Source organism: Bosea sp. 685, assembly GCF_031884435.1.
GTDB lineage: Bacteria > Pseudomonadota > Alphaproteobacteria > Rhizobiales > Beijerinckiaceae > Allobosea.
The window spans coordinates 5,024,955-5,139,933 of the sequence record NZ_CP134779.1; the positions used below are offsets into that span (position 1 = coordinate 5,024,955).

104 protein-coding genes and 4 pseudogenes (2 of these 108 only partly in view) are annotated in these 114,979 nt (G+C 61.4%); 51 read left to right on the forward strand and 57 right to left on the reverse strand.

Annotated elements, in window-relative coordinates; genetic code table 11:
• The 3 genes from RMR04_RS24665 to RMR04_RS24675 form a co-directional block, all read right to left on the reverse strand.
• Positions 1-338, reverse strand: partial view of a hypothetical protein gene (locus RMR04_RS24665; RefSeq protein WP_311911116.1) — the 5' portion only. 310 nt of this gene lie to the left of the window's left edge; 338 of the gene's 648 nt are visible here — the first part of the coding sequence; it begins with the start codon at positions 336-338; its stop codon lies beyond the left edge, outside the window.
• A gap of 204 nt (positions 339-542) precedes the next feature.
• Positions 543-878, reverse strand: a complete 336-nt coding sequence (locus RMR04_RS24670; RefSeq protein WP_311911117.1) for a type II toxin-antitoxin system RelE/ParE family toxin — start codon at positions 876-878, stop codon at positions 543-545.
• Positions 875-1,153 (reverse strand): type II toxin-antitoxin system Phd/YefM family antitoxin, encoded by a 279-nt coding sequence (locus RMR04_RS24675; RefSeq protein WP_311915933.1) that lies wholly within the window; start codon positions 1,151-1,153, stop codon positions 875-877. Before RMR04_RS24675 ends, RMR04_RS24670 begins: the two co-directional genes overlap by 4 nt.
• Before the next feature lie 1,067 nt (positions 1,154-2,220).
• On the opposite strand from RMR04_RS24675, the gene RMR04_RS24680 reads away from it, so the two are divergent.
• The 8 genes from RMR04_RS24680 to RMR04_RS24715 all read left to right on the forward strand — a co-directional run bounded on the left by RMR04_RS24680 (position 2,221) and on the right by RMR04_RS24715 (position 11,724).
• Positions 2,221-2,787: a hypothetical protein gene (locus RMR04_RS24680; protein ID WP_311911118.1), complete on the forward strand. Its 567-nt coding sequence runs from the start codon at positions 2,221-2,223 to the stop codon at positions 2,785-2,787.
• A gap of 289 nt (positions 2,788-3,076) precedes the next feature.
• Positions 3,077-3,415: a DUF6634 family protein gene (locus RMR04_RS24685; protein WP_311911119.1), complete on the forward strand. Its 339-nt coding sequence runs from the start codon at positions 3,077-3,079 to the stop codon at positions 3,413-3,415.
• The gene (locus RMR04_RS24690) at positions 3,412-4,023 is read left to right on the forward strand and encodes a hypothetical protein (protein WP_311911120.1); all 612 of its coding nucleotides are present in this window, start codon (positions 3,412-3,414) and stop codon (positions 4,021-4,023) included. Before RMR04_RS24685 ends, RMR04_RS24690 begins: the two co-directional genes overlap by 4 nt.
• A gap of 473 nt (positions 4,024-4,496) precedes the next feature.
• Complete coding sequence (locus tag RMR04_RS24695; RefSeq protein ID WP_311911121.1) at positions 4,497-4,928, forward strand: GIY-YIG nuclease family protein; 432 nt, start codon at positions 4,497-4,499, stop codon at positions 4,926-4,928.
• Positions 4,925-6,826: an AAA family ATPase gene (locus RMR04_RS24700; protein WP_311911122.1), complete on the forward strand. Its 1,902-nt coding sequence runs from the start codon at positions 4,925-4,927 to the stop codon at positions 6,824-6,826. Before RMR04_RS24695 ends, RMR04_RS24700 begins: the two co-directional genes overlap by 4 nt.
• 362 nt (positions 6,827-7,188) lie before the next feature.
• On the forward strand, positions 7,189-7,965 hold the full coding sequence (locus tag RMR04_RS24705; protein ID WP_311911123.1) for a metallophosphoesterase: 777 nt from the start codon (positions 7,189-7,191) through the stop codon (positions 7,963-7,965).
• 559 nt (positions 7,966-8,524) lie between these two features.
• Positions 8,525-8,884: a hypothetical protein gene (locus RMR04_RS24710; protein ID WP_311911124.1), complete on the forward strand. Its 360-nt coding sequence runs from the start codon at positions 8,525-8,527 to the stop codon at positions 8,882-8,884.
• Between the two features lie 785 nt (positions 8,885-9,669).
• A complete protein-coding gene (locus tag RMR04_RS24715) occupies positions 9,670-11,724 on the forward strand; it encodes a recombinase family protein (RefSeq protein WP_311911125.1) in 2,055 nt (684 codons plus the stop codon).
• Between the two features lie 72 nt (positions 11,725-11,796).
• On the opposite strand, the gene RMR04_RS24720 is transcribed toward RMR04_RS24715, so the two are convergent.
• On the reverse strand, positions 11,797-12,306 hold the full coding sequence (locus RMR04_RS24720) for a hypothetical protein (RefSeq protein ID WP_311911126.1): 510 nt from the start codon (positions 12,304-12,306) through the stop codon (positions 11,797-11,799).
• A gap of 109 nt (positions 12,307-12,415) precedes the next feature.
• Here RMR04_RS24720 and RMR04_RS24725 point away from each other — a divergent pair, with 109 nt between their 5' ends.
• From RMR04_RS24725 to RMR04_RS24735, 3 genes are all read left to right on the forward strand, one after another.
• Entirely contained in the window at positions 12,416-12,937 is a 522-nt protein-coding gene (locus tag RMR04_RS24725; protein ID WP_311911127.1) for a hypothetical protein, read from the forward strand.
• A 705-nt stretch (positions 12,938-13,642) separates the two neighbouring features.
• Positions 13,643-14,770, forward strand: a complete 1,128-nt coding sequence (locus RMR04_RS24730) for a hypothetical protein (RefSeq protein ID WP_311911128.1) — start codon at positions 13,643-13,645, stop codon at positions 14,768-14,770.
• Positions 14,771-15,027: 257 nt separating this feature from the next.
• Positions 15,028-15,174 carry a hypothetical protein gene (locus RMR04_RS24735; protein WP_311911129.1) on the forward strand — a complete coding sequence of 49 codons (147 nt, stop codon included), beginning with the start codon at positions 15,028-15,030 and terminating at the stop codon, positions 15,172-15,174.
• Between the two features lie 64 nt (positions 15,175-15,238).
• Here the strand turns inward: RMR04_RS24735 and RMR04_RS24740 are convergent, their stop codons facing one another.
• Positions 15,239-15,433 carry a hypothetical protein gene (locus tag RMR04_RS24740; protein ID WP_311911130.1) on the reverse strand — a complete coding sequence of 65 codons (195 nt, stop codon included), beginning with the start codon at positions 15,431-15,433 and terminating at the stop codon, positions 15,239-15,241.
• Here RMR04_RS24740 and RMR04_RS24745 point away from each other — a divergent pair.
• Together RMR04_RS24745 and RMR04_RS24750 are read left to right on the forward strand one after the other, a co-directional pair.
• Positions 15,365-15,793 (forward strand): annotated as a pseudogene (locus tag RMR04_RS24745) (IS66 family transposase); the annotation flags it as partial. The gene RMR04_RS24740 and the pseudogene RMR04_RS24745 overlap by 69 nt on opposite strands.
• A 225-nt stretch (positions 15,794-16,018) precedes the next feature.
• Entirely contained in the window at positions 16,019-17,134 is a 1,116-nt protein-coding gene (locus RMR04_RS24750) for a patatin-like phospholipase family protein (protein WP_311911131.1), read from the forward strand.
• 244 nt (positions 17,135-17,378) lie between these two features.
• Here RMR04_RS24750 and RMR04_RS24755 read toward each other — a convergent pair whose 3' ends face one another.
• Positions 17,379-17,723 (reverse strand): hypothetical protein, encoded by a 345-nt coding sequence (locus RMR04_RS24755; RefSeq protein WP_311911132.1) that lies wholly within the window; start codon positions 17,721-17,723, stop codon positions 17,379-17,381.
• A gap of 21 nt (positions 17,724-17,744) precedes the next feature.
• Complete coding sequence (locus RMR04_RS24760) at positions 17,745-20,306, reverse strand: ComEC/Rec2 family competence protein (RefSeq protein WP_311911133.1); 2,562 nt, start codon at positions 20,304-20,306, stop codon at positions 17,745-17,747.
• Between the two features lie 484 nt (positions 20,307-20,790).
• On the opposite strand from RMR04_RS24760, the gene RMR04_RS24765 reads away from it, so the two are divergent.
• The 5 genes from RMR04_RS24765 (at position 20,791) to RMR04_RS24785 (ending at position 27,083) form a co-directional block, all read left to right on the forward strand.
• Positions 20,791-22,074: a tetratricopeptide repeat protein gene (locus tag RMR04_RS24765; protein WP_311911134.1), complete on the forward strand. Its 1,284-nt coding sequence runs from the start codon at positions 20,791-20,793 to the stop codon at positions 22,072-22,074.
• Between the two features lie 168 nt (positions 22,075-22,242).
• Positions 22,243-23,181 carry a hypothetical protein gene (locus RMR04_RS24770; protein WP_311911135.1) on the forward strand — a complete coding sequence of 313 codons (939 nt, stop codon included), beginning with the start codon at positions 22,243-22,245 and terminating at the stop codon, positions 23,179-23,181.
• A 9-nt stretch (positions 23,182-23,190) separates the two neighbouring features.
• Positions 23,191-24,651 (forward strand): hypothetical protein, encoded by a 1,461-nt coding sequence (locus RMR04_RS24775; RefSeq protein ID WP_311911136.1) that lies wholly within the window; start codon positions 23,191-23,193, stop codon positions 24,649-24,651.
• 282 nt (positions 24,652-24,933) lie between these two features.
• On the forward strand, positions 24,934-25,410 hold the full coding sequence (locus tag RMR04_RS24780) for a hypothetical protein (RefSeq protein ID WP_311911137.1): 477 nt from the start codon (positions 24,934-24,936) through the stop codon (positions 25,408-25,410).
• 11 nt (positions 25,411-25,421) lie between these two features.
• The gene (locus tag RMR04_RS24785) at positions 25,422-27,083 is read left to right on the forward strand and encodes a M48 family metalloprotease (protein WP_311911138.1); all 1,662 of its coding nucleotides are present in this window, start codon (positions 25,422-25,424) and stop codon (positions 27,081-27,083) included.
• A 359-nt stretch (positions 27,084-27,442) separates the two neighbouring features.
• On the opposite strand, the gene RMR04_RS24790 is transcribed toward RMR04_RS24785, so the two are convergent.
• The 5 genes from RMR04_RS24790 to RMR04_RS24810 are packed head-to-tail and all read right to left on the reverse strand — an operon-like array spanning position 27,443 to position 32,710.
• Positions 27,443-28,117 (reverse strand): hypothetical protein, encoded by a 675-nt coding sequence (locus RMR04_RS24790; protein WP_311911139.1) that lies wholly within the window; start codon positions 28,115-28,117, stop codon positions 27,443-27,445.
• Between the two features lie 11 nt (positions 28,118-28,128).
• Positions 28,129-29,328: a hypothetical protein gene (locus RMR04_RS24795; protein WP_311911140.1), complete on the reverse strand. Its 1,200-nt coding sequence runs from the start codon at positions 29,326-29,328 to the stop codon at positions 28,129-28,131.
• A gap of 1 nt (position 29,329) precedes the next feature.
• Positions 29,330-31,171, reverse strand: coding sequence for an ATP-binding protein (locus RMR04_RS24800; RefSeq protein ID WP_311911141.1), 1,842 nt, complete (start codon positions 31,169-31,171; stop codon positions 29,330-29,332).
• Positions 31,090-31,566, reverse strand: a complete 477-nt coding sequence (locus RMR04_RS24805; protein WP_311911142.1) for an ATP-binding protein — start codon at positions 31,564-31,566, stop codon at positions 31,090-31,092. The genes RMR04_RS24800 and RMR04_RS24805 overlap by 82 nt, the downstream gene beginning before the upstream one ends.
• Before the next feature lie 34 nt (positions 31,567-31,600).
• Positions 31,601-32,710, reverse strand: coding sequence for a DNA cytosine methyltransferase (locus tag RMR04_RS24810; protein ID WP_311911143.1), 1,110 nt, complete (start codon positions 32,708-32,710; stop codon positions 31,601-31,603).
• Positions 32,711-33,041: 331 nt separating this feature from the next.
• Between RMR04_RS24810 and RMR04_RS24815 the strand changes: the two genes are divergently transcribed.
• On the forward strand, positions 33,042-33,920 hold the full coding sequence (locus RMR04_RS24815) for a hypothetical protein (protein ID WP_311911144.1): 879 nt from the start codon (positions 33,042-33,044) through the stop codon (positions 33,918-33,920).
• A 13-nt stretch (positions 33,921-33,933) separates the two neighbouring features.
• The gene (locus RMR04_RS24820) at positions 33,934-34,236 is read left to right on the forward strand and encodes a hypothetical protein (protein ID WP_311911145.1); all 303 of its coding nucleotides are present in this window, start codon (positions 33,934-33,936) and stop codon (positions 34,234-34,236) included.
• A 52-nt stretch (positions 34,237-34,288) separates the two neighbouring features.
• On the opposite strand, the gene RMR04_RS24825 is transcribed toward RMR04_RS24820, so the two are convergent.
• From RMR04_RS24825 to RMR04_RS24845, 5 genes are read right to left on the reverse strand one after another with little or no spacing between them, the layout of a single operon-like run.
• Positions 34,289-34,735 (reverse strand): very short patch repair endonuclease, encoded by a 447-nt coding sequence (locus tag RMR04_RS24825; protein ID WP_311911146.1) that lies wholly within the window; start codon positions 34,733-34,735, stop codon positions 34,289-34,291.
• 17 nt (positions 34,736-34,752) lie between these two features.
• A complete protein-coding gene (locus tag RMR04_RS24830) occupies positions 34,753-40,626 on the reverse strand; it encodes a DEAD/DEAH box helicase (protein WP_311911147.1) in 5,874 nt (1,957 codons plus the stop codon).
• Positions 40,623-42,680 (reverse strand): hypothetical protein, encoded by a 2,058-nt coding sequence (locus RMR04_RS24835; protein ID WP_311911148.1) that lies wholly within the window; start codon positions 42,678-42,680, stop codon positions 40,623-40,625. Before RMR04_RS24835 ends, RMR04_RS24830 begins: the two co-directional genes overlap by 4 nt.
• Positions 42,674-45,310 carry a hypothetical protein gene (locus tag RMR04_RS24840; RefSeq protein WP_311911149.1) on the reverse strand — a complete coding sequence of 879 codons (2,637 nt, stop codon included), beginning with the start codon at positions 45,308-45,310 and terminating at the stop codon, positions 42,674-42,676. Before RMR04_RS24840 ends, RMR04_RS24835 begins: the two co-directional genes overlap by 7 nt.
• The gene (locus RMR04_RS24845) at positions 45,307-46,293 is read right to left on the reverse strand and encodes a DNA cytosine methyltransferase (RefSeq protein ID WP_311911150.1); all 987 of its coding nucleotides are present in this window, start codon (positions 46,291-46,293) and stop codon (positions 45,307-45,309) included. Before RMR04_RS24845 ends, RMR04_RS24840 begins: the two co-directional genes overlap by 4 nt.
• Positions 46,294-46,668: 375 nt before the next feature.
• On the opposite strand from RMR04_RS24845, the pseudogene RMR04_RS24850 reads away from it, so the two are divergent.
• A pseudogene (locus tag RMR04_RS24850) lies at positions 46,669-46,944 on the forward strand (IS630 family transposase); the annotation flags it as partial.
• Between the two features lie 175 nt (positions 46,945-47,119).
• On the opposite strand, the pseudogene RMR04_RS24855 reads toward RMR04_RS24850, so the two are convergent.
• Positions 47,120-47,398: pseudogene (locus tag RMR04_RS24855) on the reverse strand (efflux transporter periplasmic adaptor subunit); the annotation flags it as partial.
• A 346-nt stretch (positions 47,399-47,744) separates the two neighbouring features.
• Here RMR04_RS24855 and RMR04_RS24860 point away from each other — a divergent pair.
• The gene (locus RMR04_RS24860) at positions 47,745-48,578 is read left to right on the forward strand and encodes a GntR family transcriptional regulator (RefSeq protein WP_311911151.1); all 834 of its coding nucleotides are present in this window, start codon (positions 47,745-47,747) and stop codon (positions 48,576-48,578) included.
• Between the two features lie 573 nt (positions 48,579-49,151).
• On the opposite strand, the gene RMR04_RS24865 is transcribed toward RMR04_RS24860, so the two are convergent.
• Both RMR04_RS24865 and RMR04_RS24870 read right to left on the reverse strand, forming a co-directional pair.
• Entirely contained in the window at positions 49,152-50,609 is a 1,458-nt protein-coding gene (locus RMR04_RS24865) for an ATP-grasp domain-containing protein (protein WP_311911152.1), read from the reverse strand.
• Complete coding sequence (locus RMR04_RS24870) at positions 50,536-51,540, reverse strand: class I SAM-dependent methyltransferase (protein WP_311911153.1); 1,005 nt, start codon at positions 51,538-51,540, stop codon at positions 50,536-50,538. Before RMR04_RS24870 ends, RMR04_RS24865 begins: the two co-directional genes overlap by 74 nt.
• 961 nt (positions 51,541-52,501) lie before the next feature.
• On the opposite strand from RMR04_RS24870, the gene RMR04_RS24875 reads away from it, so the two are divergent.
• The 11 genes from RMR04_RS24875 (at position 52,502) to RMR04_RS24925 (ending at position 62,591) form a co-directional block, all read left to right on the forward strand.
• Positions 52,502-53,836 carry a B12-binding domain-containing radical SAM protein gene (locus RMR04_RS24875; protein WP_311911154.1) on the forward strand — a complete coding sequence of 445 codons (1,335 nt, stop codon included), beginning with the start codon at positions 52,502-52,504 and terminating at the stop codon, positions 53,834-53,836.
• 1 nt (position 53,837) lies between these two features.
• Positions 53,838-54,836 carry an arginase family protein gene (locus RMR04_RS24880; protein WP_311911155.1) on the forward strand — a complete coding sequence of 333 codons (999 nt, stop codon included), beginning with the start codon at positions 53,838-53,840 and terminating at the stop codon, positions 54,834-54,836.
• A gap of 1 nt (position 54,837) precedes the next feature.
• Positions 54,838-55,734, forward strand: coding sequence for a phosphotransferase family protein (locus RMR04_RS24885; RefSeq protein WP_311911156.1), 897 nt, complete (start codon positions 54,838-54,840; stop codon positions 55,732-55,734).
• Entirely contained in the window at positions 55,731-56,798 is a 1,068-nt protein-coding gene (locus tag RMR04_RS24890; RefSeq protein ID WP_311911157.1) for a hypothetical protein, read from the forward strand. The genes RMR04_RS24885 and RMR04_RS24890 overlap by 4 nt, the downstream gene beginning before the upstream one ends.
• A 29-nt stretch (positions 56,799-56,827) precedes the next feature.
• Complete coding sequence (locus RMR04_RS24895) at positions 56,828-57,394, forward strand: cob(I)yrinic acid a,c-diamide adenosyltransferase (protein WP_311911158.1); 567 nt, start codon at positions 56,828-56,830, stop codon at positions 57,392-57,394.
• A 54-nt stretch (positions 57,395-57,448) separates the two neighbouring features.
• A complete protein-coding gene (locus RMR04_RS24900) occupies positions 57,449-59,326 on the forward strand; it encodes an IucA/IucC family protein (RefSeq protein WP_311911159.1) in 1,878 nt (625 codons plus the stop codon).
• Positions 59,310-60,533 (forward strand): MFS transporter, encoded by a 1,224-nt coding sequence (locus RMR04_RS24905; protein ID WP_311911160.1) that lies wholly within the window; start codon positions 59,310-59,312, stop codon positions 60,531-60,533. Before RMR04_RS24900 ends, RMR04_RS24905 begins: the two co-directional genes overlap by 17 nt.
• Complete coding sequence (locus tag RMR04_RS24910; RefSeq protein ID WP_311911161.1) at positions 60,530-61,147, forward strand: HAD family hydrolase; 618 nt, start codon at positions 60,530-60,532, stop codon at positions 61,145-61,147. The genes RMR04_RS24905 and RMR04_RS24910 overlap by 4 nt, the downstream gene beginning before the upstream one ends.
• A 273-nt stretch (positions 61,148-61,420) precedes the next feature.
• Positions 61,421-61,771 (forward strand): SOS response-associated peptidase family protein, encoded by a 351-nt coding sequence (locus RMR04_RS24915; RefSeq protein ID WP_410492285.1) that lies wholly within the window; start codon positions 61,421-61,423, stop codon positions 61,769-61,771.
• A 26-nt stretch (positions 61,772-61,797) separates the two neighbouring features.
• Entirely contained in the window at positions 61,798-62,097 is a 300-nt protein-coding gene (locus RMR04_RS24920; protein ID WP_311911162.1) for a nucleotidyltransferase domain-containing protein, read from the forward strand.
• Positions 62,094-62,591 carry a ribonuclease toxin HepT-like protein gene (locus tag RMR04_RS24925; protein WP_311911163.1) on the forward strand — a complete coding sequence of 166 codons (498 nt, stop codon included), beginning with the start codon at positions 62,094-62,096 and terminating at the stop codon, positions 62,589-62,591. The genes RMR04_RS24920 and RMR04_RS24925 overlap by 4 nt, the downstream gene beginning before the upstream one ends.
• Positions 62,592-62,643: 52 nt before the next feature.
• Here RMR04_RS24925 and RMR04_RS24930 read toward each other — a convergent pair whose 3' ends face one another.
• Together RMR04_RS24930 and RMR04_RS24935 are read right to left on the reverse strand one after the other, a co-directional pair.
• Entirely contained in the window at positions 62,644-62,787 is a 144-nt protein-coding gene (locus RMR04_RS24930) for a hypothetical protein (RefSeq protein ID WP_311911164.1), read from the reverse strand.
• Positions 62,788-62,850: 63 nt separating this feature from the next.
• Entirely contained in the window at positions 62,851-63,357 is a 507-nt protein-coding gene (locus RMR04_RS24935; protein WP_311911165.1) for a hypothetical protein, read from the reverse strand.
• 81 nt (positions 63,358-63,438) lie between these two features.
• Here RMR04_RS24935 and RMR04_RS24940 point away from each other — a divergent pair, with 81 nt between their 5' ends.
• Entirely contained in the window at positions 63,439-64,419 is a 981-nt protein-coding gene (locus tag RMR04_RS24940) for a DUF6615 family protein (RefSeq protein WP_311911166.1), read from the forward strand.
• An 890-nt stretch (positions 64,420-65,309) separates the two neighbouring features.
• Here RMR04_RS24940 and RMR04_RS24945 read toward each other — a convergent pair.
• On the reverse strand, positions 65,310-65,453 hold the full coding sequence (locus tag RMR04_RS24945) for a hypothetical protein (RefSeq protein ID WP_311911167.1): 144 nt from the start codon (positions 65,451-65,453) through the stop codon (positions 65,310-65,312).
• Between the two features lie 59 nt (positions 65,454-65,512).
• Between RMR04_RS24945 and RMR04_RS24950 the strand changes: the two genes are divergently transcribed.
• Positions 65,513-66,754, forward strand: coding sequence for an allantoate amidohydrolase (locus RMR04_RS24950; protein ID WP_311911168.1), 1,242 nt, complete (start codon positions 65,513-65,515; stop codon positions 66,752-66,754).
• A 128-nt stretch (positions 66,755-66,882) separates the two neighbouring features.
• On the opposite strand, the gene RMR04_RS24955 is transcribed toward RMR04_RS24950, so the two are convergent.
• The 5 genes from RMR04_RS24955 to RMR04_RS24975 form a co-directional block, all read right to left on the reverse strand.
• A complete protein-coding gene (locus tag RMR04_RS24955; RefSeq protein ID WP_311911169.1) occupies positions 66,883-67,341 on the reverse strand; it encodes a baeRF12 domain-containing protein in 459 nt (152 codons plus the stop codon).
• A gap of 152 nt (positions 67,342-67,493) precedes the next feature.
• On the reverse strand, positions 67,494-67,640 hold the full coding sequence (locus tag RMR04_RS24960) for an adenylyl-sulfate kinase (RefSeq protein ID WP_311915935.1): 147 nt from the start codon (positions 67,638-67,640) through the stop codon (positions 67,494-67,496).
• A 184-nt stretch (positions 67,641-67,824) separates the two neighbouring features.
• Positions 67,825-68,550: an SOS response-associated peptidase gene (locus tag RMR04_RS24965; protein WP_311911170.1), complete on the reverse strand. Its 726-nt coding sequence runs from the start codon at positions 68,548-68,550 to the stop codon at positions 67,825-67,827.
• Positions 68,543-68,770, reverse strand: a complete 228-nt coding sequence (locus tag RMR04_RS24970) for a hypothetical protein (RefSeq protein WP_311911171.1) — start codon at positions 68,768-68,770, stop codon at positions 68,543-68,545. The genes RMR04_RS24965 and RMR04_RS24970 overlap by 8 nt, the downstream gene beginning before the upstream one ends.
• Entirely contained in the window at positions 68,770-69,180 is a 411-nt protein-coding gene (locus RMR04_RS24975) for a hypothetical protein (protein WP_311911172.1), read from the reverse strand. The genes RMR04_RS24970 and RMR04_RS24975 overlap by 1 nt, the downstream gene beginning before the upstream one ends.
• Positions 69,181-69,235: 55 nt before the next feature.
• Between RMR04_RS24975 and RMR04_RS24980 the strand changes: the two genes are divergently transcribed.
• A complete protein-coding gene (locus RMR04_RS24980; protein WP_311911173.1) occupies positions 69,236-69,523 on the forward strand; it encodes a hypothetical protein in 288 nt (95 codons plus the stop codon).
• A 351-nt stretch (positions 69,524-69,874) separates the two neighbouring features.
• Here RMR04_RS24980 and RMR04_RS24985 read toward each other — a convergent pair whose 3' ends face one another.
• The 3 genes from RMR04_RS24985 to RMR04_RS24995 form a co-directional block, all read right to left on the reverse strand.
• Positions 69,875-70,075 (reverse strand): hypothetical protein, encoded by a 201-nt coding sequence (locus RMR04_RS24985; RefSeq protein WP_311911174.1) that lies wholly within the window; start codon positions 70,073-70,075, stop codon positions 69,875-69,877.
• 183 nt (positions 70,076-70,258) lie between these two features.
• Entirely contained in the window at positions 70,259-70,825 is a 567-nt protein-coding gene (locus RMR04_RS24990; RefSeq protein ID WP_311911175.1) for a helix-turn-helix domain-containing protein, read from the reverse strand.
• A gap of 123 nt (positions 70,826-70,948) precedes the next feature.
• Positions 70,949-71,638, reverse strand: a complete 690-nt coding sequence (locus RMR04_RS24995; RefSeq protein WP_311911176.1) for a GntR family transcriptional regulator — start codon at positions 71,636-71,638, stop codon at positions 70,949-70,951.
• A gap of 243 nt (positions 71,639-71,881) precedes the next feature.
• On the opposite strand from RMR04_RS24995, the gene RMR04_RS25000 reads away from it, so the two are divergent.
• The 9 genes from RMR04_RS25000 to glnT all read left to right on the forward strand — a co-directional run bounded on the left by RMR04_RS25000 (position 71,882) and on the right by glnT (position 80,669).
• A complete protein-coding gene (locus RMR04_RS25000; RefSeq protein WP_410492286.1) occupies positions 71,882-72,703 on the forward strand; it encodes an ABC transporter substrate-binding protein in 822 nt (273 codons plus the stop codon).
• Between the two features lie 82 nt (positions 72,704-72,785).
• Entirely contained in the window at positions 72,786-73,481 is a 696-nt protein-coding gene (locus RMR04_RS25005) for an amino acid ABC transporter permease (protein ID WP_311911178.1), read from the forward strand.
• Positions 73,482-73,510: 29 nt separating this feature from the next.
• The gene (locus tag RMR04_RS25010) at positions 73,511-74,242 is read left to right on the forward strand and encodes an amino acid ABC transporter ATP-binding protein (protein WP_311915936.1); all 732 of its coding nucleotides are present in this window, start codon (positions 73,511-73,513) and stop codon (positions 74,240-74,242) included.
• Positions 74,243-74,290: 48 nt separating this feature from the next.
• The gene (locus tag RMR04_RS25015; RefSeq protein WP_311911179.1) at positions 74,291-75,475 is read left to right on the forward strand and encodes an iron-containing alcohol dehydrogenase; all 1,185 of its coding nucleotides are present in this window, start codon (positions 74,291-74,293) and stop codon (positions 75,473-75,475) included.
• Between the two features lie 143 nt (positions 75,476-75,618).
• Entirely contained in the window at positions 75,619-76,272 is a 654-nt protein-coding gene (locus tag RMR04_RS25020) for a helix-turn-helix domain-containing protein (RefSeq protein WP_311911180.1), read from the forward strand.
• A 76-nt stretch (positions 76,273-76,348) separates the two neighbouring features.
• Positions 76,349-77,239 carry a class II glutamine amidotransferase gene (locus RMR04_RS25025; RefSeq protein WP_311911181.1) on the forward strand — a complete coding sequence of 297 codons (891 nt, stop codon included), beginning with the start codon at positions 76,349-76,351 and terminating at the stop codon, positions 77,237-77,239.
• On the forward strand, positions 77,239-77,928 hold the full coding sequence (locus tag RMR04_RS25030; RefSeq protein WP_311911182.1) for a GltB/FmdC/FwdC-like GXGXG domain-containing protein: 690 nt from the start codon (positions 77,239-77,241) through the stop codon (positions 77,926-77,928). The genes RMR04_RS25025 and RMR04_RS25030 overlap by 1 nt, the downstream gene beginning before the upstream one ends.
• A gap of 56 nt (positions 77,929-77,984) precedes the next feature.
• Entirely contained in the window at positions 77,985-79,310 is a 1,326-nt protein-coding gene (locus RMR04_RS25035; protein WP_311915937.1) for an FMN-binding glutamate synthase family protein, read from the forward strand.
• A 60-nt stretch (positions 79,311-79,370) separates the two neighbouring features.
• Positions 79,371-80,669 (forward strand): type III glutamate--ammonia ligase, encoded by a 1,299-nt coding sequence (gene glnT, locus RMR04_RS25040; protein ID WP_311911183.1) that lies wholly within the window; start codon positions 79,371-79,373, stop codon positions 80,667-80,669.
• 135 nt (positions 80,670-80,804) lie between these two features.
• On the opposite strand, the gene RMR04_RS25045 is transcribed toward glnT, so the two are convergent.
• From RMR04_RS25045 to RMR04_RS25105, 13 genes and pseudogenes are all read right to left on the reverse strand, one after another.
• Complete coding sequence (locus RMR04_RS25045; protein ID WP_311911184.1) at positions 80,805-81,923, reverse strand: ABC transporter ATP-binding protein; 1,119 nt, start codon at positions 81,921-81,923, stop codon at positions 80,805-80,807.
• On the reverse strand, positions 81,920-82,720 hold the full coding sequence (locus tag RMR04_RS25050) for an ABC transporter permease (protein ID WP_311911185.1): 801 nt from the start codon (positions 82,718-82,720) through the stop codon (positions 81,920-81,922). The genes RMR04_RS25045 and RMR04_RS25050 overlap by 4 nt, the downstream gene beginning before the upstream one ends.
• A 3-nt stretch (positions 82,721-82,723) precedes the next feature.
• Positions 82,724-83,602, reverse strand: coding sequence for an ABC transporter permease (locus RMR04_RS25055; protein ID WP_311911186.1), 879 nt, complete (start codon positions 83,600-83,602; stop codon positions 82,724-82,726).
• A gap of 37 nt (positions 83,603-83,639) precedes the next feature.
• Positions 83,640-84,668: an ABC transporter substrate-binding protein gene (locus tag RMR04_RS25060; protein ID WP_311911187.1), complete on the reverse strand. Its 1,029-nt coding sequence runs from the start codon at positions 84,666-84,668 to the stop codon at positions 83,640-83,642.
• 47 nt (positions 84,669-84,715) lie between these two features.
• On the reverse strand, positions 84,716-85,030 hold the full coding sequence (locus RMR04_RS25065; RefSeq protein WP_311911188.1) for an NIPSNAP family protein: 315 nt from the start codon (positions 85,028-85,030) through the stop codon (positions 84,716-84,718).
• Between the two features lie 14 nt (positions 85,031-85,044).
• Positions 85,045-86,514 carry an aldehyde dehydrogenase gene (locus tag RMR04_RS25070; protein ID WP_311915938.1) on the reverse strand — a complete coding sequence of 490 codons (1,470 nt, stop codon included), beginning with the start codon at positions 86,512-86,514 and terminating at the stop codon, positions 85,045-85,047.
• A gap of 18 nt (positions 86,515-86,532) precedes the next feature.
• Complete coding sequence (locus tag RMR04_RS25075) at positions 86,533-87,570, reverse strand: LLM class flavin-dependent oxidoreductase (protein ID WP_311911189.1); 1,038 nt, start codon at positions 87,568-87,570, stop codon at positions 86,533-86,535.
• Between the two features lie 15 nt (positions 87,571-87,585).
• Positions 87,586-89,385, reverse strand: coding sequence for an alpha/beta fold hydrolase (locus RMR04_RS25080; RefSeq protein ID WP_311911190.1), 1,800 nt, complete (start codon positions 89,383-89,385; stop codon positions 87,586-87,588).
• Positions 89,378-89,965 carry an amino acid synthesis family protein gene (locus RMR04_RS25085; protein ID WP_311911191.1) on the reverse strand — a complete coding sequence of 196 codons (588 nt, stop codon included), beginning with the start codon at positions 89,963-89,965 and terminating at the stop codon, positions 89,378-89,380. Before RMR04_RS25085 ends, RMR04_RS25080 begins: the two co-directional genes overlap by 8 nt.
• Positions 89,966-90,235: 270 nt before the next feature.
• Positions 90,236-91,050 (reverse strand): annotated as a pseudogene (locus RMR04_RS25090) (ABC transporter permease).
• Entirely contained in the window at positions 91,047-91,880 is an 834-nt protein-coding gene (locus RMR04_RS25095) for an ABC transporter permease (RefSeq protein WP_311911192.1), read from the reverse strand. The pseudogene RMR04_RS25090 and the gene RMR04_RS25095 overlap by 4 nt, the downstream one beginning before the upstream one ends.
• A gap of 65 nt (positions 91,881-91,945) precedes the next feature.
• A complete protein-coding gene (locus RMR04_RS25100) occupies positions 91,946-93,076 on the reverse strand; it encodes an ABC transporter substrate-binding protein (RefSeq protein WP_311911193.1) in 1,131 nt (376 codons plus the stop codon).
• Positions 93,077-93,105: 29 nt separating this feature from the next.
• On the reverse strand, positions 93,106-94,221 hold the full coding sequence (locus tag RMR04_RS25105) for an ABC transporter ATP-binding protein (RefSeq protein WP_311911194.1): 1,116 nt from the start codon (positions 94,219-94,221) through the stop codon (positions 93,106-93,108).
• 123 nt (positions 94,222-94,344) lie between these two features.
• Between RMR04_RS25105 and RMR04_RS25110 the strand changes: the two genes are divergently transcribed.
• A complete protein-coding gene (locus RMR04_RS25110; RefSeq protein ID WP_311911195.1) occupies positions 94,345-94,854 on the forward strand; it encodes a 2'-5' RNA ligase family protein in 510 nt (169 codons plus the stop codon).
• Positions 94,855-94,867: 13 nt separating this feature from the next.
• Here RMR04_RS25110 and RMR04_RS25115 read toward each other — a convergent pair whose 3' ends face one another.
• From RMR04_RS25115 to RMR04_RS25140, 6 genes are all read right to left on the reverse strand, one after another.
• Positions 94,868-95,887: an ABC transporter ATP-binding protein gene (locus RMR04_RS25115; RefSeq protein WP_410492287.1), complete on the reverse strand. Its 1,020-nt coding sequence runs from the start codon at positions 95,885-95,887 to the stop codon at positions 94,868-94,870.
• Between the two features lie 41 nt (positions 95,888-95,928).
• Positions 95,929-98,157, reverse strand: coding sequence for an ABC transporter permease (locus RMR04_RS25120; protein WP_311911197.1), 2,229 nt, complete (start codon positions 98,155-98,157; stop codon positions 95,929-95,931).
• Positions 98,158-98,187: 30 nt separating this feature from the next.
• Positions 98,188-99,228 (reverse strand): ABC transporter substrate-binding protein, encoded by a 1,041-nt coding sequence (locus RMR04_RS25125; RefSeq protein WP_311911198.1) that lies wholly within the window; start codon positions 99,226-99,228, stop codon positions 98,188-98,190.
• Positions 99,229-99,321: 93 nt separating this feature from the next.
• Positions 99,322-100,104 (reverse strand): inositol monophosphatase family protein, encoded by a 783-nt coding sequence (locus tag RMR04_RS25130; protein WP_311911199.1) that lies wholly within the window; start codon positions 100,102-100,104, stop codon positions 99,322-99,324.
• 2 nt (positions 100,105-100,106) lie between these two features.
• The gene (gene iolG / locus RMR04_RS25135) at positions 100,107-101,114 is read right to left on the reverse strand and encodes an inositol 2-dehydrogenase (RefSeq protein WP_311911200.1); all 1,008 of its coding nucleotides are present in this window, start codon (positions 101,112-101,114) and stop codon (positions 100,107-100,109) included.
• Positions 101,115-101,169: 55 nt separating this feature from the next.
• Positions 101,170-101,919, reverse strand: a complete 750-nt coding sequence (locus RMR04_RS25140; RefSeq protein ID WP_311915939.1) for an SDR family oxidoreductase — start codon at positions 101,917-101,919, stop codon at positions 101,170-101,172.
• A 170-nt stretch (positions 101,920-102,089) separates the two neighbouring features.
• On the opposite strand from RMR04_RS25140, the gene RMR04_RS25145 reads away from it, so the two are divergent.
• From RMR04_RS25145 to iolB, 5 genes are all read left to right on the forward strand, one after another.
• Entirely contained in the window at positions 102,090-102,953 is an 864-nt protein-coding gene (locus tag RMR04_RS25145) for a MurR/RpiR family transcriptional regulator (protein WP_311911201.1), read from the forward strand.
• 15 nt (positions 102,954-102,968) lie between these two features.
• On the forward strand, positions 102,969-104,882 hold the full coding sequence (locus RMR04_RS25150) for a bifunctional 5-dehydro-2-deoxygluconokinase/5-dehydro-2-deoxyphosphogluconate aldolase (protein ID WP_311911202.1): 1,914 nt from the start codon (positions 102,969-102,971) through the stop codon (positions 104,880-104,882).
• An 11-nt stretch (positions 104,883-104,893) separates the two neighbouring features.
• Entirely contained in the window at positions 104,894-106,732 is a 1,839-nt protein-coding gene (gene iolD / locus RMR04_RS25155) for a 3D-(3,5/4)-trihydroxycyclohexane-1,2-dione acylhydrolase (decyclizing) (RefSeq protein ID WP_311911203.1), read from the forward strand.
• A 90-nt stretch (positions 106,733-106,822) separates the two neighbouring features.
• Positions 106,823-107,722, forward strand: coding sequence for a myo-inosose-2 dehydratase (gene iolE, locus RMR04_RS25160; RefSeq protein WP_311911204.1), 900 nt, complete (start codon positions 106,823-106,825; stop codon positions 107,720-107,722).
• Between the two features lie 13 nt (positions 107,723-107,735).
• Positions 107,736-108,536, forward strand: coding sequence for a 5-deoxy-glucuronate isomerase (gene iolB / locus RMR04_RS25165; RefSeq protein WP_311911205.1), 801 nt, complete (start codon positions 107,736-107,738; stop codon positions 108,534-108,536).
• A 66-nt stretch (positions 108,537-108,602) separates the two neighbouring features.
• Here iolB and RMR04_RS25170 read toward each other — a convergent pair whose 3' ends face one another.
• The 7 genes from RMR04_RS25170 to cyoA form a co-directional block, all read right to left on the reverse strand.
• Positions 108,603-109,136 carry a response regulator transcription factor gene (locus tag RMR04_RS25170; RefSeq protein WP_311911206.1) on the reverse strand — a complete coding sequence of 178 codons (534 nt, stop codon included), beginning with the start codon at positions 109,134-109,136 and terminating at the stop codon, positions 108,603-108,605.
• The gene (locus RMR04_RS25175; RefSeq protein WP_311911207.1) at positions 109,126-110,424 is read right to left on the reverse strand and encodes an ATP-binding protein; all 1,299 of its coding nucleotides are present in this window, start codon (positions 110,422-110,424) and stop codon (positions 109,126-109,128) included. Before RMR04_RS25175 ends, RMR04_RS25170 begins: the two co-directional genes overlap by 11 nt.
• Positions 110,402-111,199 (reverse strand): SURF1 family protein, encoded by a 798-nt coding sequence (locus RMR04_RS25180; protein ID WP_311915940.1) that lies wholly within the window; start codon positions 111,197-111,199, stop codon positions 110,402-110,404. The genes RMR04_RS25175 and RMR04_RS25180 overlap by 23 nt, the downstream gene beginning before the upstream one ends.
• A gap of 101 nt (positions 111,200-111,300) precedes the next feature.
• Complete coding sequence (gene cyoD, locus RMR04_RS25185; protein WP_311911208.1) at positions 111,301-111,675, reverse strand: cytochrome o ubiquinol oxidase subunit IV; 375 nt, start codon at positions 111,673-111,675, stop codon at positions 111,301-111,303.
• A complete protein-coding gene (gene cyoC / locus RMR04_RS25190) occupies positions 111,672-112,319 on the reverse strand; it encodes a cytochrome o ubiquinol oxidase subunit III (RefSeq protein WP_311911209.1) in 648 nt (215 codons plus the stop codon). Before cyoC ends, cyoD begins: the two co-directional genes overlap by 4 nt.
• Before the next feature lie 3 nt (positions 112,320-112,322).
• Positions 112,323-114,302, reverse strand: a complete 1,980-nt coding sequence (gene cyoB / locus RMR04_RS25195) for a cytochrome o ubiquinol oxidase subunit I (RefSeq protein ID WP_410492288.1) — start codon at positions 114,300-114,302, stop codon at positions 112,323-112,325.
• Between the two features lie 41 nt (positions 114,303-114,343).
• A protein-coding gene (gene cyoA / locus RMR04_RS25200; protein ID WP_311911211.1) for a ubiquinol oxidase subunit II crosses the window boundary here: on the reverse strand, positions 114,344-114,979 show its 3' portion. 534 nt of this gene lie beyond the right edge of the window; 636 of the gene's 1,170 nt are visible here — the last part of the coding sequence; the start codon falls outside the window, past its right edge; it ends in the stop codon at positions 114,344-114,346.

The window sequence follows — 114,979 nt, forward strand, 5'->3', positions numbered from 1 at the left end:
AAGATCAACAGAACACAAGCCTGAAAGACTTTCGCCTCCCACGCGGCTGTGTTGAGCCCTTCGAGCCAGATTATCGGGATACGCGAGTGCCATTGATTGCCATGGCGCCTCGCGTGCGAAAGGAGGGCGATCGATGCCAACAGGAACAATCCACCTCCGACGATTGCCCCGAAATAACCGATGGCCGGATTGTTGTCGGCAGCGTTGCCGCCCTTGTCGCCGAAGAGCCGGCCCAGGAACTCGGAGCCACCCTGAAGCGAGATGATGCTCGTTGCCAGGTAGAGAACACATGCGACGGACAGCCACTGCCATAGTTGGGTGAAATGCGTTTTGGTCATCCTTCGTCCCCGATAGTTGAAAGCTGCGCGGAGTAAGAGGGCCTCGGTGATCGCTACTTGCGCATCCCCGAAATCGCAATCCTTACGTGCTTGGCATACCGCACCGCCCCGCTCCAACTCGTCTGTTGCTTTTCGGCGGACGAAGTCACAGCACGCCAAGGTTCGTCCGTTCGCTCTCAGCGCAACAGCGGAGTAGGCTCGCGATCACCGGCCAAGCAGCCGGCGTTCAAGCAAAGCATGCATGTCGCGGCGGCCGTCGGCGATGACGAAGATGACGACTTTGCTGCCGATCACGCGGTAGATCAGGCGATACGGATCGAGCAGAATCTGCCGGAATTCCCGAATACCTAACGCCTCAAGCTCCTTGGGAAAGCTGCCCCGTTCCGGGTAACGCTCCAGTGTGGAGATCTTCTCAATGAATGCATCGAGCAACGACTCGGCCGCTGCGATTGAACGGTGTCCAGCAAGGTAGTCGTGAATGGCTTCGAGATCTTCCTCCGCGCCTTGCGTCAGCTCGACCTCAAAGCGGCCTTCCTTCATCGACGATCGGCCGCTTTTCCGCGCAGTCTTTCGACGACAGCACGAGCTGGCTTGGTCTGGCCTGCATCAACATCCTGATTGCCGATGGCAAGCAGCTTCAACAGCGCGAGCGTCTCTTGCGTCTGCTCGAAGGAGGCAACATCCTGCAGCACCGCCCTGGCCTCGCCATTCTGCGTGATCACTAGAGGCTCTCGCCTTTCGGCGAGGTTGAGGAGGATGTCGGCTGCGTTGGCCTTGAGATAGCTGATCGGCTTGACTTGGGCAGAATACCGCAAAGGGACCTCCCGAACTAAATTCAGTCCGAATATAGTTCGGTCGCGAGCGCCGTGCAACTGCATAGGCCGCAGCCCCTATCGAACCCGACCATCCAGCGAGACGAACACTGTGCATCAGTGCCATCCAAAGTTTGTATATAAATTTTGGACGCCAAGCGTGAGGACGGAAGGTCGGATCCGTCGCGAACAGGCAGGGCGGCAGGTTCCTGCCACCGCGCTCCAACTCCGCAAACCGGTATCAGTTGGTAGGCTTCGGGGGTGAAGAATGGATTTATTCCCACCCTGCTCCTCCGGCTAGTGTACGCCGCCATCCGCGGGCCAAGCCACGCATGGCCAATCTTGCCCTAACAAGATGCGTGCATTTCTCTGATGGGAATTACCTCGATCGAAAGATGCATTTCGGATCCTGCCGTCCAAGCGCTATCGCACGTGGGCCGCCTATGCCGAGAATCGATTATTGGGAGTACAGGCGAGCCATCGACTTTGCCAAACACCTGTCAGAGCGCGAAGAGAATAAGCTCCCGTTTTCCAGAGCGCTTGTTGGATCTCTCGGCGAGATCGGCTTCAAATCCAGTTTCAATTTGCTGTCAGCCAGGCAAGGCCGGAACCAGTCTTTACGGTGGAAACCCCATTTCAACCCCCATGGAGGCGGTGATGGAGGCTATGACTACCGCGCTGGTGAGTGGACCATTGACGTCAAAGTACATCGAAAGGGTCTGACAGTCCCGGCAGCTCGGGGGGCTGACGTTTACGCGAAGGTCCGCCTCAAGGTACCAAAGGGGGAATCTCCCTATTGGTTTTGCGAAGGAGTGGCACGGGGCTGGGCCAGCCGCCAGTTCAACCTGCGCGCAGAATTTATCGGTTGGATAAGCAAATTGGACTTGCCAGCAGGCACCGGCGTACCGGGGGGTCTGCACCTCGATGATCGGCAGCTAGATCCGTCTCTAAACCGCCTACTGGATTTTGTGAGTTCGCCGAAGACAGCGCCGGCTCATCCAAGAACGCGTGACTAGCCGATAGGCGGAGTAATCCTCTTCGGCGTGGAGTTCGATCCGGGTTCGGACATCATGCAGATCGAGATCGACCTGGTTGATCAGCGTACGAAACTGCGAGGTCCCACCGCAGTCTTCCTTGCTCGCAGCCATGGCTCGACCGCGGTGGTACGCTACCTCGCGAATCGCGACCTTCTCCGTCTGGCGGGCCGAATATCTGGGCTAAACGACGATCAATCGGGCTACATGGCACCCGAACGTGTAAGCGTTTTCCTGTTAACGATTTGGCAACTTTCCTGCAGTTATGGTGGAGCCACGTTCGAGCTAACGCTTGTGCGCAAGCTGACGTGCGAACCAGGTTATGGCTCCGGCCGCCGCGACCTCCCGAGGCCAACCAGCCTTGGTCGCGCGCTGAAGCACCGACCGAAGCGTAACATCCAAGGCTCGGGCAGCATCATTGGTGCCGGCGTCTTCGGTGCCCAGATCGAGCGCTCCAGGCGGTTCGATCTGCTGTCGAAGCATGGCGCTCAGAATCAGGGCCATGTGATCCGGCGGGCCATCCTTGGCCCAGTTTTGGACAGTGCGAACGGGCAGACGATGCTCGCGTCCAAAGCTGGACTGCGTGTGCCCCAGCTTGGCTAAAGCCTCTTTGAAGGCAGCTCCGTCCATCTGCTTCCCGTTGCGTGAGCAGCAATGTGAGTCGGCCAGCCAGTCTTTGTGCAGGCACGATCACCGCTTCTCCCCCGACAGTGCAAGAAGCACGGTTAATGAGCCGTTGAGCTCAATCCTTGGCCCGCCGGTAGGATTTAACCTCTCGGTCATGGATTACACCGATTTGGCGTAGCGCAATCCTTGTTGCGTCCCCAGTCAACTCCCTCGCTTGCCCAAGCGCCTCCTCCCGCCTGCCCCATCACGAAGACGGAGTACTCCCATGAGTTTCGACGATCCGCTGCGACGCGAAAACGCGATGAAAAAGATCGAGCTCCTTCGCAAGCTGACCGAGGACCTAGTTGGCATCATGGACGGCTCTCGCCCGACCGCCAGTGAACTCAGCAACGCAGTCAGCCTGGTCGGTGCCCAGGTTTGTGAACTTGCAGTCCCATGTCTCGCTGGGCTGGCACAGGGTCACCCCGAACTCGGCACCAAGCTGATTACGACCTCACAGATCTTCTCTGCCGATCCAGAAGGGCGCTGGGTTCGGACCCTGTCGCGCTTCTACCGGATAGAGCCCTCCGGCGAGCAGCAGACATTTCGAGGGAGGTTGCAATGAGGTTTCGAGGCAGCAAGGCCGCGGGTTCGTTCTGCTGCGATAAAGAGGGCAGCTTCGAACTCCTCGTTCATTGCGAGGCCGACTCCACCATTCACAGCTACGCAGAATTCAACTTCGGCTCGGTCCTATCGCCACACGAGGCCGAGCTCTTCGGCGATATCGCCGCCTACTTCATTCGGCACGCCGTCGGGCTGTTCGTCATATGCGTTGAGCCTTCAACACCACGGCCGACGCGTCGTTATCGCAGGCTGCGCAGCAAAGCAGACGAAACGCTCGCCAGGCGTTCCATCTGGCTTTTCACCACGACCATCGAGGACCTCCGGCGCGATCCATACTGGCTCAACGCATGTGAAATTGCCCGATGCGCCCAAGCCGACCTGACCTACGCCGATCAGTCCCGCATCATCGACTTCCTTGCGCTAGAAGGCCAAGCCGCGATCATGGATTGCGCAAGGCGGTGCCGCTCCAGCCTGGACAGCTGTGATGCCGTCCTGCGGCTCGTCTCCAGCGGAATCCTCGCCATCGACGCCGACACTCCGCTGACAACCGCGAGCCTGGTCCGGCTTCAATCGGGAGCTCCTTCGGGCTCTCCCCTGACCTGGCTGTAGATCCCGCGACGGTAGCAGGTGACGTGCATCGGTACCTACTATCCTCGCGACCACTCTATCTGGCCCCCCTATCTCACCAGCAGCCAGCGCCGAAGCCACTTGGCTATCCAGCTGCCTGTGAAGGCCGCAACGAGCAGTTAGCGCCAAACGCTAATCCCAACCTTCAGAGTCGTGCTTCCCTAAGCGCGACCTGTTCAACTTGGCTTCGGCACACGGCTCATTTCTAGCCGGCATGCGATAGACGCCAACGCGTTCGCTCGCGTCATCGCGATTCCTCTCCGAATCGGAAATCCGCAATGCGAGCATCGTCCACCCCAGGCCGCGACCCATTCTGCGTCGGTCCGGTCAAAATCACCCTGCAGAGCCGCAATCCACTGGGCCCCTCGATCCGGCGTTTGGATACCTCACAGGTCGTCGCTCTGACGTTTCCCCGAACCGCGTGGCACAGCGTCACGGCCTGGCCGGAGCTCGCGATGCCCGGCGTCTACATGCTGATCGCACCCGGTCCGGACAATCACGCACTGCGCATCCGTGTCAGCCAGGCGCGGTGCGTTCTCGAACGGCTGGTTCAGCACCGGCGCACCCGAGATGATCTCCAGTACGTCCAGGTTGCGGTGGTCGTCTGCGCACCTGACCCCATGCGCGAAGATATTGCCAACTTTGTCGCACAGCGCCTCGCTCTCACCATCGCCCGGACCGGCATGGCTGTCGTCGACGGGCATTTCGAACTTAATCCCCGTCTCGATGTGCAGACCCAACGCGTCGCCCAAGACGTTTTCAAGGACGCCCTCCTGCTACTTGGCCCCATCGAGCCGATGACCGCAATGCTTTGCGCGACCATCGCACGGCAGGAACACCGCACCTCGCCCTCCCAGACTCGATCACCAGAAAGGAGCGACAGATGAGCAAGCTAGCCATGGCAGACATGCTGTTTCCGGATGACGATCTTCCGGAAGGCAAGCCTCAGCGGCAGCTTTCACTGAAGGCAAAATATCTGCAGTCGCGCCAACTGCCCGGGCCAGCGATCGCTCGGCGCATGCTCTGGTCTGCGGCCGGACCGGAATTGCTGCGCGACATAAGCCGGCGGCGCCCCAGCGTCATTCTCATCGAGACGCCCGATGACTGGTTCGACCTGATCCACGAGGCCGCTCGCGATCTCATACGCGCTGCCGACTTTGTGACGTGCCAGTCCGCAAAAGCGAGCAAACAGTCATCGACCCAGGAAGCTGGCCTCATCAGTGCAACAGCTAGCACCCGATCGCTCGTGGTCATCGCCGCGATCGGCGTCAGCGCTATCAGCCGGTCGGTACTACTGTCCCTAGATCATCGCGTTGTGATCAAGCCGCCTGATCGTGCGATCCTGGCAGGCGCGCTGCGTACCGTCTTCGGGCTGCGCAGGCCCCCCTCTCTGCCGCCGGATATCGTGCCAATTTCCGATGCGGCCGCGGTCGTGGCCGCTATCCGCCCCGCCGAGAACTCTGGTCGGGCCATCGCACGGCTCACCGCTTTGTCCGATCCAGCGCACTCGTCGGCAGCGGCACTCCCGCCCGGTCCCGGCCTCGAGGAGCTAGGAGGATACGGCGCCGCCCGGGACTGGGGCCTTCAACTGGCGGGGGATCTCGAAGAGTATCGTGCCGGCAGAATAGATTGGACCCAGTTGAGCAGTGCGGCGATCCTTCATGGCCTCCCGGGCGTAGGCAAAACCTTCTTCGCCGCAGCACTGGCCAGGAGCTGCCGAGTGCCGCTTGTGAACACATCCCTCGGCAGGATCTTCGCTACGACCACTGGCCATCTCGATACCGTCATCAAAGGGCTGGATGCAGCGTTCTCGGAAGCACGTGCCGTGGCGCCTTCGGTGCTTTTCATCGACGAACTTGATTCCTTGCCTGACCGCGCCACGCTGAGCGACAGAGGCCGCGACTGGTGGTCGCCCGTCTGCAATCACTTTCTAAAACTGCTCGACGAGCAGCGCCATGGCGTGATCGTCCTGGCGGCGACGAACCTCGTCGGCCGGATCGATGCGGCCATCCTTCGGCCCGGCCGCATCGATCGTCACTTTAAAGTCGAGCTGCCCACCGAGCCCGAGCTGGTTATGATCCTGCGGCTCTACCTGCATGACGAGTTCAGCGAAGACGAGATTAGCAGTCTGGCCCCACTGGCACAGGGTCTGACAGGTGCAGGTGTCGCACTTGCCGTGAAGACGGCGCGCGCTGAGGCGAGGCGCGAAGGCCGCAGACTGGAGTTGCGCGACTTAATCGACAGGATTGCCCCAGACAACCGGAATATTGCCGATTTGCATCGGATTAGCGTGCACGAGGCCGGGCACGCCCTCGTCGCAATATTGCTGAACAAGAGGGTGTCATACGTCTCGACGGTCCCGGGCTCGGGATATGGCGGCGCTTCTCTGATCGAGATGACGGGGCCTATCGCGACCCGCTGCGACCTTGAGGATCAGGTCGCCATCTCTCTTGCCGGGCGCAACGCCGAGCGCCTGATCCTCGGCGAAGCCAGCTCTGGGTCACATTCGGATCTTCGTTTAGCGACATGGCTCCTAGCAGCGATGCACGGTTCGTTCGCGATGGGCGATACGCTCGTGCAGCAGGCGCCGATCGACAGCAGCCCATCGTTGCTGGCCGATCCAGAATTCCGCAGCCTTGTCGAAGTCGATATGCGCCGTATCGATGAGCGCTGTGCCCAGCTGCTTGTCAGCAACGTCGACGCCCTCAAACGTATCATCGCCAACCTGCTCGAACATCGCGTGCTGGCCGAGGATCAGGTCCTGAAGCTCGCCAGACTTTCATGACTTTGCCAGACCCACAAGCACAAGCATGACTGACCAACCTCGATCTTCTTGCACCCTCGAAAAAGGCCCCGCATCCGCCAAGCGGGCGAGCTTTTGCAGAACCGTTCGCGCGCTCCATTGAGCCTCCGCGCCGGCCCGTGACTCGCAGAGTTCAGGGTACGACCAACGGGTTACCGGCGCGCGGCGAGCCAGCCCCGAGCGCCTCGAGGACGGCATCATCACCCCTCGCAGCGGCCGCGCCGCAGAGAACTTGCTGCTGATGAACGCTTCGTCGGGCCCAGGATCTCATGAAACCGGATCGCGAGATGCCGGCAGCCACCAGCCCGCCCACTCCCAACATGCACACATCAAAGGACCACACAATGCGACTGCTTCTCATAAGCGACATACATTTGGAGTTCGACAGCTTCGATCTTCCAGCAGATCTGAATTTCGACATCGCAATTTTCGCCGGCGATATCTGGAAGCCAGTGTCCAATTCAGTCCGTTGGCTGACGGCCCAACGTGAGGGTCCTCTGCAGCGGAAGCCGGTCATTCTTGTCCCTGGTAATCATGAATTCTACGGGACCGAAATCACCGCAAGCAGAGAGGAGGGGCACGATCTTGCAGCGCTATCGGGTATTCACTTGCTCGATCCAGGCACGGTGACCATTGACGGCGTCCGTTTTGTGGGCGCGACTTTGTGGACGGATTTTGATCTTTACGGTCGCTCAATTGCGTCGCGGAGAGTAGCGACGCGCGGCATGAACGACTTCAGGCGCATCAAGATCCAGGATGCCAAGGTTCGCCATTTCACCGCGGACGACGCCTTAGCTCTTCATCGTCATGACCGTGCTTTCATCGAGAAAACCCTCGCACAGCCGTTCTCCGGGCAGACGGTCGTAATCACCCATCATGCGCCTCACCCTGAATCCGTTCCGCACGAATTCCGCGGCGATCCGCTCGCGCCAGCCTTCGCATCCAACCTGGCTGGGTTGATCATGGAATATCGGCCCAGCGTCTGGGTGCATGGTCATGACCATCATCATCACGACTATACGGTTGGAAGCACCCGGATCGTCGCGAACCCGGCCGGGTATCCGCTCCGTGACGGACGTGAGAACCGACAGTTCGATCCCCACTTCACCATCGAGGTTTGACGCACTGACTTGGTCGCAACCCTCGCCACCGACGCCGACAGACCGCTGACAGCCGCGATCCTGGTCCGGCTTCAATCGGGGTCTCCTTCGGGCTCGCCCCTGACTTGGCAGTAGATCCCCCTGCCCGATCAACCATCCCTCAACGGTAGCAGGTGACGTGCATCGGCACCTATTACCCAGCGCACAAACATAAACTCATCGAAACCCCGCTTTCCGGCCTTGGCCTGAGCTTTCCAAGGCACCCTGCAGGGCCTGCTATGCCCTGCAATTGCGGACGCCTCCATTCACCGCAAACCTTCCTCAGCCTCCGCTACGCCGGCCTCGGAGACGTCGAACTCCCGGCGCGAACCGCGAGCCCCCCGGAGGTCACCCCGTTCAGCCTGCACTTCCTGCCACGCTCATCCGCTTCAAATGCGACTGGGCATTCAGCCCGCCCTCAGGACCGAGGCCACCATGAAAACCACTGCTTCGATGCTCGACGATCTCCCCCTGGAAGACGACGATAACGCCCAGGATCGCATCCGCCCGCTGACCGGTGACGAGCTCAGGAAGCTCTTCCGTGACGCCTGACCAGATCGCAGCCCTGAACCGAGCGATATCGAAGCTCTTCAACCGCTGGCAGGTCGACGACGAACTCGGCTCGCGCATCCTTGCGCTAGATGCAGAGCGTTATCGCACCTGGAGGCTCGGCGAACTCAATTGCCCCGACGACGACCTAAGGCTGCGGCTCAGTCTTCTGCTCGGCATCCATGTGCAACTCTGCACCTTCTTCAGCAAACCGGAACGTGGCTACGCCTGGATGGCCAAGCCGAACGATGTGTTCGGCGAAAGCCCGTTGAGCATGCTCAGCAGCGGCGATCTCAACGTCCTGGTGCGCCTTCAGGCCTATCTCGCCGCGGAAACGCAGGCTCCCTTTTAGTTCACGTTGAGCAGCGCATTGCGCCGACAGCTTCCGTGGGCCTTCGTCACACAGCCGAGTCACGGCAACTCCCGCCTGCGCTCCAAAACATTCGCGGCCCACTCTCTGATCGAACGCGCAGCCGGCCCGCCCGACAGAGACGACAAAACGACCGGAAGGACGATACAAATGAACAATCATATGCCTCCTCCGATCCCAACTCCCTTAATATTGCTACTCAGAATTTTGGCGCGAACAGAGGCAAAAAAGCGGGCATCAGAAGCCGACAAGCCTTTCAAAAATCACGCGTTTTTGAAAATCGGCGCCCAACATATCGACATCATCAAACCCGAGAGGTAGCCGTCGAAATATTGACCGCCTCGCTATTCATATAATTTGTCTGTATGAATCTAAGACGACTTCTGTCAGGCTAACGCCATCAGATTTAAGGACGCCGCCGTGAACCACCCCAGACACCAGCACAAGGAACCTGGCCGTGAGGGCCGGCGTCGTTTGCGTTGGATTGGCTCTCGACGATCCCTGCCGGCGAGCGATCCCGTAGCGCCTGAACGGCTAGCGAACATCAATCCAACCGACAAGCAGCGCTCCGGTTCGCCGGAAAGGAAGCGCCAAGTGAGCGCCAACCCTTCAATGGTGTGCGCACCCCTTCGAGCCGGGCTTCGATGGACTGGGCGATCGCAGCAGACCGATCCCGCAAATCCTGAGCGGACCAAGCAATCAAAATTTTCCCTTAGGTCGGACGTCGCTCGCCAGGAGCCGCCCGACCACTCAGTGAGTTAACGACCATGGAAGCCGGAACGCCGCGCAAACCCACAGTGAAGGACCTGCTGCCCGCAAGTTTCCTGCAACAGGCAATCAGCAGGGCACCCAAACTGTTACAGCTGAACCGCCCAGCAAAGGGTATCGCCATCTACTGCCGCCGCTCGACCGACATTGAGAACGATTCGATCGAGCGCCAGATCGACCGTGGGACCGAATACGCCGAGCGTCGTTTCAAGGCCCCCATCGACTACAAATATGCCGATGCCGGTATCAGCGGCGAAGTCCGCGAACGTGACGGCCTCAGCCGCCTGCTGAAGGATGCCGAAGCGGGCCTGTTCAATGTCGTCATCGTTGAGGAAGTCGATCGCCTCGGCCGAACGATGGCCATCATCGCGGATATCCACGACCGGCTCGAAAAGCTAGGCGTGCGAGTTCATAGCGTTAGCAAGGGCGACGTCATCGAAACGATTGACATCGCGTTCAAGGGCTTCATGGCAAGCGAGCATCAAGTGCTCCTGCGTGCCCGGAGCAAGGCCGGTAAGCAACGGGCCGTTGAAGCAGGCAAGATCGTAACGAAACTGCCCTTCGGCTACGTCAAGGATTACCTACGGCCAGGCCAATGTTCGATTGACTCAGCGAAAATGCCCGTCATCCGCTGGATGTACGAAGCGCGTGCGGCCGGTATGACGCTTCAGGCAATCGCCAGGGGAGCCAATAAACGGCTGGGCCAAACTCTGATCCATCGAGTGTCGCTTGCTTATATCTTGAGAAACCCGATCTACAAAGGCGTCTATACATTCCGCCGTAGCGTTGCCGCCGCTCGGCGCGATGGGAAGAGGGTTCAGGTACCTCGTCATCCAGATGAGTGGATGACTGTGGTGAAGCCCGAATTGCGTATGGTCGACGAGGATCTTTGGGACCACGTCGTAAAAGGACTGACAAAAAGAGGCCGTCCGGGGGGCGCACGCCTTCTGAGTGGGAAGTGCGTGTGCCGGGCCTGCGGCAACAGAATGGTCGTCCGAGATAATAAGTTCATCGGCAAAGTATACTATCGCTGTTATCAAAACGAATACGATCCAAAATCCATCCCGCAGTGCAAGGGGGGCCTCATTGGTGCGGAAGACATCGAGCGGCTTTGTCTCGACGCCATTCGCGACGTCCTGAGTTGCGACCAACTTGAAAGCGAATTCCAGCGCATGGTGGAAGAGGAGTTCGCCAGGAACATAGCTGCGCTCGGACCGCGACGTAAGGAATTGGGTGCACGAAAGGAAAAACTCGAGGCTCAACTGAATAAGGAGCTTGAGAATGTGGCCCTGCAGAACTTTCCTGCGGAACTCGTGCAGCAGCGGCATCGCAAGATGACGGAGGAGTGGGAACAGCTAGACGCCGAGCTCACCGACATGCCCGACATCGACCGGCGATTTATCGTCGACAACTCACGCAAAGTGAGGCTCCTTGAGGCATTCGACCGCGTGTGTAACACTTTAGGTCATGATCTGCGGCGACACGATACGGACAGCGAAGAGGCGCTCGCAGCGCTTCGCAATCTGATTGCCGGCGTTCAGATCACCAGGATCCTGGGTTCGCGGAGCTACCGCTGCACGATTTCGATCGCTGCCGATGCCATCATGGGGGCTGCTCACGCTCCGGGCTGTAAGCCCAGCCTGCATCGGCGCTTCGAGCACATAGTCCATAGGCCCACCGACAGGCTCGATAAAAAGCAGATCGCCCGCGCCTATGAAAACCGGAGCTATTTCCTGAACGACGGAGAATTTTCATCTATCATAGAAGCTTTCGGCTCGGAAATCGCCAAACTTATAATTACATCAGAGCTGAATGACCCGCGTAAGTTACTGGATATTCTGGCATTTCTCGCGACTACATCAACGACAAGACCGGCTCTGCGGGAGATCTTGGGCCTGCCGTGGTATCTAAAAATCGTACGCCGCATCAACACTACTTTGACAACCAATCTCTGGAACCGGATCTCCGAATTTCTCCAACAGGAATTTCCTGAGAGGCGACACTCCTTCAACCCGAAGTTTCGCGACGTCTGGATGGCTTGGCGCGAGAAATAGCAAGGCCGCTCACCTGGTAAGATGAGCGGCCTTTTTCTTTGGGCATCTCGTCACAGCCTCTTCCGTAGGAAGTCATGCCTTCTTGGGGAACTTCCTCGCCATCGAAAGATCCCATCCAACCGGCAAATCCTTGTCTGACGGCCAAAACGCTCCATTCACCGACAACAAGTGGCCGGCAATAGCCCGATTATACATCAGGCGGTACAGCACCTCGGTCGACACCTCGGCCCGTGCCGGATGCTTTGCCTGAATTTCGGGCGCTGCCATGGGACGACCATGCTGGGCGATGATTGCCAGCGCCTCGTCGACGATGCGCTTATTGAAATGGCGACCGTGATACACCTTCTCGTTATCCGAGAATGACGCTTCGGACACCGCGATCTTGCGCGGAGCCGATACAGGGCCTTCCACGACCGCCTCGGCAAAGTCCTCACTGGTCTGGCCAGTCAGATATGCTGCCAATCCGTCTCGTTGATGCGTCAGGCTGTCCAGCTGCTGCTTCAGAACAGCCCGCTGGCGGTCCATGTCGGCCAGCTGCGCCTTCAGGAACGAGAGCGCCTGCTCTTTATCGATCTCCTTCACGAGTCATTCCCCATCATGGCTATTTAAATCTCCGTCATGCAAATATGATATTTCATACGAAATAGGCTTTCCATATCCAAGTATCACTCGCATACGGGAGGCCCTCCCCATGCTTCAGTCCTTTGACGACGCCGCGAACGCACCGCTGCGCTTCTCCGATGCCGTGTTCTCGTTGATGGATGCAGATGTCCTCGGAGGCCTCCGGAAGCCGACCTCCGGAATGCTAGAATGCCTAACTTCGATGGAGCTGAAGTATCTCCCCGTGATCCCTCAGATCCTCGCCCAAGACGCAGCCGGAGAGCTTAAGATGGCTGCGACCGACCCTGTATTCGCCCGCCAGCTACGCCGCCGTCGTGAGGGCATCGTTGCAATGATGGAGCACGTCATCGTTTCGACCCCGCGGCTCATGGAGGTTCAGGAGGCGTACCTTTCGGACGCCCGAACGGCGGCGATCCTGGAAGCTTCGCCACAGCTCCGAAACCGCCTTCTGGTCGCAGCGACTGCCATCGAGTATCGCATTCCGATCCTCAGCAGCGGCCGCATTTACCTCAGATTGGCTGAATTGACCCATTCCCCGCGGGCGCTTTCGCTCCCCAAGGGAAACTTCATCGTCCAGCCATCTGCTCACTGACGGCATTTGGCGTTTCTCCAAGGCGCCGCAAGCCCCCGCTTGCGGCGCCATTTTGACTCTACTCGGCTTCCGCCTCGATCCAGCTCACCAACTGGACCATGAAAGCGTCGTGCTACTCGTCACTGACGACGGGAAAACTCACCCCTCCATCCTCGTCCAGATGGAACTGGTTCCCGGCTTCCGTTGCCGTCGGGCCGGCCTCGGCGATGTCCTGCGGCATGTTTCAAACCCCTCGAATGGCCACCCGTCATTTTCAATTCATATCAAATGGACGGGCGCATGTAAAGTACTTTTCATGTAACAAATTGCGCTACCGAAAAAGCAAGTTGTGATAACTGCGCGCGAACTCGTCCATGTACAATCCCAAACGTCACAAAACTCACCTTCTATAACGCGTTGTTTTATATAGTTATTCTCTGGAATCAACCTCTCCCGGCGAACCTGGCAAGGTGTTCAATGGGCAACACTGGCTAGCCGGGTCGAAACCTCGTTCGGACTTGTCGGATTCAACGTATCGAACCCACTCTATCTTTTGAGGCATTTGGATAGACGATCGAAGCAAGAAAAATCTCGTGTAACATGTCGTAGACTTTTCCATTCCCGAGCCCGCAGCTCTCATTTCCAACGACTACCAATTTTCGTGCGTTTACACTCTGGGAACAACGAAAGTGATACTTGAAGCCCCCATGTTAGCGGCCCCTTCGAATGCCTACCGATCGACACATCCGACTCACGCTCCCCTATGCGCACGAGTACGACTTCCGGCGACGTGGCGGGAGGCGGGACTGGCAGGAGGTTTACCGGAGCAATGTCGAGGTCGACATTCGAGTTGTCGATGGGCCAATCATCCCCCTGATTCGGACGCCCAACGATATCAATGACGACGTCACGTGCAGTTACGAAGGGCGGCTTTATCGTCAAATAGCCGATCCAAATCGTCTGGCATTGTCGCCGCCTGAATTCGGGCGTCGAGCGGTGAGGGATGCACCGTTCAAATACCGCCTGGGCACTACTTACTGGCATTGGGCGCTACGAGATTTCCCCCGCCCCTACTATGTTCGTTCGCCTCGCTTTTCTGATCAAAGCGCGATGGAGTTCGGCTATTGCCCTCCGCTCTTCGAACACGGGGCGCCGAAAAGGATTGATTTAGACAAGCCTGCCCAACGAAGCCGACAAGCTCAGGAGTGGTACGCACGCGCATTTCTGATTTGCGGCAACACGGTTTGGGTTGAAGTGCCGCAACCCGCCTGGGTCATCGAGCCGACCAAAAAGCACCAATGGAGGTTGCGGATCGAAACTCAACCTTCATTGTGGCAAGCGGCAACCACCTTTCCGCTCACCAGAAATGGCAGCGTTGTCGAAGGTATCGAAAGAGTAGAGGCGTTCGCGGAAGAGCTGGCGTTTGAATTGGTCCCAGGCACGCCGCCGGTCGAGCTGTTTGGCATCGTTCGGGACGTCAGTTCCATATCGTCGTTGGCGGCCTCAACGCTTGCGATCGCGAATAAGCCATTCCCTACAGTTGACCTGTCCACGATCGACCAGGCTGGCGAACAAGAGCTCGTTCGGCAAGCTCTCGATGCTGTGCCCCGACCAAATTTTCCATGGTGCCCGGGACGCAAGCTGGAAGGCCTCGATCCAAGGAGCCAGCCCTTGCGTCTCCACCGTCGCTGGCAGTTTGAGTTCCGTCAGGCGGAGAATTGGGAAATTCTCAAGAAACTCTGGCCCAGCGACCAAGAAATTCACTACCGCGCGATCGCGAATGATCCCAATGAGAGCCCCACGAACAAAACGTCGCTGGAGGATTGGGAGGCTCTCGCAAATTTCTATATCTGACCCGATCTGAGACGCCTTTCGATCGACTGCGCTCGTCTCGGCTCGGGCCTCCCATTGTAGTTCGGGCTACGTCTTGTCCTTTCCAGGCTTCCTGATTCTGGACGCTCCGCTCCTGACTTATCGCGAGCCGCAACGTCACAACATGGCGACGCGACCGCAAGACCCGATCCGCAGAGCCGTGGCATACAGCGCTGCTGGAATCGCGGGATCAGGGCTACTTCGTCGTTGATATGCCGAACTTCTGGGAGCGTCCTGAAATGTCCGGCCTCCTCCGCGACGTGCGCGAGAAACTGGACAAGTATGAATGGATCAAGCGAAACGCGCAGGCGCAGCCTATCCCGCCATCGCGGCCCGATGATCCCGATGCCGATATCCATGCCATTTTACGGGATCTGCGCGCCTGATCCGCTGAGCGCGGGCGGCGGAGCTGGTCAGGCTTGCGAAGCCGACCGCGCATGATTCCGGCTTCTATTCTTCGATCTCAACCTCGCGGTCCCTCAATTCCAGTCCACTGCGTGTGAGAGTGATGGCGAAGCGCTTATAGAAGCCAAAAAACTGATCGAGTGTCAGTTTCACTTCTACTTTCCGAAGCTTCGGCTGGCCGTTCGCCGGGAGCGCAGCGCTTCGCTCGTCGCCGATCTCGAAGCCTGGATGCGCGAGCATCGTGCAAAGCTCTCGCGGCACGCTCCCGTCGCTCAGGCCATGGACTACATGCTTCGGCGCTGGGATGGCTTCGCCCGCTTCCTCGATGATGGCCGAGTCTGTCTAACGAACAATGCCGCCGAACGGAGCCTGAGAGGGCTGGCCCTCGGCCGCAAGGCCTGGCTCTTCGCCGGATCGGATCGCGGTGCCGAGCGGGCCGCCGTCATCTACAGCCTGATCGGCACCGCCAAGCTCAACGACATCGATCCACAGGCCTGGCTCGCCGACCTCCTCGCCCGCATCGCCGACACGCCGCAGAGCCGCCTCGGCGAGTTGCTCCCCTGGAACTGGCGTCGCGTCCAGATGAAGGCTGCCGCGTGACGGCGAGGCGTAAGGAGTTCGGATTGCGTCTGAAGCGTTCAGCTGTCCAAAATGGAGCCTCGGGCGGTAGGTAACGTAAGTGGCCAATTTGTACTGGAAAGGGCTCGATCTCTACCAAGGATTGTGCAAGTCTCGTAAAAAATGAACCCTACGAAGTAGCTGCGATGGGTGCGTCGCTGCTGCTTCTGCATGGGGATTGTGGTCGAAGCTGTGGCTGGGGGCGCCATGAATGCTGAAACTGGAAAACATACCGTCGATCGAAATAGTACTGCGCTTGCTTTGTCAGGTGGCGGAAATCGAGCCGCACTGTATCATGCAGGTGCATTGACGCGTCTCAATGAGCTCGGGCTCCTGACGCAAATTTCCCGCATATCCAGTGTGTCTGGCGGATCGATCACAAGCGGAATGCTCGCGGCTGCCTGGCCTCAGCTCAACGTAACAAACGGGGTCATCACCAACCTGGAAGCCGAGGTTGTCGCGCCAATCCGCGCCTTTTGCTCTCGCTCGACGGATGTCCCCGCGGTTGCTTGGGGAGCGCTCCTGCCTGGAGTGACAATCGGCGATAGGCTGATCAAGGCCTACGAGGCGCTGTTCAAGGGCGTCTCGCTCCGAGACCTTCCGGACAGGCCGCAGTTCGTTTTCAACGCGACCAATCTCCAGACCGGCCGCTTGGTCCGGCTCCAGAAGGTGCGGTTGGCCGAGTATACACTTGGCGAGATTCCAAACCCAAATGTTCGACTGGCTGTCGCGGTTGCCGCATCGAGCGCATTTCCTCCCGTCCTTTCTCCAGTCACCCTTGAGGTCGACCCATCCGCTTGGACAAAGCTCGACGGCGCGTTCAATCACGGCAAGGCGGCCTTCAACCGACATCTTTCGCTCACCGACGGCGGCGCATACGACAATCTCGGGCTTGAAACGGTCGATGACTTTGCCACTATCATTGTCAGCGACGCCGGCGCACCATTCAGTGCGAAGCAGGAGGCGAGCAGTTTTTGGCCCAAGCAGGCTATGCGCGCGCTCGATATCGCTACGGATCAAGCCAGGGCTCTACGGAAAAGATTGCTTTTCGCGGAGTGTGCGGAAAGGGCGCGGACGCCGGTTTACGCGGGCATCGACAGCTTTCCGCACAAGTACCCTGCGGCGCAAGCGATCAAGGTCGATCCCGGCATGATCGCATTGCTCTCGGGGATGCGCACGCGTCTCAATCCTTTCTCGGAGGAGGAGCAGGCGCGTCTCATCAACTGGGGCTGGTTGATGATGGACGTCGCAGCTCGCTCTTACATCGCGAAGGATGCTCCGCCACCACAGTCCCTACCGATCCCGAAATTTTCGCTCAGCTGACCGACGCGAACTGATCGTCGATCACACGTTCATTTACGGAACCATCCGGGCGCGTTTCATCCTCGACGACCGTAGCCGGCCCGACCACGAAAAAGCGGGTTAAGGACGAGCGGAACTCCGGCGCTTTCGGCCGGTGACGAGGTGAGGTGGCGGCGATATTGAAAAGACAGCCGTCCGGGTGCCAAATCGCTAGGCCATGGCCGAAGTAAGCGGCAGCTCAAGCGCGCGGGTGCTGAACCAAGTTTCAGCCCTGGGATCCGACAATCTTATTTTTCGTGACGATGAAGGTTTTTTCGCCGATGAGGCTGTCCTGCGAGCCCTTCTTCGTCGCGCGTATAAACTCGGAATGCGTGCTTTCGTCTGCGATGAGACCGCCACCGGAAGCCGTCGAGAAAAACGGGTCCGCGCCGATAAAGACATCCGGAGCCACGCCGAAGTAGCGATCGCGTACGAACGAATCCTCGCCGGCGACACGATCGACGCGCGTCCCGGCCTGTGCGGCGGGCGCTTCGCCTTTCTTTGCCCCATCGGGCACGATTTCCCAACCCGGCATCGCGTCCTTAAATGCCTTTATCGGATCGTCGCTCATTTGGTCCTCCGACCTTCCAGTTTACCAGCCCAAGCCCAGACAGGTGAACTGCCTTAGGATCTTGTGCTCGATAGCCTGTTCCTCAACCACAGTTCTCCTGTGAGGCATGTTCGCAAGGTAGTCGACCTTGGCTGAATGTAGCGCTTTCGACGGCGCTTGTCCCTGCTTCAGATATTTCCAGAACGCATCGTGCATTGGCGCACCGAAATAATCCATGTCCCCATCAAGTGGGGAGTAATGTGCGCCGGTGCAACCGACGAACGCTCGCGCTCCCGCGGCTAGAAAACTCAGAGCCAGCGAATCCCGCGGCTGCAGCGGCCGCATCGTATCTCTATCACGGAAGCGAGAAGCCCTATCCCGAACCGTCAAGGCGCCCCAGCAGCAGCCAGAGAAGATCGTCGCGCCGCATGGATTTGGGATCTGTCCGACATGCATGGCTTCGAGCATGCCGCTGTTTTCATCTTCTCCCCAAAACCGTGACGCATCTCCGTCGGATCCGTGCAGCATGACGTAAATCATGTCCGCATCGAGCTCGCGTTGGCTAAGCGTCTGGTGAGCGACCGGCTGGGAGCGATACATAGGCGGATCTGCACGAAGATGTTCTTGGAAAATGCGATCGGCAAACGGCCGATGAGCGTTGCGGATTCCAAACGGGCCACCGGTTCGCTCCAGCTGAGGCGCGGTCAGAGCGACACGTACCAAGTCAGCTGACCCTCCATCCGGAACTCGCGAGACGGGAACATTTGCCAATCCGTCTCCGTCACTGTCCCCGTAAATCTGATCGCTCCATACGATGAAATTATCCGGCTCGCTGTTGAGGGCTCGCTGCGAGACGCGGGCTCTCAGCCCAGGCGGCAGTGTGTCGTATCTCTCTGCCGGGACAACGTCATATCCTCCGACGATGACGACGCCCGCCGTTTCGGGAGCTAGGACAAGCTTGCGGCGGACAGCGTCCGCGCCAGGGGAGGAACCGTCGGCCAAGTCGACGATATTGTGTCCCGCTTGACGAGCAGCTGCGATGGTCGCTCCGGTTGCAGCCGAACCGATGTTTTGGCCGAGCCGCTGTGAATTGGTCACGAACATCAGGCGAGGCAGCCGATCCGGCAACGCGAAGTCAGGCTCATGATCGTTAGCGAGCTGTCTCGGCGGCACCGGCGTTGTAGTCGGCTGAAATGAGCCAATTTCGACAGTGATTGTCACGCGGGAGAGATGAGCGGGGATCTTCGCAGTGACTTCCACGATGCCGGGCTCAGCCATTGAGGATTGCACTTGCGGCGTCAAAGGACGCGGCGGCTCCGGGGCCGTTGATGATCTAGGCGGCAATACGGGGGATTGTGGTGGCTGACCGGGGGGCTCGACTGTCGCTCCGGGGATGCCATCGTCACGGGCGTTCAGGCTTGCGTCGTCGAGCTTGCCACTGGTAACGCGCACTCGAACCTCGTCGTTGTCCATGACGACCTGCACAAGCCCGTTCTTGTCAGTTCGTACCCAGGAAAGCTCCTCCTTCCGCGCCTGGAGCAACGCGAGAACTTTGGGGTGAGGGTGGCCGGGATCCTGTCGGCCAGTGCTAATCCCGATGGTATCGACAGCACCCAAAATTTTCAGGAGCTTCTCACCCATCCCATTGGAAGCGGCGTGATGAGGAGCCTTGACGAACTTGTAGGGGCCAGCCGATTTGATCACCTTGAGAAGCGCTGTCATCTCCTGGGAGAGCCCACCTACGCCTGCTGCCTCCAACTGCATGTCGCCGGTGAGGAGCATGGAATTTCCGTCGACGATCTTCAGCACGATGCTCTGATTGTTGATCGCGGCGCCATTGCCGCCAGCATCCATGAAGCTTTGCAGATCGTCGGAGAAGTTCACCGGTCCGGTCGGCCCGGCCGCAAGGAGCCGATAAAGCTGTGTTGAGTCGAGCCCACTGACCAGATCAGTGTTGCGCAATTGCGTTATCGCGTCGCTCGCGCTCTTGTCTGAGGCCAGAATCGCGTCGCGACAGAGTTCCAGATGGGCTTTCGTCGGTCCGAGCACCTGGAGGCTGAACGTCGCAAATTCCGCCTCTAGAGCTTTGATTTCTGCAGTTAGACCTGTGTACTTAATCACTCTGGCACCGGACGCTGCAAGCGAACGCAGCATCTCGCGGTAGAGATCCTCAATCGTTGCGGCGTCCGCTAGAAATTGCCGGAGTTCGTCCGGCGGAAGCTCGGCTCGTGACTCTTCGCGCAAGCCGCGTACGAGCGCATTGGTGACTGCGTCGACGGAGCTATCGACATGCGATCGCGGCATACCCAGATCGGGATCTGCGAGTAAAGCCGTGCGGACCCTGATGGTTCCATCTGCCACGAGTTGCGGCAGGCAGCCGATATGGTCGAGATGGCAATGCGTAACGATAAGCAGATCGATATCGAACGGTGCGTTCTTCCCAAAAATTATTTTGAGTTGATCCGGAATGGAGGGTTCGCTTGCCCCCCTCGGCTTCTCATCACCTGGATGCCCGCCATCGATCAGAATGATTTTCCCGGCACGATGGACGAGCAGGCAATCGCCGTAGATCTTGCTTCCCATGTCCAGCATGAAAAACGACATGACCACACCCACTGAAATTTGACGGCTGCTGGCGCAACCTCTGGTTTGGGTGACTAAGAGTCAAGGCAGTAGTGTGGGGTGAGGAGTGAAGAGGCGCATCACGGAAGGCCGCCTTGTGAAGAGGGTGGTGATGTAATGTGTGAGGCTTGCGAGCTACTTCAACAGCAAATGTCAATTTCAACGCCGCCCAGGCCAGCAACCATCCAAAAATTAGGACATCTGGAAGGGCGAATGAGTGGCGTTCAACTTGTACAACCCCAGATTGATATCGCTCGTGCGTGCGGCCTGATTTCGGATGCGCAATCGAAAGCGAAAATCATCGGCACGAATATTTCGATTATTTACGGCGGTAATGGGTCATAATTGTGTCAGGTTTCAATAATGTCCAGGAAAAATATCGAAATGATCTAACGTAATGCCAATAGACTCTCTGTCTGACTTGCTGCAGAGTACGGCCGATAGCCTATCCTGTGGGGGCGGGGCAATGAAGGCGGGTATTTTCACACAGGCAATTCGCACGCGCGAATTCGCGGCCGTGGCTGATTGGTTTGCGATTTACTTCTTCCTGCTGGGGGCAGCCTGCATCTTCCTGGCAGCTTTGGCCGCACTTGCGTCGGGCGGCTGGACAACGGGGATCAGGGTTTTTTCATTCGGCCTTCTGCTGTTCGGAGCGTGCTCCATTAGTGGCTGGCTCCTCGGCTTGCTATTCGGAATTCCGAGGACACTCGCGCGTGCGCAATCGCCGCAACCGCAAGCAAATAGCGGGACGGCTACGGTCGCAGCCCCGCAGGGAACCCGCGTCAATACGAACCTGGAAGACGTTTCCGATTGGCTCACAAAGACGCTCATCGGCGTTGGCCTGACCCAATTGTACCTTGTTCCGGGCTATATCTGGCGCGCTTCAGGCGCCCTCAATCACTATGGGTTTGCGTGGAAAGATTCGGGTCAGCTGCTGGCCCTGTCCGTTTTCATGTACGCATTCTGCGGTGGCTTCTGGCTGGGGTACATCGCGACGCGGACGGCGCTGACAAAGCTGCTCGATGGCCTCGAGGGGGCCGATGATTTCGCCGTTGAAATCTCGCTGGCCGCGGATCAGCTGCTGCTGGAAGTCTCGGGAAAGAGCATCCTGCCGTCGAAGAGCGAGGAAGTGACAACCGCAGATACCGCGCTGCTCAGAATTCCGATCTTCAAGCTGTCGTCTGCGCGTCAGCTGGCGGCGTGGGGCGCGGCTCAAGCTCGTAGTGGTGACCTCGACGCAGCCGCGGTGGCGCTGCAGCAGGCCAAACTCTCGGACCCCGGCGAGGTAAAGTACAAAGAGGCGCTCGGGAAAATCTACGCCGCGCGCGGTGATTTCGATCTGGCTGACCGCTTGCTGAGGTCCGTGCCCAATTCCGAAACGGGGATGCTCGCCGCTCTGTACGTCGACACCAAGGAAGGTGCCCAGCGTGCTTTGGAAATCGGGAAAAGCCTGGCGGGTGACCCGGCAGCAAACAAAAGCCTGAACCTCCATGTCTGGCTCGCTTGCGCGTACGGCCAACTTCACAAATGGGCCGGCAAAGAGGGGAAAAAGGACGATGCGGAGGCGGCTCGACAGTCCGTCGTTGACGAAGTCAAGCAAGCCCTGGCTATCGACCCCAGCTCCAAGAAATGGTTGCGATCTCTCTGGAAGCCAGAAGGCTCAAAGGACGACGATCTAGAGAGCATCCCCGACGACGATAAGGATTTGACGGCCCTGCTGGAGGAGCCGCCGCCGCCAGCGCGCCCGTAGGTTGAGGCGGGAATTCAGAGGCGTCGAAGCAGGTCGCCTTCCAGTTTCGTGAGAGTTCCAGTTGAGCATGGTAAGGAATACGCGATGCATCCGATCTTTCGCGGAGCTCTCTACGCGATAGCTTTGTGCAATTTGGCCGCATGCACCGACCTTGATCAGAGGCGAGGCATGTCGCCAATTATCGACGCCTCGCTTGTCGCCAGGTCTTCCGAAAACAAATCAACTATCTTGGTGGCATTTGCCAGAGACGCCGGGCTAGCGGTCAGTTCAAACGCGGAATACATATCGCTGCCGCCAAAAGACTGGTACTTCGTGGCGAAGGCTGGTTTCAATTTCGTCGACGATCAGTGCCGCTCCTATTTTCATCAACTGTTTTTCCTGAATCGCAACCGTGAGCAGTTCAAATCCGGCATTCTCGCTGCCGGTCAAACTGCATCGGCAATCATGGGCGTTACAGGAGCGTCTTCTGTTAGCCTGGCCGTACTCGCACAAGCCATTGGTCTGGGGGTCAACACCACGGACCTCCTCGCGGGCACCTACCTGTACCAATTGCCGCCGGCGGTGACCCAGAATTTCGTTGTCCAACTGCAATCGACGTTTCGCGATGCTGCGGCAGACAAGCGGGACCTGATCAATTCGCCCGAAGCTGCGTATTACATGATCCAACGCTATCTCGACCTGTGCCTGCCTCCCAGGATCGAAGCGGAGATCACGCGCCAGATCGGGGCCGTTTCTGCGGTGCCGGTTCGTCAAGGGGAAGGCTCCTTCTTCACGCTGGAAACGGTCAGCGCAACTCGCGATCTCGCAAGGCAAACAGGTGTCTATGGCGAGGTGAGGCCGCGCCCCTCTGGGCGCGAGACTTTTACTCAAAATCCGACAGCGGAACAGCGGTGCAAGGGTGATGATATCTGCCTGCAGCTGACACGCTACTTGATGCCCGGGCCCGCGGGCAAGATACGCGTCGACAGGCGCGAGCAAATGAGGGGCGCGCTCGAAAAGATAGACCCCTCATTGAAAGACAAGCTTCTAACGGTAATTCGCGCCGACAGGTACAAAGAAGCCAGATTGGTCCTGCTGAAAATAATAAAAGATGCTCAGATCCCATGAAAACTGGAGATGAAGATGTTGGACTGGAGCGCGTTGCCTGAACCGGACACGTCCGATTGGCACAACATATATGGCGGTCAGAGCTGGAAACATGATGCCAGGGGCGTATTTCTGGATGAGGCAGGAGGTCCTCTTCGGACGCCGAAAACTCCAATCACGTGTCAGACGATCTTGGACCTGTACGGCACCGAAATACATGAAGCCTGCGCCACGCACAAACTTCCGCCCGAGCTGATATTGATGACGATTGCGACGGAGGCGGACATCTACCGCGCCTCTGGCTTCACCGGGCCTTCGACTTTCCGATGGGAGCCCTCCATCAACGACTACAGTGCGGGGCCCATGCAAACCCTGGGTTCAACAGCGCGGGCAAGGCTGGAGAGTCCGCTCCTGCCGAAAGAGTGGAAGAACGTTACAATCCCGATCTACCCCGCCCGCCCGACGGCGCCGCCATCCCTTCATCCTCTGTATGAAGGCAGGCTCAGCATCTGGCTCGGGGCGGCGCAGATCGCGGCCAACGTAAAGGCCCATGGCACCAAGTTTGATCCGATATTGGTCGCGGCCTGCTACAACAGGGGGCGATTGGCTCAAAGCTCATCGAACCCTTGGCACCTGTCCGTTACGCGGGATCATCTAGATCGAGCCGCGGCCCGGTATGGCGACGCCTGTGAGGTGATGGCTGCCGCGCGCAAGGCGAATGTCCAAGGCAGTGCCCCCGGGCAAGCCGGAGTCCCTGAGCAAGAGAGCTTGGAGCTATATAGCCTTACGCCTGCACAAGCCGAGGAGGAGAAGAAGTTCTATCTGGATAGCGGGGCAGATGTTGATTGGTTCGATCAGGACGATGGCCTTGTCACCCTCGTTATTCAGTATACGGGACCGCTGCCTGGAAAGGTAAAAGATCTACCCATTAAACTAAATCTTCCGACTAACGATGGATTTGTAATATGTGTTGATCGGCAAAGAGAGGAAATTCGGCAAGGCAAAACCTTTGCTCGGACAATCGGATATTACCAGGCTTTCTTTGATAAGAAGCCCATACAAGGGCTGTCGGGAGTCGCTGTTGAGCGGGGAGGTCCCGGTGACAATTCCAAGATGGGCGACACCAAAGACCGCTCCATAGAGGTCGGAATTTATCCGTTATCCACGCATGCCGGCGCGAGTAATAAGTACAAAACTATCGGGTACGACGCGGAAGGTGGTTTGAAACGCCGCCCATGGCCTGCGATAAGGGTTGATGATACTCAGAAGCGATCAGGAATACTTATTCACTGCGCCGCGGGCTATATCATGAGCGTCGGGTGCATAAATCTTTCGGAAAATCTGAAAGATGCGTCGAGCGACATGTCGTTTGAAGAAAGTCGACAGCGTGTGATTGCACTCATCGATGGAATCAGATCGGCGCTTGGCGATGATTTCCCCAAGCAGAACAACGTAAGAATTCCGAATGCCTTCCTGGAGATCAGAGAATAGGCGGCCTCGCTGCCGCTCCTCGCAGGGTGCGGGGTCGCAAGACGACCCCCTAACCGGTGGTTCTGGAACGGATTGCGTCGACCAGAGGCTGACCTTCCGCCCAGCCGCCGGCTCGACCAGACTGAAATCTTCTGCGCTGCCCGCGACAACCCCGGCGTACGCGTCCGGCGTAGGCCACCTTGCGCGGGGTGATGCGTTGATCGACTTCGACAGACAGCAAACGGCGAGATTTACTTGGCGCAGACCCCATGATGTAGTCATCACCGCTGATGGGGGAAGCAAATGATCGAGCAGAGTGACGAGGCGCTTGTGCGTGAGCTTGGCAAACAGCTCACCATGGTGGTCGCGCCAAAGGAAGCGCCACACTTCGACGAGATTGTCGACGATCACCTGGAAGAGGCCGACGCGGGCGATAGCGATCACCCGCTCGGTTTTGGCAGCGAGATTATGGAAATCGTCTCCTATGCGCTCTACGACGTCGCCAAGAAGGTTGTCGCTTATCTGCTTGTTGCCGCGGCCCAGACGGCTAAGGACATCACGAAGGATGTTCTCAAGAAGGAACTCAAACCAAAGCTGGAGCGCTGGATCGCCTCCATAATCACCAAGCAACCAGTGAAAATCCCACCCCCAGTTGCGCTCAGCGCCGAGCAAATCACCCATCTTCTTGCCGAGGTTGACCGTAGCCTGACGCAAAAGCGCATCAAAGCAGCAACACGTTTGCGTGTGAAGGAGTGCTTAATGACCGCACTCCAACCCTAGGGCTGTGGGCGATGAAGCTGCGTAAAACCGTCGATTTCGGCTCGCTTCACTCAAGCACACGGGAACAGTTTGTAGCGCTCGTCATTTACGGGCTTACGGTCACGCTCTGGGTTGCGTGCGGGTCACGGACATCGACACCCAATATCGTTGCAGCCACGGTTCTGCCGATTTGGCTTTTGCTTTGGATGTCCTATTTTTACAAACAGGCGCTAGCTTACATCATTCTCTTTTTCGGAGGTTGGATCACTCTTTACAGCATGCAAAACTGGCATGTTCGCCGCTGGCTGGGACCGTCGCAGCCTATCAAGCCAAACAGCCAGCTTGCAAGAATTTGCGCAGGCGTCGCAGACGAGGCCGCGGTTGGCCCAGTGCGTTTTCGGATAGGCAAACGTTCGTCCCAGACTGGCCTCGCTTATGGTTTTCCAGGCCATCGGGCTGTTGTATTTGGCGGAGGCTTAAAGCAAGTGGCTCGCATCGAGCCGGAGAAAGCGGAATTTTTAATCGCGCACGAGATATCCCATCTGCGTCACGGGGACATCGATATCGGATATCTTTCATGGTCGCTCTACTGGTCGATCGTTATTACGATGATGGCTGCGACAATCCTGACGTTCGTCAATATCCCACTCATTATTCGGTCCACTGCCGTCGTCGACGTATTTGAGATTGCAAAAGATACTGTCGGAGCTCTTATCGCTTTATTTGGATTTATCTTTGTCGCCCACCTATATTACACAGGTGCACTTCGAAGTCGTGAGCATTATGCCGACGTTGCAGCGCAACAGCTGACAAATGCAAAAGTTCCGCCCGAAGCGATGTTTGAGAATGAGACGGATTCGAGCTGGCTGGCGACGCTGATGCGTCATCATCCGAGCCGCGCCCAACGGCGGGCCTATTTGCACAATCCGACCAGGTTGCTCCGCGTCAATGCCAGCGAAGCGTTCTCAATCGCCTTCATCTGCGGCTTTTTGGTCGATGTCGTCACCGACATCTATACCGATTTCGAGATAGCATACGAAAGATTGGCCAAGCTCAATCTTTCCGATCCGCTCGTCTCCTTCGCCTCGTCAACCATAACGGGTTGGGTGAGCGCAGGCGTTATCGTAATCCTGATAGCTTCTCTGATGTCGTCACAGCATTTGCGGATCGCCACGCGACACGCAATGGGCTTTTCGAGCCGGCGGCAATTTATTGCTGAAGAGGCGCTAGTCCTGGTTGCCGGCGTGGTCGGATTCAGCGCCGCCTTCTATATCAGCCCAATCGCGCTGTATCAGGCTGTCGACAAAGGTGGTCTTGATTTGAGTGAAATTGGACAACGTGCATTCCTTGTCACAGCGGGCTCATTTCTCTTCGGCGTTCTCTTCATCGTGGTGGACGCGTTCTATACGTGGGCCATCTGGTTTGTGACTCGCGAAAAATCGAGTTACGCGCTCACGGCCTTTCAGCGCATCGCCTTGTCCAGTCTGTGGTTTCTGAGCGCCTGCGAATTCGGCGGCACCATCGCCCTGCTTTTTCCTGGCATTTTTCCTTTTCCATACGCGCTATATGGACTCGACCCCAGCCAGACGTGGCTACTCGTTCTGCCAAGCGTCATCCTCGGCGTTCTCACCTTGTTCGGCGTCTTAGCTGTTGTTGTCAGCGGCACGCGCGGCGCGAGGCTTGCGGTTCCGTAACCGACAGCGTGAAGGTTTTTTCCGCTGCGTTGCGGCATCGGAAACCCGTCATTTAAGCATTTTCGGTGCCCAACGCGGGCGATACACCATTTGTTGGCGAGGCCTTCATCGTCGCCACGTTAAAAGATCAGTAAGCCTCCGGTGAGGGCCACATCACTGCCCGGATGAGCGGCAGGCGTACGCCCTCGTCGAGATGGTGGCGGGCCGAGCGCGGCGAATTCAGCCGGTAGAGGCAGATGCGCTGGTCGCCGTCGCGAATGTAGAAGGAGGCGGTCTCCTGCGTCGCCTCGACGAGGGCGCGCAGCGTCGGGCGGACATATTCGCCGAGATCGAAGCTGCGGCGGTAGAGCGAGCCTAAGCTACCCTCTAGGCTCGGCGGCGAGCACTACAGTCGGCTTGATGTTGAAGTGCCGCACATACGCGTCGCCGAGCGCTCGATTGCTCGCGGATCCAGAATCTCGAATTAGCCCGCTCAGGAAGGACTTGGCGTCCTTCTGGCCCTTGAGGGCTTTCACCGCGCATATTGTCAGCTCGACGATGTCTGAAGCGAGCAGCGGCACCGTCGGAAAATGTTCGGAAACGAGAGCCGCCTTGGGCACCGGATCGCGATCGCCGAAATTACGGCATGGTTGGCAATGGAAAAAATTGTGATCCTCTCCCACCTCCGGCGCATCGAACCTGAACGCAACGAAACTTCGGTCCTCTTCCACCTTCGACCAGTGGCCGAGGAATAGCCTGAACTCGTACGGCGTCTGCTCGAAGTCCCACCTGAGCCAGATGCCGGTTATCGGATCACGCGTATGCTTGGGCGAACCGACGTATAGGAACTTTCTATCCGGCAGCTTGCCCGACGCCTTCCGCTTGATCTTGATCAGGTCGTGATCCTCCACAACAGCGAAACCCGCCGCGGCCCGGTTCTGGAGCAACTCCCTGTCGGCCCGGAGCTCGTTGCGGTAGGCCTCGCGCGCCTCGGTGAAGAGGCCCGTCAGGATCAGATGCACGGCCTCAAAGTGCAGCTTCTGCTCGTCGGTCATGGGCATTGGCGTCAGCCGAACTGGAGGCGCCGCTTCGGGCCGTACGACACGACATTTTCCAGGTTCTCGATCGCGCGGCGATCGCCGAAATTGTGGAAATCGGCCCGGAAGCGAACGAGGCGGTCGGCGGCGACGAACCTGGATGTGTCCTCCGCGAGATAGAAGCGCTCGGCTCCCTTCTCGATGAATTCGTCCTGAAGGGTGTCGAACGCCTCGTCGCCGATCATGCGATGCCAGTCGAAGACGTCTCGACCGATGACTGCGCTCGCGACAGCGTTGTGATACCTTTCGAGAAGGTTCCATCGCAGCAGGCGCCGGGGCTCGGCCGCGGCGGCTATCCAGTGCGCGGCGTCGCCCATCGCCCCCTCGTTGGCGATCAGGAATGGCATCCGGTCGATCAGATGAGCCGCGTCTATGAGTACGTTCATCGGACGCAGCACCGCGCGCTCCATCCACTTGACGAGCCGAAACGCCGCGAACCGGAACAGATAGTGCGGAGAGTGACGTTCGAGATTGCCCAAGGCCTTTTCGTCGAACTTTTCTTTCAGGAAGTCCTTTACGGTCAGAGCCGTGAGATCCTCGACCGTTTCCGCGTTCTGACTGAGAAAGCCGAACGCCGTGTCGGATATCTCTCCCAGCGCGTCGGCCGAAAGACCGAGAAGCGGCATAATCGGCGCTGCCAGCGTTCCGTTGTCGAAAGCGCCGGTGAGCTTTCGCGCCGACGCCAGCAATGTCGGCACCGGTGTCCAAGTCGTCGGATCGAACCTTCCCTCTTGGGGTTTCAGCTCTTCCCAAAGTGCTTTTTCACCGACGAGGTGGGCCGAGATGTTGAGATCAGCGTGGCTATCAAGATGCCCTCGCATCCCTAAATCGAAATCGGCCACCTTGAACTGGTTCATGACCACGACGACCCCGCAGTCCGAGTAGCCACGGGCTAACCTGGCGACGCCCTCGCCGGTCGTGCGACTGCCGTCGTTGTCCAAGTGCAACAGGTCGAAGTCGATGACCAGCACGTCGACTTCATCGAACTCGGTCCGCCCTGCGGGCGGATCCAAATCGAGTTCCGCCGCAGTCTTCCGCTTGAGCAACTTCGACACCTCCGCGATCGCGTTGTCCATGCGCTTCACGTCGGCGTCGGGAACGACGGCGCAGATCTTCTCGACGCAGATCGCCGACAGGTCCTCGGAGTCGTCGCAAACCCTGATCTTCATCCTATTGCTCCGCTCGCCAACTCAACTCGAAGGTCGTGCTCCACTCCCTCCCCTCCGGCGGCACGAAGGCGACTTCGCAATTCCGGTTCGACGCGATCATCTCGACGATCGTCAGACCGAGGCCGGTCCCGCCCATGCCGAGTTCGCGGCGCTCGTCCGAGATCGATGATCGGCGAACGAAGGGCTTGAACATCTCGTCGGCGCCCTCGCCGATACCTACGCCGTTGTCGGATACGCGGACGAAGCCATGTCGATTTCGAATGCCGGAGGAAATCCGTATCCGAGGCGCTTCCTCGTCTAGTGTCGCGTTGGCCGCGTTCAGCAGCACGTTTTGGAAGATCGCATTCCACTCGGCGAAGGCTGCCGGGGGGAACTGCAAGCCCCGCTGCATGGCGAACTCGACGACGACCTTGCCCAACAGCGGCTTCAGGTTGGAGACCGCGGAGCGTGCCACGGCCTCGCATTCCATCGGCTCGATGCTGTCTCGGTCGTCCGCCTCCATTAGCGGCAGGAACAGATTCCTCGTCGCCTCGAAGCGGTTCAACCAAGCCACCAGGGCGTCCGACGTCTCCTTCAGTTCCGGGATGGAGTGTGCCTTCGCGATCGCAGCCAACTTATGGAGTTTCGCTCGCGCATCACGGACGTCCTTGCGCGTCTCGTGCTCAATGGCCAACGCCGCCATGCCGGCGGACGCGAGGGGGCCGAGGAACGCGCGCGACGCCTCGTCGCTTTCCCGAACCCGTTCAAGGCTATCCTCGACGTCGTCGAGTTCGGAGCCAATGACCTCGATCGTCTCGTCTTCAGGGTGCGCCGCGATCGCGTCATCGACCAGACGGCGCAAACGGCGCAGCTTGGATTCCGGGCGCTCCGACGGCCGGACGACGTCGATCGCCTCTGCCGTGAGCCGCCGCTTCAAGGCGGCGTAGTAATCCAAGGATTGGCGGACGCTCCGTTGAAGCGTCTCGAACGCGTTGTTGGCGACGAGCCGATCCCGCGAGACCTGGATCTTCAGGTAATCGCCCGAACTCTTGCGATCGCCGGCCGCGAGGCGTCCCTCGCGTGACGTGTTCACGTTGACGACGCCGAAGATCCGCCCTTGGGTCGGCAGATCGTTTAAAGCTCGCGTGACGTGGAGATGATCGGGAAGGAGCTTCGACCGATTCTTGCGATGCGAGTGATCGTACTCAAGACCCAGCCAGTCGTTCTCTGCGCCGTAATAGGGAAGACGGAAGCCCTTGTCGTAGACCGTGACGCCGCCGTACTTCTCGAAATACTGACGCATGTCCTGCACGGAGACGCCTCCGGCCTGTCTCCCCGCCAGATTGAACACGCGGATTTCCCAATTGGCCTCTCGGAGCTCGCCGGTGACGGGAAAGATCTCGGAGTACGTCTCGTCGCCGCCAAACTCAACCGTGACGTGCGACGATACAGAAGCGCCGTCTCGCTCGATACGGCCGCGGATCACCGCCTGGTAGTTGTCCAACGCCTGCGTGAGTTGCTGCTCGAACGCCTCGTCGATGCCGGGCAGGTCGGTCTTGAACTGAACGTGGAAATCGTTCGCGTCGCCCCTACGGCGCCGATTGACGCCAAACAGGTAGAACGGTGAATTCAACATCCAGATCTGGCGCCCGAGTTCCTTGATCTCGTCTTCGTCCCAAACCTGTTTGAGGTCTTCAAGGATGACGATCGTCCCGTGCTTCGATACCCTCGGATAGATCAATCGATCGGACGGCTCGACCCGGTAGTCCGCCGTCGCTTCGGTCAGGCTGCCCTGCTCGATCGCGCTTTCCCAATTGACGAAGGCGTGCAGACGATCGTCAGAGCCGTCGGCCGTTGTGACCAACTGCATCTTCTCGGCGAGGAACTGTGCCGCCAGACGGCCGACTCCTTCGAGCCCGTGACGCGGCGGCCCAGCTTGCGGCTCCGCTCCGCGCCTTGCTTGTGCCGCGTGCCGACGGTCATCCAGTAGCCGAGGAACTCGTTCCGGCTCATGCCATGGCCGTCGTCGGAAACGACGATCCGGTCATCCGTGATCTCGATGACGCACCGGGTCGCGTCGGCGTCGTAGGAGTTCTTGATCAGCTCCGCCAGCGCGATGTACGGCTTGCCGACGAGCCGCTCCCCGAGCTCGCGCAGAAGGGCGGAATCCGCCTTGAACTTGGCGATCTCGTTCTCAGCCGCACTCAGCTCTTCGTCGAACTCGCCGATGGCGGCCTGCGGCTCTTCGGTCGTCGTCAAGCTCATTTCGCGGACCTGAGCCTTTTCACCGCCCTCATGCCGAGAACTCGTCGAGGTGAGAACGAACCCGCCGGGCGATCGCCCGTGCCAGCTCGACGGGCACGGCATTACCGATGAGCCGTCCCACCGTCTTGATCTCGATGGAGGCGCCTTCCGGCGCGAATGCATAGTCGGCCGGGAACGTTTGAATCAGCGCTCCCTCGCGCAAGGATATCGCGCGATCCTGTTCGGGATGCCCGAACCTGCCATTCCCGAAGCCATAGAATTGCGTCGTCATCGTCGGCGCGGGCTCGTCCCATTTCATTCGTCCATAGACGGAGGAATATCCTCGCCCGGTCGGTTGTTTATGGCAATCGGTGACAAGGTCATCGGCCCAGTCGCGCCAGCTTCCGCCGGGCCTGGACGCGCGCATCCGGCTCTCGTTCACCGACGACAGCGCGCTGCTGCGGTGGAGTGGATCGTCGCAATCCTGGGCACCGGCGGAAAGCGGCGGAAGGCCTTCGATGGCCGCCCTTACGGTGGGATGGCGATCCTTCGAATGGGTTTTCGCCGGCAATCCGGGCGGGCCCAGCCGGGAGGCTAGGAGAACCAACCGGCTGCGGGACTGCGGCACTCCGTAATCGGGGCAGTACGCCACGGTCCAGTCGACGAAGTAATCGGCGTTCCGGAGGGCCCTGACAAAGGTGTTGAAAACAGTGGACTCCCGGAATTTCAGCAGGCGCGGCACGTTCTCCATCGAAACGACCTCGGGAAGCAGTCGCAGCACGAGGCGGGTAAAGTGCTCAAGGAGCTGCCATCTTTCGTCCTCGCGACCCTGTGAGTAACGGGAGAAGGGTTGGCACGGTGCGCATCCGAGAATCACGCGGGGCGTTCCGGGCACGAATAGGCGATCGAGCTTCTCGGCATCGAGTTCGGCGACGTCCGCAGCCAGGAATGGTGCTGCGTTGTTTCGCTCGTACGGGAAGCGGCATTTTTCGTCCACGTCGACGCCGGCCCCAATTGCGAAGCCTTCGAGCTTGAAGCCATGGGACAATGCCCCGGCCCCGCAAAACACGTCGACTACGGATCCGGCCGGCTTGATCGCCTGCGCGACGGCCCGCGGCGTGCGTTCGCGCAGCGCATCGATTCCGAACAGATCACTCACACGCAACTCTCGCCAACTCGGGGGCGACTTGAAGGCCCCACGGCCAAGCTGCCATGGAGATACTCAATTAATTACAAACGTTTCGCGGATTTGGACTGGCACGGAGAAACACTCGTCTCGACGAAATTTCGACAACGACCTATGACTCAGGACGCCCTGATACGAGACCTCCAGCGGGAATAGGCTGCCTCTTGGGTGACATCGCATGCCGTGGATCGCACTGGCGGCGACCAACTGGAATACGCCGAGGGACACCCATGCACGCTCCGGCACCAACCGTCGCGATCGACGCGGAGACGCTGTGCGCTCGCTAGCCTCTGGGAAAGTCGCAATGGATCGTCTGAATCTGGAGCAGACTTCTTGGGAATGGGCGCAGGAGGGATTGGCCGCTCTGCGCGAGATGTTGCCGTTGATGGCGCCTTTAAGTGCCTACCGTTTCGACGACCCATCAGCTGCATCTTCGGTGAGAGACTTGGCAACCGCTGCGGCCCGCTCTGCGGAAAGCGCGACACTTCTCTGCGCGTATGGCCAACTCTGGGACAGCGAACTAGCCATGCGTTCCACCATGGAGGCGTCACTCAAGTTCTGCTACATCCTTCAGGCACCGCACACCTTTGCCGAACGTTCGCGGGAATATTCCCAGGACCTGTTCGAAATCGGACTGCTGAGGGATCACAACAAAATTTCATCCTTCCTCGCGGAGCTGTCGGCTGCGTCCGCGAGCCAACTGCGGCCTCTGACGGATCGCATTCTTGAACCCGACCAAGTGGACCGGATACAGGCGCGACTTCCTAGACCGGTCCGCGCCGCCGTGGAAGGCCGGTGGGGCTTCACCGGCATGCTCGGCGCTCTGGATCGGTCAAACGATGACCTTTTCTCAGGCATCGCGGGAATGGCACATAGCTACTCAATGGCGAGCCACATCATGCACGCCGATCCCATCGGCGCGATGATGCCATTGGAACGCGATCACAGGTCCCCCGAAGCGCGCGCCGCATCCCACGCGGTCCATCTCGCTCGCCTCATCCTGGACGCGCTCATCTGTCATCGCCTCCGCCTTCTGGTAGCTTACCGCTTCGTCGGTGCGCACCGGGACGGGCTCGCGCGGGCGGACGAACTCGTCAATGCCGCGAACCGAAGGCACGACGAGGCCTACCGCACATTCGCGCAGGTCGAATATCCCGACGACTCTGCGGCCGCGATGCGATGACCCGCGTTGATACTTGGATCGGCCGCGCTACTATCGGGAGATGAAGCCTGCTCCAACCCTGCCCGATGGCGAATACCCTTTCAGGGAAGACGTCTATCCCCTCGCCGACCTCGCGATGTCGGAAGCCCCGCCAGAGCTGGCCAGCTTCCTGATCGCGCAGGCCGAGACCAACGGCATCAAGCTGGTCAGGGACGAAGTTGTCGAGCTGGTTTGCCGGGGCGAAGGCACCCCCGAACAGCGGTTCACGATCTACTGGCCATCAGCCGCCGGCATGCACGTTCTGGTGCCTAAGAGGCACGTCGTGGGCCGGGCTTAGGAATCCTGCTCCCTTCCGATCCCGCTCGCGACCTTCAGCGCGGCTCGATGCGTTAGGTCCGGGAGGGAAACTCGGAAACGGGATCGGACCTCTGAAGCCAATCCATCACGAATGCTCCGCAGGCATCGACGCTGCCCTTGCCGGTGATGCCGCACTGCCAGACCGTAAGCACGCGCCACCCGGCGCGGGAGAGCGTCTCGATGGCGCGTCGATCCCGTTCCTCGTTAGCCCTGAACTTCGCGTTCCAGAAGGGCTCGTTCGACTTCGGCGTCGTTGTCATCGAGCAGCCATGGCGATGCCAGAAGCAACCGTGGACGAAGATGCAGGCGCGCCACCTCGGCAGAACGATGTCGGGCCGGCCGGCGAGAAGCTTCGCATGAAGGCGGAAGCGCAGTCCGCGCGCATGCAGCGCCGACCGCAGCGCCATCTCGGGCTTGGTGTCCTTGGACCGGACGCTGCGCATGATCGCGGATCGCTTCGTCGCATCGACCCGATCCATACGCAGATCCCCTGTCGTCAGCCGACATCCCTGTTACGCGCGGTCTCCAACGCGGATACCGGGCGCCGGCTGGCGTCGAATACATCGACGAAGAAGAGGTCGGCGCCTCCGGCCTGCGAAAACGCGCTCTTGAACGGCTCGGTTCCGAGCGTGCCGTTGCCGACGCGCCAGAAGGGGTGGACCATCATGTAGAAGCGGTCGCCGCGATCGGTGCGTTCGCGGATGCCGGGAATGCCGCGATCGCCCAGATCGAGCGGCGTCCGCTTGATCGCGTTGAGGTGGCAAAGCTCGTCGCGGACGGACCGCGCCAGCCGGGGCCAGTCCGCAAGCTCGATGTTCCGATCCCAGACGCCATCGAGCCCGGATCGATAGTCAGGTTCGACAAGGGCACGAAAGAATCCCAGACCCAGCCGCCAGTCCAGAAGGCCGTGATATTGCCGGTTGCCGTATCGCTGCATGCATCGGTAGCAGGCCTGCGCGCAGTCCTCCCGATGCCTTGTCTCGCGGAAGGTGCGGACGATGGCATCGTCTTCGTCGTCGAGCATTGAGCGCATGAGGCGCGCGATCGTCGGGCCGCCGTCGGCCTCACGTTCGGCCAGTCGCCGGCAGAAACCGGCGCCGTTGACCAGGTTGTCGGCGATCTGGAGCATGGGCAGGCCATTTCGCAGGCGCGGCTCCAGGGCCTCGAACTCGTCGGGATCAATGTCGAGTTCCAGCGAGGCCCGCTGGAGCAGAAGCTGGGTGGCGCTGACGGCAGCGGCGCGAATGGGGGCCTGGTACGGTGACCTGCCCAGAGCTCCCAGCCGGAGCCCGGCCGGGATGCTCCTCAGGCCAAGATACAGGGCCTCGGTCGGCTTTCTGGACAGAAGCCGAATGCCCTCCATCTCGGTGCCGTCGACCGGCTCCCAGTCGAACCGGTTGGAGGATGCCTCCTCCGTCACAAACTGGTTTTCGAGCCTGGGCCGATTCTTGACCCACATCCCTCGCGGCATGTTGACCGCCTTCTGGTGAGCCATGCGGACGGCATACCCCTCGGGCTCCGCGTCCCCGTCGGTCTGGGGGCCGTCGTTCATCCGGAGGATGGAGGCGCCGGAGCCGGCGTGGAGGGAGAGGTTGGTCCCGGGCACCGCTTCGACCTGGACGTCCCGGATCTCGGCTGCCACGACCCGCCGCACCGGCACGACATCGCGGTCGTCGTTGGTTTCCTCGGCTCGGAACGACGTCCTGAAGCCGGATGGGACGTGATACGGGCGGGCGTCGTCGGGCGTGACGTCCGCTCCGCAATCCACGCACTGGAACGTGTCCAGTGGGCGCTCGTCGTGAAGCGTGCGGCCGCGGCACATCGGGCATGCCGAGACATGGTGCGACGAGTCCCACCAAGCGTTCGCCGGTGTAACGGGGAGAGCGAAACCGCCGTGGATGGTCGGGCGCATCAAGCCGCCCGTGAAGCCGATTGCCTTGTGCTTCTGCTTGTCCCTCGTCAGCGTCTGGCCGGGTGAGAACTCGAAGATCGCGACGTCGAGATCGCGGTCCACCGCATCCCAGGCGACCTTCTTGCTGCCGTCCGCTCTCAGGCCGAGATAGAGGTTCCGGACGCGCGTGGGCATCCCGTACATCGGGAAGAAGCCCTTCTCGGCCAGAAACTGGGCCAATCCCTCGTCGAAATACCGCCCCGACGCCTGATGCTCCATAACTTGGCCCATCGTGGCATCGACGGGCGACCGGGCGACGAGCTCGGCGGCCCGGCCCTCGATGCCCTTGCCGATGACGGCGGCGAACTCGTCGCGTGTTGTGATCGAGCGCTCCAGCGCCGCGGCCAGCAAGTCGGGCCAGGGCGAGCCCTCGCCGTAGAACAGCGCCGCCGGCACGAACTCGCCGTGCACGTCGTTGGCGCCGGGATCGTCACCGGGATAATCCGCGCCGAATTGCACCTTGAGCTGCTCGAACGCGGCAGCCAACCAGACCTTCCGCACCAGGCGTAACGGGATATCGAGGTGATCGACGGCAAGGAACGGTGGCGGCGGCAGGTCGCCTGTGATGGCCTGAGGGGATCGGAAGTAGTGCAGATCGTGGCTACGGCTGCGGCACAGGGTGACGACGAGGGAATAGGATTGCCCCCGGCGGCCCGCGCGACCGACGCGCTGCTGGTAGTTGAACCGTTGCGGCGGCATGTTGGCCTGGTAGACCGCTTGCAAGGCGCCGATGTCGATACCGACCTCCATGGTGGTCGTGACGGAAAGCAGGTCGATTTCGGAGGCGGCCTTCTGCAACTTGCGATCGACCTTGGACTGGTCGGCGACGAAGATCCCCTTGAAGCGCCGCAGGCGATCGGCCGGGCTGCCGGTCTGGCCGGTCAGCTCCTCGCAACGCAGCCTGAAGCCCGAGACGTTCTCCTTGCGGCCGCGGGAGATACGCTCGGCGAGGAAGTTCTTGGCCCACAGGTCGCGGGCCTCGCCGGTCTTGGCCGCATCGAGCGGATTGCGGCAGCGCGTGCAGAAGCCGACGCCGCGGTGAAGGTGGACGCGTGAGCAGCGCTCGCAACGCCAGTAGGGATCTTCGGCCTTCATCATCCTCACGCCCAGTAACTGGGCGTCGATCTTGCCGTCGGGATGCTTGAGCGCCCTCAACGATGCCAGGACAGATTGGACCTCCAGATCCGGGTCGGCCTCCCTCACGGCCTTTGCCAAGGCGTAGACACGGTTGCCCTTTGGGACGCTGTCGATCCAGGGCGTCGCGTCGTCGGCGAGGTATTTGTTCGACGAGACGCGATAGGCGTCGCCGAACGTGCGCAGCCACGCATCGAGCCGGTCCGCATCGGACGGCACGTGATCGGTGAACAGCGTGGGATAGCCCAGCCCGGTCTCCTCCAGGGCGAAGTAGGTTCGCGAGAAGAGAACCTCGTCGACATGAGGATCCTGCTTGGCGATGACGTCGTTGCGGACCTCCTGCATTTCCTGGCTCTCGACGCCGGTCGTCTTCCAAACGAGCCGATCGCCCTCGCGCTCGAACAGATCGGGCCAATCGAACTTCTTGAACCGCTTCACGCCGACGTCGTCGGTCGGGTGGATGCCGAGCTTCAGCATTTCCTGAAGCATGGGGCTGGGGGATTTTCCCGCCAGCGCGATCGGCTGCTCGACGATCGTCGAAAGCGGGATGCGATCCTTGCCCGACGCGTTGGTCATGGCCTCGATCTTGATCGCCAAGGCAGGCATCAAGGCCCATTGCTTCTTGGCTTGCAGCTCGGTCATCTCATCCGCAAGCCGGGCGATCTCCTCCGCGTTGTCGGCCGAGTTCGCGACCCTGTTCGCGATCTCCATGATCATCAGCCGGCGCAGGTCCTGGTAGTGGGCGCGCTCGATCTCCATGGCCGCGTTGGCCGCGTCCTGCCGGCTGTCGGAGAAGGCCACCGCCTTGGCCAGCGAGCCGCTCGCGTGCAGCACCTCGAACATCTCGGTAGCGAGCAACTGCGAGGTCTTGTTAAAACCGGTTCGGAAGCTTCTGATCGGGGAGAAGCGCGGCTTGTGCCTGAGGGCGTAACTCACGCTGCACGCGGGGCAGCAATCTGGTCCCGCTGTGCCGACGCTGTCAGGATTGCGCTTTTTGGATCGGTGCGGCGTCGCGCAGTGGAAGAGCCTCCCCGGAATCAAGGTCGGATCGACCGACCCCGGGAGCCCCTTTCTCAGGACGCCAGTGTTCGTATCCAGCGTGCTCTCGACCCAGTCCTCGGAATCGCCCGCGCCAGCCGGCTTGCGGGTGGACGGCCAGAACATCGCGAACTCGTTGTAGCTCAGCTGCTCGTAGTGCCCGACGCCACCCGCTTCCGGCAACGCACCCAGGTCGGGCGTGGAGGGAAGCAGCTCGATATCGGACGAGCCATTGGCCTGTACGCCGCGCATGCCTCCTACGAATACCTCGCCGCAGGCCTCGCAGTAGATGAGCTCGAACTTGCGTTGGTGGCGATCGCCGGTCGTCGTGTAGGTCAACCCACGATCGACCGTCACGCCGCCATACGCGATGCTGTCGGTCTCGGCCTCACGGATGGGCGTCGCGAACAGTCCCTCGATGCTGCGCACGAACTGGTGGATGCGGAAGCTGGGGGTCGTGTCGGAGATCTGGACCCCGAACTTTTTCTTCGCAATGTCGCCGATGCCCCGGAGAACGGCCAGACCCCGCGTCGCCTTGCGCTCGCCTTCGCCCGCGCCGCCGAAAAGCCGTTCCGCGATCGCCGCGACCGAATGGGCTCGAACGGTCAGCTTGTCGCCTTCGCCCGAGGACCTGCACGCCCAGACGAGAGCGCCGGCCGCGGCCTCGATGGCTTCCTTCAACAGCGTCTCGAACGGGATGTCGCGGCCGCCGTTCGTCAACGCACGGTGACATGACGCCAACGCGTGACGGACCTCCGGCGTGTCGTCCACCGAGCGGACGAGTTCGCCCTCGACGGCGAGAGCGTCGACGAGGGCTCGGAAAGGCACCGGGTCGAGGTTGGCGGCGGCGGGCTTGGAGGGGAGCACCTGTTCGCCGGGAACGATGCACTCGGACCAGCGGCCACGATCCTGGAAGCCGACATCGGCGGCCGTGCGGCTCGTCCCGAACGGCCCGAAGAAGCTGTCGAGATACTTGAGGCTGCGTTCCCCCTGCTCGCCGACGACAGGAAGCGACGCGCTCGATGCGAGTATCCGAAGCTTGTGCCGGCGATCCGGCTCATGCAGGCCGAGGCGATGGACGAGGGCCCGGATCAGCCCGGCGGTCTCCGTGCCGGCCGAGCCCCGGATCAAATGGAGCTCGTCGAGCACCAGGTAGAAGTAGGCGTCGGGGTCCGTCTCAAGCCAATCGCGGGTCTGCTTGAAGATCGGCGCCTCGACCTCGCGCGCAAGCATGGTCCCCAACATCGAGGAGTTGGTGACCAGGATGTCGGGCGCGTGGGACTGCATATCCCAGCGGGTGAGCATCTCGGCCCCGTCGGTCGCCGGGAACAGATAGCGGGTGAGCTCGGGCTCCCCTCCGGTTTCCTTGTCGTGGATGCAGGCGTAGTGGTGCCCGTCCTCGAACTCCTTCAGGCTGTCCGCGAGTTCGGCGATCTTGCGCTCGCGCCGCTTCTTCTGCTGGGTCTCGTCCGCGCGGCGAGGATGGTCGAGGAACCCTGTCACGGGTGTCGCGCCGGTATAGCGTCCGAAGAAGATCCGGTTGCCCTCAAGGTGGCGGTCCATGGCCAGGCGCGCCTCCGGGGAATCGAGCGTGCGGCGAAGGCGCGTCATCTGGTCCTCGACCAGCGCGTTCATCGGATAGAGGATCAACGCCCGCATGGCAGCGCGACGGGACTTGGGCTCTCCGCTCCTCTTGGGAACGAACTTTCCGGGGCTCTGATGCCACCAGCGTCCCTTGAGATAAGTGGGGTCCGGGGCCGTCCACTTCTTCGCCTCGTTCGCCAAGGCGGCGAGAACCGGCAGCATGAACGACTCTGTTTTGCCCGATCCTGTGCCCGACGTGACGATGCCCGGCTGACCGGCCCGCGTGCCCCGCGCGAGCATCTTCATCTGGTGAACGTAGGGCTTGAAGGTCACCGGGCTTCGCCGCGCGATCGGGCCACCCGCAATGTCCTCGCCGGGGAACAGGCCCGACAGCACGATCTCCACGAAGGCGGCGCGCGAGGCCGGCGGAAGGTGGCCGATCGGATTGTCCGCCCACTCCTCCAGCAGTTTCTCCACGCGGTAATCGCAAGTCAGGTATCGCGGGACGGGTTCGAGGTAAGGCTCGGCCGCAAGCGTGCCGGGATCCCGGAGCAGGACGCGACGCGTTTCGGCGAGGTCCTCGTCGCGGATGCGATAGGCCGTATCGAGATAGGTCAGGAAGAAGTTGCGCAGGCGTTCGAACCCGCCGATCGGATCGATCATGACGTCTTCCTCTCGGCGTGGATTTCGGCGACCGCCTCGCTGCGACCGACGGTGGGATCGGACTTCGATGGCAGCAGCGCGTTCACGGCGAAGTCGCAGGCCTTCCCGGGTTCGAGCCAGGCCAGGGCCGACGAATGGATCGCCAGCAGCCTATTGGCGGCATCGCCGCCTTCGACACCGCTTCCTGCGACCCTCGCCAGCAACGACCGGCGGTCAGTCGGCGTAAGGGCCGAGCGCGTCGGTCCTGCCAGGTATCGAAGGTCGGCGGCCTCGATCCCCCCACCCGACACAATTGCCGCCAACGCGTCGGTCTTCACGTTGGCGACGATCATCGGATGAAGACCCCGCTCCGTCGCATCGAGCGGCATTTCCACGGTCCCGGGGGACAGCGTCGCGACCAAGAGGAGGTTGTCGGGCCGGTTGGACCGATACAGGCTCTTGAAGCGCGCGAACCATTCCGAAAGCGAAGCGCGATCGACGTCGTCCAGGCAGACGAACTGAACCTTGGAGCCGTCCGCGATCGCAGCTTGCCAGGCCAGCGCCAACGGCGTCGCGGTGCCCGAGCCCGCACGTCGCCACAGATCCTCGGGCCCGAGGATGGAAGGGTCCAGCGGCATCCTGGCCAGAGCCCCAGCGGCCACGACGCTCGCATAGCAGCCCAGCAGCAGTTCCGCGGAGTTGCCGACGACGACGGGGATCTCGCCGGCGCGCGCGAAGATGTCCAAGCGGCGGATGAATTCCTCATCGAGGCCGCTCGATGCGGCCGCCATTCGAGCGATCTCGGGCAGGTCCTTGATGGCGATCGCGCCGACGTCGCTCCGTCGAGGATTGGACCACGGGGCATCTTGGATGCCGACAGGAGCGGGACCCGGGGTGGGCGGTGGTGCGACGGCGCCCGTCGCCTCCATGATTTGCGACAATGTCCGACCGGTCTCGCGGATATCCCTCATGATGTCGCCGAGCCCAGCACTCAGGCCTGCGACACCGGCCTCGACGAGTCCCTCGACGCGCTGGAGTTCCTCGGACTTCACGACGAGCGCGGACTTCGCATCGGCGATCTCGGCCGAGAGGGCCTCCAGTTCCAGCAGGCGGTCCGCGATGCCCGCCTCCACCTCGCTGACGATCTCCGGACGAATGCGCTCGATCTCGCGAAGCCGGATCGCTCCCGCCTCCTCCTCCGAGAGCTTCGTCAGCCCATTCTTGATCGTCTGGTCCGCGAACAATGCCTCGGCGATCGCCGTGGCCGCGCCCGTCTCGCGATCGAGCTTGGTGAGGAACTCGCCCAGTCGATCGCGCGCCGCGTCGTTGGCGCCAGTGGCCTCGCCGATGATCTCCCCGTCGCGCAACATGTTGTGGAGCCTGCTCGACAGGCGATCGTTGACGACGAAGTCTTCGGTGCCGTGGCGAAGGCGCGCTATCTTGTTTATGCGCTTAACGAGGGTCTGCAGGAACGCGAGGTCCGTCTCCCAATTCACGTAGCCCACGACATCGCGAGGCACCTGGCCGGGCAATAGGAACCGGCGTCCCTCGATCGCCACCCAGTCGAAATCGCCGGCCGGCCTGGCATAGGCGGGAACCCGGTCGGCGTGCTCCAGATGAGATAGCACCCAGGTCGTCGGGCCCGACCTTTGCATTCGCGGAAACGCGACGCGGCTCGCATCGAGCGGCACGATCAGGGAGGAATCCTCCTGCGAGCCCCTGTCGACACCCGACCTCATGATCAGGTCCCGGCGCTCATCCGCGGATGCGATCTCCAGCAGATGGGCGATCTCGATCGCCTCGTCGACGCGGTCGGTGCTGTAGTCGTCGCGGGCTCCGGCCTTGGCGTTCACCGCGATCGTGAACAGGGCGACGTAACCGTTCGACTTCCGGATGATCCTGGGATCGAGGCTGAAGACGCGTCCCTCATCCGGAAAGTCCGCCGGATCGACCTCAACCCAGCCTTCCGGCCGCGCGACGGCGGCTGGTTGCAGCCAGGCGCCGGTCGAATTGCCGAAGGTCTTGTGCCCGATGAATATCTGATTGCCTTCGAGGTCGGTCTCGTGCCTCAGCATCGTTCGACCTCATCCCGTTGTATGGCCATGTTCCTGGACCTGGCGGTCCCTCTCGCCCGGCCGAGGACCAACGAGCGCAAAATGTCTTGCCGGTTGTCGCTAGTCCATTTCGGCATCTCGAACGTCGCGCCCAGCCAGCCGGACAGGATGGTTGCATCCTCCGGCCTGCAGCCGGTCACGTAGCGGCGGGCGCCAAGGTTCGCGAAATCCAATGCGGGGCCACAGCCGTTCCGCAGCATGAGGTAACGGGTGATCTGGACTGGAAGCGCGCCTGCAAGCGAAAGACGCTCGACGAGCCCCTGGTCGCCGATGAAGCGAAAGGCCGGCTTCCCCGCCAGCCGATGGGCCATCAGTATCGCGGCCGATCGCCCATCGAGCAGGTGTTTGACGTCGTTGCCGGTCGTCACGCGATAGACGTCGGCTGCGTTCGGCTTGAGGGTCGTCAGCCTTTCGAGTCGGACCGCCCCGGCGTCGGCTCGATCGCCTTTCGCGAAGCGTCCCGAAGACCAGTTCCAGGACGACGCGACGATGCGATGGTTCTCGCTGTAGAGGGTCGGTCGAAACTGGATCGCCGATCCCTGTAGCGGGACCTCGACCTGGGCTCTTCGCAGGTCCATCTGCATCGCTGCCGCGAAGGCTTCGGGCTGCGTGCCTTTGACGTTGCCGGACGGAATGGCCCAGCCGGCGGCCGACCTACGCCACTCGACCGTCCCCCCCATCTCCTTGGCCGTGCGCTCGAAGCGACGACGCGTGAGTTCGGGAACGGCGCCATCGAGCAGGAGCGCGTCGCCCTTCGGATACGCCAGCAAGCGCGGTGGCCGCAGGAACCAGCGTCGGGCTCGCCAATGGCGCGAGACCCGTGGTTCCATCCAGCCGCTGTCGGCCAGCAATTGAAGCACGTCCCAGACCGCGTAGGGCGTCGGCAGGCGGGGAGCGATCAGCCCGACGATGTCCTGTTCGGACCAACCTCGCCTGCCTTTCGCGAACACCGCCTCAAGCAGATCCATGAAAGCGGCATCGGTCACGCCCCCGGCCCAGTGCGGGTCGACGAGATCTACGGCCGACGGCGTGCACGCCGTCAGACTAGGCTCGTCCGGGCGCCAACCGTCGGCCAGTTCGTCGGGCTCGATGAAGGGGAATTCCCTGGCATGGGGCTCGAACACCAGGTTCGGCTCGGCCTGAACCACCCCGCCTTCGGCTACGGCGATCCTCCAGACCCCTTCGATCGGACCATCGGCGGCCAACCGAACGAGACGACCGTCGATCGAAGCCGTCACCGAGCCGTGCGATCCGTCGAATGCAGTGGGCGTGGCGGCGCAACCCTCGGCCGCCTCGATGACGGGGAGGAAGCCCGGGCGGCCCAAATAGGCCTTGTCCATCCTGATGCCGCCGGCCACCCGAACCCTTGCCAGTTCTGGCGCGGGATCCGGCCGTCGACCCGTCAGCCGATGGATGACACCGAGCGCCTGCGCATGCGTGACCCCGTCAAGAAGGCACCAGCCATCCTTCCCGGCGCGCGGGAGATCGTGCTTGCGGAGGTGATCGTCCCGCACAAGCAGACGGACGTTCGCTCCGGTGGGCACGCGCTCGGCTCGCCAGAGACCCCACTCGATCTCCGAGAACGGCAAGACACCGTCAGCGAAGCTGCGCGCCAGCGAAGGCGGGACGGACGGAGGCGGGCTCGCGAGAAGATCCAGGATTTCGTCGCGAGCCGCAGCGATGCTGACGACGTCCTGGTCGGAGGAAAGCTGGACCTGTCCGGTCAGCCTCTGGATCACGCGTCCGATATCTGTCCGAACCGAATAGGCGTGCTGGCCGTCGGAGTCTGTCGTGAGGTCTATCTCGAACGTCGCATCAACGCCTGGACCTGGCGCCGCCTGCCGCAAGCCCAGGACGCCGACCCAAAAGGGGTGGTCCGCGAGCAGGCGCTCCCCGAGCTGGCGCCTGGCGTGAAAATCATTGAACGCATGAAGAAAGCCGGCTGACCAGTTGAGACCGAGTTCCGGCACGACGATGGAGATTAGCTCGCTTGCGCTGGGAGACGGCAAGTCGCCGAAATGACCGAACAGGCGGTTCATCTTGCCGAGATCGTGTCGGGAGGGAAAGGCGATGCGGATGGAATAGCCGATCTGCTTCATCGTCCCGTAGTCGGGCAAGACGACATTGCGATAGCCTTGGCCCGTGCTGCGCTTGCTCTCGATCCACCTGGGCAGCTTCTCCCACAGTAGTCTGAGGCCCGTGAGGGATCGGATGCCTTGACCCATCTTCAGGATATCCTGCAGGCGGTCGCGGTAATCCCCGGATGAAGCGACTTCCGGCGCAACAGATGCGACATGGCAGGACAAGACCAGGTAGCTGAAGAAGCCGGGGACCCGCAGACCGATGGGGGGCGGGAGCGACTGGCCATGGGTCAACGCATCGATCAACGCTTTCCGTTCGAAGATCTTGAGGAACCCTTCGAGGGCCTCTGCAGCTTCGCTCGGCCCTTTGCCGACAGCACGCGCAAGCTCGACGCCCGACACATCGAGGAAAGAGAGCGGCGCGGATCCGAACCCGCCGTCGGAACGGAGGTAGTGTCGCGTCAGCGCCTCCTCCCACCTCCAGAACGGCGTCATGTTCGGCAGGGTCATGTCTGTGCCGGATGACCCTGCACGTGTCGCAGGACGCTTCGTCCGATCGCCTCGCCGAGCTTCACCGGCACCGCGTTTCCGATCAGCCGCCCGATCGTTTTCCGCGCGATCGGTTCGCCGGGCTTCACGAAGCGGTATTCCGGCGGGAAGGACTGGAGGATTGCCCCTTCGCGAAGCGAGATCGCCCGATCCTGGACCGGGTGCCCGAAGCGTCCGCTGCCGAAGCCATAATACTGGGTCGTGATCGTCGGAGCGGGCTCGTCCCAAGGCATGCGACCATAGACGCCGGGATAGGTCTTGCCGGTATCCTTGTCGTGGCACTTGGCCACCAGGTCGGCCGGCCAGTCGCGCCAGGTTCCACCGGGCCTCGATGCGCGGATGCGCTTGAGGTTGATCGGTGCCAGGTCGGCAGCGCTGTGAAGCGGATCTCCCGGCCAGCTCTCGCCGGCCTCGATGCGCGGCAGGTGACCGATGACGTCCCGGACGGTCGCGCTCGCCGTCTCCTCGGCATCGAGCAGCTCGATGGGCCCAAGCTTGGACGCCAGCAGCACCATGCGGCGACGGGCCTGCGGGACGCCGTAGCGGACGCATTCCACCACTTGATGGGAGACCGTGAAGCCGTTGTCCTCAAGCGACCGCACGAAATCCTGGAAGACGGTCTCGCGCTCGACCTGGGGGACGTTCTCCATCGTCACGATGTTGGCGTCGGCCTCGACGACAAGGCGGCCGAACTCGGCCAGCAGGTTCCAGCGGCTGTCCTCGGACGGCTTGCGCGCCTGGCTGTAGGTCGAGAAGGGCTGGCAGGGCGCGCAACCGGCGAGCAGCCGGAAACGAGCGTTGCCGAATGCCGCGCAGATCTCCCCCCCGGTCACCTCCGATACCGACTTGGGCAGGAAGGCCGCTTCGTTGTTGGCCGTGTAGGGATACTCGCAATCCGGATCGAGATCGACGCCAAGGCGCACGTCGATGCCGGCGCGCGCCATTCCGTGGGTCAGTCCGCCTGCGCCGCAGAACAGGTCGACAGCCACGACGCTAGTCGAAGCGGCGGGCGCTGGTTTAGCTGGCTTCTTGGGTAGACGTGGCACGCGCGAATCCTAATCTTTCCAATTGCGCGCATGATGCCATGGGGACACGCAAACGAAAGAGTCATTGCCCGCGAAAGTTATGGATGATGAACCGTCCTTTCGTAGGGCGGCTCACTTTGATAGCGGTGCGCGGCGATTGTGCAACGTTGAAAGCCTGCTCCTGCAGGGTCGCTAATGGATTGGCCGGGACGAAAGGGTCCGGGTTGGGATTCGGCGCGGCGGCGTGCGAGTCTGCGGTATGCGTACTGGCGATGTCGTCCACCCACAAGCCACAAGGTGATCGAATGGCTGGGCCAACATACCCGCTGGACGTTCCACTTCACGCCCACCTCCGCCAGCTGGCTCAACGCCGTCGAGGGCTTTTTCGCCATCCTCACCAGGCGTCGTCTCAAGCGGGGCGTTTTCAAGGGCATCGTCGATCTACAGGTCGCCATTCACCGCTTCGTGGTCGACCACAACCAGCAGTCAAAGCCCTTCGTCTGGACCACCGATCCCGACAAAATCATCGCCGCCGCGCGCGGTCACCAGGTGCTGGAGCCGATCCGCTAACCTTGGCCATGGCAGTGCAGTGGTTCGCGCCGAATGTCCGCTCTCCGGAACGCGACCAACGGGAAAGTTCGACCCAGAGCAGAAGTTGAGAACGTCCGGTTCCAGGCAAGCGATAAAGTGCGTTTTAATCAAACTGGCCCGCTCGGTTTCCAAGGAAATGCCGAGCATCCGGCTGTCAGAACGGGTTGACGTAGTTGGTTATGGCGATCTGCCGGAGCAGGACCTTCCGGATCACGTGCGCCGCGGCGATCCTGTCGGTGAAGATGGCCGCATCGCCCGCGCTGCCCGCCGGCAGGGTCCGCGCGAAGGCGTCGTCGTCGAGCTTGACCCGGACGACGAACGGCGCCGCCTCGATAGCTTTCGGCGTCGCCGCCGAACCGGAAGTCTGCACCTGGCCCGTGGCGACGGCCTGAAGGACGCTCTCGACCTTGCCCGTTTGTACGGTGCCGGGAGCGACCATTTTTACATTTAACTGCAGAGCCCCAACAGGGGGATCAATCCGATCACGGAAATCCTTCCGCCATTGAAACAGCTGGCTCACGTGAATGCCGGCGGCGCGGCGAGCTCTGACGAGAAAACTCCAGGCTCGAACAATGCTGCGACAAGCCGCCCCTTCTCCTCCCGAGACCACCGACTATGGCGCTCGACAGACCTGATCGCCACGATGCGAGACAGCATCATAGTGCTACTCCTAGGATTGCCTCTAGGAGTATCCCTTCCGCGTCGACAAGCAGCACGCCTCGAGCCAAGGCATACGGCCCGGCTGCGGTGCTTGCGACATCAGCAGAGGCCTCCTCTCTATGTATGATGCAAGCCTCTTGCTTAAAATTGGCGCGCATATTATCGCCAATTTGGGCCTTAGGATGCAACTGGAGATTGGGCTGGGGTCGATGATTAGCGTTCCACTGTCGGAGCAAAGACTTTTGAAACTAGTACGGTCGGAGAAGAAAACGGTGGGCCGCCAGCTAGAATTCCCTTCAGACGAAGTTGTCTCAGAGCACGCTAACCTGGAGCACCCTCAACGAAGATTAGGCTTAGAGGCCGTGATTGAAGCGGTAGCTCAAGATATCTACGCTGGAAGGCTTGCACCTGGCCAGTGGCTGAAGCAAATTGATTTGGTCGAGCGTTATCAAGCCAAACGCTTCGACGTCCGGCGGGCGCTCGATAAGCTTGCGGAGAAGCATCTTGTAGAACATCTGCCTAATCGGGGTTACAAAGTCTATTCGGACAGCGTTCGCCGGGCTGCTGACATCCGAGGTGTATGTACCATCTTAGAAGCAGCTGCGGTAGACGACATCATTGAACGGGTAAGTGATGATGATGTGGATACTGCATACGCACTCGCCCAGCGTTTTGCGATAATTTTAGAACATGGAACCCCAATAGAGCTCTCTGAGACCAAACTTGCCTTTCATAGACACCTCTTCAACCTCTGCGCGAACAAAGAACTTGTTCGCCTGATTTTTGAGTGGCGTGGCCGTTTTGCTCCGACACTGGTGAGTGAATGCCCGGATCGTATGCAGAACGAGAAGATCAACATCGAGCATTTCGCTATAGTAGATGCGCTCGGCGCACGCGATAGCAAGCGCCTGAGAGAGCTCGTAAGTTCCCATACACCTCTCAGGGTTCTTTGACTCGGTAAAGGATGAACTGTCCTCAGCTATGCGTAGCTTTCACAAGCTATACCCCGGCGGTCGAGCATGAACCCAAGCAGCCTGCAGAGCTCGAGACCGCCGCGCTTTCCAAGCGCTAGAGCTCACAGTTTTCTGGGGAGACCGCACTTGTTTCGTGCGGGCCGGTCGGCACGCAGGCGCGGTTTGTGGACGGCGTGCGTCAGGCAGGGGGGCTGTTTGGCCTTACGACAGCGACGCTCTGCGAGATTAAACGAGCGGGTGCAGTGCACGGGCCAAGGTCCGCGCCAGCCCCTGACACCGCGATATGTCACAGGCACAGCGCCAGCGCCCGTCGCTTCGTCTGCCCGAAGGGCGCCAAGCCCGCCGGAAACGAACCCAGCGCTGGATAAAACTGGGATCAACGTCAACGACAGTCGAAATACCCGACCATGGCGGCGGCCAAACTCACCAGTCTCATTTTACCCTCGCAATCTCGCGCAAAACTCGCTGACGCTCTAGTGACCTGGAGTGTAAAATCAACACCAGGTCAATGTCCAGGTCAACAGCTACGCAGAAGCAAGAAAGCCTCCGATCTCATCGAGAACTCCAGATCAAACGAACCTTATTGTATGCTTCGTCCGCCGCCGCGGATGCTGCGATTTCAGTGGGCGCCACCGTTAGAACGTGACCAAATCGATCTGATCCGCCTCCAAGATAGGTATATTTCTCCCAGAGCCTAAGTCTACTTTTTACATCAGTAACATATTTTGTTTTAATTGCCAAATCTAGACCATATATATCAATCGGAACCCCAGATCTATCAATAGATAGATACCGTAATGACGCTGCGTTGTGAGTTGACCGCTCCAAACGCACTTCCTTTCCACAAGATTGGAGAACGTGCGCCTGTACCAAGTCTATCCCATAACCGACGCGCCCCATTTCCGCGATCATTCCTCCAGGCAACCTCGGATTTACTTCAATAATTTTGGGCATGTGCTCCCTATCAAGCCTGATCTGAATGTGAGCTGGCCCCCAGGAGATATTAAGCTTCTCTACGGTTTGTTCGACAGCCGATAACACTCGCTTGGTATGCGGATCACTCCAGTCCATAATTAAATCGCGCCCCGGCGCGAGCGATGATATTCCGCCAGATGGCGTATGTATACTTACTATCTGCGCCTTCCCGTTAAACGTAGTTACAGCATACTCGCATCCGGGAACATATTCTTCTATCAAAACGTCATCGGTTAATCTAGAAACATAATGCGACCACTCCAACTTATCCTTCTCATTCGTTATAGAACGAAAATGAGATACAGCTTCTTCTTCGCTATGGCACAATTTCACAAACGCTCCTCCGGCATTTGAGGCGGGTTTGATAATGACGGGCAGTCCGTACGCACATATAAATTCATGTATATGATCTGAATTGCGAACTATACGATATTTTGGATTCAGATCCGTTTCCGATGCGAGAGCCTCCCGCATTAAGTGCTTTGATTTACAAACTATAACAGAAGAAACGGTCGGTCCGGGCAAATTAAAAGCCACAGCCAGCTCAGCAGCTTGCCGCACATAATAATCAAACGTAGAAATTATACCGGATATTTTATGTTCATTCGATAATATTTTTACCTCCCGCAAAAGAGCGGAATAATTATCCGTATCGGCCTGTATAACACACACGTTTTGTAAAAATGTATATCTCGACGGGTTAGCTGTAATCAGAATCGGCTGCATTCCCGCATCGATAGACGCTTGCATCGCAGCTTCGCCGGCACCCGCTTGAGACGCTTCTACAAAAATTACGGTTTCCATCGCATCACCCAGTGTTGGTTTCATACGTTCAATTTTTGCGCGCCCATTACGAAGCGCACCTACACCGCCCCCCTCCATTTCGACGGGGGGCTTATCTCCGCCCGCTGGACGTGCAATGAATGCACTCAAAGGAAGTGTCCGCTTATCATTGCAGGAATTATGATTTTTTTCCGACTGCAACGAGCGCATCGCGCGCAACTGTCGCGCAGTATTCACTGCCAGTGAATTCAATCGTTATAGCTCCAAACAAACCCTCAACGATAGGCTCCAAGTTGCGAACTATATCTGACCGATCTTCTCCAATTTTTATTAAATCATACATGTAGTAAAGGTGCATAATAGCGTTTTCTTTTGCCTCGTCAGGCGTTCGGCCTCTCAGTGTAAACGGATCGTGCATGTCAAAAACATCAAAATCTCTGAATCCCGCCTGTACGAATAATTCCTTCAACTCTTCGCGAGTGAAATGAGGGTGAGGATGACCTGTACGAGAGTATGGATGAACAACCGCCTCAAACCAATTTGCGGATGGCTTTCCAATTTCAAAATCGTGAAAAGCTATAATCCCGCCCGGCTTCAGAGTACGGTGAGCTTCTCTTACCGCTATTTCACGATCTTCTCCGGCAATATGATGACTGCCGTACGCAATGAGCACGCCATCAAGTACGTCGTTTCGAAAAAGACTCCGGGTAGCGGATTGGCGCACGCAACTATACTTATTGCTATAGCACTTATCTATCATATATTTCGATATATCGGCAGTTATGATATTTAAATTATCAATCTCCATCGTTTTTGCGAAACGCGCAACAGTTCCATCTCCACCTAATACGTCAAGAACAAAGAAATCGCCGCCTTTAAACATTGTATTCTTAAAATCGAACAAATTTATTAGATATTCCATGCCAATTCGACGGTTATCAATGGAACGTTGCGCATAATTATAAGCAATTCCGCGTCCACCAACCCCATCAACCTCAAATTCCCAAGATTCGTTGTTAATACCATCGACATAAACTTTCATACTATCAGATCTTAGAAAATCTATATCTAACATGTTATAAATTTTCGGGTGATTCTGGTGCAAATAATCCAGATATTCGTTATAATTCACGCCAGTCAAATATTCTGTCATGGATGCAGGCGTAGACACATTCAAAGACATAAGAACTCCTCCAATTTGAATCTTTGGCTGGGCTAATCAAACGGTCCGATTGGTATGTTACTGACGAGTGGGCCAACGCGCTACCCTAGCGTGCAAAAATCGCGAAGCGGCTTGCCCCCTGATAAGTGGCTCTCCTTCCAGGAGGTTTTTGAGCCTTATGATCCAGTCCTATTTTTTGGACAGCCGGAAGGTAGAGCTTTCCGGCCTTAGTCACACTGGCGGGCTGGGTGCGCCCCCCAAGGTTCCGCAATCAGGTCAGCCGCTTATGGCCGATGGCCCGATGCGGCCGATCTTCGTTGTAGTATCGCGCCGCGAGCGGACGGCATCCATCACAGACCAGCCCTTCGATATCCAGGTTGACAGGCTCCTGCCAACATTCTGGCCATCCTGGCCAAGAGCGGGAGCGGTCCCAAGCACGTCCTGCGCATGGGGGCCTACATCGTCGGCGCTGACAACTGCCATACCGTCATCCGCATTTATGCTGAGATATTTGCGGCCGCGAAGCGGGCCGGCAGCCGTGACCGGCGATCATGCGCTTCACCGCCGCGAACCGGGCTGCGGGCGAGATCAGTCTTTTCCCAGCCGATCCTTCAACACAGCGTTGTCGAGCAACTGCTCGGCCAACCGCTTCCCAAGCGGACGGTTCCCATCCTTGAGCGTCCGCAACCACCGCGTCTCCGAGGAAGTCAATTTTTCCGCCCCCCGCAGCTTTTAGATGCTCACCGATCCTCTCCACACTGTCATGCTCGAGGTTCCCACGGCCCTCTAGAGCGCCCAATCACGCAGATTTTGCGAGGCTCGACGATGCAACCTAGTCCGAGAAGGGCGTATTGACAGTTGCATCTGATCGCGCTTAGCATTTGGTGAGCGACGCCTTAAATCGGTATATCCCTACGGTACGGCAGAATTATCCGCCAAATAGAAAGATATATAGTGCCCCTCCCTGTAATGAGGAACTATTATGAAAATCGCTCTGATTCAATTACCATTTCCGTCTCAAAGCGATCCTGATCCGGACTTAACTAATTACTATAAATTGTATGGACGTATGCTCAAGAGCATACTCCCAACCTACTCGATAAACGAAAATGATTTATGGGAAGCGCCCTTGTGGGTGGCGCATCTAGATGGTGCAATCGGAAGAGAAGATACAACCTTCGTTGACCTAAGCACGAGCCCGTTCGATGTTGAAATATGCTCATCCTTGGTCCGGGACACCCTGAAATCCTCAGACTACGTCGCCTTCTTCTCCCCGCTCGCTCAAAACTTTGATCTTGCGCGGGGCGTCTCGGCAACTCTTCAAAAATGCGGACTGCGCACAGTGGTGGGCGGGAATATGAGTCGCCTCGCTAGGCCGGGAGATTTCTCGACCGTCTACCACGGTCTCGCGAGAGGTAATATCCATGATGAATTGGTAGCCGGCGAAAAGACGACAGTTACAACACCAGTTGTCCTCGGCAGAAATCAAACGCCGCTTGGGTATAGACCAAACTACAGATTTCTCAACGGGTATGCAGCGCGGGTGCCAATGGTAAGAATTAATGCCAGTCACGGCTGCCTCTATGGCTGCACGTTCTGTGGAGATGCTTGGTCAAAGCAGTTACACGTGGTTCAGATTGATGATTTGAAAGCCGAATTTAGCAGTATAGAAAACACATTTCCAGCGGCGCAAATAATATACGTCGGCGATAAGACATTCGGCCAATCCAGTGAGGCTGTCGATAATCTAATTAAAGCCAAATCGAAAGGAAATAGATATAAATATATAGTCCAAAGTCACGTCCAAATTATAACTGATAAGCTTATTGATAAGATGTCAGAGCTTGGCGTCGTAATGGTAGAAATGGGATTCGAGACAGCGGATTCAGATCTACTGAGAGGGATGAAAAAATCAAACAGCACGGAAAAATACCGGCAAACAATCGAGCTTCTCACCAAACGCGGAATGTCGGTTGTGCTAAATGTCCTAGGTGGGCTTCCTGCATCAACGCCGGAAAGTCATAGCAGAACCATCGAATTCTTGAATGACGTCGCAGGGATGACGTCAATGTACAATATTTATAACTTCGTTCCCTACCCCATGACGCCCATTTTCTCACAACTAAAAGACAGAATTATTGACTGGGAATTTAAGAATTGGCGAGAAGATAAGATTGTTGTCTTTAATCCTTATAAGCAAACTAGGCAAGCCGCCTGGAATCAATTCACAGAGCTAATTTCAACGTGCTCGACGAATGTTGCCAGAAGACTTCAAGAGCGTGACAGCTCATTCAGCGGGGAAGCTCACTGTGGATAGCATGTCCAGCGACCCATTGCCTCCATGGTGCCTGTCAAAAGGTACCCTCTTTAATGTGCCTCCAGCCGGGTTTAGTTCAAATGGCGGCAGCATCGACGTGGGTGTCTGTTCAATCGCGTTCGACTCGACGGCGTCCACGCATATCGGAGCGCGGCACGGCCCAAACGCAATACGGGCGGCGAGCGCTCGATATTCGGCTCAAATGAATAGCCGTGGTAGAATGGAGCTACTCAACCTGAGAACCGGAGTATGTTTATCTCCTATATCTAGAAATATCGTCGATTTTGGCGACCTGCATGTTTATCCGACTGATCCGGCACGGCAAATTGATTGCTCTATCGAAGAGACGGCCATCGTTGCCGCCGCGGCGCAGCAAATGGTGATGCTGGGAGGCGAGCATACCGTCTCTTATCCATCGTTTGCGGGAGTCAATAAAGCGCTTTTTGCTCGCGGGCAGCCAAATCTCGGTTATGTTCAAATTGATCATCACTTCGATTTTGGTGATTTATCTTCCCTGCACGGAAGATACTATCACGGCTCGAACGCGCGACGCATTGCGGAACTTCCCTTTATGAGCCCAAAAAACATGGGCTTCGTTGGGCAAGGCGACATGACGTCCCTTCAGCAGTTTCGGAGCTTGATAGACGGTGGATATACAGTTTCCACAATACGCGACGTAAAATCTAGATCCTATGAAACCTGCCTTCGCGAGACACTTGATAAGGTTTGTAGCGCCAGCCCAGGTGGTGTCTATATTTCCGTGGACATTGATGTGTGTGACTGCTCAACGGCCCCAGGGACAGGAAACGTCACTATAGGTGGAATTTCGGCCAGTGAATTCATTTCCACGGCCGACGTGATACGCCATTATCCCGTGAAGGCTCTAGACATAGTCGAAGTCAATCCATCGTTGGACAGATCCGGAAGAACCGCTGAGTTAGCCGCGAGATTCTTGTACGAGTACTTGATGCTTGCTCCGGCCTCGTGTGAGACGATCTGACATGCATTTGGGCGCGATCACGGCGATTCTTGAAGACAAATACACTAGCTGGCGGCCCGAATTTGTAGCCGTAGGCCAGGGGCTCGACTCAATCGCTTACCGAGCCGTGCATCCAGATTTCGGCCCCGTTGTAGTAAAAGTGCCGCTGTCTCGTATAATAACCAATGATAATGACGAGTACCTGAGTTCAGAGGATCTTCTGAAGCAGGAGGTGAAAATCTACGATGCGGTTCGTTCCGCTGGTATCCCAACTCCGGAGCCGTACTATCTTCACGTTGGGCGCGACGGTTTATTGTTTTTACTCATGTCTTATGTCGAGACCGACAAAAGCGCGCCAAACGGCCATGAGTGCGGCGCAATTCTTCGTAGATTGCATAACGCTAAATTTGACCTCCCGTATCGTACGGTATGTTGTGTGGAAGAATGTACCGAACTCACGATAGCTAAACTGATAGTCAAGCGGTGCACCGCAATTTCTCGCCTTTCGGGCCTCACGATTAATCTGCCATCATACCAAACATTGTTTGACTCTCAAAAATCTCCATACAGAAACGACTCACTTCTTCACCTAGACTATAGATCTGATAATATCCTTTGTCTAAAAAGCTCCGTCAAGGGAGTGATTGATTGGTCGAACGCACTCATTGGAAGCCCGTTGATCGAGATATTCCGGGTGATTGAAAGCAATGAGTTTGGCGATGATTTCTTTCGCGGTTATGGTCACTACCAATCTTGTTCACATACATGCGAGATAATATACAGGCTCTATACCGTGAGTATGTTGTGTATCGTTTTTCTCTCCGAAGCGCCAGATGAGGTTCTCGCGAGACGATATCTGGATCGATTGATCGAGCTCACGACGGATCTTAAGCTACAGCTCAAGAGGTCAGCACCATGAACATTGCACGAGAATCTTTGGTAACCCTCAAGAAGAGTGAGTTTGACGGCCTTCGCTGCCAACACGACAACGATGAGGTGAGATCGTTAGCAAGACGGATCGTCAAGGCAATGGATACGCTACCGCACGGTGTAAATGTTCGCCTCGGTCCTTGGGTAGCAACATCCGATGAGGCCAAAGAGGCGGCGGTGACGATTGCAACGATCGCGGCGCGTGAGTTAGCTGAGAAGTGGGCCTTAACTGAGCTATCAGTCGAGGTGGACAAGCCCCAAATCTCGGCAGTTCAATCTGGGGCTCAATATCGCACTCTCCTACCACATCATGACGGCGGTAACTGTTCATTCCTCACACCGAGCAAACGCCACGTCGAATCGTGGCAGGTCTCAGATCGAACAAGCCAAGTGGCGGAGGTAAGTACGACACGAAACCACAAATTATACCAGGGCTTCTTAGTTCAGGAAGTCGGAGATAGAGAGAGCCTTACCCCTTACTACGACTTAACTGAGATTCTTGCGGATCAATTCCATGTAGAAAAAGGGCGCGCGCCCAGTTCAATAACTGAGCTGGCCGCGCATTTAGGAAGCAATTTGTTACATTCTTTGTCGGTGCTACGGGAACATGGCGGCGGATACGTCCAACTAAGTTCTATTTTGGGTTCTAAGGAACTGATTTATCTTCTCGTAAATATTCATCATTCTCATTATGTATTTAGCGATCGAGAAGTTAATTTATTTCCCGACTTATCTACGATTACATCAAATTCGCGGGAGTCAACCGAATCGACGCCGGTTCTTTATTTGTTCGATAAAATGTGGGAATCCAGACTTGGAATTAACTGGGAACAGGCTCGCAAGCGTTATGAGCATGTTGTGAGCACACAGAAACATGATTTAGTACTTGGTCACAATATAATTCTGATGCATGGCGGCTTGAATGGAGGTACAAATAGAATTTTGGACCCGATTTGCTTGGTAATGCCCGCGCCAGTCGGAGAGGGATACGAAAGCTGGCTGGCAAATGCTTGGGAGGAATCTTACAAACGGCGTTCCGTCGCGGGGCAGTGACTGCTTTCTGGATATTTTGGGACGGGACCATGGTAAAATTGAATAAAATCTATACCAGGACAGGCGATCGTGGCAGCACTGGCCTCGGTGATGGATCTCGCCGGTCAAAAGATGACCTTCGCGTGGAGGCATATGGAGCCGTGGATGAGGTCAACTCTAGCATCGGGGTAGCCAGACTATCTTGTTCGCACCGAGTGGACGAGTTACTTGATCGCGTCCAACAGGACCTCTTCGACGTGGGAGCCGATCTTTGCTGTCCCCCAGATCAGAGCCAAACCCGGCTCCGTGTTGTGGAGGAGCAGATCGAGAGTCTTGAGGGGGCTATCGATGAACTCAATCACAACTTATCGCCATTGAATTCATTTGTCCTGCCGGGTGGCGCTGCGGCATCAGCGCATCTGCATATTGCCAGGGCTGTTGCCCGACGCGCAGAGCGCCGCACGGTGGCCCTTTCCAAGGTGGAGGAGATTAACGAGATAACCGTTAAATACCTCAATCGCCTGTCCGATCTTCTATTCGTAATGGCAAGGTTTGAAAATAAATTGGGCTCGGGGGACGTGCTCTGGGTTCCGGGTGTAAATCGGAATGCTAGATAAACCACCGATTGCTTCACTTGAGAATGCGTTTTACGGCGCCGAAAGGTAATTATCATGAATTCTGAGCATGATAATAATGAATATATTCGCCGAGCTAAGCTTGAGTCGCTGAGTCGTATATTAACCTGCATATCGGATGAGGAGTTATTTAGGGTTGAATTTTCTTTATGCCGCGATAATGTTCGGTTTTTCGAATTGGCGCTTCCTGGCCTAGCGTGCGTATTAACCGCAACACTCGACCTACGGGATGCAAATAAGACAATTTGCCAGATAAGACTTCTTAGCGGCGGGGCTATACGCTTAATCGATGATCCGGTGGACTTAATCGTCGCGCTTTGTGACGGTTTTTTCGTTGGTGTCGACACAACCATAAGAGAGAGACTCATCAACGAATCACGAAATAATTTGGCGAATCTTACGAATTCGATTAAACGCTTTTCTGATTGGGCGGATGAACTTTCAACTGAGCTTCGGTTGAAAAACTCCACCAATCTATGGGACCTAATCGGGCAATCAGATTACTGGAAGGCGGCTCGTTTTTTCGAGCAATGGGGATCCAGAGGCCATCCCATACATCCATTTCCGAAGACGAAGGTTGGTTTTACCGTCGAAGAATCAACTATGTATTCGCCGGAGTATTCGAGCGAGTTGCCCGTTACTTTATTGTCGATTAAGAGGGAATATGTTAGCGTAGAGTCGCTGCAATCTTTCGGACGTTGCGTCGACTACATGTCCGAGAATTATGAGGCTTGGATAAATAGATGGAAGAATGATTTAACCGAGCGAGGGATTGACCACCGTAACTATGATGCGATACCAGTTCATCCTTGGCAACTTGGCAACGTGATATCTGTATTATTTGCAGATCTAATTGCCAAGGGCGACATTATAATCGGAGCAGGCTCGGCCGAATCCTTCGCACCGACCCTGTCCTTTCGAACAATGATGCCTGTCGCAACTTCGCGCCCCTACATAAAGCTACCTGTATCTGTCCAAGCAACGAGCGTAATCCGCTCTTTGTCTCACGCTCGCGCTATAACCGGTCCTAGACTCAGCGGGATCATCCAAGAGGTCCTTTCTAAGGATCTTGCATTGCAGCGTCTGATTGACTTCTTTCCGGAGGAATTGGGTGTCTATTTGAACGGGCGGGGCGTAACCCACATCCCGGACTGGAATAGGAACCTTTCTGCGATCTTCCGCGCGCCCGGTTCGTTCATGGTGAATAATGCCGCAACTTTTGTAGTTACGGCTGCCCTCACCCAAGCATCTCCTGGATCAGGCACTCCATTATTTGCTGAGATTTCGCTTGCATATGATCGAAAAACCGAGACTGGGTGCCTTTTATTGTTTAAGAGATATGTCGATATATTGATTTATTCACTTTTAACCATGTATATGAAGTATGGTATCGCCTGGGAAGGGCATCAGCAAAATACGGGGTTTCTTTTCGACCATCATGGAAAGCTAGCGCGTTTGGCGCTACGGGACTGCTCGGGCCTGCGTATATTTGGACCTGATTTGGAGGCAAGAGGCATAAAATTCGAAGGTGTCGATGGATCGGATTCCGCAATATGTGATAGAGGAATCGTGCGAGCTCAGCTTTTGCACACCTTATATAGACAGAATTTAGGCGAAATTGTAAATTGTTTGCATTTATTTATTGGAATACCTAAAGCCGACCTATGGAAAATTGCAGCTTTCACCACATATAAAGTTATTTTTTTAAACAAAGATACGTTTTTAGGCGACTATAAGGAAGAGATCGAACATTTTCTTTACCGAGACTGGAGTTCGAAGGCTTTTCTTTCCATGCGGTTTCGAGAAAAGGGATATCTCGACATTGAGAGCCGTCATCCGAATCCCATGAGGTCTTTCTACGAGGAACTTAAGGACCTCAGCCCCGCGGAAATGACCCATGAACTCGAAACCTGAAAGTCACCCGACCGCAGGTTTTTGGGCATCGCTATTAGACCCTCCCTGGAGATGGGCGCTGGCCGCCGTTTTGGCTCAGCACACTGGGACATGGATGCAAATTGTGTCGGTCGGGTGGCTGGTTGCGGAAAAGACTCAAAGCCCCATGGGCCCTGCCCTCCTCTTTTGTGCGGCCAATATCCCTTCCTTAGTGTTCTTGATTCCAAGCGGGCGGTTCGCGGATCGCACAGCTGGAAAATTGAAGGTTGTAGCGACCTGTCTGATCTCCCAGGCAATAGTCGGACTCGTGTTGGCGCTTGCGGTGACGTTTCAGGCCGGGTCCTTAGCCGCTCTGTTTCTTGCGGTTTTTGCATTTGGAACAGCGGAAGCGTTTTTGGCGCCACACTGGCACGCCACCATTCCAGAGCTCGTGCAGAGGCCGAATCTCCAGAGCGCTATTGGTTTGAATAGGCTCGCCTTTCAAGCGGCGCGAATGTCGGTTCCAGCTATGGCAGGTTTTGTGATCAATTTGTATGGCACCACCATCGCGATCTATCTAGTCTCCATAACGATGTTGGTGTCTTCTTTACTTTTTTCGCGCGCCTATTTTCTTATTGGCCACTCTTCTCCTAAGGTTGTTAGTGATGACGATCTTGGATTTTCTGTTTGGTCTTTGCTTCACCCCTCTCACGAACTTGCTCATCTACTTTACCTTGTTGCTATTGTGAATTTGATAGGAAGTATATTTCCATCACTTGTACCGATAATCGTTATGAAGGAGTGGGGCGGGGCGGCAAAGGATTATGGCATCATGTATAGCTGCTACGGCTCCGGCGCAGTTCTCGGTATAATTTTCTCGGTTAGAATTAGGAAAACGCTTAATGGGTCCTCGGGCGTTTTCTCCATATTGTTCTTTGTCTATGCATGCGGCATTGCAGTAATTGGTATAGCCGATTGGTGGCCGTTGAAGTATGGATTAGCGGCCATCCTAGGAGGCTCATTTGCGGCGTCATCTAGTTTACTGAATTTTTACGTCCAATCTGAACTTGACGATAACCGGAGAGGTCGGGTAATATCTCTTTATTTACTCACTTTATTCGCATCTCTAACCGTCGGTGGGTTGGTCTGGGGCGCACTCGGTGATTTGATAGGGCTTTCACGCTGCCTGATCTTGGCGGGAATTTCTTTTTTATTATTGTCCATTTTGGTATTTTGGAAAAATGTATGATGGGCTCCAATCGGAAAACATTGCTTTTGGACTTTGGAGGCGTTCTGTCTCTTGATTTTGACAGCGAGTCGAAATCTACATTGTGCGCAATGTTGAACATCGAAAATGGAGCTCTGGTCGAGTCCCTATTCGCAAACGACCACTCCAGGCTCGCGCTAGTGGGAGCGATTTCTGACAGCGAATTGTGGGATCGCCTTTGCGGGCATTTCGGCGTCGATCGTTCAACTATGGATTTTGTTTGGGATATGTTCTGGAGGTCGCAAATTATTAACGACGAATTACTGGTTTTGCTGGATGAATGCCGGAAGCGTGGCGTAAATGTTTCTGTACTGAGCAATATGTGGTGTTGCGGGGGAACCCGTATGCGATCACTGACCAGGTTAACACGGTTGATCGATCAAATTATCATCTCTGGGGAGGAGTATTGCCGGAAGCCAGGACGCGAGATATTTGATATTGCGATCTCTCGACTTGGTTGTTTTCCGGAAGATATCTTATTTGTCGATGATGACGCACGAAATGTTAGTGTCGCGCTTTCGCTTTCGATGAGCGGCCTGGTATTCAATGACACTCGTCAAGGTAATGCGTTCATCGAACAGTGGATTCGACGTTGAGATCGAAATGAAGCGCCCGTTACACGCAATGTATCCATTCGGCGTGCTCGATCAGATACATATACTGCTTAGTGCTGGCGTACGGACGGTTTCACACAGGGGCTTCACCGTTTCCGTTTTGCCCCGTCAGGAAAATTAGCTTGGCTTGATGCGGCGTACCCTTCCACCGAGGGCCGCGTTACTCGGTCTGAACGATTTACCCAGCCTGCAGACGTACTGATTGGCAGTAGCGCTGGCGGTGGTGCCGGAGAGCGGCGGTGGACGACGAGAGCTATACGGCGCCGGCTTGGTTCAACGTTCAATGCCCGGATCGAAGGCGCTGCGACCAGCCCAATGTTCCGCTCGGCATGGGACAAGCGCCGCTGCATCATCCCGGCCAGCGCGTTCTATGAATGGACGGGGCCGAAAGGCGAGCGCATCCCTCATCGCATCAGCACAGCCGACGGGGGCCTCATGGCTTTCGGCGATGGCTCGGCCCAAGGATTTCGAGGCTTGGCTGGATGGAGCGGCTCATCCTCAAGGCACCGATATCGAGGTCCATCGGATAGTGTCCGGCGAGATGACAAGCGTCGGGTAGGGATGCTGTTTCGAGATTCAGGAAACCGAACTATATTCCGCAGATGATGGTGGCAACGCTACAGAGCAGAAAGATGGCCGAGACCTCTCGTCGCAAGAATGCGGCGGCGGGGATCATCGACAAGTTGCGTGCATATGCCCTTAGGGAGGGCGGCCGCTACATCGTCTTCGGATCGTCGACGTCAGGCGAGATGCGTTACGATAGTGACATCGATGTCCTGGTCGATTTCCCTCCTGAGAAGGCTGCCGCTGCCGTTGTCTATGTCGAGGACGTTTGCGCGGAGCATGCCATCCCAGCGGACATCCTCGATGTCGCGACGACGAAGGAGACGTTCGTGCAGCGAGCGCGAGCCAGTGGGCTGTGCCTGCCATGACGGATGCCAGGTGGGTCGAGGTCGAAGACGACTTAGCGTCGGCCTGCAAACATTTCCGCAACGCCGCCCGTCTTTACGACGAAGGCGGGTTCGAAGCCGAAGGCCTCAACGGATACAAATCCGAAATGGCTCTTCAGCACGCGATGCAGTCAGGTCACACCTCACTAGAGGGGGCGTTGAAACGCATCCTGGAAATTCTCGGAGAGGAACTTCCCAGCGGAGCAAACTCGCACGCTGACCTCATAAAGCGCGTGACCCGATCGCTTGAGGTGGAAGGCCACGAACGCCCGGCAATCCTATCGGGAAGCGTCGCGAGAGATGTGGACGAGTCCAGGCGGTTCAGACACCGGGCCACTCATGACTACGACAACTTCGAAGCGGATCGCGCTGTGCCGGCGATCGAAGCTGCCAGACGCCTGGCTGAAAGCCTCGGCCCGGCGATCGAAGCTTTCAAGGCCGTGATTGACCCGCCATCGTCTGGCTGTAAGCGCTAGACTGCCTCCATCGCGGCACGCTGCCAACGATGGCGATCGACAGCGCAGCAAATCACATGGTCGGCGCAGAAGCGACCACCGCCGGGTTCGTCATCTCGACCCTGACAGGCGGCGAGGATTTCGCGCTCCAGATCGGCTCGCTGACCGAGACGCTCGCCGCCGTCGAGATGGCGCGGCGTCGCGCCAATTCGTACACTCGGCTCCCGTACCCACCGCCCGGCGGGGGACCGGATCTTCAGAACGGGGCCAGCGGCCAGTTTCAGCCGCCGGCTGCAGAGCTCATTGCGGTTCCCGGAAGCGGACCTTGGGGATTGGGCAAATCGGGAGCGGGCCCGTTGGCCGGTCTGGTAAGGTCCGCTTCCGGGCAAGGCTCCAATGTCCGGAAGTGGCGCACGGCCGACGAGCCCGCTGTGTTCGCGATCAACAACTGGCTTGGGTGGTTTGGCGCTTGGACATAGGTGAATGCGACCGCGCCAATTTCGATGATCTCGTCTTTTGCGTGGTTCAGGACAGCGGTCTCCTTGTCGACCAGGACCGCGAGGTTCGGAAACACGCTCTCGGCCCGAGGGATGATCGAACGCGGCACAAGCTTGCGCAGAATCTTAATGCGGTCGCTCTGCTCCAGCCGCTGTGCGGCCTCCTCATCATTCCAGCCGGGCGGAGCGGGCGTCGCTTCCGTCTTCCGCTTTCGCTGCACAGGTCGCGGTGTCTGCCGATAGCCGGGCGCATCATCGAACAGGTCAAACTGAGTGGATGCCATCTTCATGCCGTAGCCCTTCTCGTCTCCGTCACCGCCGCGGCCCGCTTCCCGATCTGGGCCTGTCCGGCTCGACGGCAGCAAGCCGCCATGCAACTCGTGATCCTTCCCGTCGATATTTCATCGACGTCAAACGGGGAAGCGATCGTGTCGGCGACAATGTGTGACCTCGCGCCGAAATTGCCGCGTCTGATCGGCGTGCTTCTGGATCGGGAACGCCATCTCAAAAGAGGACGTTTCCGGGAAGAGACGATGACCGACCTTTTCACGGGAGCGCTCGCAGCATTCGCCGGACCTAACCTCGTGATTCAATACCCCGTCGAGCTCGACACGGGCGGCGATCTCGATCTGCACTTCTGGCATGCGGAGAGCAATCGCAGTCTTTGCGTCAGGATCCAGGCCAAGCGTTTGAGCGCCGAGATGAATGGGTCACAACCGGTCAAGATGAAGCATCGTGCCTATAATGAGCTGCTTCATTGGCCGCCAACGGGGAAGGACTACCAGTTCCGAATCCTTCGCGATACGCCCAATCCTTTGGTTCCGCTCTATATATTCTACAACCACGAGAGCGTTACGCTCGATCCCGAGTTCGCAGGAGCGACGCCGGGCGTCCGCGGGATTAACCTCGCGTTTGCCCGCGACATCGCCAACGAGCTGGAGGCAAAATTGGACGCGGCCGGGAGCTCGCCGAGGCAGATCAAGCATCACAAGCGGCTAAGCCACTTGCGTAAGCACTTCTTCGGAATCGAAGCTATCCTGTGCCCTGTCGGCGACTGGAAAGATGAAATCGTCCCAACACCAGAACTCGTTCGGGTCTCCTTGAGGGAGCGGTACCGGCGGGACCGCGATGGCGCTGACAGTGCGGGCGATCTCGATCCTGTTTTTCGTTTGCTTTGGGAGCCCGCCGGGGTGACCGGCCTTAGCCTAGACGTGCAGCGCTTGCCTGACGGTCCGTCGGTGCGTCTCAGGCAGCGTAGCATATCGGTCCCTACGATCACTTTTATCTCGGGCCGGACGAGCGACAAGCGGACACCATTCATTTCGGATGATCGCGGCTCGAGGCGCAGTTGAGATCCTACGCAGAGCCGCTGGCAGTGGCCCGGCAATGGCCGATCCTCTGATCGCTTGCACCTTGTCTTCCGTTCAGCGGAAATCCCGCGTCCGCGACCGAATTTCGTCGATGTGACCATAGGGGTCGACGAGATTTCGCGCCTTCGTCAGCTCGCACGGGTCTGGCGCTGGCGATCCGTGGTGGAATTCGTCGCCTCGCCCATGCGGCAATGGGAAAGCAGAATCCCGGCAGCCAACGCTCGATAGCTCTGCCGAAAGGTCGAAGAGATGGCGCGCGATCACATGCACGACCTCTCCTTCGCGTTGAATATGGCCTCTGATACCGAGCGAAAGACTGACGTCGGCCGCGGGTGGCCTGCATCTCAGCCGGCCGCCCGCGCTCCGACACCAGCACGAAGGGGCACAAACAATGATTACCGAGACGAACAAGGTCGCAATCGTCACTGGGGCGTAACGCAGCATTGGAGCCGGGATTACCCGGCGGCTGGCGCGCGAAAGACTCAGGGTCATCGTGAACGATTCAGGCAGTACCAATGCCGCATCAATCCTTCAAGGACCGAATAGCAATCCTTGAAGCGGCCTTTCTCAATCCTTCAAAGAGGGCTAGAGTGGGACTCAAAGGTGGTACACACGCACTTCGACGCGGACGACGAAAACACCGATAAAATCGGGTGTTTCGGGCATGATGCAGAGAGTTCAATCCTCTCTCGCAGCACCAGCCCATTCCCTTGAAATCGCTTAGACCCTTGACGCCACGGGGCTTCCGTCCATTGGCCTGGCCCGATTTGAGTGGCCCGACTTCGATCTCGCGCATCGTCGGGTTGATCTGGCCCCCCTTCCACGGTCTCGGTGATGACCGTCTGCACGCTGTCGACTTCGTGGACGGTCAGTTAAGCTAATCCAACCTTCCTTTCGAGCTCGACCGGGCTGAGATGGCCGATGGTCGAGTGCCTGCAGACCGTGTCGAAGAACATCTCGACGGAATCGAACATATCAGCCCTGGCGGCGTCGCGCGTCAGGTCAATCTTGCCCATGAGCCGCGCATGCCCATGAGCCGCTCGTGCCCATAAGCCGCTCGATTTGGAGAACGCCGTTGCCCGACCTTGCCGTTGACGAGGAACGCCTCTGGTCCGACGTCATGACGCTTGCCCAGATCGGTGCTCTGCCCAATGGGGGGTGCGATCGCCTTGCCTTGACCGAGGCGGACGCGGCGGCCAGGAGCCTGTTGCGCTACTGGTTCCAGCAGGCGGGGCTCAACGTTTCGGTTGATCCGATCGGGAACATTTTCGGGCGGCGCGAGGGCACTCAGCCTGGCTTGCCGCCGGTCTTTGTGGGCAGTCACATCGATACCCAGTCGCCAGGCGGTAAGTTCGACGGCGTGCTGGGCGTCTTGGCGGGTCTCGAATGCATCCGCACACTCAACCGGGCAGGCATACAGACCCGCTATCCAATCGAAGTCGTCAACTGGACCAACGAGGAGGGCGCGCGCTTCGCTCCGGGCTTGATGGGATCTGCGGTCTTCACCGGACAGCTGGATCTTGCTGCCGCCCATGCGTCGAAGGATCCATCTGGCGTCTCCGTCGCCGAAGCGCTGACGCGCATTCGCCAGCTTGGCGATGCGCCCATGCAGCGTCGGGTCGACAGCTATTTCGAACTTCACATCGAACAGGGCGACAGGCTGCAGCAGGCCGGGCACAGGATCGGCGTGGTCATCGGCAGCGAATTCAACTGCTTTGCCGACATCACATGCATTGGCGAGAACAGCCATGCACAGGCGACCCCAATGGCCCAACGACGCAATCCGTTAGCTGCGGCCGCCGAATTGATTACGGCGATCGAGGCGATTGGCCATCGCAACGCTCCTGTCGGATCGGCTGGTGTGGCGTCGTTGAGGCTTTGGCCCAACAACCGGATCAACATTCCTCATCGCGTGGTGTTCACTTACTCGGGCACGCATCCTGAGCGCGCTGGCATGGCTTCGATGCGGCGCGAGATCGGCGAGGCCGCTGCCGCGATAGCGCGTCGCACCGGCATCCGCATCGATGTTGAAGCGTCGCCTGATCGCGAAGCGATCGACTTCGATCCAGCTCTCGCCGTGCTCGTCGAGGAGATTGCGACGCAGCAGGGCTTCAGCACCATGCGCCTGCGCTCCCGCGCCGGACATGACGCCATCCGGATGGCTCCCTATTGTCCCACGCAGATGATCTTTGTGCCCTGCAAGGACGGTATATCGCATAGCGAGTTCGAGGATTGCCGGAGCGACGACGCGGCGGCGGGCGCCAATGTGCTTCTGCACGCTCTACATGCCCGCGCCAACAGGGCGGGTGGTCAATAGGTCGACAGCGGCCTCGATGCTCGAATCCAGCTTCTGAGGGACCTGCGCCCTCCGCCAGGTGCCATTGAACGGCAATGCTCCCCGCGCGTCGACGCGACCGAAAGGTCGCGCCGAGGCCATGAACCGGTTCAGGCGGCTTGAAGGGCGGCCAACAGCTCCTGCCCGCTTTTTCCAACGAGGTCCTTCGACAGGTCTGCCACGAGAGCGACGTGAAGCTGTTTGTGGTAATGCCGCCGCATTTCCCCCAGTGTCCTGGGCGAGGCGACAATGATCAGTTTCTCAATCTTGTGCCCGAGAACCTGCTGATTGAGCCATTCGGTTGCCGCAGCAGCGTGGCCGTCTTCATCGATCTGGTGGCCGGTCGGGTTGGCAGAACTGGAGTCGCGTCCCGAGCTCCCGCTCTTATTGCTCTCGTCGAGATCGGGCGATTCCATCGATGAGAGAACCGGGCTCGCTTCATCGCCGCTGTTGCGATGAAGCTCGAAATGCTTCCCATCGACCAGCGCGACAACGGCACCATTTGGTAGCTGCATCAGTGTCTCCTCAATCAGGCTGTCCGACCAGGCGTGAAGCAAGAGCATCTGCATGCTGACCAGCGATCGCGGGAATCCTCTGGAAAGCTGGAGAGCTTCACCCTGGTCATGGCTAACCAGCCTGAGAGCGTATCGTTCCAATCATGCGGCAAGCATCGTTCGGAGACCCGGGCGACACGCCATGCGCCGGCCGGTGCAAAGTCTCATCAGCCCGGTTTGAGGTAGTGACCCTTCTTCAGGAAATCGATGATCAGGTCCGCCGAGCGCTCGATTGCGCCCCTGTCCGTATCGAGGTGGATGTCGGGCGTTTCCGGCGGCTCGTAGGGGCTGTCGATCCCGGTGAAGTTCTTGATCTGCCCGGCGCGGGCCGCAGTGCGCTGATCGGGGACATCTGCGTGGTCGGGATGGACGAGGTCCCCCGATCCACGCCTTCAGCCGGCCGCTGACGAGCGCTTTGCCGCTGACGCAAGGCAATCTTCCGCCGCGCTACAACATCGCGCCGACCACCAATGTGCACATGATCGTCCACTGCCGCGGCTAGGCCGCATCGCCGTCCTTCTTGAGACCGCGCGCAACGATCTGCAGCGCGCCGTCCGGCAGGGGACGCTGCAGCCCCTTCACGTCGTTCCAAGGCATGGTCATCCACGCCTCGCACTCTTCCGGCGTCGTCAAGATCACCGGCATCGCCTTCGGGTGCACGGCCCCGACCTCAGCGTTCGGCGTTGCGGTTAGGAATGCGAAGAGGTCGATCGTTTCCAGCCCTTTGCTAACCTTGCGGACGCTGGTCCATTGCGGCGCCCATATGCCGGCGAAAAAGGCGAGCGGCCGATCCTCGTCGAAGGCGAACCAGATATCGCCGCCAGCGTCGCGGTTGAACTCGCTGAAGCTGGAGAAGGGCACGAGGCAGCGATTGTCGACACCGAGCCAGCGTTTCCAATGGGCGCTGGCGGTGTTGCGGACGTTCGTCGTGCCGCTGTCGGGCTCCATTGGCAGCAGAGCGTCAAAGTCGACCACCTTGCCCTTGGCCCGCAGCTTATCGGCGCGCCGGCTCGCTGCCTCGAAGAGCGCCAGCTTTGAGCTCGGCATGCCCCAGCGCGTCATGACGAGTTCCGCGACACCATCCCCGTGATTGCGGATGATCGGCGCTTCATAGTCCGGGAAGATGCCCGGCAGCGGCGGCAGATTGGTCTCCGGCGCGTCGAATTTCGCGAAGAGCTTGCGCATCGCGTCGACGCTCTTCGTCATCGAGTAGAGGTTACACATCGGGTCTCGTCTCCGGAGTCCAGAGGTCGCGCGGGTCCGCGTTGCGGGCCGCCTTCTCATCCAGCAGCCGCCGCTGCTCGATCCGCGCTTCGGTAAGGGCCGTCTCGAGGAAATAGGCGAGCGTGCCGAACCCGCGACGCTCGGCGTCCTTCGTCAGTTCTTCTATGCGCGTGATCAGATCATCGACGCGACGTAGCGGGATAAGCGGCACAACCGACATCACTCGTCCTCACCACCAACACGCCGCCGGCGCGGCCTCTGCCCCGGCTCGGCCGGCAGCATGTCCACCTTGCCGCCCTCGATCAAGCTCAGGCCGGTCAGCGCCGGCGGGAGATCAGGGGGCGATGTCCGGCCGATGTCGGGCAGATAAGCTCCGCAGTGGTGGCCGTATTTCTGCGGTTTCCGCGCCGGGTTGGCAGGATCATAAGGGCAACCCGAAACGAAGACCGTCAGCAGCCGCAGCAGGCTCGCATGCTTGCCGAATTGCGCTGCGCAGGCCGCAAGCCGCGTCGTGCCACCGCGCTCACAGAAATGGCAACTGAACCGGATCACCACCCAAGGGTACTGCATCAATGTCGTGTCGAGGGATGGTGGAACGGCGGACGGCCCCGCCCCGGCTGGTTTCATCATTGCGCTCTCGGAAATGAGAACATACAGAGAACATACGAGAGCAGGGAGTCAAGCCATGGGAGGCAATCCCCGCCGCTCCTATGACAAGGTCGGTCGAGAGTTGCCGCCTGCGACGGTCGGGGGCGAGCGCACTCAAGGTCGGCGGCTGGCGGAAATCATCTGCCATCCCTGCGTCAGATTCGTTGAGGTGCCGATCGACGATCTGCCGCCCGATCTGCCAATCCCCGATATCTGCCTGCGCTATCGTTGCTCGAAATGCGGCGGCAAGAACCTGTCCTCGCGCATGAGCATTTCCGAACATTATGCCCAGATCAGAGAGGAGCGGGAGCGGCGCGACGGATGATAGAAAGGGCGACGATCTGGAGATTCGCCTATGCCTTGGCCATTCTCGGCGCTGGGGCACGCCAGATCTGTCCTAGCCGTCCAGCTGAAAGATCTCACCGGCGTCGGCAGCATCGCGAATACACTTGAATGGGCGATTATATACTTTCCGCACCATTGCGGGCAGTGATAGAGTGTCAGAGCTAAAGGAACGCGACGATGCTGATTGTGGAACTGCTGCTTGCCGCTATCCTGATAGTCGCCGCGCTTGCCTACCGCGAACTAAGCGCGGTTCGCCGCATGCTATCTGACTGGCACGCCATTTGGGCGAACATGCCGCTGCACGCCACGCAGCATGAGGCCAAGCAGGTCGTCACTCTTCTTGAGGAGACAAACCACCTTTTGGCGACACGGATTCGCGATCCTCGCGTTTAGCCTTCGCCAACGGCTCGACCGGCTTGTGCTTCACGATCTTGCCGAGAGCGGCTTCAAAGCGTTCTTCGCTGTCGTCGCATCCGAGTTCTCGCGCCGCAGCTTTGAATTTGTCCGTCTGCACCTTAGTGTCACCCGTCATAAACTTACCCCTCGTGGCGCGTGCAGCCGCTGCGACGAGCCCGACCGAGAAGGTTAGGTTAGCAATCCCCGATCACAAAATGCTTCGGCGCTCGATCGGCAAACATCGCGAACACCCGCGCCAAGTGCGCGCCACGCGCCGTCGCCCTTCTCTCGAGCCCTGATCCCGAAGAGCGCCGGAGCTTCAGGAATTGCTCAGCACCGCGACGGCATAGACGCAGGTCCGGTCGCTCTCGTTCTTGAAGACGCAATCGCTGGGAGGGCCGAGTTCGAGGCAATCGCCTTCCTTCATCTCGTGCCGCGTCTGCCCTTCCACGAAGACGAGCGCTCCATCCAGCACCCAGATCAGCTGGCGCATGAAGGCATAGGCCGAGGCGGGCATCGGCACGTCTTTTCCGGCCGGCAATTCGATGCGCACCAGGTCGAGCGGCAGGTCCGAGCGCGGCGAGACATGGCGGCGCACATAGCCGGTCTGCGGATCGACCCATAGCGGCTGATCGGCCTTGCGGAGCAGCCGCCCCTGCTGCATCTCCGCCCGCGCCATCAGCGTCGACATGCTCAGGCCGAAGGCTCCGGAGAGCTTGCCGAGCAAGGTCGCCGTCGGGCTGCTCTCGGCCCGCTCCACCTTGAAGATCATGGCGCGGGACACCGACGCCTTTTCAGCGAGGTCGGACAGCGACCAGCCCCTGCCCTCCCGTTCAATGCGAATGCGAGCGCCAATGCGCTGATCGATGCCGTCAGATTTCACCATGCGTGACACTATAGTGGACGGATCCGCGAAATCAAAAGCGGGCCGCGCTGCATCATGGCGTCTCCGCAGCAAGCCATCGACCTCGACTTGATCCTGCGCGGGAGCATCTGACTCCCCTCGCCCTCAGACCGTATCCGCTTGCTCCGAGAGCAAACCCTGGGCGATCGACGAGGCGTTGCGGACATGCGTCAGCGCCGCATTATAGGCCGCCTCACCGTCGCCGGCCCGGATCGCGTCGACGATGTTCTGCATCTGCCTGGGCCCCTCGACATTGCGCCCCGTCGTCTTGATCGTCATCGAGCGCAGATAATTGATGCGCACGGTGATGGAGCTGACGATGCCCCAGGCGATGTCCTTGCCGGAGGCTGCGAACAACAGGCGATAGAATTCGGTGGTCTCGGCGAGGACCGTCGACATCGCATTCTCGGCATAGGCCGCGCGGATGTTCGCAAGCCGGCTTTCGAGCGCAGCGACGACGCCGGGCTGCTTGCTTTCCGCGCAGGCCCTGGCCGCGATGCCTTCGAGCACACCACGAATCTCGTAGATCTGCTTGGCTTCATCCGGCGTGGTCTTGGCCACGATCGGCCCGCGATTGGGAAGCGTCGCGACGAGCCCTTCCGATTCGAGATGGCGCAAAACCTCGCGGACGATGGTCCGGCTGACCCCGAGTTGCTCGCACAGATCGCGCTCGACAAGTCGCGCGCCCGGCTTGAAGCGCATGTCGAGGATCGCCTCGCGCATCTTTTCTAGAGTCAATTCACGAAGGGTCTTCCCCGGACGATCGACCAGCATCGGCCGCTCAGTCGAATTCATCGGTCATTCTTCCTGTTTCTACGACAGTTGCCCGATCAGGACACAGAAGACAACAGCCCATTCGCCTGCGCTCCCTCGCCTGATTTATGGGCATCGCCCTGCCTGATTTTTCCCTGGGCAACCAGATTGTGGCGTCAAATTTGGTATGCCATAATACAGAATACCAGCTTGAAGATGGAGCGACAAATGGCCTTCTGGAGATTTGCCGTGCCTTGCGAGCGCAAGCCCCGCAAAGCGATCCGCATGATCGGGCTCGCAGGCCTGATGGCGCTGGTCGCCCTCCCCGCTGCGCAGGCTCAGGCGCAAGGCTGCACGCCGAAGATCGCCGGAAATCTCCTGACCAAGGCCGGGCATTTCGTCATGGCTACCAGCCCCACCTTGCCGCCGATGGCCTATGCGGACCAGAAGGGCGTGCTGAAGGGCATGCGGGTCGAGCTCGGATACGAGATCGCCAAGCGTCTGTGCCTGACGCCGGATTATATCAGCACGGAATATGCCGCGATGGTGCCGGGCCTGCAGGGTGGCCGCTGGGACATGATCAATGCCGGCCTCTTCGTCACGCCCGAGCGCCTGAAGATCCTCTACATGATCCCTTATGAGAATCTCGCGATCAGCATCTCGACGCCGACCCAGGCGGGCAAGCCGATCACGGCTGTCGACGACCTCGCCGGCAAGCGGGTCAGCACCGATCTCGGCGGCTATGCCGAGCGCAAGATCCGCGACCTGAACAAGGAGTTCAAGTCGCGCGGGCTCACCGAGATGACCATCAATCTCTTCGACAACTACGCCACGGTCTATCAGGCCTTGCGCGCCGGCCAGGTCGATGCGGCGGTCTCGATCGACCCCGTCGCCAAGCAATATCAGGAGCGCGGCGAGTTCACCCATGCGCTGAGCGGCATGTTCCCGACGCCGGGCTCACTCTCCTTCGGCCAGAAGGCCATTGCCGATGCGGTGGCCCAGGCGCTGAAGGAGATGGAGGCCGACGGCTCGCTGGCCAAGCTGATGTCCGACTACGGCGTCGGCCAGGTCGAGGGCGGCGTCCGCGTGCTGGGGCGCGACAGCTAGTCCCTCGCCGCGAGGCCCCCTCTGCCCTGGCGCAGGCCCGGGCGTCCCATGTCAAATTTCGACCATCTGCCGGGAGATCTGCGTGAAAGGCTGGAACTGGGGCGGCTTCTTCGAATATCTGACGAACGAATACATGCTCGAAGGCGCGCTGATCACGCTCGGCCTGACGGTCTTCTCGATGGTGTTCGGGTTGATCCTGGGCTTCCTCGTCGCGCTGATGCGCATGTCGAAGCATAAGGTTCTGTCCCTTCCAGCCTATTTCTACACCTGGATCATGCGCGGCACGCCGCTCCTGGTGCAGCTCATCATCATCTATACCGGCCTGCCGCAGCTCGGCATCCGCTTCTCCGTGCTCGAATCCACGCTGATCGGCCTGACCCTCAATGAGGCGGCCTATCTCTCCGAGATCGTGCGCGCCGGCATCTCGGCCGTTCCGCGCGGGCAGGTCAATGCGGCGCGCGCCATCGGCATGCGCGAATTCCAGGTGATGCGCTATGTCGTGGCGCCGCAGGCCTTCCGGATCATCATCCCGCCCTTGGGCAATTCAGTGAACGGCATCCTCAAGACCACCTCGATCGCCTCGATCATCTCGATGGAAGAGCTGCTGCGCCGCACGCAGGTGCTGATCCAGGAGAAGTTCCTGGTGCTCGAGCTCTTCATCGTCGCGGCGCTCTACTACCTGGTGATGACCACGGCCTGGGAGTTCATCCAGCGCCGGATCGAAAAGCGCCTCGGCCGGGCCTTCGACGTGCAGGCCACCGTGACCGAGCAGCGATGAGGTCCCCAGTCATGCAGCAAACGAACGCCATGATCGAAGTCCGCGCCGTCAACAAATGGTACGGCGACAGCTTCCACGTCCTGAAGAACTGCAGCCTGGCTGTCGGGAAGGGAGAGGTCGTCGTGGTCTGCGGCCCCTCCGGCTCCGGCAAATCGACCCTGATCAAATGCGTCAACGGGCTGGAGAGCGTCAGGGATGGCGACATCCTGATCGACGGCGTGAAGGCGACCGACCCCGGCACCGACATGCCCAAGCTGCGAGCGCGGGTGGGCATGGTCTTCCAGCATTTCGAGCTGTTCCCGCATATGACGGTGATGGAGAACCTCTGCATCGGGCAGGAGAAGGTGCTCGGACGCTCCCCCTCCGAGGCCAGGGAGAAGGCGCTCTCTTTGCTCGAACGGGTCGGGCTGACGGAGCATGCGCGGAAATACCCGATCCAGCTCTCGGGCGGGCAGCAGCAGCGCGTTGCGATTGCGCGCGCGCTCGCCATGGACCCGATCGCGATGCTGTTCGACGAGCCGACCTCCGCGCTTGATCCGGAAATGATCAACGAGGTCCTCGACGTCATGGTCGGGCTCGCCCAGGAGGGCATGACGATGATGGTCGTCACCCATGAAATGGGGTTCGCCCGCAAGGTCGCCGACAGGGTCGTCTTCATGGATCGCGGCGAGATCGTCGAGAACAGCGACACGGAACAATTCTTCGCTGCCCCCGCAAGCGAGCGCGCGAAACAGTTCCTGTCGAAGATCCTTCCCCACTGAGCATTCTTCCCCATTGAGTATCCCTGTCGGCGGGATGGCGAGGCGCAGATGATCAACCGCATCCTCACCCCTCGCGAACTCATCATCGGCGGCGGGTCGATCGCGCAGCTTCCCGCGCTGCTGGGGCGCCTCGGCGTCTCGCGGCCTCTGCTCGTCATCGACCCCGGCGTCCTCAAGCTCGGACTGGCCGAGCCCGCGATCGCCGCCATGCGCGCAGCCGGAATCGAGCTCGATATCTTCGCGGAGGTCATCGAGGATCCCACCGACGCCACGGTCGCTCTCGCCGTGGAGCGGATACGCAGCCGCGAGCGGGACAGCGTCATCGGCTTCGGCGGCGGCAGCGCCATCGACACGGGCAAGGCCGCCACCATCGTCGCCAGCACCGGGGAAGCGGTCCACGCCCTGAAAGTTCCGCGCATCGTCGACCTGAGCGTGATGCCCTTCATCGCGGTTCCGACGACGGCGGGAACGGGCAGCGAGGTGACGCGGGCCTGCGTAATCACCGACACGCAGCGCCAGGAGAAGATGCTGATCCTGGGAACGGCCGCCTTGCCGGCCGCCGCGATCGTCGATTTCGAGTTGACCCTGACTTGCCCGTTCCGCGTCACGGTCGACACGGGGCTCGATGCGCTGACGCATGCCCTGGAAGCGATCATAAACCGCAACCGCAACGCCCATGCCGATGCGCTCGCATTCTCGGCGCTGGCATTGATCGGCGCCCATCTCGAAACGGCCGCGAGCGAGCCGGGAAACCGCGCCGCCCGCGAGGCCATGATGCTCGGAGCGACCCATGCGGGGCTTGCCGTCTCCAACACATCGACGGCGCTGATCCATGGCCTCAGCCGCCCGATCGGCGCCTTCTTCCATGTCCCGCACGGCCTGTCGAACGCCATGCTGCTGCCGCTCGTCACCGCCTATTCCTTGTCGGCGGCACCGCGGCAATACGCGGCCGCGGCGCGGGCGCTCGGCTGGGCGACGGCGGGGGACAGCGACGCGCATGCCGGCCGCACGCTCGTCCAAGGTTTCATCGGCCTGAACGCACGGCTCAAGGTTCCGACGCCGCAAAACTTCGGCATCGGCGGGGAGCGCTACCAGGCGCTGCTGCCGGAGATGGCGCGCCAAGCCCTCAGCTCCGGGACGCCGCAGAACAATCCGCGCATCCCCGACACCGACGAAATCATCGAGCTTTACCGGAATGCCTGGGATGGCCGGGTTCCGGTTTTTTTTAGATGACGAACAGCATCCCCTTCCCGATGCAAGCCGCTCCCGCCCGACGCTCCGCCATCGGCGAAAGCCGGTCTCGCGGCACGTTTCCCTCGCGCCGGCGGCGGTTGACTCGCCCCGATCGATCCTGCTGTCTGCAGGCGAGCGCGACGATGCGCGGTTGGCAAGGGATGGTGCTGTCGTTGAGCGTCCAGGACAGTTCGACCGGCTCGGGAGCGCCGGGGGAGACACGCAAAACACTGGAAATCGCGCTTGGCCGTCAGATCCGCGCGATCCGGCGTTCGCATGATCTGTCGGTCGCCGATCTCGCGACGGCTGCCGGGATTTCGGCCGGCATGCTGTCGAAGATCGAGAACGGGCAGATCTCGCCCTCGCTCGGTACGATCGCGGCCATCGCCGCCAGCGTCAACGTGCCGATCAGCACGCTCTTTGCCGCCTTCGAGGAGAAGAGCGACTGCTCCTATGTGCCGGCCGGCAAGGGGGTCAACATCGAGCGGCGCGGCACCAAGGCCGGGCATGTCTATGAGCTTCTGGGCCATGCGCTTGGCGGCGATGTGGTGGTCGAACCCTATCTCATCACCCTGCGCGAGGATGCTTCGCCCTTCACCGGCTTCCAGCATGCCGGGGTCGAATTCATCTACATGCTCAGCGGCGAGGTGGTTTATCGGCACGCCGAGGGACGCTATCGCTTGAAGCCGGGCGATGCGCTCTTGTTCGACTCGGGCGCGCTGCACGGGCCGGAGGAGTTCGTGCAATTGCCGATGACCTATCTGTCGATCATCGTCTATCCGCGCCAGGCGCTTTAAGTTTCCTGATGAGAACTTTTGTTTCTTGACAGGATAAGCGCCTATGCTAGGACACTCTCCATGACGGGAGGGTCACATGTGCGGGATCGTCGGCTTATTCATCAAGACTCCGGAGCTTGAGCAAGATCTGGGCCGGCTCCTCTCCGGCATGCTCGAGACGATGAGCGATCGCGGGCCCGACAGCGCGGGCTTCGCCATCTACGGCGCGGACAAGGCCGACCTCGTCAAGCTGACGCTCAGCCATTCCGACCCTGCTGCCTTGGAGCGCGCCGCCGCCGAGCTCAACGCCCATCTCGGCTATCCCACGGAGCGGACCACCCGCTCCAACCACCTCATCGTCTCGGTGCGCCGCGCCGACGAGGAGAAGGCGCGTGCCTTCGCGACTGCCGCCGGCCTGCGCGTCGTCGGCGCCGGCAAGCGCATGGAGATCTTCAAGGAGGTCGGGCTTCCCATCCAGGTCGCGGAGCAGTTCGGCCTCTCCGGCATGTCCGGCACGCACGGCATCGGCCATACCCGCATGGCAACAGAATCCGCCGTGACCACGAACGGCGCCCATCCCTTCTCGACCGGACGGGACCAGTGCCTCGTCCATAACGGCTCGCTCTCCAACCACAATTCGGTGCGGCGCGAGCTGAAGCGCGAGGGCCTGTCCTTCGAGACCGAGAACGACAGCGAGGTCGCCGCCGGCTACCTGACCTGGCGCATGCGCGAGGGTGCTTCGCTGCGCATGGCGCTGGAGGACAGCCTCAAGGCGCTGGACGGCTTCTACACCTTCGTGGTCGGCACCGAGAACGGCTTTGCCGTGCTGCGCGACCCCGTCTCCTGCAAGCCGGCGGTGATGGCGGAGACCAAGGACTATGTCGCATTCGGCTCGGAATACCGTGCGCTTGCCGGCCTGCCCGGCATCGAAAGCGCCCATATCTTCGAGCCTGAGCCAGCCAAGGTCTACGCCTGGGAGCGCGCCTGATGCCTGTCGTCGACCTCGCAACGGTTCCGCTGCGCTCGCTGAACGCGGATCTGCACAAGCTGCCCCAAAACACCAATGAGACGCATTGGACGATCAGGAATCCCGGCGGCAAGCACGCTCTGGCGGTCGGGCTCGACGCGCCGGTGATCGTCGAGATCGAGGGGCATGTCGGCTACTATTGCGGCGGCATGAACAAGGAAGCGACGATCGTCGTCTCCGGCAATGCCGGGGTCGGCGTCGGCGAGAACATGATGTCGGGCGAAATCCGCATCAAGGGCGACGCCAGCCAGGCGGCCGGCGCCACAGGCCGCGGCGGCCTTCTCGTCATCGAGGGTGATGCATCGGCCCGCTGCGGCATCTCGATGAAGGGCATCGACATCGTCGTGAAGGGCTCGATCGGCCCGATGAGCGCCTTCATGGCGCAAGAAGGCAATCTCGTCGTGCTCGGCGATGCCGGCGAGGCGCTGGGCGATTCCATCTACGAGGCCAGGCTCTTCGTGCGCGGCGCGGTCAGGAGCCTCGGTGCCGATTGCGTGGAGAAGCCGATGGAGGCCGCCGACCGCACGGCGCTGGCAGGCGTCATCGCGCGCGCGGGCCTCAGCGACGACGTCTCGCCGGACGAGTTCAAGCTCTATGGCTCCGCCCGCACCCTCTACCATTTCCACGTCGACAACGCCTCGGCGTATTGAGCGAGCTCCCCATGACCGCGTCACTCAAGCCCATGCCGGCTGCACCGCTTATCGACATGCCAGCGACCGCGCAGACCACGCCGCGCTTCTCCGCGACCTTCGATCCGCACACGATCTCGGAGATCCAGCGCGCTGCCGCGACCGGCATCTACGACATCCGCGGCGGCGGGGCGAAGCGCAAGCTGCCGCATTTCGACGACCTGCTCTTCCTGGGCGCCTCGATCTCGCGCTACCCGCTCGAAGGCTATCGCGAGAAATGCGGCACCGATGTCGTGCTCGGCGCCCGCTTCGCCAAGAAGCCGATCCATCTGAAGATCCCGATCACGATCGCCGGAATGAGCTTCGGCGCCTTGTCGGGACCGGCCAAGGAGGCGCTCGGGCGCGGTGCGACGATCGTCGGCACCTCGACGACGACGGGCGATGGCGGCATGACGCCCGAAGAACGCGGCCACTCGCAGACACTGGTCTACCAGTACCTGCCCTCGCGCTACGGCATGAACCCGGACGATCTGCGCAAGGCCGACGCGATCGAGATCGTGATCGGCCAGGGCGCCAAGCCCGGCGGCGGCGGCATGCTGCTCGGCCAGAAGATTTCCCCGCGCGTCGCCAGGATGCGCAATCTGCCGGAAGGCATCGACCAGCGCTCGGCCTGCCGCCACCCGGACTGGACCGGCCCCGATGATCTCGAGATCAAGATCGAGGAGCTGCGCGAGATCACCGATTGGGAGAAGCCGATCTATGTGAAGGTCGGCGCCAGCCGGCCCTATTACGACACCGCGCTTGCCGTGAAATCCGGCGCCGATGTCGTGGTGCTCGACGGCATGCAGGGCGGCACGGCGGCGACGCAGGAGGTCTTCATCGAGAATGTCGGCCTGCCGATCCTGGCGGCCATCCGCCCGGCCGTGCAGGCGCTGCAGGATCTCGGTATGCATCGCAAGGTCCAGCTCATCGTCTCCGGCGGCATCAGAACCGGCGCCGACGTCGCCAAGGCGCTGGCGCTCGGCGCCGATGCGGTTGCGATCGGCACTGCGGCCTTGATCGCGCTCGGCGACAACGACCCGCGGCTGGAAGCGGAATACGCCAAGCTCGGCACCACGGCCGGCGCTTATGACGACTGGCATGAGGGGCGCGATCCCGCCGGCATCACGACGCAGGATCCCGAGCTCGCTGCGCGTCTCGACCCGGTCAAGGCCGGGCGCAGATTGGCGAATTACCTCTCCGTCCTGGCGTTGGAAACGCAGACCATCGCGCGCGCCTGCGGCAAGAGCCATGTCCATAATCTGGAGCCGGAGGATCTCGTGGCGCTGACCGTGGAAGCCGCCGCCATGGCGCGCGTGCCGCTGGCCGGCACCAACTGGATTCCCGGCAGCGCCGGGTTCTGAAAGCCATTGAGGGGGCCGTCCAACGAGGCGGCCCTTATCGTTTAAGGAATGGGGAACTGAATGACCGTTGATCTCGCCGCCGCCGCCAAGGAGCGCGGCATCAAGTATTTCTTGATCTCCTACACTGATCTGTTCGGCGTCCAGCGCGCAAAACTGGTTCCCGCCAGTGCCATCAACGGCATGGCGAAGAGCGGCGCCGGCTTTGCCGGCTTCGCGACCTGGCTCGACATGACGCCGGCCGACCCCGATCTCTTCGCGGTGCCCGATCCCGACAGCTTGATCCAGCTGCCCTGGAAGCCGGAGGTCGGCTGGCTCGCGGCCGATCTGTGGATGAACGGCAAGGAGGTGGCGCAGGCCCCGCGCAACCTGCTCAAGCGCTTGGTCAAGGACGCCGCCGCCCATGGTTATACGATCAAGACCGGCGTCGAATGCGAGTTCTTCCTGACGACGCCCGACGGCCTCGAAGTCTGCGACAGCGCCGACAAGCAGACCAAGCCCTGCTACGATCAGTCGGCCCTGATGCGCCAATACGACGTCATCGCCGAACTCTGCGACGCGATGCTGGCGCTTGGCTGGAAGCCCTACCAGAACGACCATGAGGACGCGAACGGCCAGTTCGAGATGAACTGGAATTTCGGCGAGGTGCTCGTCACCGCCGACCGCCATTCCTTCTTCAAATACATGGCGAAATCGATCGCCGAGAAGCACGGCCTGCGGGCGACCTTCATGCCAAAGCCGTTCCTGAACCTGACCGGCAGCGGCTGCCACGCCCATGTCTCGGTTTGGAACGGCGAGCGCAACCTGTTCGAGGACGAGGCCGGCGAGCTCGGCGTCTCACAGCTCGGCTATCACTTCATCGGCGGCGTGATCCATTCGGCCGACGCGCTCTGCGCCTTGTTCAACCCGACGGTGAACTCCTACAAGCGCATCAACGCGCCGCGCACGACCTCTGGCGCGACCTGGTCGCCCAACACCGTGACCTATTCCGGCAACAACCGCACCCATATGATCCGCATTCCCGAGGGCGGGCGGTTCGAATTGCGGCTGCCCGACGGCGCGGCCAACCCCTATCTCCTGCAAGCCGGCATCGTCGCCGCCGGCCTCGACGGCATCCGCCACAAGCGCGATCCCGGCAAGCGCCTCGACATCAACATGTACACGGACGGCCACCTGGTCGAGGGCGTCAAGAAGCTGCCGCTCAACATGCTCGACGCGCTGCGCGCGCTCGAAGCTTCGGAGGTCCTGAAGGAAGGCCTTGGCGCCTTCGTGCCCGCCTATCTCAAGCTCAAGCACCAGGAATGGAACGACTACGCACGCCATCTCACCCAGTGGGAGCGTGACGTGACGCTCGACTGCTGAGGGCGGAGCGGCTTTCTCGGGCCGCTCTCATTATTGCAAGCGCAGCGAAGCAATCCGAGGCCGCAATGCGAGCCCCCTGGATTGCTTCGCTGCGCTCGCAATGACGTTGGCGGGTCTCGGCCCGCCTTCCGGCTCTCAGGGTGCGCTGTAAATGCGGGCGGCTCCCGCCGGCCAGCCGAGGCGGACCTTGTCCGCGGTTTGCGGCGGCTGGCCCCTGAAGCCGTCGCAGGGCAAGCGGATCGAGACCTCGCCGCCCCAGCTCGTGCGCGTCAGGACATGTACGACATCGCCGAGGAAGGTCGTCGCGGTGACAGTGGCCGGAACCAGCCCTGCCGCCATGTCGTCGCCCCGGGTGATCGTGAGACGCTCCGGCCGGACCATGATCGCGACATCGTCCCCGGCCTTGAGACCCGCGCCAGCAAGGCTCGCACCGGCAAGGCTCGCACCGGTAAGCCCCGGAAGCCGCGAGCCATCAGGCAGAACCGCCTCGAAGGCGGCCCCGCTCGCGGATGCGACCTTGGCCGGCAGGAAGTTGGAATTGCCGATGAAGCCCGCGACGAAATGCGTGGCGGGTGCATCGTAAAGGTCGCGGCCGGACCCGACCTGCTCGATCCGGCCATTGTTGAACAAGGCGACGCGGTCGGACAGGCGCAGCGCCTCCTCCTGATCATGCGTGACATAGAGGATCGTTACCCCGGTCTCGTTATGGATGCGCTTGATCTCGAACTGGATCTCTTCCTTCAATTTCTTGTCGAGCGCGGAAAGCGGCTCGTCCATCAAGAGCAATGGCGGGTCATAGGCCAGGGCGCGAGCCAGGGCCACGCGCTGCTGCTGGCCGCCGGAGAGCTGCGCCGGCATGCGCTCCGCATAGCGCTCCAATCGCACGAGCCTGAGCATGGCCTGAACCCGCGCGTCGATCTCCGCCTTCGAGCGACGCCGGACCTTGAGCGGAAAGGCGATGTTGTCGGCGATGCTCAGATGCGGAAACAGCGTGTAGCGCTGGAAGACCATGCCGATATTGCGCTTGTTCGACGGCACCCGCAGCAGCGAGCTTCCACGCAGCAACACATCGCCGGCCGACGGTGCCTGGAACCCGGCGATGACATAGAGCGTCGTGCTCTTGCCGGAGCCTGAGGGCCCCAGGAATGTGACGAATTCGCCCTCAGCGATATCCAGCGAAACATCCTCCACCGCCGCGACTGCGCCATAGCGCTTGGCGACGCCCCTGATGGACAGGAAGGGGGTCGTCGTCATGAGGGTTTGTCCTTGCGAAGGAAGGCGGCGAGCAGCATCAGCACCGCGGTGAAGCCGACGAGGATCGAGGATACGGCGGCGATGACCGGCGAGAGATCCTGCCGCAGCGTCGAGAAGATCCGCACGGGCAAGGTCTGGAGGTCGGGGCTCGCCATGAAGATGGCGATGACGACCTCGTCCCAGGATGCCAGAAACGAGAAGATTGCCGCGCCGAACACGCCAAGCCGGATCGAAGGGATCGTCACCCGCAGCTTGGCCTCCAGCGGGCTCGTGCCGCAGATGATCGCGGCATCCTCGATCGCCGTATCGAAGCGCTCCAGCGCATTGCAGATCGAAATGATCGCGAATGGCAGCGCCACCACCAGATGGGCGATGACGAAGCCGATGAAGGTGCCGTTGAGCTGGATCCGCAGGAACAGCGCATAAAGCGCCACCGCCAGTACCACGACCGGCAAGACCATCGGCGTCAAGAACAAGGCACGGACCAGTTCGCGCCCCGGGAAACGCCCGCGCGTCAGCCCGAACGACGCCATCAGGCCGATGACGGTCGAGAGCACCATGACGGTCAGCGCGATCCTGAGGCTGACGAAGAAGGAGGTCAGCCATTCCGGATCGGCGAAGAGCTGGCCATACCATTTCAGCGTCCAGGCCGGCGGCGGGAATTGCAGCCATTGCGAGGAGCCGAAGGACAAAGCGACGATCAGCAGGATCGGCAGGAGCAGGAACAGGCCGACAAGCACGGCGACAAGGCCAAGGGCATAGCGCAGCCAGCCGAGACGATCGAAATCGAGCAGCATGGCCTACCTCGCCTCCCCGCCACCGAAGCCGAAATAGCGGAACTGCACCGCATAGATGGCGAGCGTCACCACGAGCAGGACGAGGGCCGCCGCTCCCGCCAGCCCCCAGTTGAGCAGCGACTGCACCAGCTGCGCGATCAGCTCGGCCAGCATCATGTTGGAGGTTCCGCCGAGCAGCGCGGGCGTGACGAAGTAGCCGAGCGACATGACGAAGACCATCAGCACGCCCGCAGCGACGCCCGATGCGACGAGCGGCGCGAAGACCAGCCGGAAGACCTGAAACCGGCTCGCCCCGCACAGGGACGCCGCCTGGAACACCGTGGGATCGAGCGTCCGGATCGTGGCGTGCAGCGGCAGGATCATGAAGGGCAGCATGATGTAAGTCATGCCGATGGTGACGCCGACGAGGTTGTTGATCAGCGAAAGTGGCTCGGAAATCACGCCGATCTGCATCAGCATGCGGTTGATGATGCCCGTGCCCTGCAGCAGCACCATCCAGGCATAGGTGCGCGCCAGCAGGTTCGTCCACATCGACAAGACAATGACGCCAAACAGCAAGGTGGACCAACGCCTGGGCGCAACGGCCAGGAACCAGGCGACCGGAAAGGCGAGCAGCAAGGTGACGAGCGTGACGAGCCCCGCCACCAGGAAGGTGTTGCCGAAGACCTTCAGATAGGTCGTGGAGCCGAACACCTCGGCATAGTTCTGCAGGCCCGGTTGCGGCTCCAGGACGCTGCGCAGCAGCAGCGCGACCACGGGTATAACGAAGAACAGCGCCAGCAATGCCAAGGCAGGCGCAACCGCTCCGAGCCCCGCCAGATGGCGGGGCTCGGGCGAGAGATCGGCCTCGCCTGCGAGCGATGGCGTGGGCACCGTCGTCATGATCTCACCGGCTTTGCGGGCGTGACAGGCGCGGGGCTTACTTGGCCTGCCACTCGTACCAGCGCTTGCCGATCTCGTCCCGATTGGCGGCCCAATAGGCCATGTCGAGATTGATCTGCGAGGTGGTGAACTTGTCAGGCAGGGTCGCGGCCACCTTAGGGTCCATCAGCGCCGCCGATTTGAGGTTCGTCGGGGCGTAGCCGGTCTTGACCGCCATATCGGCCTGGCCCTGCGCCGAGCTCGCCGCCGCGAGGAACTTCATCGCCGCCGCCTTGTTCTTGGCGCCCTTGGGAATGACGAGCACGTCGGCCGCCGTCAGGTTCTCTTCCCAGGACAGGCCGACCTGCGGGTTCTCGGCCTGGATGGCGAAGATCCGGCCGTTCCAGAACATGCCGAGCGGGGCTTCGCCCGAGGCCAGGAGCTGCTGCGACTGTGCGCCGCCGCTCCACCAGACGATATTCGGCTTGATGGTGTCGAGCTTCTTGAAGGCGCGGTCGAGATCGAGCGGGTAGAGCTTGTCCGGCTTGACGCCGTCTGCCAGCAGCGCGATCTCGAGGACGCCCGGCGCCGACCATTTGTAGAAGGTGCGCTTGCCCGGGAAAGCCTTGGTGTCGAACAGGTCGGCCCAGACCTTGGGCTCCTTGCCGCCGAGCTTGGCCTTGTTGAAGCCGAGCACGAAGGAATAATAGAAACTGCCGACATGGTGGGCGGAGCTGAAGCGGGGATCGAGCTCGCCGCTCCCAGTCAAGGCCGGATCGAGCGGCTCGAGCAGGCCGGCCTTGGCAGCCGCAACCGCAAAATCGCCTTCGACGTCGACGACATCCCAGGCCACATTGCCGCTCTCGACCATAGCTTTGAACTTGCCGTAGTCCGTCGGCCCATCCTGCTTGACGGCAATGCCCGATGACGCGGTGAAGGGTTCGGCCCAGGCCTTCTTCTGAGCCTCCTGGGTGGTGCCGCCCCAGCTCGTGAACACCATGCTGTCCTGCGCGGAGGCAGATCCTACTCCCGACAGTGCCGCGCTGATCGCGAGCATGCTCGCGGCAATGAGTGTGCAAGCCTTCATGTTCATTCCCCTGTTTTGTTTGGTTGTTCGGCAGGCGTCGTGGCGTCCTATTTCAGCGGCGAGAACGGCGCTGATTTCAGGATCTGGTTCTCCATGGTTTCGATGAGCGACTGGATCTTCGGGAGAAAGGCCTGCCAGCGTGGGTCGGCGGCAAGCGCTGCGCGGCGCGCCTCGCGATCATCGAGGCTGGCATAGGCCCAGACATGCACGATCTGGTTCAGCGGCCCGATCTCGGAGAAAAAGTAGCCGACGAGCGCGCCGAGATGGCTCTTCTGGACGGCGATGCCTTCGTCCTCGACGAGCTTCAGATAGGCCGGCACTGTCCCGGTCTTCAGGCGGTAGGTCCGCATTTCGTAGATCATCGCAGCCCCTCCCCTCAGCGCATCACGAAGGGGTCGGGGACCGGATCGTCGGAGGTGCGGATCCAGACCGATTTCGTGCGCGTGTAGTCGCGCACCGATTCCGAGCCGCCCTCGCGCCCGAGGCCGGACTGGCCGTAACCGCCAAAGGGCACGATCGGCGAGACCGCCCGATAGGTATTGACCCAGACGATGCCCGCCCGCAGGCGGCGCGTGACGCGATGCGCCCGGGTGAGGCTCGTGGTGAAGACGCCCGACGCCAGCCCGAACCGCGTATCGTTCGCGAGTGCAATCGCCTCCTCCTCGCTGTCGAAAGAGAGGACGCTGAGCACCGGGCCGAAGAGCTCTTCAGCGACGCAAGGAACGGTGTTGTCCGCCGCCGAGACGATGGTCGGGGCGAAGAACCAGCCCGCCTCACGGCCGACTGGGCGCCCGCCGCCGCACATCACCCGCGCCCCAGCGGCGACGCTACGGGCAAGGTTGTCCTCGATATGCGCGCGCTGGCGCGCGGTCGCGAGCGGGCCCATCTCCGTCGCTTCATCCTGCGGGTCGCCAATGCGGATCTTCGCTGCCTTGCTGGCGAGGATGGCGACCAGGCGATCATGCGCCGGGCGCTCGACATAAAGCCTCGAGCCAGCGACGCAGCTCTGGCCGGTCGCCGCGAAGATGCCGGCAATGATGGCGTTGGAGACGCTGTCGAGATCAGCATCAGCGAAGACCAGGACGGGCGATTTGCCGCCAAGCTCCAGCGTCACATGTGCCAGGTTCTCCGCCGTGTTGCGCACCACCTGGCGCGCTGTCGCCGGCCCGCCGGTGAAGGCGACGCGCGCCACCTTCGGATGGCTCGTCAGAGCGCGCCCGGCGGGCTCGCCGAAGCCGGTGACGATATTGACGACGCCTTTGGGAAAGCCCGCCGCATCGATCAACCGGGCGAATTCGAGCAGCGGCGCTGGCCCATCCTCGGAGGCCTTCAGCACGACGGTGCAGCCGGCCGCAAGCGCGGGCCCAAGCTTCACGGCGGACAGAAAGAGCTGCGAGTTCCACGGCACGATCGCGGCGACGACGCCGATCGGCTCGCGACGCAGGAAAACCTCCATATCCGGTTTGTCGATCGGCAGATGCGCGCCTTCGATCTTGTCGGCAAGGCCACCGAAATAGCGGTAGTAATCGGCGACGTAGCCGATCTGCGCGCGCGTCTCGCGAATGATCTTGCCGGTGTCGCGCGTCTCCAGCTCGGCCAGGCGCCCCGCATGCTGGGCGACGAGATCGCCGAGCTTCATCAGCAGCTTGCCGCGCTGGGTCGCGGTCAGCCCGGCCCAGGCCGGGTCATGGAAGGCGCGGTCCGCCGCCTCGACGGCGCGATTGATCTCGGCCTCCCCCGCCGCCGGCATCAGCGCCCAGGCTGTGCCGGTCGCCGGGTCGAGGCTCTCAAAAGCCTCCGCCGCATCGACGAAGGCGCCGTCGATATAGAGCTGGAACCGCGGCAGGGTCATCGACGCTCTCCGTCAGAGAAAGGCCGGCAAGACATGCCGGATGAAGAGATCGAGCGACTTCTTCTTACGCGCATGCGGCAGGCCGCTATCGATCCAGATCGAGAACTGGTCGAAGCCGAGCGCCTCATAGGCCTTCAGCCGCGCGATCACGGCGTCGGGCTCGCCGATGACGAGGTTCTTGGCAACAGCTTCCGGCCGATAGGCGGGCAGCATCGCCGCGCGCTCCTCGGCATCGAGCGGCGCCATGATGCCCTGCCGGATCGGGCGCTTGTTCTGGAACCAGGCGCCGAACAGGGCGTAGAAATCGCTCAGCGCTTGCGACAATTCCTCGGTCTCAGCCGGGCTGTCGGAGACGAAGGTGTGCTGCAGCAGCATGATCTTTGGGCGCTTGACCTCGGGATGGTTGGCGACGGCGGCCTCGAAGCGCCCCATCAGGGTCGCCACCTCGCCATCGCCCGAGGCGAGCGGCGTCACCTGGACGTTGCAGCCATTCGCGACTGCGAAATCATGGCTGTTGGGGTCGCGCGCCGCGATCCAGACCGGCAGTTCCGCCTGCACCGGCTTGGGCGAAGAGGTCGTCTCGGGGAAGGACCAGCACTCGCCCTGATGGGCATAGTCGCCCGCCCACAGCTTCTTCACCGCCGGTACGAGCTCGCGCATGCGCTGGCCCGCGCCCCAGGCATCCAGGCCCGGGACAAGGCGCTCGTACTCAAAGGAATAGGCCCCGCGCGCAATACCGAGGTCGAGGCGCCCATTCGTCGCGACATCGGTCAGCGCCGCCTCGCCCGCGAGCTTGATCGGGTGCCAGAACGGCGCCACCACATTGCCGGTGCCAAGCCGAATGCGCGTCGTCTTCGCCGCGAGATAGGCGAGCTGGACGAAGGGATTCGGCGCGATGGTGAACTCCATCCCGTGATGCTCGCCGATCCAGGCCGTCTCGAAACCGGCCGCCTCGCTGATCAGGACGAGCTCCTCCAGCTCCTCGAAGAGCTCGCGATGCGACTTGGCTGGGTCGGCCCGCTCCATATGGACGAAAAGGGAGAATTTCATCGCGCCGCCTTTCGTCTAGACCGATTGCGCCAACGGCTTGGTCGGTGATTTTGCCAGCGTCTGGACCGTGCCGCTCTCGGTGTCGCCGACATAGACGCCGAAGCTGTCCTCGCTGCGCTCACGGACATAGCGGCGCAGCATCGAGCGGATCGCCTCATCGCGGAGCCGGTCCCACGGAATCTCGTCGAACGGCACGAGACGCGCCGCCCCCGACGGCTCCGGCATCTCCAGAAGCCTGCCGCGATAATAGATCGAGGTCGCGCCCGGCGCCTCGCGATCCTCGAACACGGCGAAGAGGAAGCCGAGATCGGCCTTGATGCCGAGATGATTCATGCGCCCGGACAGGCTCGCCGGATCGCCGCCCGCACCGAGCGAGGCGCCTTCCGGCAGCTCGAGCCGCCCGCCCTCGCCCGCGACGAACAGGATCGCGCGCTCATGCTCCAGGATCGCGCCGACGCGCATCCGGCCGCCCTTCGCGGAGAAGCTGTCGAGCGACAGGCCGAACGCCACATGCGCGCCCCGGCAATAGCCGAGCGGATTGGCCGGCGCATGGTCGAAGCCCATCACCTCGCCAATGAGGATAACGTGGTCGCCGGCCTCGATCAGCTGATGCTGCCGGCAATCGAACCAGGCTGCGACGTCGTTCAGGATCGGGCTGCCCACCGGGCCCTTGCGCCAGGCGGTCCTGGCGAATTTGTCGGCGCTCCTGGTCGCGAACAGATTGGAGATATCGGCCTGGCTCTCGGCCAGGATATTCACCGAGAAATGGCCGGCTTTCGAGAAGACCGGGCAGCTCGATGCCGTCTTGGCGATGCAGACCAGGACCAGCGGCGGGTCGAGCGAAACAGAGGTGAAGGAGTTGGCGGTGAAGCCACGCGGCTCGCCATCTTCCTGGAGCGTCGCCACCACGGTGACGCCGGTCAGGAAGCTGCCGAGCGCCTTGCGGAAGGCGCCCTTGTCGAAAGCGGCGGGCTCCGCAGGCCCCGCGGCCCGCGCCGCCTCGGCCTGCGCGACGAAGGCAAGCAGCCGCCGGTTGATCTCTCCGGGCGCGGTCAGGCTCATCATATGGCGCTCGCCGGGCACGATCTCGGCCCGGCTGCCGGACGCAAGCCGCGCCATCGCCAGGGACATCTCGGGGGTCGAGTTGGGGTCACCTTCGCCGGTAATGAACAGGGCCGGCACGGTAAGCCCGGCAAGACGCTCGCGATGGGCCGCATCCGAGGTCGCAAACAGGCGGTAGGTCCGCGCATAGCCGACCGGATCGACCGCATCGAGAAGCGCATGCACCGTCGCCGCCGCACGGCTCCACGAGGCCGGGACGGGGTCTCCGAACCAGCGCATGATCGTGGCGGCCCAAGCAGGGGGAGCGGCCGCGTCCTCGAGCGCCGCGAGGCGCTGCGCGATCGCCTCGCGCTGCTCCGGCGTGCGGCAGAAGGTGGCGTTCATCGCCGTCACGCTCGCCAGCCGCGATGGGTGCGACAAGGCGAATTCCAGCGAGACCAGCGCGCCCATGGAATGGCCGACGAGATGCACCTTCCGAAGGCCGAGGCCGTCGATGAGCGCGAGCAACGCGTCGGCGTAGTCGGAAAGCCGCGCATCCGCCGGCGGCAGGCTGGAGCCGCCATGGCCGAGCATGTCGACGGCGACGACATCGTAGCGCTTCGACAATTCCTCGATCTGGTCCGCCCAGACCGATGCCTGCATGCCGACGCCATGTACGAGAAGGACGGGCGCACCCCTGCCGCGCCGGACGAAGGCCGCCCGCGCGGGGGCTCCCGTCCGGTCCTGGTAGGAGATTGCGCCCCGCTCAGACATCCGTGCCGCCCAGATCCTTGAGATCCTGGTAGCGGTCGCCGATGCGATGATGCGGCCGTCCGCCGATGGAGGCACCGAGCGCCACCACGATCTCGTCGGGAGCGGGCGCGTCGAGAATGCCGAACTGGATCGTGAGGTAATGCGAGCGCATGCCCTCATCGGCCTTGTGCATCAGCGGGATGACCACCGGGCAATTCGGCCCGCCGCGCGTATTGGTGAAGCTCAGATAGCTCTTCGCGCCGACGGCCTTGCGGAAATGATTGCCGAAGCGGAGCGTGTGGATCAGCGCCGAAGCGTGCTCGATTTCGCCGGAGGTGCCGACGATCGCGGCCTTGCCGTAGCCTTCGACCGCCTCGCCGCCGCCAGTCATCCGCAGGATCTCGGCCGTCAATCGCTCGCCCAGAACCGGCGCGACGGCGTGGATCTCGGGCTTCAGATCCTCGACGAAACCGCGGCCCGCCCAGGGATTGCGCAGAACTGCTGCCGCCGCGAACAGGCGCAGCGGCCGCGCAGCCTCACGGCCGCCCTCGATGAAAGTGTCCTCCGTGAAGGTGACGATCTTGCGCAGTTCCAAGCCCACTTCCCTCTCCTCTCAAGCGACCCGCCTCGAGAATGAGATTATGGTATGCCATATTATTGCTCCGTCAAGAGACCTGGATGAAGAGCTGTTGTCTTGGCTGGAAAACGCGCCGTCATCCCGGGCTTCGCGCAGCGACGCCCCGAATCCATCGTAGAGCGACGAGCCCTCCGATGGATCCGGGACGCCCTTCGGGCGCCCGGGATGATGGGATGTGGTTCCAGATCAGGACGGCCCGCTTAGACGCGGGGCGCGGCATCCACGGCCGCGCTGTCAGGCGCCGACCTTGGCCAGCACATCGGCGCGCAGGAAGCGCTCGATGAACAGCATGAACAGCACGGAGGGAACGAGCAGGATCAGCGCCGTGATCGAGGCGACCTGATAATTGCCGCCCATCGCCGCGTTGTAGAGCAGGAGCGGCAGCGTCGTGACCTGCGGCACGCCGACGAAGAAGGTGCCGGTGAACTCGTCGAGCGACTCCAGGAAGACGAAGATGCCGCTGGCGATGATGCCGGGCGCAGCCAAGGGCAGCGTTACCGTGAAGAAGGCGCGCAAGGGCGAGGCGCCGATATTGCGGGCGGCAAGTTCGAGATCCTTGTCGACCGCCGCGAAAGCCGCCGCCGCAATCCAGACGGAATAGACCAGGCCATGGGCGGCATGGACGAGAACGACGGCGAAGACCGTGCCGTTGATGCCGATCTGGTAGAACACCCGCGCGACATTGATGTAGATCGCGACCGAGGAAAAGCCTGCGGCAGCAGGAACATCACCATGAACAGCGCCCGCATCGGCAGCTTCAAGCGCGCCAGCGCATAGCCCGCCGGGATCGACAGAGCGAGCGCGACGACGACCGTCAGCACGGCGATCCAGACCGAGGTGCCGAGCGAGGCCATCGCGTCGCCGGTCGGGCGGAAGACCTGCTCCCAATAGCGCGTGCCATAGGTCACCGGCAGCTTGAACGGCGTGTACCAGCGCTCGGCGACCGACCAGAGCGCGAGATTGGCCAATGGGCCGATCAGCACGAAGGCGAAGGCGGCGAGCAGCGCGGCAGCAAGCGTCGCCCGGGCGGTCGAGGCGAGACGGATCATGGCGCCGCCTCCTTCGACAGGCCGCGCTTGAGGTAGAGGATCGCGGCGCCTGCGCTGATCAGATAGGTGATGACGCCAAGCGCATTCGCCGTGGCGTAGTCACCGTAGGAGTTGATGCGGAAGGCCATGTCGACCGTCAGCATGGTCGGCTGCGAGCCCGCGACCATCATCGGCACGGAGAGCACCGAGAGCATCGTCACGAAGGACAGCACGAGCGCGACGAGCAGCGTCGGCATCACCTGCGGCAGCGCCAGCTCGATGAGCACGCGAACACGCGAGGCGCCGAGATTGCGGCCGGCCTCCAGCGTCGCCCGGTCGATCGAGGCAAGCGCGCCGGCGAGCAGCAGCGCGACGAAAGGGGTCTGCTTCCAGACGAAGGTCGCGATGATGCCGCGCCAGTCGAGATAGCTCACGGCGCTCAGCGGCTCCATCAAGCCTAGCGAGACGAAGGTGTTGTTCATCAGCCCGTTCTTGGCGAGGAAGGTGCGCATGCACTGCGCCGCGACGATGAAGGGGATGAAGAGCGGCCAGCGATAGAGCGCCTTGAGCGTGCCGACGATCCAGGGATTCTCGCCCAATGTCAGCGTGCCGGCGATGACGATCGCGGCAAGCGCGGTCAGCCCGCAGGACGCCAGCACGATCACCACCGTAAAGACGATGTCGGTCGAATACAGCTCATAGGCCTTGGCGAACCAGTCCAGCGTCAGCGAGCCGTCCGGCTTGGTGAAGGCCGAGATCAGCGAGAAGCCGAGCGGGTAGAGAAACAGCGCAGCGACCAGGAGAAGGCCGGGCGCGATGAGGATCAGCGCCAGTTGGCGTTGGGAGAGCATGGACAGGCGCCGATCGCGAGGACGGGCGGCCCGGCGTCAAGCCGGGCCGGTGGTGGACTCGACCGTCAGTTCGAGACCTTCTTCTCGTAGCCTTCGAGGATGTCGTTGAAGTAGGGCGCGATCGGGAAGGCCTTGGCGTTCTTCGAGAGGTCGCTCGGGGTGATGTCGGTGAAGAGCTTGTTCCAGGCCGCCTGGTCGAGCTTGCCCTCGAGGTTCTTGGCATCGATGCCCGGATACCAGTTGAACTTCTTGACGATGCCGTCCGCCTGCACCTGCGGGCTGGTGGCGAGCGCGATGAACTCCTCGGCGAGCTTGCGGTTGGCGGTCTTCTCCGGCACCGCATAATACATCGGCTGTCCCGGCATGCCCGGAGAAGCGAGCTTGAGCTTCATGTTCGGCGGCAGCTTGCCGTCGGCCTGCCAGGAATAGAACATGTCGACCCAGACCGGCCCCATCGCGATCTCGCCGCGGTTGAGCATGTCGAGCGTGCCGGCATTGCCCGGCGTGATGACGACCGACTTGTTGAACTCCTTGAGATCGGCGAGAGCGCCGTCCCAGGACGCCTTCACGGCCGGATCATAGGGGCCCTTGATCAGCTTGTCGGCGTCGCCGCCGAAGGCGTAGACCCAGCCGGCGACGAAGGCGACGCCGGACATGCCGCCCTTGATGCCGTTATAGCCGAACTGCTTTGGGTTCTTCTTGGCCCAGTCGCGCAGCTCCACGAAGGTGTTCGGCGGGGATTTGAGCAGATCGGCATTATAGGCGAGCGCGGTCTGCGACTGGAACATCGGGATGACGAAGCCCGAGACGTCGGCGCCGAGCGCGTTCTTCGCGGATTCGCTGGAGACGAGTTTCGCCGTGTCGACCTTGTCGGTGTATTTGGCGAGCAGGCCTTCCTTCACCATCGTGCCGGCGGCCTTCTGGTGGATGACGACGACATCGAAATCGGTCGTCGTCGCGCTCTTCTGCGCGTCGAGCTTCTCATAGATCTTCTGCGAGCCGGAATCGCCGGCGCCGGTACCGACGGAAACCACCTTCACGCCGGGATGGGACTTTTCGAACATCGGCCCGAGATAGTCCTTCACGTAGTCGACCATGTTCTGGTCGCCGGCAGTGGCGACGTTCAGGGTCTGGGCGGCGAGCGGTGATGCCGCCATCAGCGCCGCGAGCGAACAGGCAATGGAGAGGAAGCGCATGGGTCTGACTCCTGGGTGGGTCGATTTGGTCAGGCGGCGATCGTCCCGGCCTCGGATGCCGGGAAGATGTGGAGGCGCTGCAGCGGGATGCGCAGGCCAACTTTGGTTCCGAGTTCGTGGCGGTCGGCGTCGTCGACCGTGATCTGGCGGCCTGCCGCCTCGACCCGGTAGCGATAGACGCCGCCTGGATAGGCGCGCGCGGCGATCAGTCCCGGCACGATCAGATCGTCGACCGAGGTCGCGTCGCTGGCGTCAAGCCGCGCGACGTCGTCGCGAAAATAGGCGACAGCGTCACCGGCGGGCACAGTGTTGGACGGCCCCGCTGCGATGTGGGCAGTCGCGTCACCAGCACTGAGAGATGCGCCCTGCTCGGAGCGCTCGACGCGCAGCGGCAGGACGTTCTCGGCGCCCATGAAATTGGCGACGAAGGCGGTCGCCGGGTGGTCATAGACCTCCTCGGGCGTGCCGACCTGCGCGATCCTGCCCGCCTGCATGATGACGAGCCGGTCGGCCATGGTCATGGCCTCCTCGCGATCATGCGTGACATGGACGGCGGTCAGGCCCAGACGCTGCTGGATCGCCCGGATCTCATGGCGCATCGTCATGCGGATCTTGGCGTCGAGATTGGATAATGGCTCGTCGAGCAGCAGGATGCCCGGATCGATGGCGAGCGCCCGGCCGAGCGCGACGCGCTGGCGCTGGCCGCCCGAGAGCGCCGTGACCTTGCGGCTCTCATAGCCGGCAAGGCCGAGGAATTCGAGCATGGCGGCGACCTTGGTCGCGATCTGCGCCTTCGAGGCGCCGCGCAGCTTCAAGCCGTAGCCGATGTTCTGCAGCACGGTCATATGCGGCCATAGCGCATAGGACTGGAACACCATCGCCATGCCGCGCTTCTCCGGTGGCAGCGCGGCGACATCCTTGCCGCCGACGATGATCGAGCCGGATTCGACCGGCACGAAGCCGCTCAGCGAGCGCAAAAGCGTGGTCTTGCCGCAGCCCGACGAGCCGAGGAGCGCGGTGAAGCTGCCGGGCGTGAAATCGAGGCTGACGCCGTGCAGCACCCGCGTGCCGCCATAGGCGACGTGAAGGTCGCGCACGGCGATGGCCGCGCCGCTTTGCGGCCCGTGCTGCAATTCCGTTGGCAAAACGCCGTCTCCCTTGCCGCGATCTTTTTCAGAATGATTGGAACGTCTCTTCCAATTTCTGATACGCTTGGAATAAATATAACGCCCGTCTCCGGCCGTGTGCAATAGGTTTGTGAACCTCTGATGACACCCCTGATCCACTCCATCTGGCTGCTGCCGAAAACCGATGACGAGACGCTGCTGACGGAGGTGGTTACGGAGCTGTCGCGCCGCTTCGACACACCGCTCTTCGCGCCGCATCTGACGGTGAAGGGCGACACCGACCTGCCCATAGCAACGCTCGAAGCCGCGATCGCGGAAGCGGCCGGCGCGGTTGCGAGCTTTGCGGAAGAGATCGCCGCGATCGAGACGAGCGAAGCCTATTTCCGCTCGTTCTATGCGCGCTTCGCGGTCAGCGCACCGCTGGCGCAGCTGAAACAGCGATTGGACGTGCAGGCGGCAGAGGCCTTCATACCGCATGTCTCGCTGCTCTACGGCCCGGTCGCGCCAGAGCTGAAGGCCGCAGTGGCAGATGAGGTCGGGCGGAGGCTGAAAGGGCGAGCCATCAGCTTCGACCGGCTCTGCGTGGTGCGTTCGGGCCAGGATATCCCGATCGCCGATTGGCGCGTGATCGCGACCGCGCGGCTGGGCTGATCGCTCGGCTGGCTCAGCCCGGCGGGATCAGCGTCACGCCCGAATTCGCGAAGCTGAGCTTCACCGGCGCGCCCTCGGCCAGCATCGGGCGGGCGCCGTACTGCACCACGAAGAGATCGGCGGCCTCGGTCTGGACGATGATGTCGAGGTGGTTGCCGAGATAGGTGCATTTGCGGATCGTGCCGGGCAGCCCCTCGCCCGTCGCCTCCGACAGGATCAGGCTCTCCGGCCGTACCGCGATCCGGGCCGGCCCCGGCCCAAGCCCACGCGCCGGCAAGGAGACGCTGGCCGAGCCGATCGCGACATCGGCGCGCCCCGCCGCGACGGAGCGGATCGTCACGTCGATCAGATTGGCGTCGCCGATGAAATCGGCGACGAAGGCATTGGCCGGCTCCTCATAGAGTTCGCGCGGCGCGCCTTCCTGCGCGATGCGCGAATTCGACATCACGATGATGCGGTCGGAAACGGCAAGCGCCTCCTCCTGATCATGGGTGACATAGGCGACCGTCAGGTTGAGACTCTGCTGCAATTCGCGGATCTCCTCGCGGACCCGGCGGCGCAGTTTCGCGTCGAGATTGGAGAGCGGCTCGTCGAAGAGCAGCACCTGCGGCTCCAGCACCAATGCGCGCGCCACCGCGACGCGCTGCTGCTGCCCGCCGGAGAGCTCGGACGGATAGCGGTTCTCGAAACCTTTCAGGCCGACAAGTGCAAGCTTCGACAGCGCCATCTCGCGTGCCACATCCTTGCCCAGCCCCTTCACGGTCGGGCCATAGGCGGCATTCTCCAGCACGCTCATATGCGGAAACAGCGCATAGGATTGGAACACCATGCTGACGTCGCGATCGGCGGCCGAAAGCCGCGTCACATCCTTGCCGCCGATCAGGATCTGACCGGCGCTGGCGATCTCGAGCCCGGCGATCATGCGTAGCGTCGTGGTCTTGCCGCAGCCGGAGGGGCCGAGCAGGGTGACGAGCTTGCCGGCCTCGATGGCGAAGCTGACATCGTCGACGGCCGTCACCGCGCCATAGCGCATGCTGACATTGCGGAACTCGACGGATGCGGGGCCGGCCTTCGTCAACTTGCTGCTCCTTGACTGATGGGATCGGAGACCGAGCCGGAGAGTGCGACGACCTTGTGCCGGCCGACTTTGCGCCGGCCGAGCTTGCGTTCGCCGACGCCGAGCTGGATCAGCCCGATGCCGGCGGCCATGACCACGATCAGCACCGAGGAATAGGCGATGGCGAGGCCAAACTCACCGGCCTCGACCCGGCCGACGATATAGGCGGTGGCAAGGTTGTACTCGGCCGAGACCAGGAAGATCACCGCGCTGACGGCGGTCATGCTGCGTACGAAGCTGTAGACCAGCGCCGCAACCAGCGCCGGGCGAAGCAGCGGCAGCACGACGCGCCAGAGCGTGGTGAAGCTGCGGGCGCGCAGCGTCGTCGAGGCCTCGTCCAGGCTCTTGTCGATCTGCGACAGGCCCGCGATGCCCGAGCGCACGCCGACCGGCATGTTGCGGAAGACAAAGGCGATGATCAGGATCAGCCCGGTGCCGGTGATCTCGATCGGCGGCACGTTGAAGGCCAGGATATAGGCGACGCCGAGCACCGTGCCGGGAATGGCGAAGGAGAGCATCGTCGCGAATTCCAGGGTGCCGCGCCCGCTGAATTTCTGCCGCGTCAGCAGATAGGCGGTGAGCAGGCCGATCAGCGCCGTCAGCGGCGCCGAGATCGCCGCGACCTTCAGCGTCGTGAAGAAGGAGTTCCAGGCCGCGCCCTCGAAGAAGATCCCGCGACTGAAATCGATCGCGAAGCCGGTGCGGTAATGCTCCAGCGTCGGCGTGTAGTCGCGGCCCATCGTCTTGACGAAGCCGCCAACGAGGATGACGAGATAGATCACCAGCGTGAGCGCCACCCAGGGCGCGACGGCCAGCCCCGCAAGCCAGGTCACCCGGCGCGGCAACGGCGTCGGCAGGCCGGCATCGCCCTTGCCCGTCACGGTCGTGTAGGATTTGCCGCCGAGCCAGCCCTGCTGCAGCCAGAAGGCGCCGAGCGTGAAGGCAAGCAGCACCATGGCGAGCACCGCCGCCTGGCCCTGATTATAGGCCGCGCCGACGACAGCAAAGAAGATCTTGGTCGAGAGCACCTCGAAATTGCCGCCAAGCACCAGCGGATTGCCGAAATCGGCCATGCTCTCGACAAAGCCGAGCAGGAAAGCGTTGGCGATGCCGGGTCGCAGCAATGGCCAGGTCACAGTCGAGAAGGTCTGCCAGCGGCCGGCCCCCAATGTCTGCGACGCCTCCTCCAGGCTCGGGCTGATGCCCTGGACCACGCCGATCAGGACGAGGAAGGCGATCGGCGCGAAGGCGAGAACCTGCGCCAGCAGCACGCCGGGCAAACCGTAGATCCAACGCGAGCGCGGAATCCCGAACCAGTCCGCCATGATCCCGGTGAAGAAGCCGGAACGGCCGAAGAGCAGGATCAGCGCGAGCCCGATCACGAAGGGCGGCGTGATGATCGGCAGCACCGTCAGCGCCCGCATCAGGCGCTTGCCGGGCATCGCCGTGCGCTGGAGCAGCAGCGCGCAGGCAAGACCGAGCAGGGTCGTGATCACCCCGGTCAGCACGGCCAGGATCAGCGTGTTCCAGGCAACGCCGCAACTGGTGCCGCCGGAGACGCAGCCGAGCCCCCAGATCGTGGCGCTGAAGAACCTGTCGGAGAAGGCCGAGAGCGCGACATGGCCGTTCTGATCGACCAGCGCGCTCTTCAGGATGACCATGACGGGCCAGAAGATGAACAGCCCGATCAGCAAGACGACGATGCCGATGGCCGAGGTGGTGAACAGGTCGCCCCGGCAATAGCCGCGATAGGCCAGGCCATGGCAGGTCAGGAGCAGCAGCGAGAGCACCGTCAGGAAGGCGCCGCCGCCCATGCCGCCCTGCGCGACGTCCGCGCCGAACAATGCCGTGGCCCAGCCGGCGGCCGAGCCCTTGAGGACAATGCCGAAGCCCTGCAGGAAGAACACCGCTAGCCCCGCAGCGCCGGCCACGACGAGGACACGCGCCACCTTGCCGGAATCAGCGCCGCGGCAGAACGCCGTTGCCACCAGGAGGGCCGCCCCGATCGGCAGCAGCCAGGGCGCTTCCCCGGACAAAGCGAGCGCGAGCGCGCTGCCCGCCTTGCCGAGCGGATAGCCGGAGAGCCAGCCGAACTGCACCAGGCTCATGCCCTCGGGCAGATACCAGGGCAGCGCGGCATAGCCGAGCCAGCCGATCAGGAGCACGAGTTGCGTGGCGCGGCGCATGTCAGCCGTCTCCGCCCGAGGGCCCGTCGCCTACTTCGGCAGCGCCTTGACCTCGCGGTCCCATTTGGCGAGCAATCGCGTGCGCTCGGCCGAGGAGCCGTATTTGACGAAGTCGTAGTCGATCAGCTTCATCTCCGACATCTTCGGCGATTGCGGCGGCACCGGCGCATTCTTGTTCGACGGCACCTGATAGGATTTCGCCGGTCCGGCGAGCCCCTGCGCGGCGGGCGTCAGCGCCCAGTCGTAGAACTTCTTGGCGTTGTCGAGATTGCGCGCGCCCTTGACGATCGACATCGAGCCGATCTCGTAGCCCGTGCCCTCGCAGGGCGCGACCGGCTTGATCGGATCGCCCTGCACCGCGAAGACGACGGCGTCGTGGATGAAGACGATGCCGACGGCGGTCTCGCCCAGGCTCGTCGCCTTGGCCGGCGCGGCGCCCGATTTGGTGTACTGATTGATGTTCTTGTGCAGGGCCTTGAGATAGGCGAAGGCCTTGTCCTCGCCCATCAGCTGCACCACCGTCGCGAGCAGGTTATAGGCGGTGCCCGACGAGTTGGGGTCGGCGACCTGGACGTCGTCCTTGAGCTTGGGGTCGAGCAGATCGGCCCAGCATTTCGGCTCGGCCATGCCCTTGGACTTGATCTGCTGGGTGTTGAAGCCGAAGCCGAGCGCACCGGCATAGACGCCGATCGAGCGCTGCTTGGCGGCCTTCCATTGCGAGATCGCCCAGTCGTTCAGGTCCTTGTTGGCGGGCGACTCATATTCCTGCGTCAGCCCCTCCTCGGCCGCCTGGAGATGCGGATCGCCAGTGCCACCCCACCAGATATCGCCACGCGGATTGGCCGATTCCGCCTTGAGCTGGGCATAGATCTCGCCCGCCGATTTGCGCGTCATCGCAACCTTGATGCCGGTCTCCTTCTCGAAGGCGGTCGACATGGCGCGGCACCACTCCTCCTGCACGCCGCAATACATCACCAGCGCGCCTTGCGCCTTCGCTGGAGAGGTTGCCAATGGCGAAGCGGCGGCAACAGCGGCGAACACTCCGGCGGCAAGCCAGGATTGGGTCTTCATGGTCGTCCTCCCTGGTCGAACGTTTCGTTCGTTGTTTTGTCGTTGGCTAAACTCTGACGGCTTTCGCGCAAAGATCAACGGATCAGTTGCTGGCTAAGAGATTCCCGTGATCTCCCTCAGCGCGTCGGCCAGCGCCGGCGTGCTGCACAGGATCGGGTTGCCTTTGGCGATGGCGTCCCCCGAGAAGAAATCATTGAGCACGGCACCGGCTTCGCCCGCGATGACGACACCCGCGGCAACGTCCCAGGCATTGATGTGCAATTCGACATAGGCCTCGGTGCGGCCATTCGCGACATGGCAAAGCCCGAGCGCGCCGGAGCCGGAGCGCTTGACCGATGCGCCGGCCGCCAGGCCGCGCCCGATCATGGCGAGATAATCGGCCGCGGGAATGCGCGTCGACCAGCCCATCTCGATATAGGCTCGCGTGATGTCACTCGCCCCCGAAACCCGGATCGGCTGGCCGTTCATGGTCGCGCCGCGTCCGCGCCGGCCGAGATAGACCTCGTCCAGCGCCGGAGCCGCGATGATGCCGATCTCCGGTACGCCTTGGCGCAGGAAGCCGATCGAGATGCACCAGTTGCGGTCGCCACGTGCGAAATTCGAGGTGCCGTCGATCGGGTCGATGATCCAGACTGCGTCGGAATTCTCGCCGCCGCCCTCTTCGCCGATGACGGCATCCGACGGGAACAGCACGCCGAGGCGCTGGCGCAGAAAATCCTCGACCGCGCCATCGGCGACGGTGAGCCAGTCCTGCGCGCCCTTCATGGTGACGCCGAGGCTGTCGCGCTTGCGGAAATAGTCGAGCGCCATCCGGCTCGCCTCGGTGACGAGGCCGAGCACGGCATATTGGCGAAGGTCGAGTTCGGCCGGCGACATGGTCAATTCGCCTCCAGCGCGACAGTGACAGGCTTGCCCGTGCGCGCCGACTCCGTGGCGGCATCGGCCAGGATCTGCGCCTTGAGGCCGTCGAGACCCGACGGCCTTGCCGCCGTTCCGCCCCGGCAGGCAGCGATGAAGGCCTCGAGCTCGGCGCGATAGGCGGCAGCATAGCGCTCGAGGAAGAAGTTCTGCACCGGGTCGGCACGGAAGCCGGCAACGGTCGCACTCTCGACCGTGGTCTCGTGGATATTGCCGGCGCGCAGCATGCCCTTGGAGCCATGCACCTCGATGCGCTGATCATAGCCATAGGTGGCGCGCCGAGAATTCGAGATCTGCGCGATCCGCCCCGAGGCGGTCTTCATCAGCACGGCAGCGGTGTCGACGTCGCCGGCCTGTCCGATCGCCGGATCGACCAGCGCCGAGCCCAGCGCGAAAACCTCGACCGGCTCCTCGGCCAGGAGGAAGCGGGCCATGTCGAAATCATGGATCATCATGTCGCGGAACAGCCCGCCCGAACGAGAGACATACTCGACCGGCGGCGGCGAGGGATCGCGCGAGATCACGCTGACGATCTCGATCGCGCCGGCCTCGCCTGCGCGCAGGCGGCGTTCGAGCGCTGCGAAGCTGGGGTCGAAGCGGCGGTTGAAGCCGATCATCAAGGGCTTGCCGGTCTGAGCGACGACCTTCAGGCAGCGGCGGATGCGCTGCGCATCGAGATCGACCGGCTTCTCGCAGAATACCGCCTTGCCGGCCGAGACGGCCGCTTCGATGAGATCGGCATGGGTGTCGGTCGGCGTGCAGATCAGAATGGCGTCGATGCTGGCATCGGCCAAAATGGCGTCGATGCCGGCAACATGCGCGCCCGTCACCGCCGCCAGCGCGGAGGCCGCCTCGTTCGAGGCATCGGCGACCGCGACCAACGCGGCATCGGCCCGCGCGGCGACGTTCAGCCCGTGAATGCGGCCGATCCGCCCGGCGCCCAGCAATCCAAATCGCATTGTCGTCATTGTCCTATGATCAAGCTTCGTGTCGTCGGGCTCGCATCAATCATGCGCGCCAAGATCAGTCGTGCGCTCCAAGAATCGTCTGGTCGAAATCGATGTTGGAGCCGGTCATCAGGCCCGATTCGCCCGACGCCAGATAGGCCACCGCCTTGGCGACTTCGCGCGGATCGATCAACCGGCCGAAGGGCTGCCCGCTTGCCGCCTTGTCGAGCCAGCCATCCCTTGCATCGTGGCGCAGCCGCATGATCGCGTCCTCGCCCGGTGTCGCCATCCAGCCGATATTGAGGCCGTTGACCCGGATGCGCTGCTCAAGCAGGCCGAAGGCGGCGTTCTTGGTCAAAGCGGCGAGCGCCGCCTTGGAAACGCTGTAGGCGGAGAGGAAAGGCTGACCGCCATGAGCCGACATCGACTGGATGTTGACGATCGCGCCTTCGATACCGAGCCGTGCCATCGCCTCCGCCGCCCGCTGGATCAGGAAGAACGGTGCGCGCAGATTCACCGCCATGATGCGCTCATAGAGCTCGGGCGTCGTGTCGAGGATCGTGCCGCGATCGGTGTCGCCTGCGGCATTGACCAGGATGTCGATGCGCCCGAAGGCGGCCTCGGCTGCCGGCACGATCGCCTTCACCGCGTCGAGATCGGCGAGATCAGCCTCATGAAAACGGACATCGCAGGCCGCGCCACGCAGCGACGCCGCCACGGCTTCGCCGCGCACCCGGTTGCGGCCGGTCAGCAGCAGGCCGGCGATGCCGCGCGCCGCGAATTCGCGCGCAATTGCCTCGCCCAGCCCCTGGCTGGCACCGGTCATGATGGCGACCTTGCCCGTCAGATCCCTGCTGAAGGCATCACGGTTGGGCACCTGGCGTTACGCTCCCATGCGCATCATTTTGATATGAGTGGATTGTTTTTCTCGTAGATTGGAATAAACATTCCGCCCGCCGGCTTACGAAGTCAAGGCCGCGCCCAAGCGGGAAACGCATGCCAGCCGAGCCACAGCCAGCCTCGCCGATCAAGGATTTTGACGGCTTCGTCGCGCTGCTGCGCCAGCGCCGACCGATGCTGCCGAAACGCCTGAAGCAGGTCGCCGACCACGCCCTCGCCCATCTCGACGATATGGCCTTCGGCTCGACGGCTCAGATCGCCGAACGCGCCGGCGTGCAGGCCTCGACCCTGGTGCGCTTCGCCCAGGCTCTCGACTATTCCGGCTTCAGCGAGATGCAGGAGGTCTTCCGCTCGCGCCTGCGTCGCCAGGTCGTCGACCATCGCGAGCGGCTGGCGGCGCTGCGCGGCACGCAAGCGGCGACAGGCGGTGCCGTGGCGCTACTGGAGGGCTTCGTCCATGCCAGCGAAACCTCGCTGACGCAGGTCAAGGCCGCGATCCGGCCTGCCGATCTCGAAGCCGCCGTGACCCTGCTGGCCGGAGCCCGGACGATCGTTCTGGTCGGCGCCAGACGCATGTTCCCGGTCGTCTCCTATCTCGCCTACGCCTTCGGCAAGCTCGGCATCCGCGCCGTGCTGGTCGACAATGTCGCGGGGCTGGGGCCCGAGCAGGCGGCGATCGCCGGTCCCGGCGACGTCGTGCTCGCGGTGAGCTACGCTCCCTATGCCGCCATGACCGTCGAGATCGCAGCAGCCGCGCATCAGCGCGGCGTGCCCGTGCTCGCCCTGACCGATAGCGCGCTCAGCCCGCTGGCCGAAAATTGCCGCCTCTGGCTCGAGGTCGCCGAGGCCGATTACGGCGCCTTCCGCTCGGTCGCCGCGACCTTCGCGGTGGCGATGACGCTGGCCGTCGCGACCGCCGAGAAATCCGGCCTCTCGGCCGACCCAGACCTCGATCGATAGAACCTAGGGCCTCACATGCCGACAGCCGCTTCCGACACGACGCTCGACGTCATCGCCATCGGCCGCTCCTCGGTCGATCTCTACGGCCAGCAGATCGGCGGCCGGCTGGAGGATATGGGGACCTTCGTCAAGGCTGTCGGCGGCTGCCCGACCAATATCGCCATCGGCACGGCCCGGCTCGGGCTGAAATCGGCGGTGATCACCCGCGTCGGCGACGAGCAGATGGGCCGCTTCATCCTCGAGCAGCTCGAACGCGAAGGCGTCGAGACGAAAGGTGTCGTCACCGATCCCAAGCGCCTGACCGCGCTGGTGATCCTGGGCGTGCGCGACGAGAAGACCTTTCCGCTGATCTTCTATCGCAGCGACTGCGCCGATGCGGCCCTGCATGAGAGCGAGATCAATGAGGCCTTCATCGCCTCGGCCAAGGCGATCGTCGTGACGGGAACGCATTTTGCCATTCCCGACGCCGCCGCCGCGCAGAAAAAGGCGATCCGCTTCGCCCGCAAGCATGGCCGCAAGGTCGTGTTCGATGTCGATTACCGGCCCAATCTCTGGGGCCTGGCAGGCCATGCCGCCGGCGAGGAACGCTATGTCCGTTCCGACACTGTGACGCGACACCTGCAGGAGATCCTGCCGGACTGCGACCTGATCGTCGGTACCGAAGAGGAGCTCCACGCCGCCGGCGGCTCCGAGGATACGCTCACCGCGATCCGCACGATCCGCAGCTTGAGCACTGCGACCATCGTCTGCAAGCGCGGGCCGATGGGCTGCGTGGTCTTCACTGGCGCGATCCCCGCCTCGATCGAGGACGGCATCAAGGGGCCGGGCTTCCCTGTCGAGGTCTATAATGTGCTGGGCGCCGGCGATGCCTTCATGTCCGGCTTCCTGCGCGGCTTTCTGCGGGATGAACCGATCGAGACCTGTTGCGCCTGGGCCAATGCCTGCGGCGCCTTCGCGGTCTCGCGACTGCTCTGCTCGCCGGAAAGCCCGACCTTCCCCGAGCTGCAATATTTCCTGAAGCACGGCTCGCAGCATCGCGCGCTGCGCCACGACGTCGAGATCAACCACATCCATTGGGCGACGACGCGCCGTCCCCAACCCGCCGGTATCATGGCGCTCGCCATCGACCATCGCGCCCAGCTGGAGGACATGGCCGACGCCGTGGGCGCACCGCGCGCACGCATCGCCGCCTTCAAGACGCTCGCGGTCGCTGCCGCCGCGCGTGTCGCGGCCGGGCGGCCCGGTTTCGGCATGCTGATCGACGGCAAACATGGCCGCGAAGCGCTGTTCCGGGCCGGCGACCACGGTTTCTGGATCGCGCGCCCGCTCGAACTGCCCGGCTCGCGACCGTTGGAGCTCGAGACGGACGCGACCGGCTCTTTGGGGGCGACGCTGGCGGAATGGCCGGTGGATCACATCGCCAAATGCCTGTGCTTCTACCACCCGGACGACCCCGCCGAGCTCAAGGCCGTGCAGGAGGCCGTGCTGAAGCGCGTCGCGCTGGCCTGCCGGCAGGTCGAGCGCGAATTGCTGGTCGAGATCATCGCCTCCAAGCACGGCCCGCTGCATGACGACGCCACGGCGCAAGTGATGGAACGGCTCTATGCCATCGGCATCCGGCCCGATTGGTGGAAGCTGGAAACCCAGCCCTCGCCTGCCGCCTGGCAAGCGATCGACGGCGTGATCGCGACGCACGATCCCTATTGCCGCGGCGTATTGCTGCTCGGGCTCGACGCGCCGGAGGAGACGATCAAGCAGGCCTTCCGGGGCTCGCGCGAGGCGGCCTCGGTCAAGGGCTTCGCGGTCGGGCGCACCATCTTCGGCGAGGTGGCGCGTGCATGGCTTTCGGGCGCGATCGACGATGAGGTCGCGACGACACGGATGGCGCAAAATTTCGGCACCTTGGTCGCAGCCTGGGAAAGCCGGTGAGGAGACAGCCGATGGCCACGATCAGGCTCACCATGGCGCAGGCGCTGGTCAAGGCGCTCGCCGCGCAGAAGACTGTGATCAATGGGCAGACCTTGCCGCTCTTCGCCGGTGTCTGGGCGATCTTCGGCCACGGCAATGTCGCGGGCCTCGGCGAGGCGCTCCATGGCGCGCGCGACACGTTGCCGACCTTCCGCGCCCATAACGAACAGGCGATGGCCCATGCCGCGATCGCCTTCGCCAAGGCCTCGCGGCGGCGCCGGATGATGGCGGTCACGAGCTCGATCGGCCCCGGCGCGACCAATATGGTCACCGCCGCCGCGGTCGCCCATGTCAACCGCCTGCCGCTGCTGCTCCTGCCGGGCGATGTCTTCGCCGGGCGCCGGCCCGACCCAGTGCTGCAGCAGATCGAGGATTTCGGCGACGGCACCGTCTCGGCCAATGACTGCTTCAAGCCGGTCTCGCGCTATTTCGACCGATTGACCCGGCCCGAGCAATTGATACCGGCCTTCGAGCGCGCCATGGCGGTTCTCACCGATCCAGCCGAATGCGGCCCGGTGACGCTTTGCCTGTGCCAGGATGTCCAGGCCGAGGCCTTTGATTATCCCGAAAGCTTCTTCGCCGAGCGCATCTGGACGCCGCGCCGCCAGCGGCCGGACGAGGCCGAGCTGGCTGAAGCGGCCGCGCTGCTCAAGGCCGCTCAAAAGCCCTTCGTCGTGGTCGGTGGCGGCGTGCTCTATGGCGAGGCGGAGGCCGAACTCGCCCGCTTCTGCGAGGCGCATGGGCTGCCGGCCGCCGAGACGCAGGCCGGCAAGAGCGCCCTGCCCTTCGACCATCGGCTCAATCTCGGCGCGATCGGTGTCACCGGGACAGGGGCGGCCAATGCCATGGCGGGAGAGGCCGATGTCGTGCTCGCCATCGGTACGCGCCTGCAGGACTTCACCACCGGCTCCTGGTCGCTCTTCGCCAACCCCGCTTGTCGCATCATCGGGCTGAACGTGCAGGCCTTCGACGCCGGCAAGCAGCGCGCCCAGCCGCTCGTCTGCGATGCCCGCGCCGGGCTCGCCGAGCTCGGTGCGACACTTGCAGGCCACCGCGCCCCCGATGCCTGGACGGCGCAGGCAAAGGCGGCGAAGACCGACTGGCTCACAACCGCCGCGCATTACACCGCCGCCGGCAACGCAGCGCTCCCAAGCGATGCGCAGGTCCTCGGCGCCGTACAGCGCTGGAGCAAGCCCTCCGATATTGTCGTCTGTGCCGCCGGCGGCTTGCCGGGCGAGCTGCACAAGCTCTGGCAGGCCGGCGCGCCCGGCGGCTACCATATGGAATATGGCTATTCCTGCATGGGCTACGAGATCGCTGGCGGGCTCGGCGTCAAGATGGCCGACCCCGCCCGCGAGGTCGTCGTCATGCTCGGCGACGGCTCCTATCTGATGATGAACTCCGAGATCGCGACCTCGGTGATGCTGGGGCTGAAGCTCACCATCGTCGTGCTCGATAATCGCGGGTTTGGCTGCATCAACCGGCTGCAGAACGCGACCGGCGGCGCTCCGTTCAACAATCTCCTGGCCGACAGCCGCCACGAGACGCTGCCAGCGATCGATTTCACTGCCCACGCCGCCTCGCTCGGTGCGGTCTCGCGCAAAGTGGCAAGCCTTGCCGAACTCGATGAGGCGCTACGCGAGAGCAGGGCACATGACCGCACCAGCGTCGTCGTGATCGACACCGACCCGATGATCTCGACCGATGCCGGCGGGCATTGGTGGGATGTCGCGGTGCCCGAGATTTCGACGCGGCCTGAGGTAGCCCAAGCCCGCAAACGCTATGACGACGCGCTCAAAGCGCGGCCATGATCGAATACCATCGTCATTGCGAGTGAAGCGAAGCAATGACCGGGAACCGTGCCTCTCTCTGATCACCTCGCAGATTACGGAACCAACGACATGCCTATCCGCATCGGCGCCAACCCCATCGGCTGGTCGAATGACGACCTGCAGGAGATCGGCGGCGCGACCTCGCTCGAGACCTGCCTGGATGAGGCCCGCGAGGCCGGTTTTGAGGGCATGGAACTCGGCCATAAATTCCCGCGCGAACCCGCAGCCCTCAAGGCCGCGCTCGCCCCCTTCGGCATGGCCTGCATCTCGGGCTGGTACTCTGCCGAATTGCTGCTGCGCGATGCCGATGAAGAGATGGCTCATCTGCGGCCGCATCTCGATCTGCTCAAGGCGATGGGCTCGAATGTCCTGGTCTTCGCCGAGACCTCGAACGCGATCCATGGCGACCGCGGCAAGCCGCTCTCGCAGCGGCCGGTGCTGGCAGCGGGCGACTGGGCTGAGTTCGGCCGGCGGATCACCGAGGTCGCCGAGCGCACCCTCGCTGAGGGCGTCCGGCTGGTCTACCACCATCATATGGGCACGATCGTCGAAAGCGAGGCCGATATCGACGCCTTCATGGCAGCAACCGGCGAGGCCGTGCATCTCCTGCTCGACACCGGCCATGCAAGCTGGGGCGGGGCCGACCCTGCGGCGCTCGCCGCGCGCTATCGCGACCGGATCAGCCATGTCCATGCCAAGGATGTGCGCAAAGGCGTGATGGAGCAGGCCGGGGCCGGCGACTGGAGCTTCCTCGATGCAGTCCTCGGCCAGGGCAGCGACCTCGGCGTCTACACGGTGCCTGGCGACGGCATGGTCAATTATCCCGCCGTCTTCCGCGCCCTGCCCGGCTATTCCGGCTGGGTCGTGGTCGAGGCCGAGCAAGACCCTGAGAAGGCCCATCCCCTGACCTATGCCAAGCGGGGCGTCGCCCATCTGAGGCTGAGCCTGAAGGAGGCCGGGCTCGCCTGAGCCGGAGCACATCATGTCGAAACTGCTCGTCAAACCCGCCGCCCCCGATACCGAGGGCCGCATCCACAACGTCACGCCGGCATCGGCCGGCTGGGACCATGTCGGCTTCGAGGTCTACAAGCTCGCCGACGGCCAGAGCCTGGCGAAGGAGACGGGCGATCGCGAGATCTGCATCGTCCTGCTCGCGGGCAAGGTCGCGGCCAGCGCGGGCGGCACGGAGTTCGGCACGATCGGCGGGCGCAATTCCCCCTTCGAACCCGACCCCTGGTCGCTTTATGTGCCGGCCGGAACCTCCTGGAGCGTCACGGCTGAAGGCGCCTGCGAAGTGGCGGTGTGCTCGGCCCCGGGCAAGCCGCGGCTCAAACCACGCGTCATCGCACCCCGGGATGTCGGCTGCCTGACGCGCGGCCAGGGCACCAACACCCGCCATGTCCGCAACATCCTGCCGGAGACCGAGCCTGCCGAAAGCCTGCTCGTGGTCGAGGTGATCACGCCCTCGGGCTCTTGGTCGAGCTATCCGCCGCACAAGCACGACCGGGACGCGCTGCCGCGGGAATCGCTGCTGGAGGAGACCTATTACCACCGCCTCTCGCCACCGCAGGGTTTCGCCCTCCAGCGCGTCTACACCGACGACCGCTCGCTCGACGAGACGCTCGCGGCCGAAGACGGCGATGTCGTGCTGGTGCCCAGAGGGTATCATCCGGTCGCCGCGCCGCATGGCTACGAGCTGTATTATCTCAACGTCATGGCGGGGCCGAAGCGGGTCTGGAAATTCGCCAACGACCCCGCCCATGAATGGATGCTGGAAAGCTAAGCGAGGCGACGACGCCCGGCAAAAGAAGAAGGGGCAGCAAAGGCAAAGGATTTCGCTGCCAGCGCCTCAGTTCACCCTGCGCTTTTCGAGCTTCCGCGCCAGCGTGCGGCGATGCATTCCCAATCGTCGGGCGGTTTCGGAGATGTTGAAATCCGTCTCGACCAGGGTTTCGTGAATGCGCTCCCATTCGAGGTTCTTCAGCGAGGTCGGCCGCTGCGAGAGCGGCACCTCGGCATTGCCGGTCGTTTTCTCGAAGGCCGCCTCGATATCGTCGCCATTGGACGGCTTCGCGAGATAGTGGCAGGCGCCAAGCTTGATCGCCTCGACCGCCGTGGCGATGCTGGCGAAGCCGGTCAGCACCACGATCTTCATCAGCGGATCATGCCCGTGCAGCAGCTTGATGCATTCCAGGCCGGAGCCGCCAACGAGCTTGAGGTCGACGACGGCATAGCCCGGGGACGCGGTCGCCAACAGCTCCTGCAGGCCGGCGACGCCATCGCAGGACAAGACCGTGTAGCCGCGCCGTTCGAAGGAGCGCCGCAAGGCACGCGCGAAGGAGGGATCGTCCTCGACGATCAGGAGCGTGCGCTCAGGCTGCATCGGCCGTTCCCGGAGAGAGGCTCGCCAGCGGCAGCGCCAGCGTGACATGGGCGCCGCGGCCGATGCGGTTGCGCGCCGTCACCGTGCCGCCGAGCTTGCGCAGCACATTGACGACGAGAAAGAGCCCCAGCCCGCTGCCGGGGCGCTGCTTGGTCGAGCGATAGGGCTGGCCGAGCTCGGCGAGGATCGTCGGCTCAAAGCCCGGCCCGGCATCATCCACCGCGATGAGCAGCTCGTCGCCCTGCCGGCCGACGGTGACCCCAACCCAATGCGGCGAGGCCTCGAGCGCATTGTCGAAGACGTTGAAGATGACCTGCTTCAGGGCCGGATCGGAGACGATGCTGTCGTCAGGGCTGAAGCGGTTGTCATAGTCGAGCGCGATAGGCGAGCGATGCGAGCGCCACTCCGCGACCAGACCATCGACGAAACCATTGACGGTGGTCTTCACCGGCCCCTCGCCCCGCGCCTCGCCGGAGGACATCAGGATGCCGGTGACGATCGATTTGCAGCGGTCGATCTGGCTCTGCATCTCGCCGGCCTCCTGGACGAGATCGGGATCGCTCCTGAAGACGGGCATGCGCTGCCAGTCATTCAGGATGACCGAGAGCGTCGCCAGCGGCGTGCCGAGTTCATGGGCGGCCCCCGAGGCCAGCAGGCCCATTCTGACGATATGGTCTTCCTCGGCCGCGCGCTGGCGCAGATCGGCGAGGTGAACATCCCGAATGCGCAAATTCCGGTTGATCCGCGCGATGAAGAAGACGAGCAGGCTCGCCGCCAGCACGAAGCAGACGAACATGCCCTGGATGTGCAGCGTCAGAAGCTCTCCAGCCAATTCCGGCGGCAGCACGAGCGGCCGGTAGGAGAAGATCAGCCCGATGAAGCAGCCACTGGCGACGACGACCAGGAGCCTGGTCGCCCAGACCTCGAGCAGCACGGCGCCGAGCGCGATCTGCAAGAGATAGAGCGAGATGAAGGGGTTGCTCGCTCCGCCGCTGAGATAGAGCTGGATCGTCAGCGCGGTGACGTCGAGCAGCAGCTCGGCGACGAGCTCGCCATGGTTGATCTCGGTGTTCTGCCGATAGCGCAGCAGGCTGACGACGTTGAGGCCGACCAGGAACAGGATGACGCCAGCCATCTGCGCCACCGGCAAGGCGATGCCGAGCCAGAGCTGAACGACCAGCATGGTCAGCACCTGCCCGCCGACGGCGAACCAGCGCAGCTGGACGAGAAGCAGCAGGTTCTTCCGGCTTATGGTGTCCTGAACGCTAATGCTCGTTCTCCACTGCACGCCGCAATCGATACTCGCCGCGAATGACGAAGGCCGCCGCCGCGGCGAGCATGAGCGCCAGCGCGAACCAAGTCAGCGCGTAGACGAGATGATTATTCGCAAAGCGCAGCACTGTCAGCCCGCCGACGGGGAAGCCCGCCGGACCCTGCGTCGCATCGGCGTCGATGAAATAGGGCGCGACCTCGCCAAAGCCGCGCTCGCCGAGACCGCGCACTGCGGCGATCGCGGCGATATCACGTGAATACCAGCGATCGGCGGCGGGATCATTGTGGCGCAGGAAGCCGCCTCCGGGTTCGCTTGGGCGCAGGAGCCCCGTGACCGTGACTTGCGCGGCCGGGACTTGCGCAGTCGGGACTTGCGCAGTCGGGACTTGCGCAGTCGGGACCTGACCGCTCGACGCGGAGGCCGGCCCGCTCAATTGACTGCGTTGCTCCGGCGTGACGAAGCCACGATTGACCAGCACCGTGAAGCCCGCATCGCTGCGCAGCGGCGTCATGAGCCAGTAGCCGCCGCCGCGTTCCGTCACCGCCTGCACGAAGGTTTGGCGATCCTGCTGGAAAAGCCCGCTCACCCGTACACGCCTGTATTCGTCGTCGGCGACCGCCGCCCAGCCCGCCGGGCCGGGAGCGGGCGCCGGCGCAGCATGGATGCGGCTCTCGACGCGGGCGATCAGCGCCTGCTTCCAGCCAAGGCGCTGAACCTGCCAGAGACCGAGCGCCAGGAAGCCCAGAATGCCGATGAGGGCGAGAGCACCGAGAAGGACGAGCAGGCCCATCGCGCGCGGCCCGCGGCCCCGCCCGCTCGCCGCCCCCTCGCCATCGTCACGCGCGTGCTTGTCCAGCGTGGCAGGCACTGCCTGCCGCCGGGCCGGGCGCGTCACGGCATCTGGCTCATGTCGTGGCCGGGCATCATGTTGGTGTTGAGGTGGTACATCACCCAGAGCGAACCGGTGAGCGCGATGACCACGAGGATGATCGTGAAGATCAGGGCCAGCATCGTCCAGCCGCCTTCCGAGCGGCCGTTCATGTGCAGGAAGAAGACCATATGCACGACGATCTGGACCACGGCGAAGGCCATGATGACGACCGCCGTCGCCTGCTTGTTGTCCAGGACGTTGTTCATGACCAGCCAGAACGGGATCGCGGTCAGCACGACCGAGAGCAGGAAGCCGGTCAGGTAGCCGCGAAACGAACCATGCGCCTGGGCGTGATCGCCATGACCGCCGTGATCACCATGCGCTTCGGAGCTCATCGCAGCATTCCCGTGAGATAGACGAAGGTGAAGACGCCGATCCAGACGACATCAAGGAAGTGCCAGAACATGCTCAGGCACATCAGGCGGCGGCGGTTGGCCGCGATCAGCCCGTGCTTGGCGACCTGCACCATCAGCGTCACCAGCCAGATCGTGCCGAAGGTCACGTGCAGGCCGTGGGTGCCGACGAGGGTGAAGAACGCCGACAGAAAGGCGCTGCGCTGCGGCGTCGCGCCGATCTCGATCAGATGGTGGAACTCGTAGAGCTCGATGCTGAGGAAGGCGAGGCCGAACAGGCCGGTGACCGCCAGCCAGATCTGGGTGGCGGCGACGCGGCCCTTCTCCATGGTCAGCATGGCGAAGCCATAGGTGATCGATGAAAGCAGCAGCATCGTCGTGTTCAGCGCGACCAGCGGCAGCTCGAACAGGTCCTTGGGCGAGGGCCCTGCGGCATAGTTCGCGCCGAGCACCCCATAGATCGCAAACAGCACCGCGAAGATGAGGCAGTCGCTCATCAGATAGATCCAGAAGCCGAGCGCGGTGCTCGAGCCTTCGGGATGGTCGTGCTCGTCCTTCAGGTAGAAGATGGTTTCGGCGGTGACAGTCTCGGCGTCGTGCCGCGCGGCGATATCGGCTGTCGTCATGGCTCAGGCTCCCGCGCCGGTCAGGAGGCGGGAACGTTCCGCTTCCGTACGCACCACCTCCTCGACAGGAATGTGGAAATCGCGGTGGTAGTTGAAGGTGTGGGCGATCGTCACGACGAGCAGCGCCACGAAGCCGAGCGCGGCAAGCCACCACATGTACCAGATCATGCCGAAGGCGACGGCCATGCTCAGGCCGGCGAGGATGATCCCGGTCGGCGTGTTGCTCGGCATATGGATCGACTTGTAGCCGTCGAGCGGGCGCTGATAGCCGCGGCGCTTCATGTCCGCCCAGGCATCGTTGTCATGGATGACCGGCGTGAAAGCGAAATTATAGGCCGGCGGCGGCGAAGAGGTCGCCCATTCCAGCGTCCTGCCGTCCCAGGGGTCGCCGGTCGTTTCGCGCAGCTTGTCGCGCCTGAGGATGCTGACGCCGATCTGCACGAGGAAGGAGACGATGCCGAGCAGGATCAGGAAGGCGCCGAAGCCCGCGATGATGAACCAGATCTGCAGGGACGGGTCGTCGAAGACGCGCATCCGGCGCGTCACCCCCATCAGGCCCAGGATGTAGAGCGGCATGAAGGCGAACCAGAAGCCCACCACCCAGAACCAGAAGGAGAGCTTGCCCCAGAACGGATCGAGCTTGAAGCCGAAGGCCTTGGGCCACCAGTAGACGATGCCGGCGAAGAGCCCGAACAACACGCCGCCGATAATGACGTTATGGAAATGGGCGACCAGGAACAGGCTGTTATGCAGCACGAAGTCGGCCGGCGGCACCGCCAGCAGCACGCCCGTCATGCCGCCGACCGTAAAGGTCAGCATGAAGGCGAGCGTCCACATCATCGGCAGTTCGAAGCGGATGCGGCCGCGATACATCGTGAACAGCCAGTTGAAGATCTTGGCCCCCGTCGGGATCGAGATGATCATCGTCGTGATCCCGAAGAAGGAATTCACGCTCGCCCCGGAGCCCATCGTGAAGAAATGGTGCAGCCAGACCAGATAGGACAGGATGGTGATGACGACGGTGGCGTAGACCATCGAGGTGTAGCCGAAGAGGCGCTTGCCCGAGAAGGTCGAGGTCACCTCCGAGAAGATGCCGAAGGCCGGCAGGATCAGGATGTAGACCTCCGGATGGCCCCAGATCCAGATCAGGTTCACATACATCATCGGACTGCCGCCGAAGTCGTTCGTGAAGAAGTTGGTGCCGACATAGCGATCGAGCGAGAGCAGCGCGAGAACCGCCGTCAGCACCGGGAAGGCAGCGACGATCAGGACGTTGGTGCATAGCGACGTCCAGGTGAAGACGGGCATCTTCATCATCGTCATGCCCGGGGCCCGCATCTTCACGATGGTGCAGACGAGGTTGATGCCCGACAGCAGCGTGCCGATGCCGGCGACCTGCAGCGCCCATATGTAATAATCAACCCCGACATCGGGGCTGTAGCCGATGCCCGAGAGCGGCGGATAGGCGAGCCAGCCGGTGCGCGCGAATTCGCCGACGAAGAGCGACATCATGACGAGGACGGCGCCGGCCGTCGTCATCCAGAAGCTGAAATTGTTCAGGAAAGGGAAGGAGACGTCGCGCGCACCGATCTGCAACGGCACGACGAAGTTCATCAGCCCGGTGACCATCGGCATCGCCACGAAGAAGATCATGATCACGCCATGGGCGGTGAAGACCTGATCATAGTGATGCGCGGTGAGGTAGCCTTCCGAGCCGTTGAAGGCCATGGCCTGCTGCAGGCGCATCATGATCGCGTCGGCGAAGCCGCGCAGGAGCATGACGAGGCCGAGCACCATGTACATGATGCCGATCTTCTTATGGTCCACGCTGGTGAACCATTCGCGCCAGAGATAGCCCCAGACACGGAAATAGGTCAGCGCGCCGACAACGACGATGCCGCCCAGCACCACCGCGGCGAAGGTCACGAGCAGGATCGGCTCGTGCAACGGGAACGACTCCAGCGTCAACCGGCCGAAGATCATCTTGAGGAGAGCGGAAACGTCAGGCACCGGACTATCTCGCTTCAGGAATTGGATGGGCGGCCCGGGCCGGAAAACAGCAGCGAGTCCAGGCGACGGAGCGAGAGATTGGGCAGGGGCAGGCCAGCGCCGCGGATCGCGCTCGCTTTGGGCGGAGCCGATGTCGCCGGCGCCCGGGCTTGCATCGCCTCGGCCTCCTCGGTGGTGCAGACGCTGAGCACATAGCTCGGATCGGCACCGAAGACCGCGCCCCGGCGGGCATATTTGTCATAGGAGAGCGGCAGCGTATTGGCGATGCCGGCCAGGCCGAGCCCGCCCCTGGCGTCGACGGCCGCCATCTCGTTCATGCACATCTTGCCGGGCTCGACGCACATGTTGAGGATGGCGTTGAAGAGCTTCGGATCGACATTCGCATAACGGCGCACCGGATCGTTCTCGCTCGGCCGCTCCAGCTGCAGATAACTGGCGCGATCGAGCGCCCCGCCGGCCGCCTTCGCCTGCGCGATCCAGCTGTCGAAATCGGCATTAGTCAGCCCGTGAAAGCCGAAGCGCATGCCGGAGAAGCCGGCGCCGCTATAATTCGCCGAGAAGCCCTGATAGCGCCCGGGTCGGTTGATCACCCCATGCAATCGCGTCTGCATGCCGGCCATCGCATAGATCTGGCCGGCGAGCGCGGGAAT

What these genes read in the sequence shown, in the direction of transcription:
- RMR04_RS24835 (WP_311911148.1), bottom strand. Translation starts at nt 42,680, where the DNA reads ATGCTGAGGCACGAGACCGACCTCGAAGGCAATCAGATATTCATCGGG.
- RMR04_RS25150 (WP_311911202.1), top strand. Translation starts at nt 102,969, where the DNA reads ATGCCGACAGCCGCTTCCGACACGACGCTCGACGTCATCGCCATCGGC.
- RMR04_RS24795 (WP_311911140.1), bottom strand. Translation starts at nt 29,328, where the DNA reads ATGAAGATCAGGGTTTGCGACGACTCCGAGGACCTGTCGGCGATCTGC.
- RMR04_RS24890 (WP_311911157.1), top strand. Translation starts at nt 55,731, where the DNA reads ATGAACATTGCACGAGAATCTTTGGTAACCCTCAAGAAGAGTGAGTTT.
- iolB (WP_311911205.1), top strand. Translation starts at nt 107,736, where the DNA reads ATGTCGAAACTGCTCGTCAAACCCGCCGCCCCCGATACCGAGGGCCGC.
- RMR04_RS24705 (WP_311911123.1), top strand. Translation starts at nt 7,189, where the DNA reads ATGCGACTGCTTCTCATAAGCGACATACATTTGGAGTTCGACAGCTTC.
- RMR04_RS25080 (WP_311911190.1), bottom strand. Translation starts at nt 89,385, where the DNA reads ATGTCTGAGCGGGGCGCAATCTCCTACCAGGACCGGACGGGAGCCCCC.
- RMR04_RS24920 (WP_311911162.1), top strand. Translation starts at nt 61,798, where the DNA reads ATGGCCGAGACCTCTCGTCGCAAGAATGCGGCGGCGGGGATCATCGAC.
- RMR04_RS25010 (WP_311915936.1), top strand. Translation starts at nt 73,511, where the DNA reads ATGATCGAAGTCCGCGCCGTCAACAAATGGTACGGCGACAGCTTCCAC.
- RMR04_RS24785 (WP_311911138.1), top strand. Translation starts at nt 25,422, where the DNA reads ATGAAGCTGCGTAAAACCGTCGATTTCGGCTCGCTTCACTCAAGCACA.
- RMR04_RS24985 (WP_311911174.1), bottom strand. Translation starts at nt 70,075, where the DNA reads ATGACGGGTGACACTAAGGTGCAGACGGACAAATTCAAAGCTGCGGCG.
- RMR04_RS24870 (WP_311911153.1), bottom strand. Translation starts at nt 51,540, where the DNA reads ATGTCTTTGAATGTGTCTACGCCTGCATCCATGACAGAATATTTGACT.
- RMR04_RS24905 (WP_311911160.1), top strand. Translation starts at nt 59,310, where the DNA reads ATGAACTCGAAACCTGAAAGTCACCCGACCGCAGGTTTTTGGGCATCG.
- RMR04_RS24770 (WP_311911135.1), top strand. Translation starts at nt 22,243, where the DNA reads ATGTCGCCAATTATCGACGCCTCGCTTGTCGCCAGGTCTTCCGAAAAC.
- RMR04_RS24750 (WP_311911131.1), top strand. Translation starts at nt 16,019, where the DNA reads ATGAATGCTGAAACTGGAAAACATACCGTCGATCGAAATAGTACTGCG.
- RMR04_RS24825 (WP_311911146.1), bottom strand. Translation starts at nt 34,735, where the DNA reads ATGGATCGGGTCGATGCGACGAAGCGATCCGCGATCATGCGCAGCGTC.
- RMR04_RS25180 (WP_311915940.1), bottom strand. Translation starts at nt 111,199, where the DNA reads ATGGGCCTGCTCGTCCTTCTCGGTGCTCTCGCCCTCATCGGCATTCTG.
- RMR04_RS25170 (WP_311911206.1), bottom strand. Translation starts at nt 109,136, where the DNA reads ATGCAGCCTGAGCGCACGCTCCTGATCGTCGAGGACGATCCCTCCTTC.
- RMR04_RS24830 (WP_311911147.1), bottom strand. Translation starts at nt 40,626, where the DNA reads ATGATCGATCCGATCGGCGGGTTCGAACGCCTGCGCAACTTCTTCCTG.
- RMR04_RS24680 (WP_311911118.1), top strand. Translation starts at nt 2,221, where the DNA reads ATGCAGATCGAGATCGACCTGGTTGATCAGCGTACGAAACTGCGAGGT.
- RMR04_RS24965 (WP_311911170.1), bottom strand. Translation starts at nt 68,550, where the DNA reads ATGTGTAACCTCTACTCGATGACGAAGAGCGTCGACGCGATGCGCAAG.
- RMR04_RS25060 (WP_311911187.1), bottom strand. Translation starts at nt 84,668, where the DNA reads ATGAAGGCTTGCACACTCATTGCCGCGAGCATGCTCGCGATCAGCGCG.
- RMR04_RS25140 (WP_311915939.1), bottom strand. Translation starts at nt 101,919, where the DNA reads ATGACCGGTGCCAGCCAGGGGCTGGGCGAGGCAATTGCGCGCGAATTC.
- RMR04_RS24900 (WP_311911159.1), top strand. Translation starts at nt 57,449, where the DNA reads ATGAATTCTGAGCATGATAATAATGAATATATTCGCCGAGCTAAGCTT.
- RMR04_RS24970 (WP_311911171.1), bottom strand. Translation starts at nt 68,770, where the DNA reads ATGTCGGTTGTGCCGCTTATCCCGCTACGTCGCGTCGATGATCTGATC.
- RMR04_RS24690 (WP_311911120.1), top strand. Translation starts at nt 3,412, where the DNA reads ATGAGGTTTCGAGGCAGCAAGGCCGCGGGTTCGTTCTGCTGCGATAAA.
- RMR04_RS25125 (WP_311911198.1), bottom strand. Translation starts at nt 99,228, where the DNA reads ATGAAGACCCAATCCTGGCTTGCCGCCGGAGTGTTCGCCGCTGTTGCC.
- RMR04_RS25115 (WP_410492287.1), bottom strand. Translation starts at nt 95,887, where the DNA reads ATGCGCTATGGCGCGGTGACGGCCGTCGACGATGTCAGCTTCGCCATC.
- RMR04_RS24780 (WP_311911137.1), top strand. Translation starts at nt 24,934, where the DNA reads ATGATCGAGCAGAGTGACGAGGCGCTTGTGCGTGAGCTTGGCAAACAG.
- RMR04_RS24935 (WP_311911165.1), bottom strand. Translation starts at nt 63,357, where the DNA reads ATGAAGATGGCATCCACTCAGTTTGACCTGTTCGATGATGCGCCCGGC.
- cyoC (WP_311911209.1), bottom strand. Translation starts at nt 112,319, where the DNA reads ATGACGACAGCCGATATCGCCGCGCGGCACGACGCCGAGACTGTCACC.
- RMR04_RS24840 (WP_311911149.1), bottom strand. Translation starts at nt 45,310, where the DNA reads ATGACCCTGCCGAACATGACGCCGTTCTGGAGGTGGGAGGAGGCGCTG.
- RMR04_RS24975 (WP_311911172.1), bottom strand. Translation starts at nt 69,180, where the DNA reads ATGATGAAACCAGCCGGGGCGGGGCCGTCCGCCGTTCCACCATCCCTC.
- RMR04_RS24875 (WP_311911154.1), top strand. Translation starts at nt 52,502, where the DNA reads ATGAAAATCGCTCTGATTCAATTACCATTTCCGTCTCAAAGCGATCCT.
- RMR04_RS24735 (WP_311911129.1), top strand. Translation starts at nt 15,028, where the DNA reads ATGTCCGGCCTCCTCCGCGACGTGCGCGAGAAACTGGACAAGTATGAA.
- RMR04_RS25110 (WP_311911195.1), top strand. Translation starts at nt 94,345, where the DNA reads ATGACACCCCTGATCCACTCCATCTGGCTGCTGCCGAAAACCGATGAC.
- RMR04_RS24715 (WP_311911125.1), top strand. Translation starts at nt 9,670, where the DNA reads ATGGAAGCCGGAACGCCGCGCAAACCCACAGTGAAGGACCTGCTGCCC.
- cyoB (WP_410492288.1), bottom strand. Translation starts at nt 114,302, where the DNA reads ATGATCTTCGGCCGGTTGACGCTGGAGTCGTTCCCGTTGCACGAGCCG.
- RMR04_RS24775 (WP_311911136.1), top strand. Translation starts at nt 23,191, where the DNA reads ATGAAGATGTTGGACTGGAGCGCGTTGCCTGAACCGGACACGTCCGAT.
- RMR04_RS24730 (WP_311911128.1), top strand. Translation starts at nt 13,643, where the DNA reads ATGCCTACCGATCGACACATCCGACTCACGCTCCCCTATGCGCACGAG.
- RMR04_RS24910 (WP_311911161.1), top strand. Translation starts at nt 60,530, where the DNA reads ATGATGGGCTCCAATCGGAAAACATTGCTTTTGGACTTTGGAGGCGTT.
- RMR04_RS25015 (WP_311911179.1), top strand. Translation starts at nt 74,291, where the DNA reads ATGATCAACCGCATCCTCACCCCTCGCGAACTCATCATCGGCGGCGGG.
- RMR04_RS24685 (WP_311911119.1), top strand. Translation starts at nt 3,077, where the DNA reads ATGAGTTTCGACGATCCGCTGCGACGCGAAAACGCGATGAAAAAGATC.
- RMR04_RS25055 (WP_311911186.1), bottom strand. Translation starts at nt 83,602, where the DNA reads ATGACGACGGTGCCCACGCCATCGCTCGCAGGCGAGGCCGATCTCTCG.
- RMR04_RS24845 (WP_311911150.1), bottom strand. Translation starts at nt 46,293, where the DNA reads ATGGCGCGCGCCGGCATCGACGTGCGCCTTGGCGTCGATCTCGATCCG.
- iolE (WP_311911204.1), top strand. Translation starts at nt 106,823, where the DNA reads ATGCCTATCCGCATCGGCGCCAACCCCATCGGCTGGTCGAATGACGAC.
- RMR04_RS25045 (WP_311911184.1), bottom strand. Translation starts at nt 81,923, where the DNA reads ATGACGACGACCCCCTTCCTGTCCATCAGGGGCGTCGCCAAGCGCTAT.
- RMR04_RS25130 (WP_311911199.1), bottom strand. Translation starts at nt 100,104, where the DNA reads ATGTCGCCGGCCGAACTCGACCTTCGCCAATATGCCGTGCTCGGCCTC.
- RMR04_RS24725 (WP_311911127.1), top strand. Translation starts at nt 12,416, where the DNA reads ATGCTTCAGTCCTTTGACGACGCCGCGAACGCACCGCTGCGCTTCTCC.
- glnT (WP_311911183.1), top strand. Translation starts at nt 79,371, where the DNA reads ATGACCGTTGATCTCGCCGCCGCCGCCAAGGAGCGCGGCATCAAGTAT.
- RMR04_RS24895 (WP_311911158.1), top strand. Translation starts at nt 56,828, where the DNA reads ATGGTAAAATTGAATAAAATCTATACCAGGACAGGCGATCGTGGCAGC.
- RMR04_RS24815 (WP_311911144.1), top strand. Translation starts at nt 33,042, where the DNA reads ATGGATCGTCTGAATCTGGAGCAGACTTCTTGGGAATGGGCGCAGGAG.
- RMR04_RS25095 (WP_311911192.1), bottom strand. Translation starts at nt 91,880, where the DNA reads ATGCTCTCCCAACGCCAACTGGCGCTGATCCTCATCGCGCCCGGCCTT.
- iolG (WP_311911200.1), bottom strand. Translation starts at nt 101,114, where the DNA reads ATGACGACAATGCGATTTGGATTGCTGGGCGCCGGGCGGATCGGCCGC.
- iolD (WP_311911203.1), top strand. Translation starts at nt 104,894, where the DNA reads ATGGCCACGATCAGGCTCACCATGGCGCAGGCGCTGGTCAAGGCGCTC.
- cyoD (WP_311911208.1), bottom strand. Translation starts at nt 111,675, where the DNA reads ATGAGCTCCGAAGCGCATGGTGATCACGGCGGTCATGGCGATCACGCC.
- RMR04_RS25065 (WP_311911188.1), bottom strand. Translation starts at nt 85,030, where the DNA reads ATGATCTACGAAATGCGGACCTACCGCCTGAAGACCGGGACAGTGCCG.
- RMR04_RS24940 (WP_311911166.1), top strand. Translation starts at nt 63,439, where the DNA reads ATGCAACTCGTGATCCTTCCCGTCGATATTTCATCGACGTCAAACGGG.
- RMR04_RS24760 (WP_311911133.1), bottom strand. Translation starts at nt 20,306, where the DNA reads ATGTCGTTTTTCATGCTGGACATGGGAAGCAAGATCTACGGCGATTGC.
- RMR04_RS24670 (WP_311911117.1), bottom strand. Translation starts at nt 878, where the DNA reads ATGAAGGAAGGCCGCTTTGAGGTCGAGCTGACGCAAGGCGCGGAGGAA.
- RMR04_RS25120 (WP_311911197.1), bottom strand. Translation starts at nt 98,157, where the DNA reads ATGCGCCGCGCCACGCAACTCGTGCTCCTGATCGGCTGGCTCGGCTAT.
- RMR04_RS25145 (WP_311911201.1), top strand. Translation starts at nt 102,090, where the DNA reads ATGCCAGCCGAGCCACAGCCAGCCTCGCCGATCAAGGATTTTGACGGC.
- RMR04_RS24945 (WP_311911167.1), bottom strand. Translation starts at nt 65,453, where the DNA reads ATGGGCAAGATTGACCTGACGCGCGACGCCGCCAGGGCTGATATGTTC.
- RMR04_RS24695 (WP_311911121.1), top strand. Translation starts at nt 4,497, where the DNA reads ATGCCCGGCGTCTACATGCTGATCGCACCCGGTCCGGACAATCACGCA.
- RMR04_RS25030 (WP_311911182.1), top strand. Translation starts at nt 77,239, where the DNA reads ATGCCTGTCGTCGACCTCGCAACGGTTCCGCTGCGCTCGCTGAACGCG.
- RMR04_RS25035 (WP_311915937.1), top strand. Translation starts at nt 77,985, where the DNA reads ATGCCAGCGACCGCGCAGACCACGCCGCGCTTCTCCGCGACCTTCGAT.
- RMR04_RS24880 (WP_311911155.1), top strand. Translation starts at nt 53,838, where the DNA reads ATGTCCAGCGACCCATTGCCTCCATGGTGCCTGTCAAAAGGTACCCTC.
- RMR04_RS24700 (WP_311911122.1), top strand. Translation starts at nt 4,925, where the DNA reads ATGAGCAAGCTAGCCATGGCAGACATGCTGTTTCCGGATGACGATCTT.
- RMR04_RS24755 (WP_311911132.1), bottom strand. Translation starts at nt 17,723, where the DNA reads ATGAGCGACGATCCGATAAAGGCATTTAAGGACGCGATGCCGGGTTGG.
- RMR04_RS25000 (WP_410492286.1), top strand. Translation starts at nt 71,882, where the DNA reads ATGATCGGGCTCGCAGGCCTGATGGCGCTGGTCGCCCTCCCCGCTGCG.
- RMR04_RS25025 (WP_311911181.1), top strand. Translation starts at nt 76,349, where the DNA reads ATGTGCGGGATCGTCGGCTTATTCATCAAGACTCCGGAGCTTGAGCAA.
- RMR04_RS24925 (WP_311911163.1), top strand. Translation starts at nt 62,094, where the DNA reads ATGACGGATGCCAGGTGGGTCGAGGTCGAAGACGACTTAGCGTCGGCC.
- RMR04_RS25020 (WP_311911180.1), top strand. Translation starts at nt 75,619, where the DNA reads ATGCGCGGTTGGCAAGGGATGGTGCTGTCGTTGAGCGTCCAGGACAGT.
- RMR04_RS24990 (WP_311911175.1), bottom strand. Translation starts at nt 70,825, where the DNA reads ATGGTGAAATCTGACGGCATCGATCAGCGCATTGGCGCTCGCATTCGC.
- RMR04_RS24740 (WP_311911130.1), bottom strand. Translation starts at nt 15,433, where the DNA reads ATGCTCGCGCATCCAGGCTTCGAGATCGGCGACGAGCGAAGCGCTGCG.
- RMR04_RS25100 (WP_311911193.1), bottom strand. Translation starts at nt 93,076, where the DNA reads ATGCGCTTCCTCTCCATTGCCTGTTCGCTCGCGGCGCTGATGGCGGCA.
- RMR04_RS24765 (WP_311911134.1), top strand. Translation starts at nt 20,791, where the DNA reads ATGAAGGCGGGTATTTTCACACAGGCAATTCGCACGCGCGAATTCGCG.
- RMR04_RS24955 (WP_311911169.1), bottom strand. Translation starts at nt 67,341, where the DNA reads ATGCAGATGCTCTTGCTTCACGCCTGGTCGGACAGCCTGATTGAGGAG.
- RMR04_RS24790 (WP_311911139.1), bottom strand. Translation starts at nt 28,117, where the DNA reads ATGACCGACGAGCAGAAGCTGCACTTTGAGGCCGTGCATCTGATCCTG.
- RMR04_RS24885 (WP_311911156.1), top strand. Translation starts at nt 54,838, where the DNA reads ATGCATTTGGGCGCGATCACGGCGATTCTTGAAGACAAATACACTAGC.
- RMR04_RS25050 (WP_311911185.1), bottom strand. Translation starts at nt 82,720, where the DNA reads ATGCTGCTCGATTTCGATCGTCTCGGCTGGCTGCGCTATGCCCTTGGC.
- RMR04_RS24860 (WP_311911151.1), top strand. Translation starts at nt 47,745, where the DNA reads ATGTATGATGCAAGCCTCTTGCTTAAAATTGGCGCGCATATTATCGCC.
- RMR04_RS24995 (WP_311911176.1), bottom strand. Translation starts at nt 71,638, where the DNA reads ATGAATTCGACTGAGCGGCCGATGCTGGTCGATCGTCCGGGGAAGACC.
- RMR04_RS25075 (WP_311911189.1), bottom strand. Translation starts at nt 87,570, where the DNA reads ATGAAATTCTCCCTTTTCGTCCATATGGAGCGGGCCGACCCAGCCAAG.
- RMR04_RS24980 (WP_311911173.1), top strand. Translation starts at nt 69,236, where the DNA reads ATGGGAGGCAATCCCCGCCGCTCCTATGACAAGGTCGGTCGAGAGTTG.